Source organism: Dichelobacter nodosus, assembly GCF_001263335.1.
In the GTDB taxonomy this organism is placed as follows: domain Bacteria; phylum Pseudomonadota; class Gammaproteobacteria; order Cardiobacteriales; family Cardiobacteriaceae; genus Dichelobacter; species Dichelobacter nodosus.
Map to the genome: position 1 here is coordinate 1 of NZ_LGVW01000013.1, position 115343 is coordinate 115343.

At 44.6% G+C, this 115343-nt stretch carries 96 protein-coding genes, 3 tRNA genes, 2 pseudogenes and 1 riboswitch (1 of these 102 running past the window's edge); of the genes and pseudogenes, 54 read left to right on the plus strand and 47 right to left on the minus strand.

All coding sequences use genetic code 11. The features are described from left to right. From AKG33_RS02940 to AKG33_RS02950, 3 genes and pseudogenes are all read right to left on the minus strand, one after another. A pseudogene (locus AKG33_RS02940) lies at positions 1–3288 on the minus strand (hypothetical protein); the annotation flags it as partial. Positions 3289–3334: 46 nt separating this feature from the next. Next, the gene (locus AKG33_RS02945) at positions 3335–4213 is read right to left on the minus strand and encodes an OmpA family protein (protein WP_161802457.1); all 879 of its coding nucleotides are present in this window, start codon (positions 4211–4213) and stop codon (positions 3335–3337) included. 259 nt (positions 4214–4472) lie between these two features. Further along, entirely contained in the window at positions 4473–5024 is a 552-nt protein-coding gene (locus AKG33_RS02950; protein WP_012030676.1) for a DUF2062 domain-containing protein, read from the minus strand. A gap of 21 nt (positions 5025–5045) precedes the next feature. On the opposite strand from AKG33_RS02950, the gene AKG33_RS02955 reads away from it, so the two are divergent. Then, positions 5046–6887, plus strand: coding sequence for a ComEC/Rec2 family competence protein (locus AKG33_RS02955; RefSeq protein ID WP_050707914.1), 1842 nt, complete (start codon positions 5046–5048; stop codon positions 6885–6887). Here the strand turns inward: AKG33_RS02955 and sucB are convergent. The 7 genes from sucB to dnaB form a co-directional block, all read right to left on the minus strand. Then, positions 6884–7909 carry a dihydrolipoyllysine-residue succinyltransferase gene (gene sucB, locus AKG33_RS02960; protein ID WP_012030674.1) on the minus strand — a complete coding sequence of 342 codons (1026 nt, stop codon included), beginning with the start codon at positions 7907–7909 and terminating at the stop codon, positions 6884–6886. The two genes, AKG33_RS02955 and sucB, sit on opposite strands and share 4 nt — an antisense overlap. A gap of 35 nt (positions 7910–7944) precedes the next feature. Next, a complete protein-coding gene (locus tag AKG33_RS02965) occupies positions 7945–10698 on the minus strand; it encodes a 2-oxoglutarate dehydrogenase E1 component (RefSeq protein ID WP_050707915.1) in 2754 nt (917 codons plus the stop codon). 38 nt (positions 10699–10736) lie between these two features. Beyond that, the gene (gene tnpA, locus AKG33_RS02970; protein ID WP_012030672.1) at positions 10737–11153 is read right to left on the minus strand and encodes an IS200/IS605 family transposase; all 417 of its coding nucleotides are present in this window, start codon (positions 11151–11153) and stop codon (positions 10737–10739) included. A 74-nt stretch (positions 11154–11227) separates the two neighbouring features. Next, positions 11228–12118 carry a UTP--glucose-1-phosphate uridylyltransferase GalU gene (galU, locus tag AKG33_RS02975; RefSeq protein WP_012030671.1) on the minus strand — a complete coding sequence of 297 codons (891 nt, stop codon included), beginning with the start codon at positions 12116–12118 and terminating at the stop codon, positions 11228–11230. A gap of 3 nt (positions 12119–12121) precedes the next feature. Further along, on the minus strand, positions 12122–13486 hold the full coding sequence (radA, locus tag AKG33_RS02980) for a DNA repair protein RadA (RefSeq protein WP_050707916.1): 1365 nt from the start codon (positions 13484–13486) through the stop codon (positions 12122–12124). Next, positions 13479–14552: an alanine racemase gene (alr, locus tag AKG33_RS02985; protein WP_012030669.1), complete on the minus strand. Its 1074-nt coding sequence runs from the start codon at positions 14550–14552 to the stop codon at positions 13479–13481. Before alr ends, radA begins: the two co-directional genes overlap by 8 nt. After that, positions 14553–15938 carry a replicative DNA helicase gene (dnaB, locus tag AKG33_RS02990; RefSeq protein WP_012030668.1) on the minus strand — a complete coding sequence of 462 codons (1386 nt, stop codon included), beginning with the start codon at positions 15936–15938 and terminating at the stop codon, positions 14553–14555. It lies immediately after the preceding gene. A 318-nt stretch (positions 15939–16256) separates the two neighbouring features. Here dnaB and ilvA point away from each other — a divergent pair. After that, a pseudogene (ilvA, locus tag AKG33_RS02995) lies at positions 16257–17237 on the plus strand (threonine ammonia-lyase, biosynthetic); the annotation flags it as partial. Positions 17238–17315: 78 nt separating this feature from the next. Here ilvA and AKG33_RS03000 read toward each other — a convergent pair. Together AKG33_RS03000 and gyrA are read right to left on the minus strand one after the other, a co-directional pair. Next, complete coding sequence (locus AKG33_RS03000) at positions 17316–17594, minus strand: DUF805 domain-containing protein (RefSeq protein ID WP_012030666.1); 279 nt, start codon at positions 17592–17594, stop codon at positions 17316–17318. Between the two features lie 268 nt (positions 17595–17862). Then, positions 17863–20448, minus strand: a complete 2586-nt coding sequence (gyrA, locus tag AKG33_RS03005) for a DNA gyrase subunit A (protein WP_050707917.1) — start codon at positions 20446–20448, stop codon at positions 17863–17865. A gap of 307 nt (positions 20449–20755) precedes the next feature. Between gyrA and AKG33_RS03010 the strand changes: the two genes are divergently transcribed. Further along, complete coding sequence (locus AKG33_RS03010; protein ID WP_012030664.1) at positions 20756–21364, plus strand: OmpA family protein; 609 nt, start codon at positions 20756–20758, stop codon at positions 21362–21364. Positions 21365–21455: 91 nt separating this feature from the next. Here AKG33_RS03010 and tgt read toward each other — a convergent pair whose 3' ends face one another. From tgt to AKG33_RS03060, 10 genes are all read right to left on the minus strand, one after another. Next, positions 21456–22565 carry a tRNA guanosine(34) transglycosylase Tgt gene (tgt, locus tag AKG33_RS03015; RefSeq protein ID WP_012030663.1) on the minus strand — a complete coding sequence of 370 codons (1110 nt, stop codon included), beginning with the start codon at positions 22563–22565 and terminating at the stop codon, positions 21456–21458. 143 nt (positions 22566–22708) lie between these two features. Continuing rightward, a complete protein-coding gene (locus tag AKG33_RS03020; protein WP_012030662.1) occupies positions 22709–23668 on the minus strand; it encodes a peptidoglycan-binding domain-containing protein in 960 nt (319 codons plus the stop codon). Positions 23669–23844: 176 nt separating this feature from the next. Further along, entirely contained in the window at positions 23845–24504 is a 660-nt protein-coding gene (locus tag AKG33_RS03025) for an epoxyqueuosine reductase QueH (protein ID WP_050707918.1), read from the minus strand. Positions 24505–24516: 12 nt separating this feature from the next. Further along, complete coding sequence (locus tag AKG33_RS03030; protein ID WP_012030660.1) at positions 24517–25098, minus strand: hypothetical protein; 582 nt, start codon at positions 25096–25098, stop codon at positions 24517–24519. A gap of 4 nt (positions 25099–25102) precedes the next feature. Then, complete coding sequence (gene fabB / locus AKG33_RS03035; protein WP_012030659.1) at positions 25103–26317, minus strand: beta-ketoacyl-ACP synthase I; 1215 nt, start codon at positions 26315–26317, stop codon at positions 25103–25105. Positions 26318–26394: 77 nt separating this feature from the next. Continuing rightward, positions 26395–26925 (minus strand): 3-hydroxyacyl-[acyl-carrier-protein] dehydratase FabA, encoded by a 531-nt coding sequence (gene fabA / locus AKG33_RS03040; RefSeq protein WP_012030658.1) that lies wholly within the window; start codon positions 26923–26925, stop codon positions 26395–26397. A 23-nt stretch (positions 26926–26948) separates the two neighbouring features. After that, positions 26949–28466 (minus strand): L,D-transpeptidase family protein, encoded by a 1518-nt coding sequence (locus AKG33_RS03045; RefSeq protein WP_050707919.1) that lies wholly within the window; start codon positions 28464–28466, stop codon positions 26949–26951. A 272-nt stretch (positions 28467–28738) separates the two neighbouring features. Next, positions 28739–30142: an OmpA family protein gene (locus AKG33_RS03050; RefSeq protein WP_050707920.1), complete on the minus strand. Its 1404-nt coding sequence runs from the start codon at positions 30140–30142 to the stop codon at positions 28739–28741. A 236-nt stretch (positions 30143–30378) separates the two neighbouring features. Next, a complete protein-coding gene (locus AKG33_RS03055; RefSeq protein ID WP_161802458.1) occupies positions 30379–31725 on the minus strand; it encodes an N-acetylmuramoyl-L-alanine amidase in 1347 nt (448 codons plus the stop codon). Positions 31726–31983: 258 nt separating this feature from the next. Then, the gene (locus tag AKG33_RS03060; protein ID WP_041729782.1) at positions 31984–32277 is read right to left on the minus strand and encodes a YfcZ/YiiS family protein; all 294 of its coding nucleotides are present in this window, start codon (positions 32275–32277) and stop codon (positions 31984–31986) included. A gap of 416 nt (positions 32278–32693) precedes the next feature. Between AKG33_RS03060 and nagA the strand changes: the two genes are divergently transcribed. After that, positions 32694–33836: an N-acetylglucosamine-6-phosphate deacetylase gene (nagA, locus tag AKG33_RS03065; RefSeq protein WP_041729417.1), complete on the plus strand. Its 1143-nt coding sequence runs from the start codon at positions 32694–32696 to the stop codon at positions 33834–33836. A gap of 253 nt (positions 33837–34089) precedes the next feature. Here nagA and AKG33_RS03070 read toward each other — a convergent pair whose 3' ends face one another. From AKG33_RS03070 to tal, 7 genes are read right to left on the minus strand one after another with little or no spacing between them, the layout of a single operon-like run. Then, positions 34090–34668: a DUF2167 domain-containing protein gene (locus tag AKG33_RS03070; protein WP_012030652.1), complete on the minus strand. Its 579-nt coding sequence runs from the start codon at positions 34666–34668 to the stop codon at positions 34090–34092. Then, positions 34665–35285 carry a ribonuclease T gene (gene rnt / locus AKG33_RS03075; RefSeq protein ID WP_012030651.1) on the minus strand — a complete coding sequence of 207 codons (621 nt, stop codon included), beginning with the start codon at positions 35283–35285 and terminating at the stop codon, positions 34665–34667. The genes AKG33_RS03070 and rnt overlap by 4 nt, the downstream gene beginning before the upstream one ends. A 9-nt stretch (positions 35286–35294) precedes the next feature. Continuing rightward, a complete protein-coding gene (gene pgsA, locus AKG33_RS03080) occupies positions 35295–35852 on the minus strand; it encodes a CDP-diacylglycerol--glycerol-3-phosphate 3-phosphatidyltransferase (RefSeq protein ID WP_012030650.1) in 558 nt (185 codons plus the stop codon). 1 nt (position 35853) lies between these two features. After that, the gene (gene uvrC / locus AKG33_RS03085) at positions 35854–37677 is read right to left on the minus strand and encodes an excinuclease ABC subunit UvrC (protein WP_050707921.1); all 1824 of its coding nucleotides are present in this window, start codon (positions 37675–37677) and stop codon (positions 35854–35856) included. Then, positions 37674–38405, minus strand: coding sequence for a 3-deoxy-manno-octulosonate cytidylyltransferase (gene kdsB / locus AKG33_RS03090; RefSeq protein WP_050707922.1), 732 nt, complete (start codon positions 38403–38405; stop codon positions 37674–37676). Before kdsB ends, uvrC begins: the two co-directional genes overlap by 4 nt. Then, positions 38395–38589: a Trm112 family protein gene (locus tag AKG33_RS03095; RefSeq protein WP_012030647.1), complete on the minus strand. Its 195-nt coding sequence runs from the start codon at positions 38587–38589 to the stop codon at positions 38395–38397. The genes kdsB and AKG33_RS03095 overlap by 11 nt, the downstream gene beginning before the upstream one ends. Further along, positions 38582–42283, minus strand: a complete 3702-nt coding sequence (gene tal, locus AKG33_RS03100; RefSeq protein ID WP_050707923.1) for a transaldolase — start codon at positions 42281–42283, stop codon at positions 38582–38584. The genes AKG33_RS03095 and tal overlap by 8 nt, the downstream gene beginning before the upstream one ends. A 367-nt stretch (positions 42284–42650) precedes the next feature. On the opposite strand from tal, the gene AKG33_RS03105 reads away from it, so the two are divergent. Further along, on the plus strand, positions 42651–43436 hold the full coding sequence (locus AKG33_RS03105) for a cell division protein ZapD (RefSeq protein ID WP_050707924.1): 786 nt from the start codon (positions 42651–42653) through the stop codon (positions 43434–43436). A gap of 51 nt (positions 43437–43487) precedes the next feature. Here the strand turns inward: AKG33_RS03105 and AKG33_RS03110 are convergent, their stop codons facing one another. Next, on the minus strand, positions 43488–43862 hold the full coding sequence (locus AKG33_RS03110) for a YMGG-like glycine zipper-containing protein (protein WP_012030644.1): 375 nt from the start codon (positions 43860–43862) through the stop codon (positions 43488–43490). A 144-nt stretch (positions 43863–44006) separates the two neighbouring features. On the opposite strand from AKG33_RS03110, the gene hemC reads away from it, so the two are divergent. From hemC to AKG33_RS03135, 5 genes are all read left to right on the plus strand, one after another. Beyond that, entirely contained in the window at positions 44007–44924 is a 918-nt protein-coding gene (hemC, locus tag AKG33_RS03115) for a hydroxymethylbilane synthase (protein WP_012030643.1), read from the plus strand. After that, positions 44908–45663: a uroporphyrinogen-III synthase gene (locus AKG33_RS03120; RefSeq protein ID WP_012030642.1), complete on the plus strand. Its 756-nt coding sequence runs from the start codon at positions 44908–44910 to the stop codon at positions 45661–45663. Before hemC ends, AKG33_RS03120 begins: the two co-directional genes overlap by 17 nt. Further along, positions 45660–47414: a VESA1 domain-containing protein gene (locus AKG33_RS03125; protein WP_012030641.1), complete on the plus strand. Its 1755-nt coding sequence runs from the start codon at positions 45660–45662 to the stop codon at positions 47412–47414. The genes AKG33_RS03120 and AKG33_RS03125 overlap by 4 nt, the downstream gene beginning before the upstream one ends. 2 nt (positions 47415–47416) lie before the next feature. Further along, positions 47417–48754: a heme biosynthesis HemY N-terminal domain-containing protein gene (locus AKG33_RS03130; protein ID WP_050707925.1), complete on the plus strand. Its 1338-nt coding sequence runs from the start codon at positions 47417–47419 to the stop codon at positions 48752–48754. A gap of 100 nt (positions 48755–48854) precedes the next feature. Next, complete coding sequence (locus tag AKG33_RS03135; protein ID WP_012030639.1) at positions 48855–49916, plus strand: AI-2E family transporter; 1062 nt, start codon at positions 48855–48857, stop codon at positions 49914–49916. A 10-nt stretch (positions 49917–49926) separates the two neighbouring features. Here AKG33_RS03135 and AKG33_RS03140 read toward each other — a convergent pair whose 3' ends face one another. From AKG33_RS03140 to AKG33_RS03155, 4 genes are all read right to left on the minus strand, one after another. Next, a complete protein-coding gene (locus AKG33_RS03140; protein ID WP_041729414.1) occupies positions 49927–50547 on the minus strand; it encodes a pseudouridine synthase in 621 nt (206 codons plus the stop codon). Positions 50548–50552: 5 nt separating this feature from the next. Next, complete coding sequence (locus tag AKG33_RS03145; RefSeq protein ID WP_012030637.1) at positions 50553–51548, minus strand: NAD(P)H-dependent glycerol-3-phosphate dehydrogenase; 996 nt, start codon at positions 51546–51548, stop codon at positions 50553–50555. Then, positions 51548–52021, minus strand: a complete 474-nt coding sequence (gene secB / locus AKG33_RS03150; RefSeq protein ID WP_012030636.1) for a protein-export chaperone SecB — start codon at positions 52019–52021, stop codon at positions 51548–51550. The genes AKG33_RS03145 and secB overlap by 1 nt, the downstream gene beginning before the upstream one ends. A gap of 78 nt (positions 52022–52099) precedes the next feature. Then, positions 52100–52903, minus strand: coding sequence for an undecaprenyl-diphosphate phosphatase (locus AKG33_RS03155; RefSeq protein ID WP_012030635.1), 804 nt, complete (start codon positions 52901–52903; stop codon positions 52100–52102). Positions 52904–53052: 149 nt separating this feature from the next. On the opposite strand from AKG33_RS03155, the gene AKG33_RS03160 reads away from it, so the two are divergent. From AKG33_RS03160 to AKG33_RS03215, 12 genes are all read left to right on the plus strand, one after another. Further along, on the plus strand, positions 53053–53616 hold the full coding sequence (locus AKG33_RS03160; protein ID WP_012030634.1) for a D-sedoheptulose-7-phosphate isomerase: 564 nt from the start codon (positions 53053–53055) through the stop codon (positions 53614–53616). Between the two features lie 170 nt (positions 53617–53786). Continuing rightward, positions 53787–54350, plus strand: coding sequence for a tetratricopeptide repeat protein (locus tag AKG33_RS03165; RefSeq protein WP_012030633.1), 564 nt, complete (start codon positions 53787–53789; stop codon positions 54348–54350). Between the two features lie 59 nt (positions 54351–54409). Next, a complete protein-coding gene (gene recA / locus AKG33_RS03170) occupies positions 54410–55462 on the plus strand; it encodes a recombinase RecA (protein ID WP_012030632.1) in 1053 nt (350 codons plus the stop codon). Next, positions 55428–55925 carry a regulatory protein RecX gene (locus tag AKG33_RS03175; RefSeq protein ID WP_233433967.1) on the plus strand — a complete coding sequence of 166 codons (498 nt, stop codon included), beginning with the start codon at positions 55428–55430 and terminating at the stop codon, positions 55923–55925. Before recA ends, AKG33_RS03175 begins: the two co-directional genes overlap by 35 nt. A 108-nt stretch (positions 55926–56033) precedes the next feature. Continuing rightward, the gene (gene alaS / locus AKG33_RS03180) at positions 56034–58646 is read left to right on the plus strand and encodes an alanine--tRNA ligase (protein ID WP_050707941.1); all 2613 of its coding nucleotides are present in this window, start codon (positions 56034–56036) and stop codon (positions 58644–58646) included. Between the two features lie 4 nt (positions 58647–58650). Continuing rightward, positions 58651–59892 carry an aspartate kinase gene (locus AKG33_RS03185; RefSeq protein WP_012030629.1) on the plus strand — a complete coding sequence of 414 codons (1242 nt, stop codon included), beginning with the start codon at positions 58651–58653 and terminating at the stop codon, positions 59890–59892. Positions 59893–60005: 113 nt separating this feature from the next. Continuing rightward, complete coding sequence (csrA, locus tag AKG33_RS03190; RefSeq protein ID WP_012030628.1) at positions 60006–60200, plus strand: carbon storage regulator CsrA; 195 nt, start codon at positions 60006–60008, stop codon at positions 60198–60200. Positions 60201–60251: 51 nt separating this feature from the next. After that, positions 60252–60344, plus strand: a tRNA-Ser gene (locus AKG33_RS03195). Positions 60345–60526: 182 nt separating this feature from the next. Next, positions 60527–60913 (plus strand): Arm DNA-binding domain-containing protein, encoded by a 387-nt coding sequence (locus tag AKG33_RS03200; protein ID WP_041729399.1) that lies wholly within the window; start codon positions 60527–60529, stop codon positions 60911–60913. Continuing rightward, positions 60903–61739: a tyrosine-type recombinase/integrase gene (locus AKG33_RS03205; protein ID WP_049752472.1), complete on the plus strand. Its 837-nt coding sequence runs from the start codon at positions 60903–60905 to the stop codon at positions 61737–61739. Before AKG33_RS03200 ends, AKG33_RS03205 begins: the two co-directional genes overlap by 11 nt. Positions 61740–61930: 191 nt before the next feature. After that, positions 61931–62629 carry an XRE family transcriptional regulator gene (locus tag AKG33_RS03210; RefSeq protein ID WP_012030610.1) on the plus strand — a complete coding sequence of 233 codons (699 nt, stop codon included), beginning with the start codon at positions 61931–61933 and terminating at the stop codon, positions 62627–62629. A 103-nt stretch (positions 62630–62732) separates the two neighbouring features. Then, a complete protein-coding gene (locus AKG33_RS03215) occupies positions 62733–63008 on the plus strand; it encodes a hypothetical protein (RefSeq protein ID WP_050707926.1) in 276 nt (91 codons plus the stop codon). 186 nt (positions 63009–63194) lie between these two features. Here the strand turns inward: AKG33_RS03215 and AKG33_RS03220 are convergent, their stop codons facing one another. Together AKG33_RS03220 and AKG33_RS03225 are read right to left on the minus strand one after the other, a co-directional pair. After that, positions 63195–63665, minus strand: a complete 471-nt coding sequence (locus AKG33_RS03220; RefSeq protein WP_050707927.1) for a Panacea domain-containing protein — start codon at positions 63663–63665, stop codon at positions 63195–63197. A gap of 97 nt (positions 63666–63762) precedes the next feature. Further along, entirely contained in the window at positions 63763–64359 is a 597-nt protein-coding gene (locus AKG33_RS03225) for a cation transporter (RefSeq protein ID WP_012030606.1), read from the minus strand. 288 nt (positions 64360–64647) lie between these two features. On the opposite strand from AKG33_RS03225, the gene AKG33_RS03230 reads away from it, so the two are divergent. From AKG33_RS03230 to AKG33_RS03245, 4 genes are all read left to right on the plus strand, one after another. Continuing rightward, positions 64648–65748: a hypothetical protein gene (locus tag AKG33_RS03230; RefSeq protein ID WP_050707928.1), complete on the plus strand. Its 1101-nt coding sequence runs from the start codon at positions 64648–64650 to the stop codon at positions 65746–65748. Between the two features lie 36 nt (positions 65749–65784). Beyond that, positions 65785–65875: riboswitch (TPP riboswitch) on the plus strand. Between the two features lie 75 nt (positions 65876–65950). After that, the gene (locus AKG33_RS03235; RefSeq protein WP_050707929.1) at positions 65951–66670 is read left to right on the plus strand and encodes an ABC transporter ATP-binding protein; all 720 of its coding nucleotides are present in this window, start codon (positions 65951–65953) and stop codon (positions 66668–66670) included. Then, on the plus strand, positions 66667–67401 hold the full coding sequence (locus AKG33_RS03240; protein WP_050707930.1) for an ABC transporter permease: 735 nt from the start codon (positions 66667–66669) through the stop codon (positions 67399–67401). Before AKG33_RS03235 ends, AKG33_RS03240 begins: the two co-directional genes overlap by 4 nt. Before the next feature lie 15 nt (positions 67402–67416). Next, positions 67417–68346 carry an ABC transporter substrate-binding protein gene (locus tag AKG33_RS03245; RefSeq protein ID WP_012030602.1) on the plus strand — a complete coding sequence of 310 codons (930 nt, stop codon included), beginning with the start codon at positions 67417–67419 and terminating at the stop codon, positions 68344–68346. A 62-nt stretch (positions 68347–68408) separates the two neighbouring features. Here AKG33_RS03245 and AKG33_RS03250 read toward each other — a convergent pair whose 3' ends face one another. Together AKG33_RS03250 and AKG33_RS03255 are read right to left on the minus strand one after the other, a co-directional pair. Beyond that, a complete protein-coding gene (locus tag AKG33_RS03250; protein ID WP_012030601.1) occupies positions 68409–69731 on the minus strand; it encodes a deoxyguanosinetriphosphate triphosphohydrolase in 1323 nt (440 codons plus the stop codon). Between the two features lie 9 nt (positions 69732–69740). Continuing rightward, the gene (locus AKG33_RS03255) at positions 69741–70607 is read right to left on the minus strand and encodes a 23S rRNA (adenine(2030)-N(6))-methyltransferase RlmJ (RefSeq protein ID WP_012030600.1); all 867 of its coding nucleotides are present in this window, start codon (positions 70605–70607) and stop codon (positions 69741–69743) included. Between the two features lie 89 nt (positions 70608–70696). Here AKG33_RS03255 and AKG33_RS03260 point away from each other — a divergent pair, with 89 nt between their 5' ends. Together AKG33_RS03260 and AKG33_RS03265 are read left to right on the plus strand one after the other, a co-directional pair. Then, positions 70697–71818, plus strand: a complete 1122-nt coding sequence (locus AKG33_RS03260) for an acyltransferase family protein (RefSeq protein ID WP_012030599.1) — start codon at positions 70697–70699, stop codon at positions 71816–71818. A gap of 18 nt (positions 71819–71836) precedes the next feature. Next, positions 71837–75109: an exodeoxyribonuclease V subunit gamma gene (locus AKG33_RS03265; RefSeq protein WP_012030598.1), complete on the plus strand. Its 3273-nt coding sequence runs from the start codon at positions 71837–71839 to the stop codon at positions 75107–75109. 39 nt (positions 75110–75148) lie between these two features. Here the strand turns inward: AKG33_RS03265 and AKG33_RS07560 are convergent, their stop codons facing one another. Both AKG33_RS07560 and AKG33_RS07565 read right to left on the minus strand, forming a co-directional pair. Continuing rightward, positions 75149–75406 carry a transporter substrate-binding domain-containing protein gene (locus tag AKG33_RS07560; protein WP_041729397.1) on the minus strand — a complete coding sequence of 86 codons (258 nt, stop codon included), beginning with the start codon at positions 75404–75406 and terminating at the stop codon, positions 75149–75151. A gap of 2 nt (positions 75407–75408) precedes the next feature. Beyond that, complete coding sequence (locus AKG33_RS07565) at positions 75409–75882, minus strand: ABC transporter substrate-binding protein (protein WP_049752470.1); 474 nt, start codon at positions 75880–75882, stop codon at positions 75409–75411. 119 nt (positions 75883–76001) lie between these two features. Between AKG33_RS07565 and AKG33_RS03280 the strand changes: the two genes are divergently transcribed. The 8 genes from AKG33_RS03280 (at position 76002) to AKG33_RS03315 (ending at position 86228) form a co-directional block, all read left to right on the plus strand. Beyond that, on the plus strand, positions 76002–76778 hold the full coding sequence (locus AKG33_RS03280) for a metallophosphoesterase family protein (RefSeq protein ID WP_012030597.1): 777 nt from the start codon (positions 76002–76004) through the stop codon (positions 76776–76778). 73 nt (positions 76779–76851) lie between these two features. Further along, positions 76852–77868: a TAXI family TRAP transporter solute-binding subunit gene (locus tag AKG33_RS03285; RefSeq protein WP_119185423.1), complete on the plus strand. Its 1017-nt coding sequence runs from the start codon at positions 76852–76854 to the stop codon at positions 77866–77868. Between the two features lie 155 nt (positions 77869–78023). After that, positions 78024–79619 carry an apolipoprotein N-acyltransferase gene (gene lnt / locus AKG33_RS03290; RefSeq protein ID WP_235503154.1) on the plus strand — a complete coding sequence of 532 codons (1596 nt, stop codon included), beginning with the start codon at positions 78024–78026 and terminating at the stop codon, positions 79617–79619. Continuing rightward, on the plus strand, positions 79558–82161 hold the full coding sequence (gene leuS / locus AKG33_RS03295; RefSeq protein ID WP_050707931.1) for a leucine--tRNA ligase: 2604 nt from the start codon (positions 79558–79560) through the stop codon (positions 82159–82161). Before lnt ends, leuS begins: the two co-directional genes overlap by 62 nt. After that, entirely contained in the window at positions 82158–82652 is a 495-nt protein-coding gene (locus AKG33_RS03300; RefSeq protein WP_012030593.1) for an LPS-assembly lipoprotein LptE, read from the plus strand. The genes leuS and AKG33_RS03300 overlap by 4 nt, the downstream gene beginning before the upstream one ends. Further along, positions 82649–83668, plus strand: a complete 1020-nt coding sequence (holA, locus tag AKG33_RS03305) for a DNA polymerase III subunit delta (protein ID WP_012030592.1) — start codon at positions 82649–82651, stop codon at positions 83666–83668. Before AKG33_RS03300 ends, holA begins: the two co-directional genes overlap by 4 nt. A 23-nt stretch (positions 83669–83691) precedes the next feature. Continuing rightward, the gene (locus AKG33_RS03310; RefSeq protein WP_012030591.1) at positions 83692–84120 is read left to right on the plus strand and encodes a lecithin retinol acyltransferase family protein; all 429 of its coding nucleotides are present in this window, start codon (positions 83692–83694) and stop codon (positions 84118–84120) included. A 77-nt stretch (positions 84121–84197) separates the two neighbouring features. Continuing rightward, positions 84198–86228: a M3 family metallopeptidase gene (locus AKG33_RS03315; RefSeq protein WP_012030590.1), complete on the plus strand. Its 2031-nt coding sequence runs from the start codon at positions 84198–84200 to the stop codon at positions 86226–86228. Positions 86229–86277: 49 nt separating this feature from the next. On the opposite strand, the gene AKG33_RS03320 is transcribed toward AKG33_RS03315, so the two are convergent. Genes AKG33_RS03320 through AKG33_RS03330 form a run of 3 tightly spaced genes read right to left on the minus strand, consistent with a single transcriptional unit; the run spans position 86278 to position 89714 of the window. Next, a complete protein-coding gene (locus AKG33_RS03320) occupies positions 86278–86832 on the minus strand; it encodes a hypothetical protein (RefSeq protein WP_012030589.1) in 555 nt (184 codons plus the stop codon). A gap of 8 nt (positions 86833–86840) precedes the next feature. Beyond that, on the minus strand, positions 86841–88697 hold the full coding sequence (locus tag AKG33_RS03325; protein WP_012030588.1) for a bifunctional tRNA (5-methylaminomethyl-2-thiouridine)(34)-methyltransferase MnmD/FAD-dependent 5-carboxymethylaminomethyl-2-thiouridine(34) oxidoreductase MnmC: 1857 nt from the start codon (positions 88695–88697) through the stop codon (positions 86841–86843). Positions 88698–88700: 3 nt separating this feature from the next. Further along, positions 88701–89714, minus strand: a complete 1014-nt coding sequence (locus AKG33_RS03330; protein ID WP_012030587.1) for a nitronate monooxygenase — start codon at positions 89712–89714, stop codon at positions 88701–88703. 220 nt (positions 89715–89934) lie between these two features. On the opposite strand from AKG33_RS03330, the gene AKG33_RS03335 reads away from it, so the two are divergent. The 3 genes from AKG33_RS03335 to trpS all read left to right on the plus strand — a co-directional run bounded on the left by AKG33_RS03335 (position 89935) and on the right by trpS (position 93678). After that, the gene (locus AKG33_RS03335; RefSeq protein ID WP_012030586.1) at positions 89935–91989 is read left to right on the plus strand and encodes an EAL domain-containing protein; all 2055 of its coding nucleotides are present in this window, start codon (positions 89935–89937) and stop codon (positions 91987–91989) included. A 64-nt stretch (positions 91990–92053) separates the two neighbouring features. Then, positions 92054–92680, plus strand: coding sequence for an L-threonylcarbamoyladenylate synthase (locus AKG33_RS03340; protein ID WP_012030585.1), 627 nt, complete (start codon positions 92054–92056; stop codon positions 92678–92680). Next, positions 92677–93678: a tryptophan--tRNA ligase gene (gene trpS, locus AKG33_RS03345; protein ID WP_012030584.1), complete on the plus strand. Its 1002-nt coding sequence runs from the start codon at positions 92677–92679 to the stop codon at positions 93676–93678. Before AKG33_RS03340 ends, trpS begins: the two co-directional genes overlap by 4 nt. A 62-nt stretch (positions 93679–93740) precedes the next feature. Here trpS and AKG33_RS03350 read toward each other — a convergent pair whose 3' ends face one another. After that, positions 93741–95189 carry a calcium-binding domain-containing protein gene (locus AKG33_RS03350; protein WP_011927979.1) on the minus strand — a complete coding sequence of 483 codons (1449 nt, stop codon included), beginning with the start codon at positions 95187–95189 and terminating at the stop codon, positions 93741–93743. Then, a complete protein-coding gene (locus AKG33_RS03355) occupies positions 95122–97005 on the minus strand; it encodes a hypothetical protein (protein WP_050707932.1) in 1884 nt (627 codons plus the stop codon). The genes AKG33_RS03350 and AKG33_RS03355 overlap by 68 nt, the downstream gene beginning before the upstream one ends. A gap of 322 nt (positions 97006–97327) precedes the next feature. Between AKG33_RS03355 and AKG33_RS03360 the strand changes: the two genes are divergently transcribed. From AKG33_RS03360 to AKG33_RS03390, 8 genes are all read left to right on the plus strand, one after another. Next, positions 97328–97404 (plus strand) — tRNA-Val (locus tag AKG33_RS03360). A 79-nt stretch (positions 97405–97483) separates the two neighbouring features. After that, a complete protein-coding gene (locus AKG33_RS07160) occupies positions 97484–97675 on the plus strand; it encodes a hypothetical protein (RefSeq protein ID WP_081423577.1) in 192 nt (63 codons plus the stop codon). A gap of 16 nt (positions 97676–97691) precedes the next feature. Further along, positions 97692–97776, plus strand: a tRNA-Leu gene (locus AKG33_RS03365). Between the two features lie 55 nt (positions 97777–97831). Further along, on the plus strand, positions 97832–99151 hold the full coding sequence (tig, locus tag AKG33_RS03370) for a trigger factor (protein ID WP_011927976.1): 1320 nt from the start codon (positions 97832–97834) through the stop codon (positions 99149–99151). A 241-nt stretch (positions 99152–99392) separates the two neighbouring features. Then, a complete protein-coding gene (clpP, locus tag AKG33_RS03375) occupies positions 99393–100004 on the plus strand; it encodes an ATP-dependent Clp endopeptidase proteolytic subunit ClpP (protein ID WP_011927975.1) in 612 nt (203 codons plus the stop codon). A gap of 16 nt (positions 100005–100020) precedes the next feature. Continuing rightward, the gene (gene clpX, locus AKG33_RS03380) at positions 100021–101298 is read left to right on the plus strand and encodes an ATP-dependent Clp protease ATP-binding subunit ClpX (protein WP_011927974.1); all 1278 of its coding nucleotides are present in this window, start codon (positions 100021–100023) and stop codon (positions 101296–101298) included. Between the two features lie 13 nt (positions 101299–101311). Further along, the gene (lon, locus tag AKG33_RS03385) at positions 101312–103729 is read left to right on the plus strand and encodes an endopeptidase La (protein WP_050707933.1); all 2418 of its coding nucleotides are present in this window, start codon (positions 101312–101314) and stop codon (positions 103727–103729) included. 191 nt (positions 103730–103920) lie between these two features. Beyond that, positions 103921–104235: an HU family DNA-binding protein gene (locus tag AKG33_RS03390; RefSeq protein ID WP_011927972.1), complete on the plus strand. Its 315-nt coding sequence runs from the start codon at positions 103921–103923 to the stop codon at positions 104233–104235. Between the two features lie 56 nt (positions 104236–104291). On the opposite strand, the gene AKG33_RS03395 is transcribed toward AKG33_RS03390, so the two are convergent. Both AKG33_RS03395 and AKG33_RS03400 read right to left on the minus strand, forming a co-directional pair. Next, a complete protein-coding gene (locus tag AKG33_RS03395) occupies positions 104292–105086 on the minus strand; it encodes a lysophospholipid acyltransferase family protein (protein WP_050707934.1) in 795 nt (264 codons plus the stop codon). 10 nt (positions 105087–105096) lie between these two features. Beyond that, complete coding sequence (locus AKG33_RS03400; RefSeq protein ID WP_011927970.1) at positions 105097–105834, minus strand: GNAT family N-acetyltransferase; 738 nt, start codon at positions 105832–105834, stop codon at positions 105097–105099. Positions 105835–106195: 361 nt separating this feature from the next. Between AKG33_RS03400 and AKG33_RS03405 the strand changes: the two genes are divergently transcribed. The 7 genes from AKG33_RS03405 to AKG33_RS03435 form a co-directional block, all read left to right on the plus strand. Beyond that, the gene (locus AKG33_RS03405) at positions 106196–108676 is read left to right on the plus strand and encodes an N-6 DNA methylase (protein WP_050707935.1); all 2481 of its coding nucleotides are present in this window, start codon (positions 106196–106198) and stop codon (positions 108674–108676) included. Then, a complete protein-coding gene (locus AKG33_RS03410; protein WP_050707936.1) occupies positions 108667–109881 on the plus strand; it encodes a restriction endonuclease subunit S in 1215 nt (404 codons plus the stop codon). The genes AKG33_RS03405 and AKG33_RS03410 overlap by 10 nt, the downstream gene beginning before the upstream one ends. After that, positions 109878–110321 carry an SMODS domain-containing nucleotidyltransferase gene (locus tag AKG33_RS07355; RefSeq protein ID WP_050707937.1) on the plus strand — a complete coding sequence of 148 codons (444 nt, stop codon included), beginning with the start codon at positions 109878–109880 and terminating at the stop codon, positions 110319–110321. The genes AKG33_RS03410 and AKG33_RS07355 overlap by 4 nt, the downstream gene beginning before the upstream one ends. Then, complete coding sequence (locus AKG33_RS03420) at positions 110314–113412, plus strand: type I restriction endonuclease subunit R (RefSeq protein WP_050707938.1); 3099 nt, start codon at positions 110314–110316, stop codon at positions 113410–113412. Before AKG33_RS07355 ends, AKG33_RS03420 begins: the two co-directional genes overlap by 8 nt. Continuing rightward, positions 113409–114128, plus strand: coding sequence for a M48 family metallopeptidase (locus tag AKG33_RS03425; RefSeq protein WP_041729390.1), 720 nt, complete (start codon positions 113409–113411; stop codon positions 114126–114128). The genes AKG33_RS03420 and AKG33_RS03425 overlap by 4 nt, the downstream gene beginning before the upstream one ends. Position 114129: 1 nt before the next feature. Continuing rightward, positions 114130–115077 carry a COG2958 family protein gene (locus AKG33_RS03430; protein ID WP_050707939.1) on the plus strand — a complete coding sequence of 316 codons (948 nt, stop codon included), beginning with the start codon at positions 114130–114132 and terminating at the stop codon, positions 115075–115077. Positions 115078–115198: 121 nt separating this feature from the next. Then, positions 115199–115343 carry part of the coding region annotated (locus AKG33_RS03435; protein WP_050707940.1) for a hypothetical protein on the plus strand (this coding region is incomplete at its 3' end). 146 nt of the annotated region lie beyond the right edge of the window, so 145 of the 291 annotated nt are shown.

Below are 115343 nucleotides of genomic sequence, written 5' to 3' on the forward strand. Positions count from 1 at the left end.
TTCTTTCGTAATGTCGGATTTCACAGCATCGTTTACTTTTAAGACGATCTCTTCATCTTTTCCTACGGTTCCATCTATGCTGACTTTAAATTCCAGTTGGTTTTTATCCGTACGGTTTTCCACCGCGACGTCCTTCGTCGCTTTCAGGAGGATTCTTGGGGTAGCCGGAGATCTTCTATCATCATCTGAATAACCGGGTCTATCGCCTTCGGTATTATCTGGCGGTAAATTATTATTGGGATTATCAGGATCTTTAGGATCAAACGGCGGTTTGCCTGGTTCATACAGCGGTTCATCTTTAATCGTTCCGTCGGCTTTATTATTTACGGGATCGATGACTACGTTCACCGCATTATCTTTACTTAAACCTAATTCTAAAGTTTCTACGACTTCATAATCCTTATCATCTTTCACAATAAAAGTGATTGGACTCTCTGATTTGCCGGCGGGAATACCAATTTCAATACCATTATCAAAGAAATTTTTAATGTCATTAGCATCAGTAATCGTATGTTCTTTACCGTCTTTGCCGATATAAGTAATACTTTCAATATCCTCAGCGCTGACTTTACCGCCAACGGGTTTTACATGCACGCTGCTATCTTTTTCCGCAGGTTTATCTAGGGTAACGTTAAACACCAAATCCGTATCATCTTTTTCTACGGCTTTACCATCTTTTGCCACAATTTTCGCGATCGGTTCTGTTGGTTTATCGCCTTCGGTATTATCTGGTGGCAAATTATTATTGGGATTATTGGGATCTTTAGGATCAAACGGCGGTTTATTCGGATCGGGGGGCAACGGATTATCTTTAATCGTTCCGTCGGCTTTATTATTTACGGGATCGATGACTACGTTCACCGCATTATCTTTATTTAAACCCAATTCTAAAGTCTCCACGACTTCATAATCTTTATCATCTTTTACCACAAAAGTGATCGGGCTTTCTGTTTTGCCGGCGGGAATACCAACTTCAACACCGTTATCAAAGAAATTTTTAATATCATTGGCATCGGTGATCGTATGTTCTTTACCGTCTTTGCCGATATAGGTAATGCTTTCAATGTCTTCAGCACTCACACCGCCGCCAATTGGTTTTACGGTAACAACGCCATCTTTATCACTAGAAACTTTATCCAGTGTAACGTTAAACACCAAATCATTGTCGCTTCCCTCTACAGCCTTACCATCTTTTGCCACAATCTTGGCAACTGGTTCTGCTGGATTATCGCCTTCGGTATTGTTTTCCGGCGGATTATTATTCGGATTATCGGGATCTTTAGGATCAAACGGCGGTTTATTCGGATCTTGTGGCGCTGGATTATCTTTAATCATTCCGTCGGCTTTATTATTTACAGGATCGACAACTACGTTTACCGCGCCCTTTTCGTCCAAACCTAGCTCTAAGGTTTCTACTTTTTCGTATTTAGCGTCATCTTTCACTACAAAAGTGATCGGGCTTTCTTTTGCCCCGGAAGGAATGCAAACTTCAACGCCATTATCAAAGAAATTTTTAACTTCGTTGGCATCGGTGATTGTATGTTCTTTGCCGTCTTTACCGATATAGCGAATGCTCACGATATCTTCCGCGCTCACATCACCGCCAACCGGCTTCACAGTCACTACACTGTCTTTACCATATTTTTTATCAATTTTAACGACAAATTCTAATTCATCAGTGCCATTTTTACCGCCTTCAACCGAACTATCACGTTTCGCCCTGATAGTAACTTTTGGAACAGTATTTTTAGTGTCACCAATATCAGTAATAATATCAACTACTTCATTATGATTATGATCAACATGATAGTGACCACCTTGACCAGGATCGGTAAGCACAATTTTAAATAGCTCTTTTACTTCTGGATCGTCATCTTTAATGACTCTAATTCTCAAATCCGCTTCTTTATGACCGGCTTCGATAGTAATCGTTCCCGTTTTAGTTGTAGGATCGAATTCAACCTTACCATTCGTTGCTTTACCATCGATCAAAAATTCATAATCCACACCATACTCTGCTCTGTATTGCGCATTTGAATCTTCAATTTTGAAATGAATTTTAACAGTCTCTTTTGCTTCTTTACTCAAAGAAACTGTGTGCAGCATTACGTAATCACCTTCTTCTGAAGCCGTCTCATTCCTTGCAATGGAAGCAATAAGATCATTATGAAGATCATCATGCGGTGGATTCGGAGCTGGCGGCTCTGGTTTTTTATCGCCATCATTCGGATTGGGGTTTCCTTCATTCGGATTATCCGGATTTGTGGGCTCAAACGGTTTATATGGTACGTTCGGATCTTTATTACCATCGTGAATATAACCAACGTCACTTGTTTTTTCTGTCTTGAAGTCGTCGGTATGCTCAAGCTTCATTTTTAAAACTTCTAACGGTTCATATATTCCATCGTTAGCAACGGTATATTCAATAATGAGGACTTCTTTACCTGCGCCGTAATCACCTGCACCAATATCAACTGATTCCCCATGATTTAAGAAATGCTCAATTTCTGCTGCAGTTTTATATTCTTTAAAGATTGTTCCGTCTGCTCTTTTGATCGCGATATGGGTAAAATCGCTTGCTTCAATGTCGGTATGCGGCGCATTGTGCTGATCAATCACCTTTAAGGTAACTTTACTATTATTTTCTAATTTTCCTTTTACTGTAACCGCATAAGCAAGTTCTAGCTTATCTGTATTCTCTATTGAGTGTCTTTCTGTTGTCCCCAAAGAAATAGAGGGTTTGAGCGGATCTTTTCCACCATCACCACCATTACTACCTTTCGGATTATCATCATGATGATTATTGTGAATTAACGCTGCCGCGCCCAAACCCAAACCAACCAATCCCGCACCAGCTAACCACGGGAAACCCGCATGCGGTGAAACAATCCAAAATGGTGCCATCATCGGCTCGCCGCCCAAAGCGTGCCCTTCAATTTGGCTGGCATGCAATTGGGTTACATAATCGCTAATCTCGCCAGTATCAGGAACATAATTATAATAATTTCCGTCTTCTGCCAATCCAATCAAAGATTTATCATCATTGGCATAAAAATCCTGAATAATTAAATCCGAATCTTTGCCTTGTTCTTCAAAAGAAACATGCAAATCATCGCCTTCACGTTTAACCACAATATGGTTGGGCGCGCAATTAATGCTTTCATCAAAAAACTCATAATTGGCGTCGCTTTCTGCTTTAATAACCGTAGGTTGCCCGTCATGAGTTACAACTTGTAATTGATCAACGGTTTCTTTGTGATTATGGATTTTAACAATAATAGATTTCATAATAATTCCTTCAATAATCTTTTAAATTCTTATAGTTGTATTTTTATTAATTCTGAAAAACGGCAATAACGCGCCGATTTTGTTGCCGTCCTGCGGCAGTATTGTTGCTGGCAATCGGTTGACTCTCACCGTAGCCCACCGCTGAAATCCGCGCCGGAGAAATGCCGTAATGCTGAATCAAAACATCTCTAACGGCATTAACGCGCCGTTGTGACAAATTAATATTGTATTGTTCGCTGGCATTGCTATCGGTATGCCCTTCAAGCGTCACCGTTGTATTGGGATATTGGCGCAAATAGCCGGCAACCGTTTCAATTTCTGAATAATATTGTTGTTTAACAAAATGCTTGTCGTTATCGAATAAAATTTTAAGCTCAATGCGCGCGGGCGCCGGCGGACAATTAGGCACTACGCGGCTGATTTGATGCGTTTGCATACTCGCGCGGGCAAAATATTGCTCAGCTTGTGAACGCGAAATACCCGTTATCTGCGCGCGTCCCGAATTATCGACATCAACTAAAAAGAAATACGTATATCCAGCGGATAATTGATAAGGCGTAGCATCAAATTGCAAATCATTACTACGCTCCTGCGTCGGCAAAACGCTGATATAGTTCACGCCCGAACAAGAATAAACTTGGCTATATTTTCCTGCCTGCAAACTGGTTTGAAAACGACCATTCACCGCAATATTGGCGCTGGTATCAACGCTATCCGCATCATCAGTGCGCACAAAAATCAAGCTCGCGCTATTATTAGGCGCCGACTGATTCGCCGTATTACTAAAATCAACGGCTTGTTTTTTATACCAACGCACATGATTAACCTGCCGCACGCCGTCATCGCTATCTTGCGCAAACGCCTGACTCAAAAACGCCGGCACAATTAATGCCATCAAAAAACGGATTACTGTCACTTTCAACATTTGCCACTCCACATTCATTTTTCTCAAAAATAATCAATTGTTAACTCTATGGGATGGTATAAGCAAGAATCGAGCTAATCTAAAAAATTATTTATATAACATAAAGATAAATATTATGTTGTATTTAGTAAATACTGTTATGGACAATTTTAATAAGTTTTTAAATTATTGCTCATCCGGACAACATAAAAAACGCGCTAAAAATCGCGCGTTTCATAAAAAATCGTCGGTTTTCATCATAATTTACAAGATATTTTCACTATAAATCCCGATTTTTACGCCTTTTCATTTTTAAACGCTCCAACCAATGATAACCGCGCCAGCGATAATTCCGCCGCACATGTATCCACCACAAAAACCGCACAACAAGATAAGAAATACTTGCATATAACAAACCCAACACCACCGAACCGGTAAAAAGCGGCAGCAAAATTTCGCCGGTTAATTTAGTAAGCTTATGAAAAGTAAAGGTTAAATTATCCGGATCAATACTGATTCCACTCACCCACGCGCCCACGCGATAATTCAAATAAGATAAAGGCGTCATCGTCAAAGGATTGCTATAAAACGTTACGATCACGGCGATCGGCATATTCACGCGCAAAAACATCGCCCCCGCCGCCGCGCAAAACGTTTGTGCTGGAATCGGTAAATTGCCAAAAAACGCGCCCACCGCCACCCCGCCGGCAATGGTAAAACGATTGACTTGCCAAACTTGCGCAAACGGCATGCGCTGCAACAACGGTTGCAAAAACCGCTGCCGACGAAAAGTGTCAGCATTCGGTAAAATGCGTTTAAAAAAGAATTTCATCGTTTACTCCTTACCGCATTCATGCTTAAAAATCAAAATGAAAACCGCCTCGCATTATCGCACGCACTACTTTTTTATTCACTGCTGGCGCTTGCCGGCGGCATTTTGCTGCAGCGCATTTTCCCCCAAAACGGCGGTTATTTTTACGGCGCCGGCGTTATCATCATTACAATTTTTAGCCGTCATAACATTTTATGGCGGCGCGCAATCCTTTATTTTGTTTTACTTTTTTGTTTGGGATACCATCGCGCGCAACAACAATTACCCCAAACCTCCCAACCTTTTATCTGCCGCGGCACTTGGCAAATCAGCGATTTTCCGCAGCGCAATAAAGGTTTTGGTTACCATTTTCCGCTGCGATTACTTACCGGCGATTGTCCCCAACTTAATGCCGAGCTCATCGCCAACCATTATCAATCGTCACCACCACCGCTCGGCGCCATTTTTACCGCACCGCTGCAAATCCGCGCCGGCACTTTTCGTTATTACACCCATTTAACCACGCCCGATCATCTGCAACCGCCGCCAGCTTTTTCTTTGATGCAGCTTAGAAAAACCCTTCACCAGCGCCTCAAACAGCTTTTTCCCGCCGAACAACAACGCTGGCTTAACGCGCTCATCATCGGAAATCAAAACGAATTAACGCGTTTAGACCGCATCATTTTGCAAAAAACGGGCACCAATCATTTGCTTGCGATTTCTGGATTACATTTAGGCATCGTCATTGCTTTATTTTATTTATTAAGCAGTCGATTAATGAGTTTCTCGCAACGTTTAACGGCATACGCCGCACCGCGCAGCATCGGCTTAATTGCGGGACTGATTTTTGGCGGCATTTTTGCCTTAATCAGCGGCACGCATACGCCGGTGATTCGTTCTTGGATTATGTTTGCCACGCTCGCCGGCACATGGTTTTTTCCACGGCTTAATATTCATCATCACAATTTAACTTTAGCGGCGATTTTTGTGCTGATCTTTGATCCTGCTGCGCTTTTTTCACTCAGCGCGTGGTTATCATTTTTAGCAACGTTAACCGTCATCATCGTAATCACGCGTTGGCGCCACCGTTCTCCGCTGCAACAATGGCTCGGTTTGCAATGGTTATTGTCATTGATTTTATTGCCGCTGATTTGGGCGGTTTTTGGCGGCATCAGTTTGAGCGGATTTTGGGTTAATTGCATCGTGATTCCGCTGCTGGCGCCGTTATTATTGAGCATATTTTTAGGATTATGTTGTCCGTTTTTTGCCGATTTTGCCGCCGCGTTTGTGCAAAATTATCTCAATTTCATCACCGTTGCCGCGGACACACCTTTTGCTTATCTCACGCCGAATTGGCAACCGCAAATCATTCCCGCGGCGCTCGTCAGCATCGCTTTTTTATGCGGATTACTGCGTCATCAGCGATTGGCATTGCTCGGCATAATGATTGCCATCGTTGGACAAATTTATGCCGATTACACCGCACCAAATTATTATCAAAGTCCCACGCGCAGCCACGCCCGCATTTTATTTACTCATCAGCACACATTCATCATCAACAGCGGTTACCGCAATCTTTATTACGATGAAGCCGAACGTTATTTATTGCCCGAATTGCGTCGCCGCGGTCAAAAACCTGATCAATTGTTATTAACCGATAACCACATCTTTTCTACAACTGCCACGCAAACCCTGAAAAATGCCTATCCCCACATGGAAATCATCACATTATTTCCCGCAGCAACATTTCCTTTTCCGCATAAAAACTGCACCGCACCCACATTGATTCATCTTCTTAAAAAACTGGATCAAGCGCCGCCCGATCATAAAACGATAGATGCCCTCACCGAACACATTCTTTTATGCACGCAGCGCAAAAATTAAAGGTCTAACAATAATCGCGCCGGCGCCTCAAGCATATTTTTAATCGTTTTCAAAAACAAAACTGCCTCGCGCCCATCGATTAAACGGTGATCATAACTCAACGCTACGTACATCACAGGACGAATCACGATCGCACCATTTTCCACCATAGGTCGGTCAACAATTGCATGCATGCCCAAAATCGCGCTTTGCGGCGGATTTAAAATCGGCGTTGATAACATCGAACCAAAAGTACCGCCGTTGGTAATTGTAAAAGTACCGTCGCTGATTTCTTCCAAAGATAATGAACCGTCGGCAGCTTTTTCGGCAAAGATTTTGATTTGCCGCTCAATATCGGCAAAACTCAACGTTTCGGCGTTGCGCAAAATCGGTACCACCAATCCGCGTGGACTCGCAACTGCAATGCCAATATTGCAATAACGCCGATACACCACATCATCACCATCAATCATGGCATTAATCACGGGAAATTGCCGCAAAGCCGCCACCGCCGCGCGCACGAAAAAGCTCATCAATCCTAATTTAACGCCGTATTTTTTAACAAAATCATTTTGAAAATCATGGCGATAATTCATCACCGCCTGCATATTGATTTCGTTAAACGTCGTCAACATCGCTGTGGTTTGTTGCACATTTAACAACCGTTCGCTGATTTTTTTGCGCAAACGACTCATCGGCACGCGTTCTTCCATCGATAACGGGAAATGCTCTGCCGCTGACGGTTCGGTAATAACGGGTTCTTCTATTGTGATTTTTTTCGCCGGCGGCACTTCGTGTTGCTGCTTTTGTTCTTCAATACGCGCGATAACTTGTCCACTGATAACCGTCATACCGTCTTCTTGCAAAATCTCCGCGATAATGCCGCTGACCGGCGCCGGCATTTCCAGCATTACTTTATCCGTTTCCAAATCGATTAAATTTTCGCCCTGCTCCACAAAATCCCCAACGCTTTTATGCCAATTCACCAAAATGGCATCAGAAACAGATTCGGGTAAAGTTGGAATTTTAACTTCAGTACTCATAAGTTCTCCAATGATGCGTTTGATTGCGCCCTACTTTAAGCGCAGGTTAACGCTTGAGTAATAAATGTATTTTGTTCGGCAAGATGTCTTTTAGCATCGCCAACTGCCGTTGACGCTGAAGCCGCACGCCCAATATAACGAATAGAACGCTCGCTTAAATCGTGCCAGCATTCATAAAGATAACGCCACGCGCCCTGATTGCGCGGTTCTTCCTGACACCAAATCAATTCCGCCGCCGAATAGTTTTTTAAAATCAAAGCCAAAGCATCAGCCGGAAAAGGATATAACTGTTCTAAACGAATCAAAGCGATTGTGTGCTCATCTCCTTGCTCGCGCCGTTTTTGCCATAAATCGTAATAAATTTTTCCGCTGCACAAAATCACGCGCCGCACTTTTTCCGGATTTTCTATTGCCGCATCATCAAAAACGTTCACAAAAGTTCCTTCCGTCAATGCCGCAATCGGGCTGGTCGCTAATTTATGGCGTAATAATGATTTTGGCGTCATCACGATCAACGGTCGGCGCGCGCGTTGATGGAGTTGTTGCCGCAATAAATGAAAAATTTGCGCTGGCGTGGTGGGATTGCACACGCGCATATTGTGCTGCGCGCATAATTGCAAATAACGCTCCAGCCGCGCGGAAGAATGTTCCGGACCTTGTCCTTCAAAACCGTGCGGCAAAAATAGCGTTAAACCGCAATCTTGCCCCCATTTGCTGGCGCCGGAACTGACGAATTGATCGATGATCACTTGTGCACCATTGGCAAAATCGCCAAATTGTCCTTCCCAAATCACCAATCCTTGCGGTTCAGCGCAGGCATAACCGTATTCAAAGCCCAAAGTTGCCGCTTCGGATAATAATGAATCGATGATTTGCGCGCGGCGTTGATTGGGCGCAATATGTTGCAACGCGCAATAAGTCGTTTCATTTTTTTGATCATGAATAACTGCCTGCCGATGCGAAAACGTGCCGCGTCCCGAATCTTCGCCCGACAATCGCAATGAATAACCTTCCGCCAATAAACTGGCATAAGCCAAATGTTCCGCACAACCCCAATCTAAATCTTGATGACCGTCAACCATTTGCTGACGATGAGTCAATAACCGCGCCACGATGGGGTGAATGTTTAACACTTCCGGCGGCGCAAAAAGCCGCGCGCCTAATTGTTGCAATTGCGCGCGCGCCACGCCAGTTTCGAGCGGCTCCTCAATCGCTGATGTTTCCGCGTTTTGAGTTTCAATTTCTTGCGCCCGCGCTAAAACGTCGCCCCGTTTCAAACGCTGCATATAATCCGCAATCAACGCTTGATAATCATGTTCTTGCAGCGCGCCAGCGGCGATTAATTGATTGGCATAAATGCGCGCCGGCGTTTCGTGGCGTTGAATGAGGTCATACATTTTCGGATTTGTGATCGCCGGCTCATCGGCTTCATTGTGTCCCAAACGGCGGTAACACACTAAATCAATAAAAATATCTTTGTGAAACCGCAAACGATATGCCGCGGCGAGTTGCGCCACAAAAAATACCGCTTCCGGATCGTCACCGTTAACATGAATCACTGGCGCTTGAATGGACTTGGCAATATCCGTGCAATAAAGCGAGGAGCGGGCATCTGTTTTAGTCGTTGTAAAACCAATTTGATTATTCACCACGATATGAACGGCGCCACCGCAAAAATAACCGCGCAATTGCGACAATTGCAAAACTTCTTGATTAATACCCTGACCGCTTAACGCCGCATCGCCATGAATTAAAATCGGCACCACTTTATCAGCCGCCGCCATGATCGTCGCGCCCTCTTTTTCGCTGCAATGTTCTAATTGCGCCCGCGCAAAACCCAGCGCCACGGCGTTTACAAATTCCAAATGCGACGGGTTATACATTAATGATAATTGAACGCTTTGCGCTTGATATTGCACCCGCGCCGTAAAACCCAAATGATATTTCACATCGCCATTTATCGGCGCCGCGGAAGCGGTTTGCCCTTCAAATTCGGCAAAAATCCGCGCAGCCGGTTTTCCCAAAACGTGCGCTAATACATTTAACCGCCCGCGGTGCGCCATCGCGAGGCATAATTGTTGCGCGCCGTTGTGCGCTAATTCCATAATTAATTGATTAAGCAAAGGAATTAAAGCATCGCCGCCTTCAAGCGAAAATCGTTTTTGTCCTACGTACCGCTGATGTAGATATTGTTCAAAACGATCAGCGGCGATTAATTGCGTTAATAATTCGTGTTGTTGCGCGGCGGAAATCGGATATTTGCCGGCATACGTTTCAAGATAGTGATATAACCAATCGCTTTCAGTTTGTTCTTCGATGTGGCTGGTTTCCAGCGCGATATGATGGCAATACGTCGCTTTTAACCGCGCCACTAAATCAGCAAGCCGCATGGTTTTTTGTCCAAATGCGCCGAAAACGGCAAATTCAGTGGCGTAATCGGCGGCGGTTAAACCGTGCGCGGCTAAAGACAATGCGGCAATGTCTTCGGACGGCGCGTTGGTTAACGGATCAAGATGAGCGTGACGATGACCGCGCACGCGATATGCTCTGATTAAATTTAAAACGCCGATTTGTTTTTGCCCGTGCGCAGCGTTTTCTTGAACTGATGCGGTTGCGGCATGTTCCGAATGTGTCATAAAAGCAGGCGATGATTGCTGATTGAGGCGCTCAAAATAGTTTTGCCACTGCGGCGCCACGGAATCGGGTTGCGTTAAATAATGTTCGTATAACTGCTCTAAATAAGCGGCATTTTCGCTGCTGTAAGCAGATTTTTGCGCGGTTTTTGTCATTTCTATTTCCTTGATAAACGAGTGATTATCATCGTTTTTTAATCAAAATCTTCTTGTCTTTCAAGATAGTGTCTGATGATATCCACCGTTTGAACGTCGCCGTGGGTTAATAAACAATAGCTCCGCGCCCACAAAACGGGTTGCCAATAATATTGCGCTAAATGATTTGCGAATTCTTTACGAATGAGGCGATTGGTCACATTTTTTAATTGATTAACCAGACGGCTGGGCACAATATTGGGGTGCAAATCCAACAATAAATGCACATAATCTGGCTCGCCGTGAAATGAGAGCAATTGAATACCCCATTTCTGGCAAAGTTCTTTTACGATCAAATGCAAACGCGTTAACATCACGTCGGTAAAACATTTTTTGCGGTATTTCGTCACCAGCACTAAATGGTAAGTCAGCTTATAAACGCATTGATGCTGCGCGTTAAATTCCAAATCCATCATAGATATTCAATTGCCCAAAATTGCCTAATTGTACTGAAAAAAACCGCTGGCAAGCAATGACAGCGGTCGGCAAATTATTCGGTAAAAGAAAGGCTTTGCAAATAAGCTTTAAAATCGCTGCCAAATTGTGGGTGCGCTAAACCAAATTCTACGTTGGCTTGTAAATAGCCCAATTTATCGCCGCAATCGTAGCGTTTGCCTAAAAAGCGGTAAGCCAATAATGTTTTTTGTTGAATTAATACGGCAATCGCATCGGTTAACTGAATTTCGCCGCCGGCACCTTTTGGCGTGGTTTTTAAAACTTCCATAATTTGTCCGGGCAAAATATAGCGTCCAATAATTGCCAGCCGCGACGGCGCCACTTCTGGCTCGGGTTTTTCCACCACGCCGGCAATCATGGAAGTGCGTTCATCGAGTTTAGCTGCTTCGGTGATGATGCCGTAACGTTTTGTATGTTCCGGTAAAATTTCTTGTACACCGATCACGCCTTGTTGATGTTTTTCATATAATTCAACCATTTGCTTCATCACGGGCGCGCCATCTGGATTGGCTACCAAATCATCGGCTAATAACACCGCAAAAGGACGATTACGCACCACCGGCTCCGCGCATAACACGGCATGTCCCAATCCCAACATCATTTCCTGACGAATAAAAATAACGTTCATATCTTTGGGCTTGATTTGGCGCACCAATTGCAAAAATTCGGTTTTATTTTTCGCCTGCAATTCGCTTTCTAATTCAAAAGCAACATCATAATGTTCGGTAATTGACCATTTATTGCGACCGGTTACAAAAACCATATTGCGAATTCCGGCATCATATGCTTCTTCAACCGCGTATTGAATCAAAGGTTTATCCACCACCGGCAGCATTTCTTTCGGGGTGGATTTTGTTGCCGGCAAAAAACGTGTTCCAAAACCTGCAACTGGAAAAACCGCTAAATTAATCTTATCCGTTACCATAATTTACTCCATTAAATATGCCAAAGCCTCGGTTAACGTGGTAGCGATGAGCAATTCCATCGTCGTTTTCACGCGCAAACGATTGGCTTTTGGCAAAATCATGCGTTTAAAACCATGCTGTTCAGCGGCTTTTAAACGCGCTTCACCATTTGCCACGGGGCGCAATTCTCCTGCCAAACCAATTTCTCCAATCATCACTAAATCACGCGCAATGGGGCGGTGATGAAAACTCGAAACACAGGCAGCTAATACTGCCATATCTGCCGCCGTCTCGCTAATTTTCAAACCACCAACGACGTTGACGTAAACGTCCATATCATGCATAGAAATGCCGCCGTGTCGATGCAAAACTGCCAATAACATTGCCAAACGCGAACTATCCAATCCCTGCGTCAACCGCCGCGGATAACTGCTGTTGGTTTTATCCACCAAAGCTTGCACTTCAACCAATAACGCCCGCGTTCCCTCCCAAACCGGCAACACCACGCTACCGGCTTGATTTTCCTCCGGACGCGATAAAAAAAGCGCTGAAGGATTAGTAACCGGTTTTAAACCATTGTCTAACATGGCAAACATGCCCAATTCGTTGACCGGTCCAAAACGATTTTTAATCGCGCGCAAAATGCGAAAACGGCTACCTACTTCACTTTCAAAATAAAGCACCGTATCAACCATATGCTCTAAAACGCGCGGGCCGGCGATGGCGCCTTCTTTGGTGACGTGTCCGATTAAGAAGATGGTTGTACCGCTTTTTTTAGCAAAACGTACCAATTGCGCGGTACATTCGCGTAATTGTGAAACCGATCCCGCGGCGGCGGTTAATTGGTCGCTAAATAAAGTTTGAATGGAATCGATTACGAGTACTTTGGGCTGCTCGGCTTCGGCGGTTGCCAAAATGAGTTCGACTTGTGTTTGGTTGTATAAAAAAATATGTTCTTGCGACAGCCCCAAACGTTGAGCGCGCAACGCAATTTGCCGCGGCGATTCTTCACCGCTGACGTATAAACACGAGGTTTTCAACGCCAATTGATGCACGGCTTGCAACAACAAAGTTGATTTACCAATGCCGGGGTCGCCGCCGATTAAAACCACGCTGCCGTGCACCAATCCACCGCCTAAAACGCGATCAAATTCGCTGATTCCGCTGGGCAAAATCACATCTTGATGAATTTCAATGGCATCAAGGCGTTGTACGCTTTCCGAAACGATACCGGCATAACCATTGCGCGGCGGTGCTGATGGCGTTTTTGCCGGTGCACGCGTTTCTTCGAGTTGATTCCACGCGCCGCATTCATTGCATTGACCTTGCCATTTTGGGTGAACGGCGCCGCAGGATTGACACACAAATTGCGTTTTAATTTTAGCCACCCACGATCTCCACGTGCACGCGCGGCATCAACATTGTGGTTAAAGTATGCGGAATGGTTCCGGCAGCGCGCGCCACTTCTTCGGTCGGTAAATGGCTGCCGAACAATTCAACAATGGTTCCTTCTGCGTATCGATCCGATCCTAACCACACCATTGCCATATCCATAGCGACGCGTCCCACCAAAGGATAACGTTGTCCCGCAATTAAAACCGGCACCGCGCCGCTGGTAATCGTGCGCGCAAAACCATCGCCATATCCCAAAGCAATGGTTGCAAGCCAACCGCTTTCCGGCGCAGTAAATCCTTGTCCATAACCTGCAGTTTCATTTTTTTCCAAATGACGCACGGCAAGAATTTCGGTAATTACGGTCATCACTGGCTGCAAACCGTAAGCGCTGCCGTCGCCGTGCATAAAAGGCGATAATCCATAAAGCATGATGCCGCTGCGCGTGTAATCATAATGTGCTTGTGGTAACGCAAAAATCGCCGCAGAATTGGCATAACAACGTTTCCAGTGCGCCGGCAACACTAAACGATCCATACATGCTAATTGCTTTTTAGCATGCGTTAAATCGTCTTCATCGGAACAGGCAAAATGCGTGATCACGCCTTGCCATTGAATATTGACTGGCAAACTGTGCGCTTGCGCGAACGCCTCGGCAATTTCATCTTGCGTAAATCCCAAGCGATGCATGCCTGAATCCACTTTTAACCACGCTTTCACGCTGCCGTTGAATTCTTTTAACCACTGCATTTGCCGGAAATTGTGCACTAAAGTATCGAATTGATAATATTCGCATAACAATAATTCATCAGCGCGATACACGCCTTCTAATAAAACCACCGGCGTATCAATGCCCAAATGGCGCAAAGCAATCGCTTCTTCAATACAAGAAACGGCAAAATAACGCGCATCATCAAGCGTTTTTGCCACCGTCGTCATACCGTGTCCATAAGCATCTGCTTTTAAAACGACCATCGGCGTTGCCGGTAAACTGCGTTGTTTTATCAGCGCCCAATTATGGCGTAGTGCATTTAAATTAATAATCTTTTTTAAGGCTCGCATTTAATTTTCCCAGTCTGGCATTTCTCTGTCCGAATAATCATCAAAACGGGTAAATTCGCCGCGAAAAGCGAGTTTCACCGTTCCGATGGGACCGTTTCTTTGTTTACCGATGATAATTTCTGCCAGTCCTTTATTATCATCGCGGTTTTTATGATAAACCTCATCGCGGTAAACGAACATAATCACATCAGCATCTTGTTCAATTGCGCCCGATTCACGAATATCCGACATCACGGGGCGTTGATCCATGCGTTTTTCCGAAGCACGATTGAGTTGCGATAAAGCAATGACGGGCACGTCCATTTCTTTAGCTAATAATTTCAGCGCCCGCGAAATATCGCCCATTTGCGTGGCGCGGTTTTCGCTATTATCTGGCATTTGCATAAGTTGCAAATAATCAATTAACACTAACCCCAATTCGCCCTGTTCGCGTTTTAAACGCCGCACGCGCGCGCGCAATTCGTGCACAGAAATATTACCGCCATCATCAATAAAAATCGGCGCTTGATTGAGTTGATGCAATGCGTATGTAAATTTACTCATTTCTTCATTAGTCTTAATTTTTCCCAACCGCAGGCGACTGTTATCCACGCGCGCTAAAGAAGCAATTAATCGCATAACCAATGATCGCGCCGGCATTTCCAGCGAGAAAATCGCCACCGGCAACCCGCTGCCAATCGCCACGCTTTCGGCAATATTCATCGCAAAAGATGTTTTTCCCATCGATGGTCGTCCACCAACGATAATTAAATCGCCGCGTTGCAATCCAGCAGTTTCGCGATCTAAATCGACGAATCCCGTAGAAATGCCAGTAATCGGCGAATCTAATTTGCTTAATTCTTCAATGTAGCGCAACGTTTCTGCCGCCGCTTTTTTAATGCTTTGCAATCCGTCGCGGGTATTTTTTTGATACATTTCCGCGATGTTAAATATTTTTTGTTCGGCGTTATCTAAAATGCTGCGCGCATCGCGCCCTTCTGGAAAATAAGCGCTGTTGGCAATATCGCCAGCAGCCGCGATTAATTTGCGTTTAATGGCTTGTTCGCGCACGATTTTGGCATAAACGATGACGTTACTCGCGCTCGGCGTTTCCATGGCTAATTGGCGCAAATATTCGCCGCCGCCCATTTGTTCCCACGCTTCATTTTCTCGCAAAAGATTGCCGATGGTTAAAACGTCAAACGGTTCATTGCGCAAAGAAAGTTCGCTCATTACTTGAAAGATTAAGCGATTATTTTGAAAGAAAAAATCATCAGCAATCAGATAATCGGCAACATCGTCCCAACGGTCGTTATCCAACAATAAAGCGCCAATAACGGCTTGTTCAGCTTCTTGCGATTTGGGAGATTCTTTGACGCGATTATTCTGATTGTCGTATTCGATCATATTTATGCTCCATAAGAAAAAAGAAACTTCGGTTATATCACAGCGCTTGCGAAACCGAAGTTATCAGAAAAAAAGGGTTTTACTTTAATTTGCCATATTTTGAATTAAAAAATAATTAAATCATACGTTCGATAAACATTATTCTCCTTTATTTAAAAGGCTTCCGCCGCGCTTTCCTTGAAATCCTATTTTTTCAGGTGTAATGTGCCGATGTCTTCGTAAAAATGATTGATAATATCAACTCAACGGGCGCTGAATTGCATTTGAAAACGCATTTCATAGTAAATAAATCTACTGAAGGAACATAAAGGATAAAAAATGAATACACATGCACATTATCTTCAAAAAATTTTAACCGCTTCCGTTTACGATGTTGCGGTGGAAACGCCGTTGCAATTAGCTTCTGGTTTATCAGCACAACTTAAAAATAATATTTGGTTAAAACGGGAAGATTTACAACCCGTTTTTTCTTTTAAAATCCGCGGTGCTTATAACATGATGGCATCTTTATCAGCAGATTTACTCGCTAAAGGCGTAATCACCGCCAGCGCCGGCAATCATGCGCAAGGTGTGGCTTTGTCATCACAAAAACTCGGCTGCAAAGCAACAATCGTCATGCCGGAAACCACGCCAAAAATTAAAGTAAACGCCGTTAAAGCGCGCGGCGGAAACGTTGTTCTAGCGGGACAATCGTTTACTGATGCTTATGAACACGCAATGACTTTAGCGAAAACCTCCGGCATGACTTATATCCCGCCATTCGATCACCCAATGGTAATTGCTGGTCAAGGCACAATTGGCATGGAAATTATCCGCCAACACAATAAACCCATTGATGCGATATTTGTGCCCGTTGGCGGCGGCGGATTGGTTGCAGGCGTTGTGGCATATATTAAAAATGTGCGTCCCGAAATTAAAGTCATCGGCGTGGAAACAGAAGACGCGGCGAGCATGAAAGCGGCTTTGGAACATGGTTCACCAGTGACTTTGCCGGAAGTCGGTATTTTCGCAGACGGCACCGCGGTGAAACGTGTTGGCGATGAAACTTTCCAAATTTGCCGCGATTTATTAGATGAAGTTATTTTGGTAACAACGGACGATGTGTGCGTGGCGTTAAAAGATATTTATGACAATATCCGCAGTATCACCGAACCTTCTGGTGCTTTAGGTTTGGCGGGTTTGAAAGCGTATATTAAACGCGAACAATGCACAGAAAAAACGTTAATCGCGGTTAATAGCGGCGCTAATATGGATTTCCATCGTTTGCGTTTTGTCTCCGAACAAATTCAGAAAAATGAAGAAAAAGCGCAGTAATTGCGTTTTGATGCGTTCAATAAAAAAGCCAACCAAACGGTTGGCTTTTTCTTTGGCGATTTTTTACGCTTCTTTTGGATTTTCGCCCCATTGATTGTCGCCAGCTTGACTATCCAAGCAATAAAACACGAAAAGCGTAATCCAACCTAAAATAGGAATTAATATCAACAAAAACCACCAACCACTTTTACCAATATCATGCAATCTGCGAATGGCTACCGATATAGAAGGAATAAGCGTAACCAGCGCGAAAACCATCGTAATCGTTATGCCAAGTTCTCCTAAAAACCCCAACACGGAACTGATGGCGAGATTAACAAAGAAAAAAATCCAATATTCCATTCAGCAAGAGCGATCTCTAAAATTAAAATAATCTTTAAAACATTTGATGTACCATTCCATAATCTTTTCTCCTTGCTATCGTTATTAGGTGGTATAAAGCGCGGTAAAGCATTTCATACCGAGGACATCGTATTTAGGGCAATAAATAAGGTCAATTTATCGTTATTGAAAAGTAACGAAATCTCCATCAAAAATTATTTTAAAAATACGCCGTTTTGAAGCAAAAAATAAGCGCCGCGTGGGCGCCTATTTTGTTTATTGAAAAAGTTTACTGCAACACGGGGCAAGAATCGCTTTCAGCAGCGGAATCTTCAATTTCTTCCTCATCGTCAATAATAATTTTTGCCGCCGCAATTACTTTTTCACTTTCTGCAGTACGAATTAACCGCACGCCTTGCGTATTGCGTCCGCTGGTTGAAATTTCACAAACGCGCGTGCGTACCAAAGTGCCGTTATCGGTAACCAGCATAATGTCTTCATCTTCACACACTTGAATCGCGTAAACCGCATTACCATTGCGTTCACTGCACATTATGGAAATAACGCCTTTCGTGCCGCGCCCTTTTTGCGGATAATCGGCGGTGGGCGTGCGTTTGCCGTAACCATTTTCCGTAATCGTTAAAATATCGCCTTGATCTTTTAATACGCACAAAGCGATAACTTTTTGCCCCGCCTCCAATCGCATACCGCGAACGCCGCCTGCCGCGCGTCCCATACTACGCACGGTTTCTTCAGAAAAACGTACCGCTTTGCCGGCATTAGAAAACAGCATAATGTTGCGCTCGCCATTGGTTAATTCAACATCAACTAATTGATCGTCATCGCGCAAATTTATCGCAATAATGCCGTTTGCACGCGGGCGCGAATATTCGGATAACGGCGTTTTTTTCACGGTGCCGTTTTGGGTAGCGAAAAATAAATATAAATCTTCTGGATACTCGCGCGTCGTTAAAATCGCGTTTAACCGTTCATCGGCTTCAAACGGCAGCAAATTAACGATTGGTTTACCTTTAGCGTTGCGGCTGGCGTGCGGTAATTCATAAACTTTTAACCAATACACTTTTCCTTTATTGGAAAAACACAGCATTGTGTCGTGCGTATTGGCGATAAATAATTGCTCCACAAAATCCTGATCTTTAATCGCAGTGACTGATTTTCCTTTGCCGCCGCGGCGTTGCGCTTCGTAATCGGATAAAGGTTGGGCTTTAATATAGCCTTCGTGCGACAACGTGATAACACGATCTTCTTCAGCAATCAGATCTTCCATTGATAAATCTAAATGCGTATTGAGGATATGCGTGCATCGTTGATCGTTAAATTGCGCTTTGATGGCAAGCAATTCTTCTTTGATGACGGCAACTAAACGTTCGGGAATGTGTAAAATTGCCAAAAATCCTTCGATATCGCGAATAATCGATTGATATTCTTCGATGATTTTTTCTTGCTCCAAACCAGTCAAGCGATGCAAACGTAAATCGAGAATGGCTTGCGCTTGTTCCGGCGATAAATAATAACCGCCGGCGTGCAAACCGTATTCTTCGGCTAATTGTTCTGGACGCGAATTTTCCGCGCCAGCGTGAGCCAGCATGACGGCTACGTGTTCGGCAAGCCAAGCTTGAGATAACAATAATTCTTTGGCTTTTGCCGGTTCTGCCGCGCTTTTAATTACGCTGATGATGTCGTCAATATTCGAAAGAGCAACGGCAAGTCCTTCCAAAATGTGCGCTCTTTCGCGGGCTTTACGCAATTCATAAATCGTGCGGCGGGTCACAACTTCGCGGCGGTGCGCAATAAATACGTTTAACAGCGATTTTAATCCCAACAATTTGGGTTGACCGCCCACCAAAGCAACCATATTGACGCTAAATGTCGTTTGCAATTGCGTTTGTTGGAATAATTGATTCAAAATCACTTCGGCAACTTCACCGCGGCGCACTTCAATAACCATGCGAATGCCATCTTTATCGGATTCGTCGCGCAAAGCCGTGATGCCGTCAATCTTTTTGTCTTTTACTAATTCGGCAATTTTTGCGAGCAATACGGCTTTATTGACTTGATACGGCAATTCATCAACCACAATTGTTTGTTTGCCGTGATGTTCATCGGTTTCAATATGGGTTTTGGCGCGGATATAAATGCGTCCTTTACCGGTTTCGTAGGCTTCATAAATGCCTTTGGTGCCGTTAATTAATGCGCCGGTAGGAAAATCGGGGCCGGGTAAATAATGCATTAAATCAGAAACGGTTGCTTCAGGGTGATCCATTAAAAATAAAACGGCGTCCAACGTTTCCCCTAAATGATGCGGCGGAATATTGGTTGCCATACCAACCGCAATTCCCGAGCTGCCGTTAACTAATAAATTAGGAATTAACGTAGGCAAAACCGTTGGCTCTTCCTGCGAACCGTCATAATTGGGCATAAAATCAACAGTTTCTTTTTCGATATCGGTTAATAAACTGTGCGCGATTTTTGCCATGCGCGATTCGGTATAACGCATTGCTGCCGGCGCATCGCCATCGATTGAGCCAAAGTTTCCCTGACCGTCAACCAAAACATAACGCATTGAAAACGGTTGCGCCATGCGGACTAATGTGTCATAAATCGCACTATCGCCGTGGGGATGATATTTTCCCATCACATCGCCAACGATGGTGGCAGATTTTGAGTATTTTTTATTCCATGCGTTACCCTGTTTGTGCATCGAAAATAAAACCCGCCGATGAACAGGTTTTAAACCATCGCGCGCATCAGGTAATGCCCGACCAATAATGACACTCATTGCATAATCAAGATACGAACTGCGCATCTCATCAATCAAATTGACCGGTACGATTTCCCGTGCAAAATCACTCATAATTTACCTTATCGATCCTTTATACTACCGCCGATATTAAGCGGGGGTTTTACTGAAAAATAACGGCTTATTTTAACACGTTAGCGTTGGAAGACGGATTGTGTCATTTATACCACATTAAACCAATCATACCGTTGCTTTTTTAACACTTTTCCTTTGCTTTTTAGCCTCAAAGCGCTTATTATGCGTCGCTGGATAGGCATCTAAAGTGCCATCGCATCCGAATCGGTGATTATTAATCATCTATTCACATCAGAGTGGCACTGCCGTGCGGCTTTGAGTGTTGAAACGTTATTGGGAGAACACAATGAACTTAAAAAAACTGCTTGCAGTTGCTATTTTTGCCGCCTCTGCGGCGGGCGCTTCTGCAGATACTATGGAAAACCTAACTTCTAACAAAGATACTCAAATTTTAGTTAAAAATAGATTTGGTGAATGCGTTACTGTTAAAGCAAACCGTAATTTAACCGGCTGCGGCGAACAACCCGTTGTTGAACAAGCGCCAGCACAACAAGTGGAACAAGTTTTAGAAACAGAAGTGAAAACTTTTTCCGCCGATACATATTTTGACTTTGACAAATCAAGTTTGAAGCCAGAAGGTAAAGCCGCCATTCAACAATTAGCACAAGAATTAAATCAACGCGGTGCAAACGTGCGTAAAATCACCGTTATCGGAAATACTGACTCAAAAGGTTCCGATGCTTATAACCAAAAATTATCCGAACGCCGCGCGCGCGCTGTAAGTAATTATTTAATTGAAAACGGCGTTCCCGCTTCAATTATTGAAGCTTACGGTAACGGCGAACGTCAACCTGTTGCCAGCAATGATACTGAAGCCGGTAGAGCTCAAAACCGCCGTGTTGATATTGCTGTTGATGGTATCGTTGAACGCCCTGTTCAACGCGTTATTAACTAACCTTTCCATCGGGATCGTTTCCGACTCGTAAATATACGAACTTTGCCTAATCCAAAAAACCCCGCCGTTGCGGGGTTTTCGTTTTGAGGCGTTAATCATTACCGCATTCTTGCTCGGCATAAAATGCGCGCGCAAAATCATCAAAACGGTGTTCTTCAATCGCCCGTCGCATTTCATGCATCAAATGCACGTAATAATATAAATTATGAATCGTATTTAAACGCGCGCCGAGGATTTCGTTACATTTATCCAAATGATGCAAATAACTGCGGCTGTAACGCTGGCAAGTGTAACAATTGCAAGTTTCATCAATCGGGCGCAGATCTTCTTTATAACGACTATTGCGGAGCTTTAAAATACCAAAACGCGTAAATAAATAAGCATTGCGCGCATTACGCGACGGCATCACGCAATCAAACATATCAATGCCGCGGCGAACGCCTTCAACCAAATCCGCGGGTTTTCCAACGCCCATTAAATAACGCGGTTTATTTTTGGGAACAAACGGCAAAACCGCATCTAAAGTTGCTTCACGCGCATCTTTGGGTTCACCCACCGCGAGCCCGCCGATAGCATACCCCGGCAAATCCAGCTCAACTAAAGCCTGCGCCGATTCTTGTCGTAAATCAGGATAAATACCGCCTTGAACAATACCAAATAAATGATTGGCATGATCGCCGTGCGCTTGTTGCGAACGCCGCGCCCACCGCAACGACATACGCATTGAATTCGCCGCCTCATCATAAGTAGCAGGATAAGGCGTACATTCATCTAACTGCATGATAATATTACTATTTAACGCATGTTGAACCGCGATCGATTTTTCTGGCGTTAAAAAAACCTCTCGCCCGTCAATCGGCGAACGAAAACGCGCACCTTCTTCCGTCAATTTGCGGATTTTAGCTAATGAAAACACTTGAAAACCGCCGGAATCGGTCAAAATCGGTTTTTGCCAGTGCATGAATTGATGTAATCCGCCGTGCGCTTGAATAATTTCTGCCCCCGGACGCAACATTAAATGAAAAGTATTGCCTAGAATAATTTCCGCGCCTAAAGCGTCCAATTCTTCTGGCGATAATCCTTTTACCGTTGCTTGCGTTCCAACCGGCATAAAAACGGGCGTTTGTACGATTTGCCCGTTATCAAAAATAATTCTGCCACGGCGCGCTCTGCCATCTTGAGTCATGCATTCATAATTCACAAAACTATCCTTTCTTTAAAAATTCGATAAAAATTATCGCACGCGCCATCAACATTTAAAACGCTTTCAAAACCGTGCCGTTCATGTCGCGCGCATAAAAAAAGGAAGGGGTTGCCTTCCTTTTTATCGAGATGAAAAGCGTATTACTCGATTTTTAAAGAACGTAACGTTTCTCGAGTGACGCCGCCAGTAGCAAGATTATTATCGCGTTGGTATTTTTCCAAAGCGTTCATCGTTGCACGACCTAAAGCGCCATCGGCTGTTCCGGCTTTGTAACCAGCATCATTTAATGCTTTTTGTACGCGTTTAATCGTTGCTTCATTTACTTCATTAGAACAAAGCACTTCTTCCCAACGCATTTGTGCTTCCGCAACTTTATCAAAAACAGTCACTTCCGCATATTCTGCTGGAATTTCTTTATCGATAATTTGCGCTTCTTTCACTAATTTTTTCACGCGAACGGTTTTATATTCGGCTTCAAACGGAATTTTTTCCACGTGCGCTTCTTGATCGATTTCTTGCGTAGTAATGGTTTGGAATTTTGCTTCAATGGCGCTGGTTTCAACGCGCGCGGGTTCTTCCACCACTTGTTTGGTTAAAGATTCACTTTGTGCGGGAATTTCGGTTAACCGCAAAGCTTCGCCCACAGATTGGAACGTCCGCGCCGGGCCTTGACTTTGCGCGCTCATATGCGCCGGTTTAGCAACGATTTCATCGGTAACTTCCGTATATTTCGGCGGAATCACTTTATAATCTTCGGCAGCCGGTTCAATCTCAATTTCTTTTTCAACCGTTTTATAAGTTGCGGGAATCACTTTCAATTCCTCGCCAGCGGGCTTAATCATGACTTGCTCTTCCACCCATTCATATTCTGCCGGCACGATTTCTTTTGTTGTACTGGCTTCTTTGATCACCACTTGCTCAGTGCGCGGTTCAAATTTTGCCGGCACAATCACCAACGCCTGACATTGACCCGGTTTTGCCTGCGGCACTTGAAGCGTTGCAACGTTTTCTTCGGCTGCTGCCGTAGTTTCTTCTTCCGCATACACCACGCCTGCCGATAATGCAGCGGCAATAAATAAGGAAAGCGGCATCTTCATCATAATGAATCTCCTAAATAAACGATTGGTATTTGAAAAACGCTACTTTACCGCAGCTGCTTACGAATACCAACAGTTCTCACCATAAATAACCGTGATAAAAATCGCATTTTTCCATTTCACGCAACAAAAAATAAAACGCCCGAATAGAGCGTTTTATTTAAAAAAGCCATGAATAATTACGCTTCTTCTGAATCGTCAGACAAACCGCCGATTTTGATTTTTTCCCGACCGTGAGCCAAACGCCAAGCATTGCTATCACGCAAAGAATAAAGACAACCGCAATATTCCTGTTGATAAAAACCCTCACGTTTATTAAATGCAATCATGCGCTCCGTGCCGCCGCCTTTGCGCCAATTAAATGCCCAATATGTCACATCAGAATAAGCTGCCGCCGCGCGCTGCCCGCAATCGTTGACTTGCGCCAAATTTTTCCAGCGCGAAATTGCCAAAGAAGTGGCAAAAACGGGAAAACCGTTTTCGTGCGCATATAACGCCGCGCGCATTAATCGCAAATCAAAACACATCGTGCAACGTTTTCCGCGCTCGGGCTCGTATTCCAATCCGCGGGCGCGTTCCAACCAATTTTGCACGTCATAATCACCATCAACAAAAGGAATGGCATATTTTTGTGCTAATTTTTGGTTTTCATTTTTCCGGATTTCATATTCGCGGCGCGGGTGAATATTGGGATTATAAAAAAAGACGGTAAACTCAATTTCTGAAGCGCGTAACGCCATCATAATTTCGCCCGAACACGGCGCACAACATGAATGCAACAACACTTTGCGCGCGCCGTGCGGAACGATCAGTTTTTGCCGTTCAAACGATTCATTCATGAAAAGCACCGTTTATTTTTCTGGTTGATAATAAGTCGGTTCGGCTTCGATTGGTTTTCGCGATTGAAAAACCTGATCGGGAATCGGACACGGCTCGTTATCATTAAAAATATACGTACTGCCTTTATAAATAATCGCACCGCTACAGCTGGCGCCCGTTGTACGCGTATCGTAAGCCGTATTGGTCGGCGACGGCGCCGGTTGAGCGCGGCGAATGAGTTGACATAATTGGAATTTATGTTTGTTATCGTCATCAGCGTAAACATCTTTTCCTTTGTCTTTGCAACGGTAAATATTGCGCTGTGATGCCGCTTTAGGATCTGATCTTTGCGAACTATTGCCTAAAGTGGGCGCGTCTTTAATTTTATTTTTCCATGCTTGTTTCGCCGCTTCTTCTGCGGCAACTTCCGGATTATAACCGCCACGCGCAATCACGCCTTCTTGACGATCTTGCGCCCGCTGTTCTTCATTGACAATCAAATTGCCGCGTTTATCGTAAGTCGGTGGGCGCACGGCAGGCGCGCTATCAATAGCTTGCGCTGCCGCGTTTAACGTAATCAATCCAAGCACAATCAATAAAGAGCGATTTTTCACGATACTACACTCTGCTGAAAATCAATGTGGCATTGGTTCCGCCAAAACCAAAACTATTACTCATTACCGCGTTGAGCGATTTTTGAACATTTTCCCGCACGATCGGCATGCCGCTGGCAACTTCATCTAAATTGAAAATATTGGCAGAAGCAGTAACAAATCCGTGCAATAACATCAATAATGAATAAATCGCTTCATTGCTGCCGGCAGCGCCTAACGCGTGACCAGATAATGATTTGGTGGAACTGATGAGTGGGAGTTCTGCGTTTTTAAACGTTTCGCGAATGGCTTCGAGTTCGCGCATATCGCCGGCAACGGTAGAAGTGCCGTGCGCGTTGATGTAGTCAATTGTTCCGCGGTGGCTGGCGAGCGCCATTTGCATACAACGCACCGCACCTTCTCCCGATGGAGCAACCATATCATAACCATCAGAAGTGGCGCCGTATCCGGTTAATTCCGCTAAAATTTCGGCGCCGCGCGCTTTGGCGTGTTCATATTCTTCTAAAACTAAAATACTGCCGCCGCCGGAAATCACGAAGCCATCGCGATCAGCATCATAAGGACGCGATGCCGTGGTGGGATTATCGTTATAAGCGGTTGATAAAGCGCCCATTGCGTCAAAAAGCATGCTCATTGTCCAATGTTCTTCTTCGCCGCCGCCGGCAAAAACAATATCTTGTTTGCCCATTTGAATGAGTTCTGCGGCGTGCCCGATGCAATGCGCGCTGGTGGAACATGCCGAACTCATTGAATAACTCACGCCTTTGATGCCATAAGGGGTAGCAAGACACGCTGCCGTTGTGGAAGACATGGTTTTAGTAACGCCGTACGGTCCAATGCGTCTAACGCCGCTTTCGCGCAAAATATCCGCCGCTTCAACTTGTACTGATGACGCCGCGCCGCCGCTGCCAACAACTAATCCCGTGCGCGGATTGGAAATGTGTTCGGTGGTGAGTTTGGCGTGTTCAATGGCTTCTTTCATCGCGATATAACAATATGCCGCCGCGTTGCCCATAAATCTTAATGTTTTACGGTCAATTAAGGCTTTAACATCTAAATTTTTAATATCTCCGTGGACATGAGAGCGTAATTTCATTTCTCGATAAACTTCGGAAAAAGTTATTCCTGATTTGAGGGTTTGCAAAGAAGTTAATACTTCTCTTACGTTATTCCCAAGACTCGAGACAATGCCCATGCCCGTAATGACAACTCTTCTCATATGTTCTCCCGACTTAATAAAATGATTAAAAAAACCCCAAGAAGGACAACTTCTCGGGGTCTGATCGCATAATCAGTTTAACCGTTGATAGATTGTTCTCTTGTAAACAATCCGACTCTTAATCCTTTACCTTCATAAATTTGTTTGCCGTCAACCGACATCGTCGCATCGGCAATGCCAAATACCAATTTGCGCATAATGATGCGTTTCATGTGAATATGATAGGCAATTTTTTTATTTTCTGGCAAGACTTGCCCGCTAAATTTCACTTCATCACAACCCAAAGCCCGACCGCGTCCTAAACCGCCTGACCACCCCAAAAAGAACCCGATTAATTGCCACATCGCATCTAATCCCAAACACCCAGGCATCACGGGATCATTTCTAAAATGGCAATCGAAAAACCATAAATCAGGACGTATATCTAATTCCGCGATGATTTCGCCTTTGCCGTATTGTCCGCCGGTTTGATTGATTTCAATGATGCGGTCAATCATAAGCATATTAGGCAACGGTAACTGCGCATTGCCGGCACCGAATAAATTGCCTTGCGCGCACTGGATCAATTCATCGTAAGAATAGCTGTGTTTATCAGTATGTATTGTCATAAAATGTCATCTTTATCAAAATGTTATTGAACTATGGACTTCTTATAAGCACGAATTAATTTCTTATCCAGACCATAAACATCAGGAGTGGTTTTAATGGTGTTATTGGCGTCCACATAAGTTGTCCAATATACCAAATATACGGGCGTTTCTTTAACGGGATTAACCCACTGTTGCTTTTCTTTGGCGATACTGGCTTGAATTTTTTGCGCATTCCAGCCGTTATCCGCTAATAAAATTTCGGCTAATTCCAACGGTTTTTGCAAACGAATACACCCCGAACTGCGCGCGCGGTTATTTTGTTTAAAAAGATGACGCGTTGGCGTGTCGTGCATATAAATAGCGTGTTTATTGGGAAATAAAAATTTAACGCGTCCTAATGCATTGTATTGACCGGATTTTTGCCGTAATGAATAACCATTACCTTCACTCCAAGAAACGCTGCTGGGTTTGGCAATTTTACCGGAAGCGGAAACGGCTTCATAACTGGCATCAAACGCCGCCGGATTATTTTTTAATTTCGGCAATTTATCCTGACGCATAATTGTCGGCGGCACCGTCCACGTCGGATTAATTACAACATGTTGAATTTTATTGATAAAACGCGGCGTTGCCCGATCGGCTCTGCCCACAACGGCGCGAGTTTCATAAATTTTTCGTTCATCGCGATACATTTCAACGTTAAACGCGGGAATATTGGTGATCACATACTGCTCGCCCCAATCTTGCGGCATCCAGCGCAAACGTTCCATGTTAATAATTAATCCGTCCGTTGCTTTTGTGCCTTGCGCCCGCAACGCGTTATAGCGTTCTTTTAACGTTTGATAGCGATGATTATCAGCATTAATTTGATGCAACGGCGTGAAAATATCGTGATTACGAATGCCTGCGGCTAACCATTCCATGAGTTGTTCATCAGAAACGGGTTCCGCATTCCATTCCTTATCGATCGTTTTTGGATCGACAATGCCATTGGCTAAATCTCCGGCAAGCGCCAAATAAGCGTCCGTCATCAAAACTTCCAAAGAAATAATATCGTGATAATACGCTTGTGGACGCAATACGCGAATAATATCAAGATGATATCGGTGCGGATTTAAACCGTCTTGTTCGCTCTCTATTAATGCTTGTTGCAACGGTTCAACTTCATTTAATAACTGATTTTCAAACGTCCAAATCGTTGTATATTGCGCGGCTTGATAAAAATCCATCACGCGTTGAGGATTTTTTAAAAGAACGAATTGCCCATTAATAAAAACACCATCCGCTTTTGCCGACATCATCTCCATCAATGCCATTTGCTGACTGTTAACAGGACGCGTTTCCAATCCCAGCGAAAGCGTATGCCGTTCTGGTTCCGGCGACGGGAAAGACGATTGCCATAATTGCTCTTCATTATTTTCCGGCGGCACACTATCTTCCAAAGCAGGAATAACATCGTCAAAAAGTTCATCGGGAACTTGTTGCGCATTTGCCATTTTAAAGTCGCAAATGATCAGTAAAATTGTTGTAATAATGCAACGATTGAAGATTCGGTTCATCAGACTTTCCCGTTTGTTATCGGTAAAACCGCTACATAATACAATTATTTCCAAATCGAGACCAGATAAAATCGTGTAATTGTTGCAAAAAAGAAACATTTTTACGTAATTGTGTATCAAGAAACACGCATTTTACCATTGCGCTATTAATCAATTTTTATTATTGAATTATATGCCGACTATCATTTATTAAAATAAAACAACAAAAAATCGTGGGCAAAAACCATAAAAAAACGCCCAAAATTGGGCGTTTTTTCTGGCTTCAAATTTCGTTATGCTGCCACAAAAGCAACTTCAACAAGACGACCTTTTCCATCTGTTGCGGCTTTTTCAGGCGTTGTAACGATTTCTATTTGTGCTGGAGAAATGCCCTTTTCAATTAAAAAGGTTTTCACGGCTTTAGCGCGTTTTTGCGCTAATTCTGCATCTGCCGTGTCTCCCGTAATCACTAATTTTTTACCTTGAACTTGTTGCAGTAATTCCGCGGCAATTTCTGAGGCATTTTCCGCTAATTCTGCTTGTTCTTGAGCAAAATAAAACACCAATTTATCGTTTTCCACGATTACTGCGGCTTGATTTTCATCAGGAATAGCTGCTTCTTCCGCCGGCACTTCCACGGCTTGCATTTCTGTTGTAGCAGCTTCTTCAGCAGGAGCGAAAGCAGGAATATCAGCACGATAATCAACGGTAAAATCCGGTGCGGCGGCTTTTAAATCAGCGATTAATTTATCAGCAACGGCTTGATCGGCATGCATAACATGAACCGCTTTTTCTTCAATATAAGCGGCAGCGCCGGCTGTATCGCGCACCATGGTTAAAATCGGTTCAATTTGTTCTGCGGCAGTCATTTGATTGGCAACGGTATTTCGGATTTCAATAGCGCAATTTGCCGCTCGATCTTGGAAAACCGCTGTTAATGCTTGATGAACGCGTTCTTTAAGTGCTTCATCGCCAACTAAAGCCCAGCAACGATCTAAAGCATGTTCTTCTGTTGAACTCAACGCCAATTGAGCCGCGGAAACGGTAGCAACCGCTTCTTCATTTTTCGGCGCTTCAGTGGTTTTATTATTGCAAGATTTCAAACCAATCCACGCCAAAGCAGCAACAATTAAAAATGCAATCACTGGGAAAGGTTTGCTTTCTTCTTCGTTTTCAGTTTGTTGCGGTTCTGATGGTGTTGCCGCTGGAGATGGCACAACAGTTTCAACCGGTTTTTTCACCACCGGCGTAATATTGAATAAAGACAAAATGTTAGCCGGTAAAAATTCATGTGACCACGCAGGAATAGCGCCCACCAAAGATTGCGCTTGTTCTGCTAAAAATTCTGGAACCGCTTTATCGCCTGCCAAAATCGTCATTTGTTCAACGATTAAATGAATGGTTTTTGCAAAAAAATCATGCGCATCAGCAGCTTCTAATTGGTGCACATTGGCTAATTTAGCAAGCAAAGCATCACGTTGTTTACTTTCTGGAATCATTTTTTCCAAAATATGTGCAGCATCAAATTCCGGTTGCGCCAGAAAATCTTTTACTGCCGTAAAAATATCTTTATCGGCAAAATACACGGCACTTAAACCAAAAATATCCACCAAAGCGGCATCATAATTTTTTTCTTTTGACATGCCGTTTAATAAAACGGGACCTAGGGTTTGTTTTAGATGTTCAATGGTATCCATGAATAGTTCCTTGTTTATGTGATAACTGATTGATTTTATTGATAAGAAATAAATATTATCTTTTATCTAACACAATATTATGCCAAATTGATCGTTTCTACAACCGCAATCTTACACGCCCGCAACGCATAAATTTTAATCTAATATTTTGTATTGTAAATAATTTTTACGCATTAATCCCGATAAAAAATTTCTGCACCACGATTCTTAAATCCTCTTTAAAAACGGCAATTTTTTTATTGTTCTAAAAGCATATGTTGCGGTAAATGTTGGCGAAAATAATTTTCGATACCATCAGCAATGCCCTGCGCCACTTTTTCTTGATAAGCAGGCGACATTAACAAACGCGCCTCGCTATTATTTGAAATAAAAGCCGTTTCAATCAACATTGAAGGAATTTCCGGCGACCGCAAAACCACGAAATTCGCGCGTTCCACGTTAACTTTATGCACATTGCCGACCCGTTTTAAAGCGTCAAGCGTTTCCTGCGCCAAAATATAGCTGGATTCTAGCGTCGCCTCTTGCTGGATATTTAATAATGCTTGCTGCACGTCATTATCATATTTACTCACATCTACACCCCATTTGAGATCGACCGCGTTTTCTCGATTTGCTAAATATTTTGCTAATTGGGAACTGGCGCCGTGCGTAGAAAGAATATAAACCGATGAACCGCTGGGTTCATTGCTTTCAACCGCATCTGCATGAATAGAAACAAATAAATCACCGCCAGCGCGTCGGCAAAGTTGAGTACGTTCGGGCAAAGAAATAAAAATATCCCGATCACGCGTCATCATCACGCGATAACCCGTTTTCGAATTTAAAATATGGCGCAAACGACGCGCAATAGCGAGCACTACATCTTTTTCTCGCGCGCCCAACGCGCGATTCACTGCCCCTGGATCTTTGCCGCCGTGACCAGGATCAATGCAAATTAAAATATCGCGCCGGTGGGGAATCGTTCCTTTGTGAATAGTTGTTTTTTTAGCAACGGTACCGTGGGCAGTAATTTCACGTTCAACGGTAACATTGCTTTGCGGTTGAACCGAAAATAACGGTTTTTTCGGGAATTTTTTAACGGGTACGGGATAAGTCGGTTGTACGGGAAGATTGGGATTCGGCGGACGGCGCGGCGGTGCATTATTAAAATCAACGGGAAATTTATCTTCCAGTGAAGTACCTTCAAAAACCACAAATGGCGACTGTTCTTGCGGCGTCAAAGAACTTAACGTTAGCGCTGGATTTGCCGCATCATCATAAACATCTACCACCAAACGATGCCCGCGCCCGCTTTCAGGTCTTAATGGATAAATATTGGCTTTTGCAACGTTATTTAAATCAATAACAACTCTCAACATATCATTATGACGATAACCGCTGCGCACGCTAATCACCGCGCCTTGATTAATTTGCAATCCCGCTTTACTGCGGCGGAAGCTTTTAGGAAAATCTAACACAATCCGCGGCGGATTCGATAAACTAAATTGTTGAAATGCCGTAGGTTGATCGAGATCCAAAACCAATTGCACTTTATAATTCATACGGTTAAAACGGATATCCGTAATTTCAGCGGCAGAAATCATACCGCTTATAAACAGCAAAACGAACACCCAGATTTTAGACCACATATTCATCCCAACCGATTCATTAATACCGCAAAAGCATATCACAGATATTCCACCGCGCTGCATTGTTCTTAAGGAATATCCGCAAATGCAGTTAGACAGAATGAGAACGCATTATTTGATGATTGCAAAACTTTCAAGCCGTTATATTGTACTAAAAACTTTAAAAAAAGCAGCCAATATCCTATTGACTGCTTAAAAAACGATAAAATAAGTTTACCGTGTTGATAATTGAAAAATCATCGCTTCAGCTTGGCAAGAAAAAGTAAATTGTGCTTTTAATTGCGCGCCGTGTGCGGATTCGATAATTTCGCTTTTAATGCGACACGGTTCACTTTCTGCGGCTCTGGCTTTTTCAGTAAAATAATCCAAAGCTTTTTGGGCTAATCCTTTGTTATCATAATGATAATCTACATCAACTGTGCAATCTTTGCCGTCGATAATCGTGCCGATTTCCACACAGCAGCAGGCTTGAACTTCGTCTGCTTTACATTTTAAAGAATCACTCATTTCATACTCCATCGTTATAAAAATCCATTGTTTCGCATGGAAACGCGCGATAATCAGCGCACTTTCAAAAGCGCCAATCATCGCCTTCATAATAAAGCATGAGACGCTTTATGGAACAATCTCATTGGATATTATTTAAAAATACTGCCGCGATTTTTAAATGAACAATCACGATTGATTTTTATGCATTTATTTATTACCGTTCAACAATTCCACAAAATACCGTTTTCTTTGCGCCCGTTAAAGCTCACTTTTTTAACTATTTTTTAAGCTCATTTTATTCATCTTAATATCAAAAACCGCGATTTTTGTGCATAAAAACGCCGCATAAAACGGCAGGCATGATGATTTAGTCATTAGGGCTTTTCCGCGCCGAATCGTTACGATAACGATTTTTGGAAATCACAGAGCGATTTATGAGCACTTATTACGTCGGCGCCCGCATTTTTGATCGCGGGCAATTAGTTCGCAATTTAGCTTTAAGCGTTGATAAAAATCACACGCAACGCATTTTACCAGAAACCGAAATTCCCGAAAACGCGCCCGTGGTGCATTTAAACGGCGGTATTTTAAGCGGCGGTTTTATCGATACACAAGCTAACGGCGGCGGCGAAGTTTTGGTTAATGACGATTTCAGCGCCGACGGATTAGAAACCGTCATTCAAGCGCATTATCAATTTGGTACCGTGGCAATGTTGCCGACTTTTATCACGGATAATCAGCAAAAATATCATCGCGCGATTGCAGCTATTGCCGATGGCGTCAAAAATGGTTTAAACGGTTTATTGGGCGGACATTTTGAAGGTCCTTTTATTCACCCCGCTAAAAAAGGGACGCATCAAGCGCGTTTTATCCGACAGCCCGATGCGCGGGATTTTGCCTGTTATCAAAAACACGCCGATTATTTGCAACACAGTATTTTATCGTTGGCGCCGGAACAGGTGCGCGCGGGCACGATTGCCCAAATTAAACCCGCCATTCCGCAAATTCAATTGGCGCATAGTATGGCAACGCATCAAGAAATATTAGCGGCGTGGTGTGAAGGATTAACGGGAATTACGCATCTTTATAACGCCATGCGGGCGTTTAGCGGACGCGATGTGGGCGCGATTGGCAGCGCGGCAGAATTGGGATTGCATTGTGGCATCATCGCTGACGGAATTCATAGCCACCCGTACGCTTTAGCGATGGCATACCGCAATTTGGGCGCGGAAAAACTCATGCTTGTTACCGATGCCATGTCGCCGCTCGGTGCAAAAAATATGCAATCATTTGATTTAATGGGCATTAAAGTTTTTGTGCAAGCGGATCGATTGATCAATGAAGACGGCGCATTAGCCGGCGCGCAGGTAACGATGTTGCAGTGTGTGCAAAATGCCATGAAATATATGCCGATTGACTGCCAAAGCGTTTTACAAATGGCAGTGAGTACGCCAGCTTATTATTTGGGACGACCCGATTTGGCGCGCATTTATCCGCGTCCGATTTCGGAAATTATTTATTTAGATGAACAATTGCAAACGGTCACCGCGTTACCGCAACTTTGCGGTTCGATGTGATGATAATCGTTTGTTTATAAAAAGGAATAATAAAATAAAGAGCGAAACTTTGCATTGTGATGAGTGTTTTTATAAAAAATATCATTGCGGCGCCGCAAAATGATTTAAGTCACAATTTGCGACAAATCAAAAAAACATATTTTTCCGTTTAATCACGCACGCGATCACGCTTAAAAATTATTTGGGCGCGAGAATTGTTTTCATGATGACGCCACAAAAAAGCCAGCGCGCGGCTGGCTTTTTGTTCACATTTTTAAATAAAACGATTCATCAAAATCAGATTATCTAACGTGCCTTCCGATTTTTTATCGTGCGCCGGATCAAAACGTTCATAACGCATTTCATCTTTGGGCTCAATTGCCCAATCTGCTAACGATAAATGATCGCTGGGTTTTCCAACCAAAGTTAAAACCAATGCGCCGTCGCGCACCAAAAGCATACGATATAAATTAACTGCCGCTTCATTGCCGAATAATAAAGTGATGCCATATTCAACAGTGCGCGTTTGCGCTTGATAAACGGGCTCTAAATAAAATTTTTGCCAGCGAACGCGTTCCGCTTCAGATAAAGCGCTTTCACTATTTAAAATTGCTAAATCGGCTTCGGTTTGTTTACGAATTAATTGCGGGTGAATCGGCGTTTCTTCCGGACGAACAACGTAACCGCTTTTTTGATGACGCAACAACGCAAATGCGTGATCGTGTTCTTTTGATTGCGCAACAGCCAATAAAGCCGGTTCATCTTCAATTTCTATTTCGCGCAAAAAACGGGCGCGCTGTTCATTTTTTAATAACACCCACGATTCGGGCATGCGTAAAGTAGCCATTGTCATGATTGTTCTGGTATTCCTATTTTTTCTGACCAAGTGTTGATGATGTGACAAAAAATCTGCGCGGTAAGTTCCGTGTCATATTTGGCGCCGTGCGCGCGTTCGCTGTCGTATTCAAAACCAGCAGCTTTGGCAATGCGCGCGAGCACGGTTTGACCATATGCCAGCGCCCCGAGCGAAACTGTATCCAAAGAAGAAAAAGGGTGAAAAGGATTATGTTGATAATTGCAGCGCGCGGCTAACGCATTAATAAATCCCAAATCAAAATGCGCATTGTGTCCTACTAAAATGGATCGCGTGCAAGATTGCGCTTTTTGATATTCCCGAATCGCGCCGAATAATTGTTTGGCAACCGTTACTTCATCTAAAGCCGGACGCAACGGGTGAAAAGGATCAATGCCGTTAATTTTTAACGAATCCGGATTTAAATGCGCACCTTCAAACGGTTTGACGTGATAATGAAAAGTTTCAACCGGCGCCAAATTGCCCGCCTCATTAAAGTTAACGAGCACCGCGGCAACTTCCAATAAAGCATCTTTTTCGTGATCAAAGCCGCCCGTTTCCACGTCAACCACCACCGGCAAAAATCCCCGAAAACGTTTACTGATTAAATGATTCACAAACTATCCTTATTTTTCTTTGATGGCTTTCCATGCCGATAAATTATAAGACCACATGGAATATAAAGTGAGCAGCGCGGCGCCAATCATTAATATTTGACCAATCGACCAAATGGGCAAGCCGATAAATGGTTCGCGGTAAATCAAAAAGCCCAAAGCGAGCATTTGCAGCGTCGTTTTCCATTTTCCAATTTTGGCAACGGCAACCACATCACGCATTTGCATGGAAGCCATCCATTCGCGCAACGCCGATATCCAAATTTCGCGCCCGATAATGATTAAAGTACACACCATCAACCAAATATGCGGATTTTGTTGCAAAACCACGATCAAAACCGCGGCAACCATTAATTTATCCGCCACGGGATCTAAAAAAGCTCCAAACGCGCTGGTTTCTTTAAGTTTGCGCGCTAAATAACCATCTAAATAATCGCTAATTCCCGCCACAGCATAAACAATCAATGCCGGCCATCGTCCCCAAAAATCGAATTGGTAATAATAAAGAATAATAAAAAATGGCACTAAAATAATGCGTAAAACGGTTAAAAATGTCGCCACGCTGCGCATATCACTCCCCTTGATGCAAAGCCGCGTAAATTTGCGCCGCCAGTTTAACACTGATTCCAGGAACGCGCGTAATGTCTTCAGGGCTTGCCTGCATTAATCCGGCGAGATTGCCAAAATGTTGCAATAACGCTTGCCGGCGTTTGCGTCCAATATTCGGAATTTCTTCTAAAAGTGAGACGCGCACTTTTTTATCCCGACCGCGGCGATGCGCGCTGATTGCAAAACGATGCGCTTCATCACGAATATGAATAATCAATTGCATGGCTTGACTATCTGCTGGCAAAGTCCGCGGGCGGTTTTCATGAGGAAACCAAAACTGCTCGAGCCCTGCTTTGCGTCCTTCACCTTTGGCAACGCCAATTAATTGCACGCCTTCAATTTGCATTTCTTCAAAAACCGCAATCGCTTGCTGCAATTGTCCGCGTCCACCGTCAACAAAAAAAACGTCCGGCATCACGCCTTCGCCCTTTTTCAGCCGCGCAAACCGCCGTTTAATGACTTGCTTCATCGCCGCATAATCATCGCCGCCGGTAATCCCGTTAATTTTATAACGGCGGTAATCGCTTTTTACCGCACCGCGGCGGTCAAAAACCACACAAGAAGCCACCGTATATTCTCCTTGCATATGACTGATATCCACGCATTCTAAACGTTGAGGCATTTTTTGCCAATCAAAAGCTTGCGCCAGCGCTTTAAAACGTTCATGCATCGATAATTTTTGCGCCAAATGTAAACGCAAATTCAAACGAGCATTTTCTTGAGTCATACGCAACCATTTTTTGCGGATTGCCCGCGGTTGCGTGGTTAACGTAACCGTATGCGCGCTCATTTGGCTTAAAAATTCGGAAACGGCGTCCATATCCGGCAAAGCTTCGCTCAATACGATTTGCGACGGCACCGGACGTTGATGGTAAAACTGACCAATAAACGCCTGCAAAATCGCGCCGGCGGGTAATAATTCGGGCAATTTAGGAAAAAACGCCTGCGATGTAACGCTGTGACCATCGCGAAAAAATAATACCTGCACGCAGGCTTTGCCATAAGCCGTTGCCACCGCCAAAACGTCCACATTCGCTGCATAAACCACCATCGATTGCTTTTGTTGAATGGTGCGCAATTCGCTGATTTGATCGCGCACAATTGCCGCGCGTTCGTATTGTTGCGCGGCGCTGGCTTGCAACATATGCTCGGTTAACGTTTGCAATAAATGCTCACTATTTCCAGTGAGAAAATCGCGTGCGTGTTGCACGGTTTGCGCGTACATTTCCGCAGAAATTTTGCCCACGCACGGCGCATAACAACGTTTAATTTGATATTGCAAACACGGACGGCTGCGGTTTTTAAAAAAACTATCCAAACACGGACGCAGACGAAAAACTTTTTGCAAAATCGCCAAAGCATGATGCGCGGATTGCACATTTGGATAAGGTCCGAAAAAATCGCCATTTTTGCGCGCGCCGCGGTATAAAAACAACCGCGGAAAATCGTGTTGAGACAAACAAATATACGGATATGATTTATCGTCGCGCAATAAAATATTAAATTTTGGTTGATATTGTTTGATGAGATTATTTTCCAAAAGTAACGCTTCGGCTTCGGTCGGCGTACTCGTCGTTTGAATATCGTAAACCGCGTGCATTAAAGCCCGCGTTTTTACCGATAAGCCCGTTTTTTGAAAATAATGACTCAAACGTTGCCGCAAATTTTTGGCTTTTCCCACGTAAAGCACGGTGCCATTTTGATCACGCATTTGATAAACGCCCGATAACGTACTGACATGACTCAAAAAAACATCGGGATCAAAAGCAAATCCAGAATTATTCATGAATTGAATAATGCCTGCACGCGCGCTAAATCTTCGGGACTGTCCACACCAGCAGGCGGCGCTTCATCAATTTGCGCAACCGCAATTTTAAAACCGTGTTCCAAAAAACGCAGTTGCTCGAGTTTTTCGGCTTGTTCTAAAGGCGTTGGCGCCAGTTGCGGATAACGTTTCAATAATTGCACGCGGTAAGCATAAATGCCGATGTGGCGCAAATAAGAAACCGGCGGCGCCGCGGCATCGCGCACGTAAGGCATCACGCTGCGCGAAAAATATAAAGCATAACCCGCACAATCGCACACCACTTTAACGGTATTGGGCGATTCAGGCGCATCACAAACCGTTGCCAGCGTCGCCACACTGGCTTGAGTATGCTCGATAAGCGTACGGGCAACGGTGGTAATCAAATCGGGCGGTAATAACGGCTCATCGCCTTGCACGTTAACCACAATCGTTTCATCTGTCCACGCGCGCGCAATGACGACTTCACTCAAACGCTGCGTACCATTTTCATGTGTAAAACGCGTTTTTATTGCAGGAATATGATGCGCGGCTAAAACGTCGCCAATACGTTCATCATCGTACGCCACACAATAAGGGAAACCTGCTTGAGCCACTTGCTGCGCGGTGCGCACAATCATCGGCACGCCGCCAATTAAAGCCAGCGGTTTTGCCGGCAAACGCGTTGAAGCATAACGCGCTGGAATCACCACACGAATATCAGGCGTCATTTTTTTCAGCGGTTAATAATGCAATTGCTTCGCTGTGTTCGGGCAATAACAACGCGATGCCGTCAACAATGGGATAACGCCGACTGTGGTCTAACGTGTATAAACAATTTTCGGCGCGTTCAAAACGCAGCGCCTGCCCCGTAACAGGGCAGCGCAGCAGCGAAACGGTGGCTTCATCAAACATGATTTTCTCCCGTGATATCGTTGGCATGCGGTTTTAACGTTTGGATTTTATCCGTTAACGTTTGTAATAATTCAGTAAATGCGCGTTCAAATTGAGCAATGCCATCAAGCGTTAATTGGCGCGTAACGGCATCTAAATCAATGCCAGCATCTTCAATATTGCGTAACGTTTGTTGCGCTTGTTCAATATTTTTCAATAAAGTAGCGCTGACGCGTCCGTGATCTTTAAATGCGGCATACGTTTCCGGCGGAACGGTGTTTACCGTATCGGCGCCGATGAGCATATCAATGTAACGCGTATCAGCGTAATTTGGATTTTTGGTGCTGGTTGATGCCCACAATAAACGTTGCACCGCGGCGCCTTTTTGTTGCAATTCAATCCAATCATCGTGGCTGATGCGTTCCAAATAATAAAGATACGCCGCCTGTGCATTGGCAACCGCCGTGCGTCCGCGCAAATGAGCGTGCGCATCATCGAGCAACGCATCGATTGCCGTATCCACGCGGCTGACAAAAAAGCTTGCCACCGAACGAATGCTATCAATCGTTTGACCGTTTTCAACGCGCCGTTTCAAACCGTCAATATACGCTTCCAAAACGCGCTGATATTGCGCCAGTGAAAAAAGTAAAGTCATATTGACGTTAATGCCTTGTGCGGTCAGTTCCGTTAATGCCGCACAACCGGCATCGGTGGCAGGAATTTTAATCATGAGATTTTGCCGCGCGACGCGTTGTTGTAATGATAACGCTTCCGCAACCGTTGCCGGCGCATCGTGCGCTAAATGCGGCGAAACTTCCAAAGAAACCATGCCATCGGTGCCGTTGGTTTTTTCAAAAACCGGCTGCATCAGATCGCAAGCTTGTTGAATATCTTCAATCGCCAACGCATAAAATGCCGCTTGCGCGTCGCCTTCATGATGTTCTAACCATGCGCTTAATGCGGCATCGTAATCACGAGTACGGCTAAACGCTTTTTGGAAAATCGCAGGATTTGACGTGATGCCGCGCAAATCGTCTTCCTCAATTAAACGTTGCAACGTACCGCTTTGTAATAACGCGCGATCGATATTGTCATACCAAATACTTTGTCCCAATTTAGTAACCGCATGAATATGAGAGACTTTCTCCGACGCGGTTTCGGCAACCGTTTTTTGTTCTTTTTCCGCCGGCGCGGTTTCGGCAACGCTTTCTTGCTCTTTTTCCGCCGGCGCGATTTCCGCAACGCTTTCTTGCTCTTTTTTCACTGGCACCGGCAACGGTTCTCCAATCGTTTCTTGTTCTTTTTCCGATAACGCTGTTTCTAAAATTTCCGCTTGTTCTGACGATGCATCATCGTGTTCCTGCATAGATTGCGGCTCATCGATATCATCTTCATCAGCGCTAATTGGTGCATTTTCAGTTTCTAAAAAAGCAACTAATCCCGGCGCTTGATGCACTTTCGGCGGCACAAGCGTTGCATTATTTTCCGTTAAAACGGTTTCAGCGTTCACTTCCGGCGATTTGTTATCAGAAATGCGTTCATTTTTAACATCATGATGCGCGACGGTTTCAGTTCGTTTAAGTTCATCGCTTGATTGCTCAAAATCTGGCATCGTTTCCGGCGCTTTACCTTGCCCACGCACCGCGTGCACATCGCGCGGACGTCCTTTGCGCACTTCGCGACCATTTTTTGATTCAACGGGGTGCAGCAATTCTTCCAAACTGGGATTGACTTCATCATCATTTTCCATTTTTGCCGCTTTGGGCGTGGGTTTTGCATGATGTTTGTCGTGATCGTCGCTTTTTTCTTTACGTTTAACGTTGGCGCCGTTTGCGGGCGTTGACTCATGCGTTTGAACGGTTGACGCTTCGGGCGCCGGCGTAACAATGGGTTTTTCACGCACCGGTTGCGCGGTTTCTTCGTGATGAACGTTTTTGGACGTGGGCGTTACAGATTCGTTAATCGTTTGTTTTTCTTCTTTTTTATGCAATACTGCGTCAACCGTATGACCGTTATGACCTTCTTTGAATAACGCCACCACTTTCGAAAATAAAGCCGATAAACCAGATTTAACAACCGCGGCGCCCCCTTTTGCTTGCGGAACCGGCGTTTGCGGCATAATGCTGGAAACCACCGGCGCTTCTACGCGGTCATCTTTCGGGCGCAAAATCGGCATTTCTTCGCTATTGTGCTGATGATTAACCAATCGATAACTGGGCACCGCGCTCATTTCTTCATTCATTTCATCATCGCGAAAGCGCTCAATGAAATAATCGGGAGAATGTAAATGTGGATTAATCGTCAACACGATATCAACGTGATTTCTCTTTTCAATTGATTGAATTACTGAACGTTTTTCATTTAATAAAAAGGTGGCAATATCAACCGGCAATTCGCCAGTAATTCGGCGCGTGCGATCTTTCATCGCTTCTTCTTCAATCAAACGCAACAGCGATAACGCCTGCGATTGAATGCCGCGAATACTGCCCTGCCCTTTGCAGCGCGGGCATACTTGATGACTGGCTTCATCAATTGAAGCGCGCAATCGTTGCCGCGACATTTCCAATAAACCAAAACGCGAAATTCGTCCAATTTGAATGCGCGCGCGGTCAATTTTGGTCGCATCGATTAAACGTTGTTCAACATCTTTGCGGTTGCGGCTAACGTCCATATCAATAAAATCAATGACGATTAATCCGCCAAAATCGCGCAATCGCATTTGACGCGCAATTTCATCAGCAGCTTCCAAGTTGGTTTGATACGCAGTTTCTTCAATATCGCAGCCTTTCGTAGATTTTGAAGAGTTAATATCGATAGAAACCAGCGCTTCCGTATAATCAATAACCAATTCGCCACCAGACGGCAATTTCACATTGCGCTGATAAGCCGTTTCAATTTGTCCTTCGATTTGATAGCGCGTAAACAGCGGCGTTGGATCTTGATAAAGCTTTAGTTTATTAATGCTACTGGGCATGACTAAATTCATGAAATCCATCGCTTGTTGATAGACTTGTTCGTCGTCAATCAAAATTTGCCCAACGTCCGGACGCAAATAATCGCGCAGCGCGCGCACAATAATATTGCTTTCTTGATAAATTAATTTTTGGCTAGCAGTGTTGTGATAAGCGGCGGTGATGGCGTCCCAAACTTGTCTTAAAAAATCCAAATCCCATTGCAATTCTTCTATTGAACGCCCCACGCCCGCGGTGCGGATAATGACGCCCATTTCTTCCGGCACGCCGAGTTGTTCTAAATAATCTTTTAATTCTTTGCGTTCATCGCCTTGAATGCGCCGCGAAACGCCGCCAGCATGCGGATTATTTGGCATCAATACCAAAAAACGTCCCGCTAAACTAACGTAAGTTGTCAGCGCCGCGCCTTTATTGCCGCGCTCTTCTTTTTCAATTTGAACCAGCACTTTTTGCCCGACGGAAAGCAAATCTTTAATATTGCTTTTATCGACGCCGTCATGCGATTCTGCCAGATATTCTTTGGCAATTTCTTTAAAGGGTAAAAATCCGTGCCGCGTGCTGCCGTAATCGACAAAAACGGCTTCGAGAGAAGGTTCGATGCGGGTGATGGTTCCCGTATAAATATTGGCTTTTTTTTGGGCTGAATACAGTGTTTCGATATCGAGATCGTATAATTGCTGACCATCGACAAGCGCAACGCGCAACTCTTCTTGTTGGGTTGCATTGATGAGCATTCTTTTCATTATGATTATGTCTCCAATTGTCTGCCGCGATGCATTGTGAACACGCAAGTGCAGACTTCTGATTTTTGAAGGTTAGAAAAAAGATGTTGATGCCGGAGACGAAACGCCCGACGATCAACATCAGAAAAAATATGGGTATAGTGAAACTTATTGCGTTCACGAAACTATCCGATTGGGAACTCGAAAAATGAGGCAAAACTATAACAATTTACACCTAAGCGCGCAATCTCAGCGCCACTTCTGCAGCAAACGCAGCGCAACATGGTAAACTAAATTCGCCTTTGTATTTTTTCTAAAAAAATCTGTTTATAAACAAGGATTCGCTTCTTTTTCTTTTCATTGCGATTTCAAAATTAGAGTCAAAATTATGATGCACAACACTGCTTTTCAAGGTGAATCTTCATCACTACATATTTACGAACAACCGCTTGCTGAACGCATGCGTTTATTTATGCGTTTAGAATCGATGTTTGAGCAATTACATTTGTTTCATCAAGCCAATGAATATTATTCCATTCGCCTGTTTTTAGATGCATTATTTGACATATTGGATTTTTTACACCGTTACGAAATCAGAGCGGAAGTTTTTAAAGAACTGCAAAGAATATCGCTCGCGCTCGAGCGGGAATATTTAGGCGCAGATAAAACCTTTTTAGAAGAAAAAGTATCCGCGGCGCTGGCAAAAATCCATCAACTCGATTTCAATCCCATCAACCGATTGCGCGAAAACGAATTGCTCAACAGTTTGCGGCAGAGAAACGTTAACAAAAGCGGCAATTGTTTATTTGAAGTGCCGGCTTATCAATTTTGGCTCGCCAATAATATTGGTCGCGAAAACGAGTTTTTAAATTATTGTTATCAACTATTTATTCCACTTTCGGAAGCCATTGCCGTTGCTTTATCGATTATTCGCTCCAGCGCCACGCTCACCGAAGAATATACTGATAACGGTATCTTTTTGAAAACATTGGATAAAGATAGAAAAAACCAAATTTTAAGAATTCATTTACCAACATCTCATTGCGTTTTTCCACGCATCAGCGGCGATAATCACCGCTTTGCTATTCGTTTTATGGAACAAAACAATCCGCAAACGCGCTCCGTACAAACCAAAGAACCCGTGGTCTTTTCATTGCAAATTTGCGCCATGTAATGCACCCATAAAAAAAGCGCAGCACGCTGCGCTTTTGTATCAATTAAATCATTAATAACCGTAACCGCCGCCGTAATTTTGTTGATAACCGTTTTGCGGATATTGGTTATAACCATTTTGTTGGGGATATTGATTGTAATTTTGTTGCGGATAATTTTGTTGATAACCATTTTGCGGATATTGATTATATTGCGGCGCTTGATTTGCGCGATTGATTTGCGAACCCAAAATACCGCCAACAACGGCGCCAGTTGCAATCTTTTTATTGCGTTTGCCCGCGGCATCATCTTTGCCCAATAAAGCACCAGCGCCCGCGCCGACAGCCGCGCCAATTGCGCCTTGTTGCACCATTTGTTGCTGACTGGCGTCCATACAAGCGCTCATCAATAAAGCGGCGCTTAAAAGTGATAATTGTGCGTATTTCATCGGTAATTCCTTTTAAATTGAGTGGAAAAGGCAATTATCTTAATCCGTTTTATTCGATACGCAAATTTACTTTATTTACGTTTTTTTCAACTTGTTCAAAGCGTGGCAGCGCGTTATTCTAAGCGCGTTTTTTTGAGTGTTTTTATGTCTACTTTACGCATCGCAACCCGAAAAAGTCCCCTCGCTTTATGGCAAGCCGAACACGTCGCCCAACAATTAAAGCAACATTATCCCGAATTAACCGTGGAGCTCGTTCCCATCGTCACGCAGGGCGATATTTTAGCGCATACGCCGTTATCAAAAATTGGCGGTAAAAACTTATTCATCAAAGAATTAGAAATCGCGATGCAACAAAACGCTGCCGATATTGCCGTGCATTCCATGAAAGATGTTGGCGTGACTTTGCCGGAAGGTTTTGTGCTCGCTGCGATTTTGCCGCGGGAAAATCCTTTTGATGCGCTGGTGAGCAATCATTATGCCCATTTAAACGAACTCCCTAACGGCGCCCGCGTGGGTACGTGTAGTTTACGGCGCAAAATGCAACTCGCGCACTATCGTCCCGATTTAAAACTCATCGATATTCGCGGTAACGTTCACACGCGGCTACAAAAACTGGATTCCGGCGCGTTTGATGCGCTGATTTTAGCCTGCGCGGGGCTGATTCGTTTACAACAAAACGCGCGCATTCGGCAAATTTTGCCGGCGGAAATTTCGTTGCCGGCAATTGGACAAGGCGCAATTGGCGTTGAATGTCGGGCGGATAGCCCATTTTTAGCGCATATTCAAACTTTAAATCATTTTGAAACTGCCGTTTGCGTTCAAACCGAGCGCGTCGTTAATCAACGTTTGCAAGGTGATTGCCAAGTGCCGATCGCGGTTTTTGCCACACTTTCCGGCAAAACGATGACCTTACAAAGTCGTATCGGCACAATTGACGGACAGCGTATGCTGGCACATCAAGAAATTTGTGCGTTGGAAGATGCGGAAAAAGCCGGCGCACGTTGTGCAGAAGCATTGATCCAACAAGGCGCGCAGGATATTTTGCATGAATACAGAAAATAAATATCCGCTGCAAGGTTGCCGTATTTTGTATACGCGCAGTAAACAGCATTGGTTGCAAGCAGAACCTTTATTACGGCAATTAGGCGCGCAACCGTATCATTTGCCGCTTTTGGATACGAAAATGCAGCCGTTATCCGCAAAAGCGCTGGAACAATGCCGAAAAGCAGATGATTTGGTATTTGTCAGCGCGCAGGCAGTGCAGCATTTTTTAGCGCAATATCAACCCGTTTTTCAACAAAACCTTATCGCCATCGGCATGAAAACGGCAGACGCTTTAACGGCGCACGCGCAAACGCGTTTTTTAGTCGCACCGCCGCCGTATAATTCGGAAGCGTTATTGCGCATTTGGCAACCGCAGCGGCATAAAATCGCGCTGATTGCCGCTGAAGGCGGTCGGGATTTGTTATACACCACTTTATCTGAAGATAATGAGGTTTATCGGATTGACACTTATCAGCGCTTTAATCCCACGCACGCGTGGAATTTTGAAATGCCGTTGCCGCATTGTATTTTGTTGGCGAGCGTACAAACTTTAGCGCATTTCCTCGCAATCACGCCGCAAAATATGCTAAAACTGTTACAATGCCGTGCGGTGATTGTCGCGTTAAGCCCGAGAATTATGCAAGCCGCTGTGCATGCGGGATTTTTGCACTGTATCAGCGCACAATATGCCGACGAAAGACATTTAATTAGTTGCCTAGAACAATGGTGGCTATCGACACAAGGAGACTCATCATGAACGACCCCAATAAACCGTCTGCAGAACATTTAAACGAGAATATTTTATCGACGGATAACGCATTACAATCAACTGAAAATAATCCACAACCGCATGATAAAAAAGAAAAAGATTGCGACTGTCACGGCGAACACGCCTGCGATTGCGACGAAGAAAAAGATTGCGGTTGTCACAGCGAACATGCCTGTGATTGCAATGAAGAAAAAGATAAAGATTGCAACTGTGGAGACTCCTGCGATTGCGATGAAGAAAACAACTGCGGTTGCATCGACAAACATGCCTGTGATTGCAATGAAGAAAAAGATAAAGATTGTAGTTGTGGAGATTCCTGCGATTGCAATGAAGAAAACAACTGTGGTTGCGTCGGCGAACATGCTTGTGATTGCAATGAAGAAAAAGATAAAGATTGTAGTTGTGGAGATTCCTGCGATTGCGATGAAGAAAATAACTGCGGTTGCATCGGCGAACATGCTTGTGATTGCAATGAAGAAAAAGATAAAGATTGTAGTTGTGGAGATTCCTGCGATTGCGATGAAGAAAATAACTGCGGTTGCATCGGCGAATCTTCAAAAAAGAAGGGACCTTGTGCTTTCCTCACTTTTTTGCTCGCTTTTTTAGCTTTAGCTGCGGCAGGCTATCATGAATATCAATGGCAACAAATGCGCGCGAATCAGCAAACATTCCAAAGTGATAGTGAAAAAAACATTGATGCATTAAAAAATACGGTTGCGCAATTCGATCAAGGTCTTGATAAAGCACAAGTCAGCCATTTGATTGCCGAAGCGATAAAAGCGTTGCCGCTTCCGCCGTCTGAACAAGAAATCGGTGTGTTCGTTGAACAAAAAATGAAAGAACAAGCAGAACATACCATCAAACAAGCACATTCCGTTGCGCAAGAATCCGTTGCCGAATTTGCGCGGACGCATGATTTAAACGATATCCGCGCTACGCAAGCAAGCACAGAAGCGAAAGTTCAAGAAGCAGTTGATGCTTTTCAACATACCGCAACCACAGCAAAAGAATCGTTTACCGCGCTGGCAGATCAAGCAACAAAGCAATTTACAAATTTAACGCAACAAGCCCACCCACAACCGTTAATCGATGCTTTAGCCTTGGCTGATGCAGCCTATCAACACAATGATTATTTTGCTGCGGCGCAATTTTTAAATCAGGCACTTTATCGCTTTGAAGCGCTCAATTTAATGCAAACACCTTTTGCCGCTTTTAAAGAACCGATTACCGCCGCACAAACGCAGCTCGCCAGTCTCATCAAAGCGGATCAAGAGCGCGCGCAACAATTGATCGCGTTGACCGAATCGGTAGATTCATGGTCTTTTAAAAGTTTTGAACCCGTGCAAGTAACGATGGAAGATGAAGCGTCAGATGAAACTAATTTGATGTCTCAAGCAGAACAATGGGGAAAACAGCTTTTAAGCAAAGCAGTGGTTATTCATAAAAATGATTTATCAGCAGCCGAACGCGTGCCGGCGAATAAAGCGCAAAGAGCCATTATTCGCGAAACCATTCGTTTAGATGTGGCTTATTTACGAAATGCCGCGATGCTTCATGATCGCGTGGGAGCAAAAATGGCAGCTGATGATTTAACGGCGCTGATAACGCGCTATTTTGCTGCCAACGATGAAGCGGTACAATCTGCATTGAGTGTTTTATCTCAATTTGGGGCAGATGAGCCGCAACCCCTTGAAATTACAACCATCATTAAAGCGGTTAAAGAAGCCGCGGGAGAATAGTTATGTTACGTTTTATTATTGTTTTAATTTTATTATGCCTTGGTTTGTTAACCGGTTATGCGTTTAATATTGAATCGCCGGTGATGATTAATATTTTTGGGCGTTATCAAATTGAAACCCATTTTATTAATTTAGTACTCGCTTCCATTTTGTTTGGTTTTTTGTTTATTACTTTGTTTCGTATCCTTTTTTTCATTTGGAATACGCCGACAATTTTCAGCCGTAATTTAAAAGTTCGCAAGAAAAATAAAGCTGACCGCTTATTGCGCGGTGGTTTAAATGATTTGGGCGTGGGCAACTATAAATGCGCGGAAAAGAAACTGGCAAACGGCGGCGATTTGGCGGAACAATTGGGCATTTCTCCCGTGATTTATTTTGAAAACGCAGCGATTGCTGCCGACCGCCAACAAGCGTTTGACCGCCGCGATCAATATTTTATTCGTGCCCGTGAAACAGTTCAGGCGCATGATGCCGTAAGCCGTAAAGTGATGCGTTTAACAGAAGCGCACAGTTATATTTTGAATCATCAATTTACACAGGCGGAATCGATTTTAAATCAACTTTATCAAGAAGATGCTAAAAATTCGAAAGTCATTGCAATGCTTGATGAAGTGTATGTGGGTAAAAAAGATTGGGAACGCGCGTGGTTACATTTATCCACTTTGCGCAATCAACTTTCTGCCGAAGTGTTTAACGAACGCAAGTTAAAATATGCGCAAGAAATGGTGCAAGCTGCTTTGCATGATGAAGAGGCTTTAAGCCGCGTGTGGCAACATTTGCCGGCAGAATTGCACGCCGAAAAATCATTATTATTGCCTTATGCCAGCGCGTTGCATGAAAAAGGTCACGCGGAAGAAATCGAAAAACTTTTGGCGCAACAAATTAAATACAATGGCGATTTGGATTTAATTCAAGTTTACAGCCAATTGCGCGGCATTAATTTCAATCGTGCTTTGAAAAATATGAACGATTGGGCAAGTATGCATGCCGAAAACAGCATTTTCCTTTATTGCCATGCGCAAATTGCTTACCGCGCTAAAGATTATGAAACTGCCGCGCGCTGCATCGAAGCTTCTATTAAATTGCACCCAACACCGCAAGCGTTTGCTTTGTGGGGACAAATTTTGGAAGCAACGGATAAACCAGGCGCCGCATTTGTTGCATATCGTCAAAGTATTGTTGACCCGAAAGCCGATTCTTTAAACGGCGAATTATTACTCGCACAAGCCGGCGAAAAACTGGCGTTAGAAAAATTGGCAGCGGAACAAACCGATGACGACGCGGTAGCAGAAGTCAGCGAAAACGAAGCAGAAAAAACAGAATCATCAACTGATGAATAACTGCTTTTCGCGCTGGACGCAATCCCATTTGTGGATTGCGTCTTTTTTATTTTGAAAAACGCTTTTATGCGGTTTAACGATAAAATTTTGTGAGTTCAATATGAATCCTTTAATAAAATGGTGTTCGCGCGTTTTTAATAATCCGTCATTGATGGCATTATTGCTTTTTGGTTGCACTTTATCACTGGCTTTTTTCAGCATTGGGCAATGGCTCATTCCCGTGATTATTTCCGCAGTCATTGCTTATTTATTAGAAGGATTAATTAAAAAATGCGAAAAAAACGGCGTTAGAAGAATCTTTGCGGTATCCGTTGTTTTTTTATTATTTTCATTCTTGATTATTTATATTTTTATCGGCGTTTTACCGATTCTTATTAATCAAGCAAAAGGATTAATTACCAATTTACCGGTTTATTTATCTTATGCGCAAGAAAAAATGCACATATTACCAAAAAGATTTCCGGAAATTATCTCACAACAAGATATCGATTTAATGCTGGGATCCATGAATGCCGCGGTGGCAGAATATACTAAAATATTGCTTTCAAAAAAGATTTTTGAATCGCTTTTTGCCGTATTTACCGTTTTGGTTTATATCATTTTAATTCCAATTTTAATTTTTTTCTTTTTAAAAGATAAAGTAAAAATCCTTTCTTGGTTAGGACAATTTTTGCCCGACAATCATCAAATCATTCAAGATATTTGGACGGAAGTTGATATTCAAATTGGTAATTATATTCGCGGAAAATTCGTTGAAGTTATGATCATTTGGATTATGTGCTTTATTCCCTTTAATATTTTGGGACTACAATACAGTTTATTATTGAGTTTAATGGTTGGACTTTCGGTTTTAATTCCCTATATTGGCGCAACTATTGTTACTTTTCCGGTATTAATTGTTGCTTATATGCAATTTGGTTTGAATTCTGGTTTTTGGTGGTCAACGGGATTTTATTTTGTCGTGCAAATTTTAGACGGCAACGTCATCGTGCCGGTCATCTTTTCTGAAGCCGTCAGCATTCACCCCATCGCCATTATTATGGCGGTTTTAGTTTTTGGTGGTTTATGGGGATTTTGGGGGATTTTCTTCGCCATTCCGCTGGCGACGTTAGTAAAAGCCATTGTTGAAGCGTGGCGGCGTTATCAAAATCGCGGACAATAAATAACGGCGTTTAAAAAGGTATTTTTGTTGATAATTTAATCGGCGCTCCATCGCGGCGTGTAAATAACAACCATTCCGCGTGCAACAATAACCGCGGCAGCAAACAATCTGCCGCGTCGCCGTAAAGATTATCGCCGACAATCGGGTGCCCTTTATCAGCCAAATGAACGCGCAACTGATGGCTGCGCCCCGTATGCGGAAAAAGCGCCACCCGCGTTTGATCGCGCTGCCGTGATAATACGCAAAAACGAGTCAGCGCCGCTTTTCCCGTTTCATAACATACTTTTTGTTTCGGACGATTTACCCAATCGCCAATCAAAGGCGCATTCATTTCGCCCTCATCTTCGGCAATCAAGCCGTGGCAAATCGCGACATAACCTTTTTTAACGCGCCGCTGCTCAAACGCGGTTTTGTAATAACGTTCGGCGTCTTTATGTTTTGCGATCAGCATAATGCCGGAAGTGGACATATCCAAACGATGTACTGCCGCCGCGCCGCAATATTCTTGCTTAATCCGCCATTCAACGCTATCGCGCTTTTCCGCGCCGCGCCCTGGCACCGACAATAATCCCGCCGGCTTATCAACGGCAATCATATCTTCATCTTGATAAACCACGGGCAAATCCATCATGATTTTTAGGCTGATTCAGCTTTGAGATCGCGGTTACTCAAATGCATCACCGCGGTTTGAATATCAATTTCACCGTTAAGAAATTGATGCATATATTGCGTAATCGGCATACGCACTTGATAACGACATGCCAGCGCCCACGTATCATGTGCGGCACCCTCGCCTTCAATGACTTGTCCAATCAACGCTTTAGCTTCGAGCGCGGTTTTACCTTGTCCTAACGCTAAACCAAATCGCCGATTGCGCGATTGATCATCGGTCGCCGTTAAAACCAAATCGCCTAAACCGGTTAATCCTGATAACGTTTGTGCCTGTGCACCTAAAGCGGTTGCCAAACGCGTCATTTCCTGCAAACCACGGGTAATTAATGCCGCGCGGGTATTGGCGCCACAACGCAAACCATCGGCAATGCCGACAGCAATTGCAATCACATTTTTAACCGCACCACCAATTTGCGCACCGATTAAATCGTCGCTGGTGTAACACAAAAAATTACTGCTGTGAAACGGTTCGGCAAATGCCGGCGCATCATTTTTGTGCGCCGCGGCAATCGTCACCGCGGTTGGTTTTCCGGCGGCAACTTCGCGCGCAAAACTCGGGCCTGCCAAAATCGCATGCGCATGATGTTTGCCAAAATGTTCCGTGAAAACATCGGATAACAACCGCCCACTGCCTTGTTCAAAGCCTTTGATTGCCCACATAAAAGGCTTTTTGCCTAGCAACGGTTTCAAATCGGAAAGTAGCCCCGCAAAACCTACGCTCGGCACCACGGCTAAAACCATTTCAGCAGATGCCACCGCCGCAGCGAGATCCGCGGTCGGTATGAGGTTTTTGGGAAAAAAAACATCGGGGAGATATTTGTGATTCGCGCCGTCGGCAATTAATTGTTCAATATGAGCGGCGCGATGTCCCCATAAAAAAACGCGGTGTTGGTTACGCGCAAGCTGTAATGCTAATGCCGTGCCCCAACTGCCCGCGCCCAATACGGCAATGGTATGCACTAAGCTTCTCCGCCTTGTGCGGTAGTATTTTGTTCTTGCTGCAATTGTTGTTGATACAACGCATCAAAGTTAATCGGTTGCAAATACAAAGAAGGGAAGCCAGCGTGCGTAATCGCGCTGCTGATCACTTCGCGCGCATAAGGATATAAAACCGTTGTGCAATAAACGTTTAAAGCGTGTTGCAATTGACTTTCATCTAAACCGACAATTTCAAAAATACCGGTTTGCGTAGCTTCAACCAAATAAATAACGCTGCTGCTTGTGCTGTCTTTAGCGGTTACGGTTAAACGCAAATGCACGGAATAATAATTTTCTTCCTTTAATTTTTTATTTTCGTGGTTAATACCCAAGCTGATTTCGGGATTTAAACTTTGTTGAAATACTTCCGGCGCATTCGGTACTTCAACCGATAAATCGCCAACGTATAATTTGCGAACTTCTAATAAAATACGCGGTTGTTGTTCTTCAGCCATGGTGAACTCCTTATTTAGTAAAAAATAACGGGCGAAATTGTAGCATTTATCTTTACAATTGAAATCCGGCGCGCGGCATCACATAAAAACAAAAAACAAATAAGCGCCCAGCAATAAACGGTAAATCACATGCGGCATCATGCCTACCGTATTTAAAAAGCGGATAAATAACGCAATGCAAACGTACGCGGCAAGCGTTGCCGTAACATAACTTAATGCGATCAATTGCCAACTAAAATCGCTGGGATTCGTCGCTAATTTCCACAAACCATAACCGCCGGCAGCAGCCGAAATCGGAATCGATTGTAAAAACGAAAACCGTGCCGCGGATTCTCGAGAAAAATGCATAGCCAGTCCAGCGGTTAACGTAATCCCCGAACGCGATACCCCCGGAACTAAAGCCAGCGTTTGCGCCAAACCATAATAAAAAGCTTGCCGATAATTCGTTTCCGGTAACGATAACTTTTTGCGTCCCCAAAAATCTGCTGCGGCTAAAAAAATGGCAAAAATCATGGTGGTGCTCGCAATTAATAAAGGGCGGTGCGTCAACGCATCGATATGATCTTTAACCATAAAACCAATGAGCAACGCTGGCAGCGTCGCCACGATCAATTGATTGCCCAATTTTGCTTCCGGCGCCGGCGGTGCATCACAATGGCGAAATTGTCGAAACCAATGATAAAGAATGCTGCACACATCTTTGCGGTAATAAAATAAAACCGCGGTGAGCGTGCCCAAACCAGTAAAAGCATCAAAAGCAACGCCGGCATCTTGCCAGTGTAATAATTCGCGGGTAATGACTAAATGCCCCGAGCTGGAAATCGGCAAAAATTCAGTAATCCCTTGAATTAAAGACAATATAAAAGCTTGCCATAATGTCATGTTTAGCCTCGAGCGTTTTTTAAGAAGCCGAATATTATATGACTTAAATGATGATTATCGGTATAATTAAAGAGATTTTCCGTGTAGTGAGTGCTTGGAAAACACGGGAACACGGATGATAAATTCGTAATGAATTTTGGGAGATGATAATGAATTGGCAAGATACGATTACAGCACATCAAAAAGTATTTGACGCTTTGCGCGAACACGAAGACGTTGTTGTTCGTATTGGTCGCGGATTATTGGCAGCGATTGAGCGGGGCAATACTATTTTTGTTGCCGGAAACGGCGGTTCAGCAGCAGATGCGCAGCATTTTGCCGCAGAGTTAACCGGACGTTTTGTGCGCGAACGCAAACCTTTACCCGGCATTGCGTTAACAACGGATACTTCCGCTTTAACAGCCATCGCCAATGATTATGGCTATGCACAAGTGTTTGCCCGTCAATTAGATGGATTGGCGCAACCCGGAGATGTTTTTGTTGGCATTTCAACTTCAGGCAATTCGCCCAATGTTTTAACCGCGGTAGAACTCGCACGCGAAAGCGGTTTAGTTACTTATGGTTTAAGCGGCAATGATGGCGGAAAATTATCAACGGCTTGCGATGATTGCGTTGTGGTGCCGTCCTCAATCACGGCGCAAATTCAAGAAGCGCATATTTTTATTTTGCATGCTTGGTGTATTTTGATTGACGAACACGCCGATCTGTTTTGAAAAATTCTATTGACAAGGCGTTATGATAACGATGAACCGCGCTTAAAACAGAGCGCGGTTTTTTATGAACGCGCTCGTCGCTTGTAGCTTTTGAGGCACAATGTCATGATGAACGCTCGTTTTATCAATGATTTTATGAGGTAAGCGCATTGAACGCTCGATTTTTTTTAATGATTTTATTGTTATGGAATCATGCTTGGGCAGAACCCGCGCCGCCGGTTGCTTTACTTTCTCCCACCGGCAAAACCAATACACTAACAGAATCTTCCACGGCAACGCCTTCAAATGAGGCGCCCGCTACTTTTAATTATGAACACGTTGAACTAGAAGCCATCAACGGCAATCCTGAAAGCGCTTTGGAACAACTCAATAAACATTTATCCGCGCACCCCGATGATGCCCGCGCCGCTTATAGCAAAGGATTGATTTTAATGCAATTAAAGCGCGTTGATGAAGCAGAACGCTGGTTTAAAATGATGCAAAGCAATTTTCCCAACGTAACGCATTCTTATAACGCTTTAGCAGTGATTTATTCCGGACGCGGCGATTTGTTATCCGCGCAAAGCGTTTTAGAAGCGTTATTACGTTTGCAGCCGCAACAACAAACCGCGCGGTTAAATCTGGCAAAAATTTATCTACGTTTAGCGCAAGAAAACTACAGTAAGGCTCTGAAAGCCGATCCCAAAAATGATAAAATCGCGCGCACGCTCACCGCGCTTAAAGCATTACAATAAAATCCATCGAATCACGTGCCGCATGCCCATTTAAAAGCCTCAATTAAGGAATCCAATTTATGAATGAAGAACAGAAAAAAGCATTAACCGCCGTTTTAACGCAATTAGATAAACAATTTGGCAAAGGAACCGTGATGCGTTTGGGCGAGCAAGTTGCCGCGCACGATATTCAAGCCATTTCTACGGGTTCATTAACGCTCGATATTGCGCTTGGCATCGGCGGATTGCCTAAAGGACGCATCGTTGAAATCTACGGGCCTGAATCTTCGGGAAAAACTACGATGATGTTACACGTCATCGCTGAAGCGCAAAAAAACGGCGGCACGGCAGCATTTATCGATGCCGAACACGCATTAGATCCGATTTATGCCCGAAAATTAGGCGTTAATACCGATGATTTATACGTCACACAACCCGATACCGGCGAACAAGCGTTAGAAATTTGCGATGCTTTAGTGCGCAGCGGCGCGTTTGACGTTATCGTGGTTGATTCCGTTGCCGCGTTAACGCCAAAAGCAGAAATTGAAGGCGAAATGGGCGATTCTCACGTTGGTTTACAAGCGCGCTTGATGAGTCAAGCTTTGCGCAAATTAACCGGAAATATTAAGCGCGCCAATACGCTCGTTGTTTTTATTAACCAAATCCGCATGAAAATTGGCGTTATGTTTGGTTCTCCAGAAACAACCACCGGCGGCAATGCGCTGAAATTTTACGCTTCCGTACGTATGGATATCCGCCGCATCGGTTCAATTAAAGAAGGCGACGAAGTCCTCGGTAATGAAACGCGCGTAAAAGTCGTGAAAAACAAAGTAGCGCCGCCATTTAAGCAAGCAGAATTTGATATTTTATACGGTCAAGGCGTTTCACGCGAAGGGGAAATTATTCAACTTGCCGTTAATGCCGATATCATGCAAAAATCCGGCGCGTGGTACAGTTACCGCGATGAAAAAATCGGACAAGGTAAAGAAAAAGTACGGCTTTATTTAAAAGAACACCCCGACGTCGCACAAGAAATTGAAACGAAAATCCGCGAAAAATTTATCGGCGGTGAATTGCATTTACCTGATGCCGCCGGCGATGAAATCGATACCTCAATCAATGATGAAGAATGATGAATTAGCGCGCGATTTTGAGCGGCGTTGTTTAGCGTTACTCGCGCAACGCGAATATTCGCGCGCAGAATTGGCAGCAAAAGCCGCCGATATTGCGCCGGAAATCGTCAGCGCCGTATTAGATAAATTGGCTGCTGACGGCTGGCAAAGCGATCAACGTTTTTGTGCTGTTTGGGTGCGCAGTAAAGCAGAAAGAGGCGACGGCGCGCAGAAAATCCGTCAAGCTTTAAAACAACGCGGCATTGCCGATGCACTGATCGCGGAACAATGCGCACAATTTGATTGGTTTGCGCTTGCCGAGCGGCTATATCGTAAAAAATATACAAAACCCGCCCACGATCTCAAAGAACAAGCCAAAAGACAGCGTTTTCTCGCGCAGCGCGGTTTTTCTTTTGCCGAAATTCGTCACGCGCAAAGCGTTTTTGAATCTGAACATCATGATGCCCACGCGGAACATCGTTAATATTCAACATTGAATCATGCTCAATATTATCGCCACTGTGGAATTCATTTTTACGCCAATTCGGCGCCACATTTTTAATCAACTTCAAAGAATAACATTATGAAAACAATGACAACCGCGGAAATCCGCCGCGCTTTTTTAAATTATTTTTCAGAAAACGGGCATAAAATCGTTCATTCTGCCTCTTTGGTTCCGGGCAACGATCCCACTTTATTATTTACTAACGCCGGCATGGTGCCGTTTAAAGAGCTTTTTATCGGCACGGAAACCCGCGATTATCGCCGCGCAACCAGTGCGCAACGTTGTGTGCGCGCCGGCGGCAAACATAACGATTTAGAAAACGTTGGTTATACCGCGCGCCATCATACGTTTTTTGAAATGTTGGGCAATTTTAGTTTTGGCGATTATTTCAAAGCGGAAGCAATTCCGTTTGCGTGGCGTTTTTTAACGGAAGTTTTGCAATTGCCGGCGGAAAAATTGCTGGTGACGGTGTATCACGAAGACGACGAAGCCTATCGCATTTGGCAGGAAAAAATTGGATTGCCTGCCGACCGCATTATTCGTATTGGCGATAAAGCCGGTAAGGCAAAATATGAATCGGATAATTTTTGGGCAATGGGCGATACGGGACCTTGCGGGCCGTGTACCGAAATTTTCTATGATCACGGCGCGGAAATTTTTGGCGGAAGACCGGGTTCAGCTGACGAAGACGGCGATCGGTTTATCGAAATTTGGAATATTGTTTTCATGCAATTTGAACGCGATGCCGAAGGCACGATGAAACCGCTTCCCAAACCTTCTATTGATACTGGTATGGGATTGGAACGAATTGCTGCCGTTATGCAGGGCGTTCATTCAAACTATGACATTGATTTATTTATTCATTTAATTGATGCCGCGGCAAAAGCGGTTGGGTGTAAAAACGAAGGGCAAGCGTCTTTAAAAGTGATTGCGGATCATATTCGCGCGACGGTTTTTTTGATGGTAGACGGTGTTTTGCCAAGCAATGAAGGACGCGGTTATGTTTTACGGCGGATTATGCGGCGTGCGATTCGTCACGGTTATAAACTCGGTCAACAAGGATTATTTTTCCATAAATTGGTGGCGGCGTTAGTTGCCGAAATGGGCGAAGCGTATCCGGAAATTATTGCCGAACAAGCGCGCATTACGGAAACCATTCGCAAAGAAGAATTGCGTTTTGCGCAAACCTTAACCGCTGGAATGCAAATTCTCGAGCAAGATTTGGCGACATTAAAAGGAACGATTATCAGCGGAGAAACCGTTTTTAAACTTTATGATACCTACGGATTTCCCGTTGATTTAACTAATGATATTGCCCGCGAACGGGGATTAACTTTAGATGAAGCTGGTTATGAAGCTTTGATGCAAGCACAACGCGAACGCGCAAAAGCTTCTGGAACATTCCGCGCGGATAAAACATATACCGTTTCAGGAAAAACCGCATTTTTAGCTTATCAACAAGAACAAACCGAAAGCACAATTGAAGCGATTTTCGTGCAAGAACAAGCGGCAGATACTTTGGATTGCGGCGATGAAGCGGTATTGGTATTAAATCAATCACCTTTTTATGGCGAATCCGGCGGACAAATCGGCGACAGCGGCGTAATTTATCATCAAAATGGCGCGTTTCTCGTCAGTGATACGCAAAAACAAGGCGATGTTTTGCTGCATTTTGGACGTTTGCAACGCGGCGTTTTAAGCGTTGGCGATACGGTTTGCGCGGAAATTGATCGGGCGCGCCGCGCGGCGATTCGCCGTCATCATTCAGCAACGCATTTATTGCATCAAGCGCTGCGCATGACATTGGGAACGCATGTGCAACAAAAAGGCTCGTTGGTAGATGCAGATAAATTGCGTTTTGACTTTTCGCACGATGCGGCGTTAACCGCGGCAGAAATCAGCGCGGTAGAACAGTTAATTAATGAACAAATTCTGCGTAATCAACCCGTTAACATCAGTGAAATGCCTTATGATCAAGCTTGTGCGCAAGGTGCGATGGCTTTATTTGGCGAAAAATACGGCGATATCGTGCGCGTGGTGAAAATGGGGGCTGATGATTTTTCGGTGGAATTATGCGGCGGTACGCATGTGAAGCAAACCGGCGATTTGGGTTTGGTTAAAATCATTGCGCAAAGTGCGGTGGCGGCGGGCATTCGTCGCGTGGAATGTGTGGCAGGTTTAGCAGCGCTTCGTTATTGTCAACAACAAGAAACGCAATTGCAGCGCATTGCCGCGGTGTTAAAAAGTGATTTAGAACATAGCGTTGAAAAAATTGAACGGTTACAGCAAGACACCAAAACTTTAGAAAAAACCGTGCAACAATTAAAACGCACGGTAGCGCTCGGCGGCACTCAAGAAACGGCGGAATCTGTCGTTGACATTCACGGCTGGAAGACGATGGCAGTGCGCCGCGATGATTTGGATAATGCCATTTTGCGCGATACTGCCGATCAATTACGCGATAAATATCAATTAGATGTGGTCGTTATCGGCAGTTCTGATGGCGAAATGGCGCGTTTGGTGGTTTCGGTGGCGAAATCGGCAGCGGCTTTAAAAGCTGGCGCGATTGTGCAAACGTTAGCGGCGTTTATCGATGGTAAAGGCGGCGGACGTCCCGATTTTGCGCAAGCCGGCGGTAAAAATATTCAAGGTTTGGACGCTGCATTAGCGGCATTGCCTCAAGCGTTACCGCAAAAATAGTGTTATGGCGTTGATTGTACAAAAATATGGCGGCACGTCGATGGGTTCGGTGGAACGCATTGAAACGGTCGCCGATAGGATTGTGCGCGCACGGCAGGCGGGGCATGATGTGGTAGTGACGGTTTCTGCAATGAGCGGTGAAACAAATCGTTTAATTGCTTTGGCGCAGCGTTTTGCCGCGCAACCGTCTCCACGCGAGTTAGACGTTTTAATGAGCAGCGGCGAGCAAGTTTCTATGGCACTTTTGGCAATTGCTTTGGAAAAACGCGGTTGCCCAGCGCTGTCGTTGGCAGGTTGGCAAGTGGGCATTTTTACCGATTCACAACATACTAAAGCCCGAATTCAACATATTGACGACGGCGCGATTTACCGCGCGTTATCCGCTGGAAAAGTGGTGATTGTGGCAGGTTTTCAAGGCGTTGATGAAGCTGGCGATATCACAACTTTGGGACGCGGCGGTTCGGATACGACGGCGGTTGCTTTAGCGGCGGTATTAAAAGCAGATGAATGTCAAATTTATACCGATGTTGATGGCGTTTATACGACGGATCCGCGCATTGAACCGCGGGCGCGCAAACTCGAGCAAATTTCTTTTGTGGAAATGTTGGAAATGGCGAGTTTGGGATCTAAGGTGTTGCAAATTCGTTCGGTGGAGTTTGCGGGGAAATATCATGTGCCGGTGCGAGTTTTATCGTCTTTTAGCGATGATGAAACGGGAACGTTAATTTCTTCAGTGGAGGGTGCGATTATAGAAGCCACGCATGTTACGGGAATCGCTTTTACGCGCGACGAGGTGATGATTCAATTGATGCATTTGCCCGATGATATGAATACGCTGTATCAGATATTGCGTCCTATCGGTTGCGCGGATATTAGTTTGGATATGGTGGCGCAAACGCGCAATGATGATGGTTCAATTAATTTTAGTTTTATTGTGCCTCATCAAGAAAAAGATCGGGTGATTGAATTTATTGTGGAACAGTTTTCCCATATTGCTGCGCTTTCGGTTTTACAAACGGAAATTGCTAAAATTTCTTTGGTGGGTTTGGGATTGCGTTCGCATACGGGAATTATTGGGCGGATTTTGCAGGCGTTAATGCAGGAAAATATTCCGGTGCATTGTTTTGCAACCAGTGAGACTCGCGTTTCGTTAGTAACCGATTTGCTTTATTTGGAGCGAGCTGTGCATTGTTTGCATGATGCTTTTCAATTAGAAAAAGCAGATGAGTGTCGCGAATCCTTTTAAAAAAGTAGATATTAATGGCGCACGCTTAAAAATGATTTATCTAATTTTTAAAGGAATGTATAATCGCTCATTTGATTTTATGCGCTTCGGAAGGACGCCGAGCAGGAGCTGTTATGTTAATTCTAACGCGTCGTGTGGGTGAGACAATTATCATCGATGATCAGATCAAGGTGACTGTTCTCGCTGTAAAAGGAAATCAGGTGCGGTTGGGCGTGCAAGCCCCTGATGAGATTGCGATTCATCGCGAAGAAATTTATCATCGTTTGATGAACGGGGTCGGCGATGACGCCGAAATGGAGAAAAAATGAACAACCTCCTTTACGGAGGTTTTTTTTTCGGTATAATGTCGCCCTTGTTGCGGAGAGGTGGCCGAGTGGCTGAAGGCACTCCCCTGCTAAGGGAGCATAGGGTTTATAGCTCTATCGAGAGTTCGAATCTCTTCCTCTCCGCCATACCTAGCTTCAAGCTCCATCATGGAGCTTTTTTTATTGCCTTGAAAAGCTGTAGTTAAGCCATTTATGACCTCATAGAGCCTCAAGGAACCTCACCTAAAGCCAGCGTTATTTGGGGGTATATATAATTCCATGCCAAAAAAATACCCCCAACGATAAAAAACAGTGGTGAGGAAGAGAGTATGGGCAAATTAACAGCAAGGAAATGTGAAGCTGCAAAGTTGGGAAAACACTTTGACGGTGAGGGTTTATATCTATACGTTACTGAAAAGGGTAAATACTGGCGGGCAAAGTACCGTATTGATGGTAAGGAAAAGACCGCCGCCTTTGGAGTATACCCTGACGTTAGCCTTGCAGAAGCCCGCGTAAAACATGCTTTATTTAAAAAAGAGCTTAAGCAAGGCATTGACCCTAACCATGAGAAACGTAAAGCCAAAGCAGCAAAGAAAGCGCTTGAGTTGGAGGTTAACGGTTCATCACCGCAGTTATTTCGTAATGTAGCGATGGATTGGTTAGAAACAACCCATAAGGCTAAAGATTGGACGTTAAAGCATCGCAATGATATTTAACGTCAATCTGAAGAATTACATTCTTCCTGCTTTTCATGCGCGCCCTATTGAGTCCATCACTGCTGGAGAACTCGTCGCCCATCTGCAAAGCATTCCCTATGCTTACACAGCAGCCTATACGTTGGACAATATCAAGCGCATCTATCGCCACGCGGTTAATATGCAATTGTTGGCTACTAGCCCTGCTGAATTGCTGAAAGCAAGTGAACTATTACCTGCTCATCAGGGTGATGCTATGCGACACATCACTGACCCAAGCATCATTGGCAAAGCATTATTAGCCATTGAACGTGCGCACCCTGCCTTGCCGGCAACCCGTGCATACATGAGATTATTGCCTTATCTTTTCACGCGCCCAAGTGAGCTTCGGAAGCTGGAATGGCAAGAGTTGGACATGGAAGTGGGGTTAATCACCATACCGGCGCACCGTATGAAGAAACGCCGCCCTCATATCGTCCCTTTACCACGGCAGGCGAAAGCACTCATTGAAGAGATGCGCATCTTTACGGGGCGCACGCCTTTTATCTTTGCCAACGATGACAAGCCAATCACGGAAGGCGCGGCTTATAAAATCATGAAAAGCGCTAAGGTAAGCGATGAAACAAGCTTATATCACTTAACCACCTTACACGGCTGGCGCCATACCGCTTCAACCCTATTGCATGAGCAAGGGTATCCATCGCATATTGTGGAAATGCAGCTCGCTCATGCTGACAAAAACAGCGTGCGCGGTACTTATAACCATGCTGACTACCTAAAAGAGCGGCAGATAATGATGCAAAAGTACGCGGATTATTTGGATAATTTGAAAGCAAAAGCCCTATAACTACTTGAAACCCCGATTAATTTCGGGGTTTTTTATTGCCAAATTATTATCACTTTAGAGGTATTCCGCGCGTATGATTTGAATAATTTAAAAATAAATGTTTTTACGTCGTAAAATCAATTATTATCATGATTTGCGTTTTACAACTTTCAGTGTTATTTTTTAACGAAAGTTAATAAATTGGTGTTGAAATGAGTCTAGCTAGCAACGTAAAAATATTGCGCGAATTGAATAATCTGTCACAAGACCAACTCGCTGAAAAAATTGGTAAATCACAAGCGGCGATTCAAAAAATTGAAGCGGGTTTGACGCTGCGACCGCGTTTTTTGCAAGATTTGGCTAACGCGTTAGGCGTTTCAAGTATTGATTTGGAATATAAAGATTTCGAAAAAGAATTGAAGAAACAAGCTATTGAAAGCGATATCGGCACAATGGGCAAATTCCGGCTTTGGAGCAGTAACGACCCGTTGCCTGAAGACGAATATGCTTATTTGCCGTTTTTCAAAGATGTTGAATTCCAAGGCGGAACAGGTTGCTGCGAAATGCAAGATTACAATGGTTTCCGCCTGCCGTTTGCAAAATCAACGTTACACCGGTACGGCGTTCCGCTTGACCAAGCATTTTGCGTTACGCTCACCGGCAACAGCATGGAGCCCGTTATTCCCAAAGGCTCAACGCTGGGCATCAATAAAGCCGATACCGTGCTTAAAGAAGGCGATATTTACGCAATCCGGCAAGATGATTTATTTCGCGTCAAACGTTTATATCACGCGCCGAACGGCATGATTAGAATCAGTAGTTTCAACCAAGAAGAATATAAAGACGAGCTTGTGCGTCCAGAAAATATTGAAATTATCGGGCGCGTTTTTACTTATCAGGTGATGTTGTGATTGTGGTAACCAAAAAAGATAAAGCATTAGAAAAAACGGCGGTAGAACGAATTGAGCATCAGCACTTGAAAGCTCTTTGCATGAGCATTTCGCTGATTATGCGGTGAATAAAGTAAACAAACGTAAAGAGTTTTTCCGCCTGCTGTTATCTGAAGCAATAATAGAAAATATTGAACTTTTATGTTACGTATCGTTTTTTGGAAATAACCACTTTGCAGCAATAGCAAAAATTCCTAAAACGATTGCAGTGGAAGTGGTGAGTAGCGCAATTAAAACTGGGTTAGACAATTGGAACTGCCACCAACCAAAACCAGCGGATAACACCACCGCTGCTACAAAACCTAACCAAGCCCAAATAGTCCCAAGCAATTTAGAATAGCTGTCTTGCCGAAAATTATGCAGTTGCTTATCGCGCTTAATTTTTTGTTTTAGCTCCTTATTTTTTAATTTTATTTGTTCTAATTCTTCTGCCCTTTCTGCATTTTCTGCATTTTTTTGTTCATCAGAACCTGCTACTTTTGCAAGGGGTTCTTTAATCTAACTAAAGCGCGTAGGCTCTGAAGAACTAGTCATGCGGGTCACTTAATAAATTTTTATAATAATCGCGCACCAAGTCCGGAGAAATAATACTTCCCTTTGTCTCTGGGGTATGCGTTTGGTGCCATGGGCTACCTTTTTGGTGGGTTAAATAAACCAGCTGCCATGCTTTCAAATCTTTAAATTCATTATAGATGTCGTGAATTAATTGATATTCTTCGCTGTCTTTTGGAATAGGATTCTTTTCCAATATTGGCTCTTGAATAAAATTCGCACCGTAACGCGCCAGTTGATTATAAAGAACGGGTATCACGGGACCATATTTCCACGCTTCCACTCTATCTTGAAACATTTGAAAATTCGCAAATCCAAGCCAACAGCCGTAAACCAAATAAGTCAATTTTTGCACTTTAAGATTGATTAACGGTTTTTTGTCTGCCAAAGCTAAACGGACTAAAGCATCAGCAACATCAATGGCTTTATAAACTTGATATGTCATGTTGCCTCCTTTTAAACAATGATCCTCAAGAGTTCTGTTATTCATTGATCATAGCAAAAAGCCTAACAGTTTTTACCTAACAAACCTATCACCATCTCTAAAATCTCGCTTCCGCCTGTTCATTTCGCGCTGCCTGCCAAACCTCTTTAGCGGCATCAGCATTCATATAAGCAAGTCCCAAACCGACGATTAAATCCGGCCAACCGGATAACCAATGCAGCGTAATCAATCCCGCGCCGACGATTGCCACATTAGCCAGCGCATCATTTCGCGTTGATAAAAACGCCGCTCGCGCCAAGCTGCCACTATGTTCTCGATAGCGCACCAATAAAAAAGCACAACTCATATTTACCACCATCGCGCCAAATCCCGTAATCGACAATAACCACGGTTCCGGCGGCGTCGGTGCATTAAATTTTTTCCACGCCGTCCACAACAAAGCCAGCGCCGGCAATAACAACACACCTGAAAGCAGCATACCAATCCGCGCACGCATGCTCACCGACCAACTCAACGCCACCGAAATGAGAAAATTAACTGCCGCATCTTCTAAAAAATCCATACTATCGGCAAATAATGAAACCGAACCAATGCGTTGCGCCACGCCGAACTCAATAAAAAAATACAATAAATTAACAAGCGCAACTATCAGCACCGCGCGGCGCAATCCAGCATCATGAGAAGGAACGTTCATTTTTGAACCTCGAAATAAAATTTTGTGTAAACCCTCATCGCCACAAAAAACGATTTTCTGTGGACGTTCATCTGATTTTACGCTCACCGAAAAAAATTAAAGCAAACGATTGCATTAAAATTTATTACCCCTTGTATTATTAATAAAATCAAGCGCCAGCAAACGTTTCACCGCTGTTTTTTATCATTACCAATCTGCAAAAATGGCAGCACATAAAGTTATTTAAAACGATCATTGCTAAACTGTATTCATTTGATGAACTGCTGGTTTAACAAAAAGGAACAAGTGATGGCACACTTTTTTTATGGAACATTAATCCGCTGGCAAGCGCAGCGCGCAAAAGGAACCGTAGAATTAGACGGCAGCAAATGCTTAATGCCCATTGATGTATTTTGTTTTGCTAAAGAATGCCGCGTAAAAGCCGGCGCGCGCTTGGCATTTCAAATCGATCCCAAATACAACACCATCTTTGATGCGCAAATCGTTGGTTTTACCTACTCTTTTAATTCCGAACAAGAAATTGATCGGTTTGATGACGACTTGCCCAGCGATTCTTCATTGATCATTTCTGCCATTTTTGCCGCCGTATTTTTTGCCATGATCACCTTTCTTTATCCGCCGTCTATATTGATTTTATTAGGCGCGGCTTCGGTTATCATGTTTATTCAATTGCTTTATGAACGCTGGTCATGGGAGCGCAATCAATCGCCGTTATGTTCATTTAATCCGCCCGTTTTTTTAACTTTATCATTGCTCGGCGCGTGGTCAGGCGCATTGCTTGGGCAATATATGTTTAACTATCAACGGCGCCAACCGCGTTTTAAATATTTATTATGGCTCGTCTCCGGCATCAATTTTTCCGTCCTATTTTTATTAGGCATCAATTTTGACATGCGTCCGCCGGAACCAGAGCCCGCCGCTATCGTGCAAACCCATCAGCTGTCATCGCCGACCGAACAAAATGCCGCGCCGACCGACACCGCACCGCAAAAACCCGTAACCAATTCTGTTTCCAATCAAGCCGAACCATCATCAACCGACATTTCGCAAAATTCATCGCCAACTGCCACCGCGCCGGACATTTCATTGCCTGCGGTTTCATTTTTTGAAACACCAAAGGTTACGCCGCCAGAATCGTGTTATATCGTCGTGCAAGATTTTCGTGATATGGAAGCAGCGAAAACTTTTGCCGCCGAACAAGCATTAAACAATCCTGATGCGCCAATTCGCATCTTTTTCACGCAAAAATATAAATTCGCCGTCACCAACGGCACATTAGAAATTTCATCTGCCGCCGCGCAATTAGATCAAAAAATCGCCGCCGGTGAATTGCCGCCGGAAAGTTATTGTTTGCTGAAAGCCGGCGTTCGCGAAGAAGTGGCGCGTTAAAAAGATGGACAAACGTCCGCCGGCGTTTTAATCTAAAAAAACTTGTCGGGGTGCTGTTTTCAGCTGAGAAATACCCGTTGAACCTGATTCAGTTAATACTGACGGAGGGAACAAGCCAACGCTTTTGTCTCCTCCGTTTTTGGAGGATTTTTTTTGATGATTTTTACTGCTGCAATCCATCTGATTTTAAAAGCGAGTGACGATGATTAGCGTTGCCGTTTCCATCAAAAATCTTTATTTAGCCTACGGCGCGCACGTCATTTTTCAGGACTTTTCCCACGATTTTGCCGCCAACGCGTGGCACGTCATTTTAGGACGCTCGGGCTGCGGTAAAAGCAGTTTATTACACGCCATTGCCGGATTACTTGCTGCCAACGGACAACAGCGCGGAAGCATTGATGACGGCGCTGGCAACTCATTATCCGGACGATTGCGTTGGATGGCGCAGGAAAATGATTTATTGCCGTGGTTGAGTATTGAAGACAACGTTCTTTTGGGCGCGCACGTGCGCGGTGAAGCGAAAAATGCGGCGGCAGTGGAGCGTTTGTTGACGGCTTGCGGTTTAAAAGTCAACAACAAAAAGCGTCCGCAGCAATTATCCGGCGGCGAACGGCAACGGCTGGCTTTAGCGCGTACTTTAATTGACGACGCCCCGCTCATTTTGATGGACGAACCTTTTTCCGCTTTAGACGCGATCACGCGTTATCAATTGCAAAATCTCGCCACCGAATTATTGGTTGACCGCACCGTGATTATGATCACGCACGATCCGGCAGAAGCTTTGCGCTTAGCAAATTATTTGTACGTTTTAGAAAACGGCGCGCTAACCGAATTGCCGCTTCCCGCCGCCGCACCGCCGCGCGCGTTTACCAGCGAAGGTTTTGCCGAACGGCAACAGCAACTTTTGGAGCATTTGCGATGATTCGTTTTGCCGCACAATTTTTATTAACTGCATTCGGACTGTGTTTTTTATGGCAAAGTGTCATTTGGTTAACGCAGACGCCGCCTTATATTTTGCCGTCGCCGCTGGCAGTTTTGCAGTGTTTATACACAGATTTTGATGTTTTATGGCGCCACAGCCGCATTACCGTATTAGAAATTGCTTTGAGTTTGGGCATTGCCAGCGTTTTTGGAACGGCAACGGCGCTTATTTTAATGATTAATGCGCGTTTGAGACGATGGCTGCAGCCATTAATTTTAGTATCGCAAACGATGCCCGTTTACGCGCTCGCACCAATTTTAATGCTTTGGTTTGGTTACGGTTTAACGCCGAAAATCATCGTTACCGTGTTAATCGTCTACTTTCCCATCACCACCGCCACTTTTGACGGTTTACAACAAACGCCGCCGGCTTATTTGCGTTTAGCGCAAACGTTAGGCGCGAATCCGCGGCAAATTTTATGGCGCATTCGCATGCCGGCAGCGTTGCCGCATTTGGCATCGGGATTGCGCGTGGGCGCGGCGATGGCGCCGATTGGTGCCATTATTGGTGAATATGTTGGCGGAAGCGATGGGTTGGGTTATTTAATGCAATACGGCATTAATCGCAGCCAAGTTGCGTTAACTTTTGCCGCTTTGTTTGTGATGACGTTATTAACGTTAGCGATTTATTACGGCATCGATGCACTTTTGAAAAAATGGATTTATTGGTAACAATGGGAGTAATACATGAAAAAAATCAGTACGTTTTTATTCGGATTAATGTTGGCAACAACGGCTTTGGCAAAAGAGCCGCTGCATTTAATGTTGGATTGGTTTATCAATCCCAATCATGCGCCGATCATCATCGCGCAACAAAACGGTTATTTTGATAAACACGGTTTAGAAGTCACCATCACCGAACCGTCCGATCCGGCGCTGCCGCCGAAATTGGTTGCCGCGGAAAAAATCGATTTAGCCATCAATTATCAACAACAATTGCATTTACAAATTGACGAAGGATTGCCGATATCGCGCGTATCAACGTTAATCGCTACGCCTTTAAATTGCGTGATTGTTGACGCGCAAAGTGGCATTAAACAAGTTTCTGATTTAAAAGGTAAAAAAATTGGTTATTCCGTTGCCGGCGTTGATGAAGCCGTGTTGCAATCTTTTTTAGCCAGCGGTGGTTTAACTTTAAACGATGTGAAACTCGTCAACGTCAATTTTTCTTTATCGCCGGCGGTGATGAGTGGACAAGTAGACGCGGTTATCGGCGCCGCGCGCACGGTGGAATTACACGAAATGAAAGCGCACAATCATGAAGGGCGCGCCTTCTTTTTAGAAGAACACGGCATTCCGCCCTTTGATGAATTGATTTTTGTCGCGCATAACAAACACCGCCACGATGAAAAAATCGTTAAATTTAATGAGGCGCTCACCGAAGCCGTGCATTTTATTGTCAATCACCCTGAAGAAGCATGGCAAAAATATATTGCTTATAAAAAAGGTTTAGATGATGCGGTTAATCAACAAGCATGGAAAGACAGTTTAACGCGCTTTGCTTTGCGTCCGGCGGCGCTTGATGATCGGCGTTATCAAAATTACGCGCAATATTTGCATCAAATTGGTTTAATTAAAAAAATCGTGCCGGTTTCGGAGTATGCCGTGCAACCGTAATCGCGGTTAATCATAAAAAGCCACTGTAACAGTGGCTTTTTTCATGCATTTTATTGGCACGGTTATAACGAAATGCCCGTGAGCTTTTTATATAAAGAAACGGCGTAACTATCCGTCATGCCGCTGACATAATCGCACACCGCCAATAATTTTTGATACGGCGAATCCGCATAACGACGATAACGCGTTGGCAATAATAATAAAATCATTTCATCGTGCCGGCGGCTGGTTTTATTGTTTAAAACCGTATTGGCAACCGCGGTGCAAAAAATATCCAATAATCCGCGCAAAATGCGGTTCCCCGCCACTTGAATTTCCACAACCGGTTGCAAGTTATAAATATAATCGCTGGCAAATTGGCGCAACGCTTTTAATTGACGATAAGACGGAATATGCGGCAATAAAGCAGCGCCGTTTCCATTTAAAATTGCCGATTCTGATTGCCAAAATTGCGCGCACGTTTCATCGATTAATTGTCCAATCGCTTTGGCGCGCAAATAACCCAATTTATCGCTTTTACTGTGCATTGCTTTGATGCGCGTTTCATCAACATTTTCCCGCACCAATTCAAATAAACGCGCATAAGCTTCTTCAAAATGAATTTGTTTCACCTGATAAGCGTCTTCAATATCAACGATTAAATAACAAATATCATCAGCCGCTTCCATCAAATACGATAACGGGTGCCGAAGCCAAACTTGCGGTTTAATTTGCGGAATTCCCAAAGCGGAAAAAATTTGCGTATACGTTGCCAAATCATCTTGATAACACCCATTTTTTTGATAACCAGATTGTTCTAAACACGCGGCGGTGCAGGGATATTTTGCCATCGTTGCTAACGTGGCATACGTTAAACGCAAACCACCATTGGCATCGGGATTTTCCAAACGGCTGACAATCCGAAAACTCTGCGCATTGCCTTCAATCGCGGTTAAATCGGCGCGTTCATCGGTGGAAATTTTTAAACGTTCGAGAATATTTTGACCATTTTCGCTACAAAAATAATCGCGCATCGCCTGCTCCCCCGAATGTCCAAACGGCGGATTGCCCAAATCGTGCGCCAAACATGCCGCTGCTACAATATCGCCAATATTTGCCGCGGTGATTTTTTGCGCCACCAATTCGGGATATTTTTGTAATAAATGAACGCCAACACGATTGCCCAAACTGCGCCCAACGCATGAAACTTCCAAAGAATGCGTTAACCGCGTGCGCACAAAATCATTTTTTGCCAGCGGAAAAACCTGCGTTTTATCTTGCATGCGGCGAAACGCGGCAGAAAATAAAATCCGATCGCTATCGCGTTGGTATTCACTGCGAATTAACGGTTCCGGCAAACTCGCGCCGCCCATTCTCGCGTCAGAACATAAAGAAAGCCAATTCATAAACGCTCCTCAATGTGATTTGCCCGTGGCGCTTTGAGCGGCATCTCGATGCCACAATTGAAATTGCGCGCTTTTATCCGCTGCTAGTATTTGTACTAAAACATTTCCCGCTTCCTGCAAAACGGGCGCCAATAAATAAGGCGGATTAATAATGTGAATTTCGCAACCATACATGCCGAGCGCGCTTTCCGTGCGCACTTTTAATTGCGCGCGCAAATATCCGCGCCCGCCAATCACCTCAGCTAATTGTTGGGGAAAATCTTGCGCCTCCGTGCGCAGTAAACACGGCGACCAAATCAAATAACAGCCCTGCGCAAATTTTTTTAACGCTTTACTCAATACCGAACACACCGCGTCATAATCGCTTTTTTGTTCGTACGATGGATCGATAACGATTAACGCGCGCCGTTGCGGCGGCGGAACGGAAGCCAGCAATTGCACAAAACCATCTTTTTGAAAAACAAAACTGCGCCGCGGACGAATGCTGCGGATAATGTGTTGTAACGCTGGGGCATCGTTTGGGTGTAATTCGCAGGCTTGTAAAGTATCGTGTTCACCGAGCAAATGCGCTGCCAGCCACGGCGAACCGCAATAAACGTTTTCACTTTCCAGCCATAAACGTAAATCATTGCGAAATTCTATAAGCGCGGGCGGTAATTGTTGCGCTGCATATAAGCGCATAATGCCGTCACAATATTCACCCGTTTTTTCTGCGTGAGCGCTGTGTAAATCATAAAAACCAGCGCCGGCGTGGCTGTCAAAATATAACAGCGGTTTTTCTTTGCGTTTCATAAACGTTAACGTTTGATAGAGGCAAAAATGTTTAAAAACATCGGCATAATTGCCGGCATGAAAACTGTGGCGATAGCTAAGCATAATGCGAAATTTCTCCTAAAAATAAAGCGTTTTTCACCGAAAATAACGGGCATAGCGTATGATAATGCGCTTTTTCTCTAGGATAAATCATGACTTACTCCCCCGCACCCGCGCGCCATTATTATGGTTTGGATATTTTACGCGCTACTTTAATGATTATTGGCGTATTTTGGCATTCGGTTGAAGTGTTATCGCCGTTTGGTGGTTTTGTTTACAGCAGCGAAATCCACCGCAGCTGGCTTTTGCGGGCAATTGTTTATCCAGAACACATTTTCCGCATGGAAGCGTTTTTCTTGGTTTCCGGCTTTTTCGCAATGATGGTGCGCACGCGCAAAGGTAAACCTGCTTTTTGGCAGGCGCGGATTAAACGTGTTTTAGTGCCCGTTCTTTTGGGGTGTTTTGGCGTGAATTTGGGGTTGCAAATTTTCGGCAGTATCTTCATGAATTATCAATGGTCACATTTTGATATGTGGCGCTGGGTGATGCACGGTTGGTTTTTAATCACGCTGTTTACCTGCGCCGTCATCGATATGTTATTGCCGATGAACGCTTATCAGCGCGCTTCACGTTTAGGTATTGTTTTTATGTCAGTTATTGCCGTATTCGGTTATGTCGCGCTGCAAATCGGCAACGTTTATTATTGGCATTGTTACGGTCCCGTCTCCGGCAATTTATTTAACTTTTTCATCGTCAACACCGTGCAATATTTCCCGTTTTATTACGGCGGCGGCTTGTTATACGTGCACCGCGAGCAATTAGAACATTTATCACGGCGTTTTTGGTTTTTCCTCATCGCCGTAACTTTATTAAGCGCGACGTTGGAATATTGCAACAATATGCGCATTGTGCGCATTTTTTTAAGCGATAACTGGTTGTGGACGAGTTTAACTTATCGTTTAAATCACGTTTGCGCCGCCGGCGGCATCGCATTTTTGTTGTTTTATTGGTGTTACCGCAGCACGTATCAAGGCGGAAAAACGCTCAAATATTTAATTGATTCGGCAATTGTGGTGTATTTAGTGCATCACCCGCTGGTGATTATTTACGGTTGGTTATTCGACAGCCCGCAATTATCAAACGGCGCTTATTACGCATTATTGGTCGTCATCACCTTAATCAGTTGTTATATTGCTTATGAAATTATTCGCCGCCACGCCGCATTACGTTTTGCTTTTGGCTTAAAAACGGCGCCGAAACCCGTTTCACCTTAAAACCTCGGAAAAACGCTCATGTTTCGTATCACGCAAGCAACGGATTTAGCTCATTTAATGCCCGATTTTTTAACGGCGCTGCACGATTATCCCGATGATATTTTCGCGGAAACAGAAATCGTAGTGCCATCGATGGCAATCGCCGATTATTTAGAGCATCACATCGCGGAAAAAATGGGCATCAGTTGCCGGCATCGTTACCGTTTTTGGGGCGAAATGGAATGGACGATAATCGAGCGTTTAAGTAACCGTTCCGCGGCGCAGACGCCGTTATCCACCACGGCGATTCATTGGCAATTATTTTCGTGGTTATACGCCCACCGCGCCGAAATTCTCGCTGATGAAGATCATGTGCTGGCGCCGTTATTGCATTATTTATTGGCGCCGTCTTCCGCGCGAGACGAGCAAACTTTGCCGCGTTTGTGGCAATTCAGCGGTGAACAAGCGCAATTATTCACGCATTATTTAAAAATGCGTCCGGATTGGTTATTAACATGGCAACAAAAACCCGATTGCCATCTAGAAGACATCATCGCAACGCTGCCCGAAATGCCCACGTGGTTGCGGCAACATTATGATGGCGTTTTTACCGTCCAAAAATATTTATGGCAACAGCTTTTTGCCGAAGCGATGGAACATCGTCAGCAGCGCATCGAGCAGTTTTATCACCGTTTATCCGTTGATGACGCGCTTCCGGCGTTGCCGGCGCGCTTATTTGTGTTTCACCCGTTTTCATTAACCGATCACATGCTGCATTGGCTGCAGGCTTTTGGGCAACGTTGCGAGGTGCATTTGTGGTTAGCGCTGGTGAGTAATGGTTATTTTCCGGATATCGTTGACGAACGCTGGCGGCAATCGCACACGAATGCCGACGAACATTTCCGCAGCGGTCATGTTTTGGTTTCACGATTCGGCAAACAGCAGCGCGATATTTTTCGCCTGTGTCAATCTCATAATTTATTAGAAGAGATACAACATATTACGCCGCATTCTGCCGATACCGCGCAACAATCCTTACTCCAACGTCTTCAAGCGGATATGCGCGCTTTAGACGATCAATCCAGCCTCACGGCAGCGCCGCTTGTTCCCAATGACGACAGCATTCGCATTCACGGTTGCCACGGATTATTGCGGCAATTGGAATTATTGCGCGAAGAATTAGTGCGCTGGTTAAATGCCGATGAAACAAGACAATTAAGCGATATTTTAATTGTGCTGCCGGAATTAGAAAGCGTGCAAGATGTGATTCGTACCGTTTTCCCCGCCAGCGGAGATTATGACGGCGCCGTTTTGCCGGCGCGTTTAACCGGCATTATTGATAGCAGCGCGCAACGTTTGTGGCAGGCAATCTCGGGAATTTATGTTTTAGCAACCACGCCGTTTAATCGGCATACATTTTTACAATGGGTATTGCAAGAAGAAGTGTGCACGGCATACGGCATTGCTGATAAAGCCATGCAACGCACCTGCGATCAATTAATTGCGGCGGGATTTTATCGTGGTTTTGAGCAACAAGATTTGGAAACCGTTGCCGATGGCGATGCGCGCTTTACGTTGAGTTACGCTTTGGAACGTTTACTTTCGGGATTGGCGATGCCGCAGGCGGATATTTGGTTGGAAAATATCGTGCCGGAACACAATATACGCAATGACGATGCCGCCGCATTAGCCGTTTTAGCGCAAATTCATCAGCAAATCAGCACGATTCGCGTGCAACAAAAAAATCATACGACGGCGCAATTTTGGCTCGATGAATTGCGGCAACGTTTGGAACATGATTTTTCGGCTTTTCAAACGACGGCGGCGTGGCAATTAATTGCGCAAACATTAACGGAATTAACAGAAAAATTGCAGGCGCATCATCAATTAACCGCGGCGGCTGCGGATTTATATTTGCCGTTACCGTTTATTTTGAACTATATCGGCGAGCAATTATCCACCCGACAAGTTGCCTCCGAACCCAGCGGCGTAATTACGATTGGACGCATTGGGGCGATGCGCGCGTTACCGTATCGTTTAATTGCGTTTGTCGGCGCCGATCAAGAGCAATTTCCGCACCGAATCGCCGAACAACGGCATAATTTGTTAACGATTGATGCGCCGCGTTTGGGCGATTATCACCGCGAACACGACGAATTAGGCAGTTTTTTACACGCATTAAGCAGCGCCGGCAGTCATTTTTGGTGTTTTTATACTGCCGTTGATCCCAATGATCATGAAGAACGTTTGCCCGCCGCACCCGTGCAAGAATTATTGGATTATTTGGCGCAAAACGGCGTTGATCAATATCTTCATTATCATCTGCGGCATCAACCTAATCCTTTTCACCGCGAGCCGTATCGCACGGCACCGGCGCCGTTGTGGCAAAAAGTGCAGCATCATTTACAACAATCTGCGCCAGACGTTTTGCCTTTTTTGCCGGAATCGGAAACATTTACCGTTAATCAAGCAGAAAAAACGATGTTGCTCTCTCAAATTGCCCGCGATTTGTTAAAACCGGCGCGGACGTTTTTGCGTGCCCATAAAATCGATTGTTCGGTTACTGATGTGGCAACGGATATTTTAGAACCGCTGGTTTTTGACGCTCAATCAGACGGTTTAAAACGTTGGCAGATTTATCAAGCGTTATTAAATGATTCGCCACATTTTCAATATTTACCATTTTTACCGGCGGGCGCGGCAGGACATCATTATCATTTATTGCAAAATCAACGCATTGAAGCGCAGCGCGCGCAATTGTTTGAATGCACGGGCGAACGGGAAAATACGCCGCTTCAGTTGAAAACCGTATCTTTTTCTAACGGGCAGATAAGCGCGGATTTGCCGGCGGTGGAGGTGAACAAATGGGTATCGCTTTCGGCAAGGCGTTATAGTGTTCGCAGTATTTTTTCGGAGTGGCTGCATTATCTTTTGTGGTGTGTTCAAACGGGCGGCGGCGAACGTTGGTTGTCGTTTGCGGAAAAAGAAATGAGCGTTGTTTACCGCTTTTTGCCGTTAGAATGTGAAACCGCCGAACGGGAACTTAAAAATTGGTTGGCGATTTGGTCACGTTTGGACTCAATTTTAGGTATGCCGCTGGAAATTGCCTGGGAAATTGCCGTGGCGCAAAAAGAAAAAAATCCCGAAAAAGCGGTTGAGCAATGGTTAAATAAAGAAATCTATGATGACGAGAAAGAATACTGGCAATTATTATTGCGCGGGCAAAACAGCACGGAGCTTCTGCTCAAACGCTGGCATGAATATCAACCATTATTCGCGTTTTTAGTGCAACACATTGAAAAAATAGCATAAAAAATGGCAGCAGTGGCTGCTGCCATATGTCGGATTGGATTATTGATGAATGCGAACCCATTTTTCAGCGAGTTTTTCCAGTTCACCATTACTGCGTAATCCTTTTAATCCATTATTAATTTTTTCTAATAATGCGCGGTTGCCTTTTTGCACGGCAATTGCGGATTCTTCTATTAAAACTTCGTCGGTCATACGCGTAACTTTAAAGTCCAATTCATCGTGATGATTGATGATATACGAGGCAACCGTTTCATTTGCCACAACCATGTCAACATCGCCCCGCGCTAAAGCACCCATTGCTAAAAATAAGGTTTTTTCCCTACAATATTGTTGATGTTATGTTCTTTTAATACGTCTTCCGTATAAGAATCTTTTAAAACGCCAACGGAATGCTCGCCGATATCTTGCAAACTGTGCACATTGGAAAGTTGTTCATCTTTATAAGCGATAACGTGATATTCCTTTAAATACGGTTCGGAAAAATCATAATTCTGCACGTGTTCTGGCGCGATCGAGATGGCGGAAATAGCGATATCGTGCGTGCCGTCTTTTACCGATGGCAAAACTCTTTCCCACGTTTCGATAAATATTTTTATATCAAATTTTTGATTTTTGGCAATCATATTGATTAAATCAATATCAAAACCAACCAGTTGCCCGTTTTCGTCATAAAATTCCATGGGCGGATAATTCGGTTCAATAACAACTTTATACGTTTCAGCAAACCCCAACGTCCACACGCCCATCAACAACGCTGACCATAATTTTTTCATGAAAATCTCCTCATTTTTAATATTTCATAAAGTTATACAGTGAAAACACTAAGTTGCTGTGGCAATCGACAAGCATTGAGAGTTATACCATTAATTTTTATTAAAGAGATAAAAAAATCATGAATATAGCCATTCATAGCGATTTACATACGGAAATCAGTATGTTTTCGATCAATATTTTAAAAAATACTGATCTACTCATTTTGGCGGGCGATATCGGCAGTATCGATTCACTGCCTCGTTTTTTTGAACAATTACGGCGCGATTATCCGCAATTGCCGGTGATTTATGTTTTGGGAAATCACGATCGTTATGGTTTTACCGTCAGCGCTGCCGTTGCAGAATGCCGCCGCATTGCCGCGTATTATGAAATTCGTTTATTGGATAATGAAGCCGTTATTTTTGAAGACGTTTTATTTTGCGGCACCACATTATGGAGCAATTTTTATTCGGGCGGCGATGCTGCAAAAACCATGGCATGGGTAGATGACGTTTTGCCGGACGGTCAACAAATTTTTCTCGATGACGGCACGCCGCTTTCGGCAAAAATCATGCAACAGTGGTTTTTAAAAGCGTGTGATTTTATTCAAAATAGTTGCCAACAAGCGGCAAACGTGCGCAAAAAAGTGGTTATCAGTCATTTTCTTCCAGCGCGGGAATTGCTTGCGCCGCAGCATCAAAAAACCGCTGACGATCGTTTGCGTAGCGCTTATTGGGTTAGCGACATTCCCGAAATTTACCGACTCGCAGATGTTTGGATTTATGGACATAGCCATAGCAATATTGAATGTCGTTTAGGAAACACGCAATTTTTAACCAATCAACGCGGTTACCATCGTTTGGAAAATCGCCATCATAACCACGGTTACCGCCGCGATTATCAATTTACGCTTTAAGAAATAAAGATCATTGCCAGCGCGCGCCCATATAATGTTCCTTTTTTTTGAGAAAATAATGAAGGAATTGAAGATGAAATTGATTAACGTCACCGCTTTCATCGCGGCGCTGTGTTTATTGTTTTCCTGCGATAACGCTAACAATCAATCCGCAGAAGCGCCCGATACGCCGCCAAAATCGCCAGCAATTACCGCTAACGCCACTGATACGATCAGCTTGCGCACGCTCACCATTGCAACGGGCGCCAAAAATGGCGTTTACGAACCCATCGGCAGCGCGCTCGCCAATTTGTTTGCTACAACATACGGCATTGAAGCGCGCACGCAATTAACCGGCGGATCCGTTGAAAATATTAATTTACTGTTACAAAAAAAGGCGCAATTAGCTTTGGTTATGGGCGATACGCTCAACGATGCTTTAAGTGGGAAAGGCGCATTTCCGCAGCCAGTGAATAATATCGAACAAATCGCGGCGCTATATGATAATTACGTGCAAATCGTGGCAAATCCAGCGGCAGAAATTAAAACTTTAGCCGATTTGAAAGGAAAACGCGTTGCCGTCGGCGATCAAAATTCGGGCGTTGAAAGCAGCAGCCGCAGCGTATTAAACAGCATCGGCATGACGTATGACGATATCAAAGTGCAGTATTTGGGGTATACGGAAGCCGTTAATGCCTTGCTTGCCGGTCAATTAGATGCCGCTTTTTTAACCAGTGCTTTGCCTAACAACGTTATCAGCGCGCTGCCGCCGGAATTTTCTGCGCAATTAGTGCCGCTTTCTAAAGAAAGTATTGAACAATTAACCCAAGAAAAGCCGTATTTTGTTGCCGCGAGCATTCCCGCAAAAACGTATGGCAATAAACAAGCCATTGCTACGGTTGCCGTGCGTAATGCATTGATTGTGCACGCAGATTTAAGCGCTGATGATGCTTATCAACTCACTAAAACTTTGTTTGATCAACTCAAAACGCTGCAAACCGCGCACCCTGCCGTCGCCGATATTCCGGTAAAACAAAATCCCGAACTCTTTTTTGCACCGATTCATGCCGGAGCCAAAAGATATTTTGATGAAATAAACGCTAAAAAATAGCGATAAAAACGTTAAAACTCGTGAAATAGAGCATTAAATATCGTAAAAATGGATTAAATATCTGATTTTCCCTGATGAATGCTTTTATGAAGAACGATTAAGATCACGGCAGAAAAAATTTGCTATCTTCTTAAAATTTTTAGGAATACAGAGTTATGACCCCAAACACTCGCTTCTCGCTTTCGCGCGTCACTTTTCCGAAAGAACTCACCTGCTCCATGCGCTATTCATTATTGAGTTTCTTTTTAGGCGCGCTGCTCACGCTGGCTTTTTCGCCTTTCGATCATTGGTTGCTCGCTTTTGTGAGTTTAAGCGGTTTGTCTTGGTTATGGCTCAATCCTCACGAACATCACCCCATTCGCTACGGTTTTTTATTCGGATTGGGCAATTTCAGCACCGGCGTGCATTGGGTTTATATCAGTATGTACGCCTACGGCGGCGCCCCGCTTTTTTTTGCCGTCGGCGCGAATATTTTATTAATTCTTTATTTGAGTTTATTTCCGCTGCTCATCGGATTATTACTGCATTATTTAAGCCGTCCGGCAACGGTGCGCCGCGCGCTGCTGATTCCGCTTTTTTGGATTACGGGAGAAATCATTCGCTCTTATTTATTCAGCGGTTTTCCGTGGTTAAGCGTGGGGTATACGCAGTTATACGGTCTTTTTAAAGGCATTATTCCGCTTGCCGGCATGTTTGCCGCGGGTTTTATTTTGATGCTGATTTGTAGTTTATTGGCGTTTTCTTATTACCGCAGCGGTTTTGCGGCAATTTTTGCGGCGAGTTTGATCGGCGTGATGAGTTTTTCAACGCAATTTTTATCGTTTACCACGCCCATCGGCAACCCCATTTCCGTGGCTTTAATACAAGGCAACGTCGCGCAATTGACCAAATTTGAACCCGAACAAATGCTGCGGGATATGCAGGATTATATTCAGCTGATTGACGAGCGCCGCGAGCAAGTCGTTATTTTGCCGGAAACCGCTTTCGCTTTTATGGAAGAACTGATCCGCGATGATTATTTAAACGCGTTGGACAAACAATATCGCGAGAAAAATCAAGCCATTATTTTAGGAATGCCGACCGGTAATTACGAAAAAGGAGAATATTATAATTCTGTGATTACTTTGGGCAGCGCGCACGGTCGTTATCATAAAAAACATTTATTACCGTTTGGGGAATATTTGCCGATGCGACGGTTGTTTTCCTTTTTCCGGCATTTTGTCACCATTCCGATGGGCGATTTTTCCCGCGGCGAATCCGTACAACCGTTATTGTCAACCAATGGCGTCAGCGCTGGCGTTTTTATTTGTTTTGAAGGCGCTTTTGGGCGCGTGGTGCAACCGTATGGTTACGCGCAATATTTGATCAACGTTTCTAATGATGGTTGGTTTCAAGATTCCATCGCCGCCGATCAACATTTGCAGTTAACGCAAGTGCGCGCTTTGGAATTAGGACGCGAAATCGCGCGCGCAACCAATAATGGTCATACCGTTTTTATCCGCAACGATGGCTCGATTGCTGAACGATTACCGCGTTTTCAACGCGCCGTTTTATCGTATACCATTCAACCGCGTACCGGACAAACGCCTTATGCAAAATACGGCGAAAAACCCTTGATTTATGGGCTGCTGCTCTATGCTATGATGTGCGCTTTGATTTTTTTGATAGAAAAAGAACAGGTCAAATCCCATGCAAGAAACCTATCAACCCGCGCAAATCGAAGCGGCAATCCAGCAACAATGGGCAAATGAAGAACGTTTTAAAGCCGTTGTTAATCCCCAAAAAGAAAAATTTTATTGCTTATCGATGTTTCCCTATCCTTCTGGGAAACTGCATATGGGACACGTCCGCAATTACACCATCGGCGATGTCATCAGCCGTTATCAACGCATGCTGGGCAAAAACGTTTTGCAACCCATGGGTTGGGACGCTTTCGGTATGCCGGCAGAAAATGCGGCGATGAAAAATCAAGTCGCGCCGGCGCAGTGGACGTATCAAAACATTGCCGAGATGAAAAAACAGCTGCAAAGTTTGGGTTTTGCCATTGATTGGTCGCGCGAAATCACCACTTGCCGTCCCGATTATTACCGCTGGGAACAATGGTTATTTACGCGTTTGTATCAAAAAGGCGTGATTTACCGCAAATTGGGCGCGGTGAATTGGGATCCCGTCGATCAAACCGTTTTAGCTAATGAACAAGTCATCGATGGACGCGGCTGGCGGAGCGGCGCCATTGTCGAAAAACGCGAAATTCCCATGTATTACTTCCGTATTACGGATTACGCCGAAGAATTGTTAAACGATTTGGAACAATTAGACGGTTGGCCGGAACGCGTCAAAATGATGCAACGCAATTGGATTGGCAAATCGCGCGGCATGACCATTCGTTTTCCCATCGAACCCGAAAGTCAAAAAGGCTTAAGTGCCGAAAACGCGCAATTTCTGCAAATTTACACTACCCGTCCGGATACGATTTTTGGCGTCACTTTTTTAGCCGTTGCCGCCGAACACCCGTTAGCGCTTGCCGCCGCGGAAGATAATCCCGCGCTGCGTCAATTTATGACAGAATGCAAAACCGGATCGGTGGCAGAAGCGGATTTAGCAACGATGCCCAAAAAAGGCATGGCAACCGGACGTTTTGTGACGCACCCGTTAACAGGAAAACGTTTACCGGTTTGGGTGGGTAATTATGTGTTATCCGGTTATGGCGATGCTGCCGTGATGGGCGTTCCTGCGCACGACGAGCGCGATTTTCATTTTGCCCATCAATATGGCTTGCCGATCGTACAAGTCATTCAAACAGAAAAAGATCTTCCCGCTTTTAACGCCGATTCGTGGCAGGAATGGTACGGCGATAAAGAAGAAATGCATGTGATCGCCAGCGACGATTGCAACGGTCTTAATTACGATCAAGCTTTTGAAAAACTATCCGAAAAATTAGCCGCGCTGAATTTGGGCGAACCGAAAACGCAATACCGTTTGCGCGATTGGGGCATTTCGCGTCAACGTTATTGGGGTTGCCCGATTCCCATCATTCACCATGACGACGGCGAAGCGCTGGCAGACACTTTGCCGGTTGTGTTACCAGAAGACAAAATCCCTGACGGCGGCGGTTCCGTACTCGCACAATCGCCCGATTATTACGAATGCCGTTTTCAAGGAAAAGCAGCGCGACGGGAAACCGATACGATGGATACGTTTGTGGAATCGAGTTGGTATCAATTCCGTTATATGTCGCCGCATTATCAAAAAGGTATGCTCGATCCCGAGGAAGTGGCGTATTGGCAGGACGTTGATCAATACATCGGCGGCATTGAACACGCGATTTTGCATTTATTATATGCGCGCTTTTTTACGAAATTGCTGCGCGATGAAGGCTTAGTGCATACCGATGAACCGTTTAAAAAACTGCTCACGCAAGGCATGGTGCTTGCTGGAACGTGGTATCGCGAACAAGAACACGGCAGCAAAATTTGGTTTAATCCTGCTGATGTGCAAGTCAAAACGGACGATAAAGGTCGCATTATCGGTGGCGTTTTATTGTCTGACGGTAAACCCGTGCAATACGGCGGCATGGAAAAAATGTCAAAATCCAAAAATAACGGCGTTGATCCACAAGCTTTAATTAAAACGTACGGCGCCGATACCGCGCGTTTATATACGATGTTTACCGCACCGCCGGAAGCGTCTTTGGAATGGTCAGAAAGCGGCGTTGAAGGCGCTTATCGCTTTTTGCGCCGGCTGTGGGCGTATTGCTACGAGTTCCGCCATTCGATTGCGAAACCGTCGGAAGTTGTGCCTTTAAATGAAAAGCACCAAAACATTCGCCGTGAAATTCATGAACAATTGCGCGCGGCACGTTTTGATTATGAACGCAATCAATTTAATACCGTCGTTTCCGCCGGCATGAAATTATTCAATTGCTTAAATGAAATTGAACCCGATTATGATGCTTTACGTCGCGAAGGCGTACGCATTTTATTGCTGATTTTGTCGCCGATTGTGCCGCATATTACGGAAACATTGTGGCAAGCTTTGGATTTTTCAGGCGTTATTAGCGATCAAGCGCTGCCGGAAGTTGATGAAACGGCGTTAAAACAAGACAACATGACGTTAGTGGTGCAAATCAATGGCAAACGCCGCGGTGAAATCAGCGTGGCTACTGATGCCGCGCAACAAAATATCATCGATTGCGCGTTAGCAGATGAACGTTTTGCGCCCTATTTAGCGGGATTGACGGTGCAAAAAACGATTTATGTGCCGAAAAAACTCGTCAATATCGTTGCCAAATGAAAAAAACGTTATTCGCTTTATTTTTATTGATGAGCGCGGGCTGCGGTTTTCATCTGCGCGCGACGCATTCCGCCGCGCCAGCGCTCACGGCAATCACTATTGCTGCCGATGAAACGGTGGATCCCGTTGTTTTAGACGCACTGCGGCAGCAATTTTTGCGCCGCGGTATCGCGTTAAATAGCGACGTTTGGCGTTTGAAAATCGATGAACATTATCGGCAGCGCATTGAAGCGGCAATCGGTGGGCAACGCGATCATCAAGTCAGCGAAGTAGATATTGTGGACGGTTACCGCGCGCAATTATGGTCAGGCGGAAAGTTGCTTGCCGAAATGCCGATCGCGCATCGCGCCAGCGTGGTTTATAGCAGCGCCGAATATAGCGGCAGCAGCGCCGAAGAAGAAAAAGCGCATCAAAATTTGGCAAAAATGAACGCGGAATCGGTATTGCGTTTTATTGACGCCAGCATGAAACAACAGCAATTACCGCAATGATAGAATTTTCTGCCGATAAAGCGCCCGCTTATTTTCAACGACATAATTTAGCGGAAATCACTTTAATCTACGGCAATGAATTGTTATTAAATCAAGAAGCGTTGATTAATGCTCGAAAACGCGCGCAACGTGACGGTTTTTTAGAGAAAAAAAATCTTGATGCTAATAAAGATGCAGCGTGGAAAACGTTGCCCAGTTTGCTCGATAGTCCGTCATTATTTACGGCGCATCAATTGATTGAATTATCTTTTGAGGGCAAAAAACTGTCAAAAACGGCAAACGATGTTTTGCATGAAATCGCTCAGCGTCCGCTGGCGGCGTTTTTGCGGCTCATTTTATTTTGTCCCGCGCTGAAAAAGCCACAATCTGCCGCGTGGTATCAAGCGCTTTCTAAACGAGAATTTGTGGTTATTCAAAGTGTTACGTTCAACGAACGCCAATTTGAGCAGCATTTGCAGCAGCGTTTTAAAAATGCCCAATTGCGTTTAGATGATGCCGCTTTTGCATATTTTTGCACGATGTGCGCCGGCAATTTGCTCGCGGCGGTGCAGTTTATCGAACAATTACGCTGCATTATTCACGATAATCCGGTTTTAGATGTGGCGACGTTGCAACATTATTTAAACGATTGCGCGCGTTTGGGGAGTCAGGAATTCCGTCAAGCATTATGGCAAAAGCAGTGGCAGCAAGCTTATCGCATCGCCAAACGGCTGGAGCAGGAAGATCCCCAGCAAATCATGCTGTTAACGTGGTTTTTAGAACGCGACAGCAGCATTTTATTGCAGCTTAAATCTGGCAAAAATCCTGATGACGTATTTCGCGATTATCGTTTGTATCGCCGGCAACAAATGCTGTATCGTCAAGCAGAAAAATTGTTTACACTCAAAGAGTTACTCTCTTTTCTCACTTTAGCCGGACAATTGGATCAAATGAATAAAGGCGCAATTAAAGGTTCAGCATGGCAACGGTTGATAGAATGCCTTTTGCTGATAATGCTGCATCAAGCATCGGTTTAAAGCAGATTTTTGGGGAGCGCATCATGAATGAAACCATTCCGCTCGGCGCGCATATTTACGTATGGCGATTGGGCTATAAACATCACGGCATTTATGTGGGACGGCAGGAAGTTGTTCATTATTCTGGATTTTCTCGCTTTTTAGATCGCGACGGTCGCGTGGAAAAGGTATCGCTTGAGGCGTTTTGCCGGCAGAAAAAGCCGCATTTAGTGCGCTACGATGCTGCCGAAACCATTTTTTCGCCGGAAGAAGTCGTGCAACGTGCTTTGAGTTGTTTGGGCGCCAATGATTATGATTTATTGACCAATAATTGCGAGCATTTTGCCAATTGGTGCGTGACGGGACGCGCGCGCAGTCAACAAGTAACCGTGGCAGCAACAACGATCGCGTTAACCGTGGGCAGCGCCGTTATTCGTTTGCTGTTGCAATCGGCAAAAAATAAACAAAAATAACGTATTAATAAAGCTTTCGGCATGCCGAATATTTTTATCGGCATGTTTTTTATTCCATAAATAATGACGGAGTTTTTATGACCGATTTTTCAAATAACCCTTTATATCACCCGCCGGAAACCCCAGATTTTGCGCGCATTCAACCCGAACATGTTGCCGCGATCGCGCAAATTATTACCGAAAATCGGGCAGAAATTGAGCGCCTCATCGCGCAAAAAGAACCGACTTGGGATAATTTAATGCAACCTTTGGAGCGTTTGGATAATCGTCTTGCCAAAGCCTTTTCTCCAGTTGGACATTTATTTGGCGTGATGAGTACTGATGCGTGGCGCAACGCTTATGAAACCGTTTTGCCGCTATTATCCGAATACGGCAGCGATTTAGGACAAAACGAAAAATTATATACTGCCGTCAAAGCGGTGAAAGACCGCGCGGATTTTGCGCAATTATCCGCGGCGCAACAAAAAACCGTCAATAATGCTTTAGAAAATTTTGAACGCAGCGGCGTTGCATTATCAGCTGATGCCAAAGCGGAATTTAAGAAAAATAGTTTACGTTTATCAACGCTTTCCACGCAATTTTCAAAAAATGTTTTAGATGCGACGAATGCTTGGGAATTGTGTTTAGAAAGTGATGAATTATTGCGCGGCGTTCCCGATTCTGCGCGCGCGTTAATGGCTGATTTAGCAGAAAAAAGCGGCAGTTGCGGTTATCGTTTAACGCTCGATGCGCCGGTGGTGATGCCGATTTTAACGTATGCCGATGATCGCGCTTTAAGAAAAGATGTCTATACCGCTTATAACGTGCGCGCGTCCGAATTAAGCGATGAGGCAAAATTTGATAATGCTGCCGTTATCGAGGAAATTTTAACGTTGCGCCGGCGGCAAGCAGAATTACTCGGTTTTCCGGATTTTGCCGCTTATTCCGTTGCCAACAAAATGGCAAAAACGAGTCAGGCAGTTTTCGATTTTTTAGATAATTTAGTGCAAAAAACAAAGCCCGCCGGCGAAAAAGAAATGCAGACTTTGCGGCAATTTGCTGCCGAAGCGTGCGGCATCAACGATATGCAGCCGTGGGACGTGGCTTACATTAGCGAAAAATTGCGCCAGAAAAAATATGCATTATCGCAGGAAGATTTGCGCCCTTATTTTCCGCTCTCCAAAGTGATATCGGGCATGTTTGCCATTGTTGGCAAATTGTTTGGCGTGCAATTTCGGGAAAATAAAACGTTATCTACATGGCATAAAGATGTGCGTGCTTATGATTTATTAACCGCTGACGGCGCGTTGCAAGCGCAATTTTATTTAGATCCGTTTGCGCGCGAGAAAAAACGTGGCGGCGCATGGATGGACGGCGCGGTGACGCGTTTTTTAGATAACGGCACGCAACAATTGCCCGTTGCTTATTTAGTGTGTAATTTCACGCCGCCGATCGGCGCACAAGATGCTTATTTAACGCATAATGAAGTCACTACTTTATTTCATGAATTTGGGCACGGTTTGCATCATATGTTGACCCAAATTGATGTGTACAGCGTTGCGGGCATCAACGGCGTTGAATGGGACGCGGTGGAACAACCCAGCCAATTTATGGAAAATTTTTGCTACGATTTCCAATGTTTACAAATGATGACCGCGCATCAAAAAACCGGTGCACCGTTGCCTGACGATTTATTCCAAAAACTCATCGCCGCGAAAAATTTCCAATCGGCAATGGCGATGTTACGGCAATTAGAATTTGCCTTATTTGATTTTTATTTACACACGGCTGATGCGCGCGGCAAAAATGTGTTAGCCGTTTTGAAAGCGGTGCGCGCACAGGTGGCGGTTACGCCTGATTTTGCTGATAATCGTTTCCCGATGGCGTTTTCACATATTTTCGCCGGTGGTTATGCTGCGGGATATTACAGTTATAAATGGGCAGAAGTATTATCAGCGGATAGTTTTGCCGCATTTAGTGAAACCGGATTATTTAATCCAGAAACGGGCAACCGCTTCCGTGATGAAATTTTAGCGGTAGGCGGTAGCAGAACGAGCATGGAAAGTTTTATTGCATTCCGTGGACGCGCACCCAAAATCGATGCATTACTCAAACAAAGCGGTATTTAAAAAGAAAAAATCAGAAGTAACATGCTGTTACTTCTGATTTTTAAGCGCATTATCTTCTTTTTTGTTTTTTACTTTCCTTGTATTTTTCATACTCATCTTTATTCATAATTTTGATATTTGCCTCATAATTCGTAAATTTATAATCACCAAAAATACCGCGATGAATTGCTGCTTTGTATTCATTAGCAAAATAATAAATTTCTTTGTTTTGACTTCTTTTTTTTGCTTTGTAAAACAAACTTTCGGTTCTATAACTGATTGTGCCTGTATTCCAAGGAAATTTATCGTTCAACGTTACTTTCAAATCCAAAATTTCAGTCATACTGGCACCAGACTTCCCAACTTGCGGTGTAATGCGTTTTTTGAGTTCACATAACGAATCTTCCCGACCTTCATAAGTTTCTGCTCTTTTATAATCTCCCGGAAAATAACGAATCGAATAAGTAGTCGGTACGGCAATAGATTGACAAAATGCTTCAACTGCCTCGCTCGAGGGTCTTTCTACTTCTATTAACCAACTCCCAATAGGACCTTCCGTAAAAGAATAACGCCCCATGGCAAAATAACCAATCAAAGTAGCGATAAATACCAAAAGACCTTTCATGTTTTCTCCTAATTGTTCAAATGACCGCGAATAATATCTTTCACTAAAAAACGAGTGGGAACGATTGATGTGAGCAGTTTTCTATCGATAGGCAAAGGATCGCCCAACATCATCGCTGCCAAAATTTTTGCCCCCAAAAATGCCGTCAACGTCCCTTTTGATCCCAAACCACTATGCATATAGAGCTGTGGATAATAATCAATCTCTTCATTTATAGGAATATTTCGGTCTTTTGACCACTTTTGGTAACGTTGATAAACACTTTCTGCGCGCACCACCGCCCCAATCAAAGGCAAATAATCGCGACTGGCAGCACGAATGCCAACAAACGCCCGTTCCAATTGAATGGCATGTTGCGGAAAACGCGCACGGCAAGCTTCGGCGTGCTCGGCATCATCTTGAGTGCGCCGCATTCTATCGCAATCATTGACGCTATAACTCGAACCAACATGCATGTGTACTCGATCAGGCAGCGGAATAAAACTCCGCTCGGCGCAAAAAATTTCTCCAGCAACGGGCGCATTCAAAGCAAAAAACGTCGCTTGCCCGCGCACCGTGCGCATACGTTTTTGCAAAGCATTCGGCAATAACTGCTCTTGCCAACTTGTTGCCAAAACAACCCGCGCATAAATCTGTTCGCCGATGCGCCACCCCTCTGCTTGCGGCGTCAATTGCGCTATTTTTTGCGCATATTGCGTAATATTTTTATCCGCGAGCAAATAAGTTAACAAACGCGGCGTATCGAGTGCGCCGGCTTGATAAAAATACAATTTTTTTGCTTCAATATCCGCCTGCTCGGGTTCGAATAAGTCGGCAAGACTTTCTTTGCGGCGGGCAAGCGATTCCTCGGCAACTGCCAACGCAATCGGCATACGATCAACGATGCCCTGCGGACAGCACTTTAATTCGCGGCACAAATCATGCCAAGCTGCTAAATGAAATTGCCGCATCGGCGTATCCGTTTTTCCGGGTAGAAAAAAAGGAACGGCAACGGGAACCGCGCTCGCGCACGGATTTTCTGGATCATGATAAACATGCACAACTTTTCCGCGCTGCGCCAATTCATAAGCCGTTGTCGCACCGGCGATGCCCGCGCCGATGACCGCAATCGGGCGCGTATCAAATTTTGGCGCAGGATAATCCGTCCACGATTTTTCCACCGAAAGCGGTCGTTCATAAACGGCGCTTAACATATGGCGCTTTTGAGCAAAACCCGTTTGCTTGTGCACATTAAATCCAACTGCCGTTAACTGCTCGCGAACCTGCGCGGCAACGGTAAACGTGGCAAGCGTTGCATTGGGTTGCGACAAACGCGCGATTTCGCGAAATAACTCCGGCTGCCACATTTGCGGATTTTTACTCGGCGCAAAACCATCTAAAAACCACGCATTTACGCGCGCCATACACGCTTGATAACACCGCGTGGCATCGCCCCACAACAGCAGCAAACAAACGCGCGGGTGCAGTCGTATTAAATGCATGCCACTGGCGCGGTGCGGATAATTTTGATAAAGCGCGATTCTTAATTCGTGATGATGCCAATGGTGATGAATGCGTTTTAAAGTTTCTAATTCAATTGGATAGGCTTCGCAACTGATTAAATTGAGCGCCGCTGTTTTCGGCGCGCATTCGAGGAAATGCGCGGCAGCATTTATCATGTTTAAACCAGTACCAAAACCCGTTTCCGCGAGGGTAAAACGCCCGTATTCCGGCAATGCCGAAAAGCGTTCCCGCAAATGGTTCCCCGCGATAAAAACGTGGTCACTTTCCGCAAAACCCAGCGCGGGATTATAATAAATATCTTCAAAATCAGTGTTATAGGGATCGTTATTGCGAAAATCGATCGGGGCGTAAGTTTGCAACATGTTTTAACCAATTAAACGTTGGATTTGGTTTGTACACTGATTTAAAAAGGTGCACAAACTGTCGGCGGTAGCATTTGCCGTCATAGAAACGCTTAGCGGACGGCGTTCCGGATAATTTAAAAAGTAGTGATGTAACAACAATTCGCGCACTTCCGCCGGCGGAATTTCTTCATGCAAATAAGCCGATTGCAAACAGCGCAACGGGCGCGCGGTATAAGCTTCAGTAATTAAACTGGAAAATTCGGTTTCTTCTTGTAATCGATTGAGTAAACTGCGCGAAAGTCCACTATCTGCGCAATTGAGTAGCGGTCGATCGAGCATCACGCCTTGAGCGCCGGCAATCAACGCTGCCACGATATCAGATCCATCGCTAAAATCGCTCCATAAAACAATGGGTTGTTGAATATATTGGCGCACTTGTTGCAGCAAAGAAAAAGCCGATTGCTCGGGACATTGGAGATCATTTTCAAAACCGGCGCGTTCGCCGCCGGCTTCCATGCCTTGTAATATGATGATATCAATTGCAAAATCGGCAGCGGTGATGGCTTCTAATACGTTGCGACAAATCACAAACGTTGGAATATGACGGGCTTTAATTTGCTCGATAACGTCGCGTTCGGCAATGCCGCAGGAAAAACCAATCGCCGCGGGTTGTTCAATTAAAGCGGCTTCCAGTAAAACGGAAAATGAAGTGGCTTCTTCAATGGTGCTGTGTAAATTTAAACGCTGGGCGGCGTGTTGAGCATCTTCGCTATAAATACCGCTACAGCGGCGATGTTTGGGCAAACGATGGCTAAAACAAATCGCCGGCGATTGACCGTGCGCGCGGAAACGTTTTATTTCGGAAAGCATGTGCATTTTATTTGCCGCTTCTCCAACACGTAATAATCCCACGGCGCCCGCTGCGCTAATGCGTCCACTATAATCAGCGCTAAAAAGCGAAAAAGGCAAAGGCGCTTGCCAAATAGGCAGTTCGGCGGTAAGAATTTGGCTTAAAGTATTATGAATCAGCGGCATGGTTCTCACGGTTGATAATAAAACATCACGATTATAAGGCTTATTTTATTGAGATGGTTCTTTTGGCAAAAATTTTGTCGCAGTCAAGGCGGCATTCATTTTGTACTCATCTGGAGGTTTAGTAAAATGAGCGACTGTCGATTTAATAACGTATAGTTACCACGAATTAAGCGCTGCGCCGCTGTGGCATATCAGATAATGAATTTTTAAGGAGTACGTAATGGCAGAAGAAAAAGCAACCTGCGCAATTGTCCTACTTTCCACGGATATGGAGTGGATGCACGCGCTCAATAAGGGCTTACAACGGTTCTTTTTAGTCAATGAGCGCAAAGTTGACTCTCTCGCAGCATTAGATGCGGCATTAGATGCGGCGCCGGCTGATGTTGTTGTTGCGCAAGTGGCAGAAGGTATGCCAACCGTTGATAAAGTGCGCGCAGTACTCGCGCAAAAATCGCCGGACGCAGGTTTTATTGCGATTTCTCAAGGTCAGCGTTTAGATGAACAGATTAAATTAGGCGCGGAATTTTCTTTATCGCGCATGGATTTATTAAGCGCAATCCGCATGGTGCAACAAATTATGCGCGTAAAAGAATTGCAAATCACGGCGCAAAACGAGCAAAAGAAAGCCACCGCGCAATATGATTTATATCAACGCCTTTATCACAATTCTCCCGATCCCATTTGTTATTTGCAAGATGGTTTATTTATTGACGTTAACCCCGCGTTTTTGCGCGTTTTTAAAGTGGAAGACCGCGCCGCGCTCGATGCGTTAACCATTATGAGTTTCGTGCCGCTGAAAACAGAACGCACGCTCAAACAAATGATGAAATTAGCGCTTGAAAAAGAAATTGTGCCCGCCGAACAAATGGAATTGATCACGTCCGGCGAAGAAAATTTGGAAATGATGGTGCAAGCTGCGCACGTAATGATGAACGGCGAGCAAGTTATTCAATTATATTTCCGCGATAAAAACGCATCGGGCGGCGGCAGCACGATTGACGCCACCACCGGTTTGGGCGGGCCCGAAGTTTTGCAAGCATCAATCAAACAAATGCAGGAACGCAGCGAAGAAAAAGCGTTTTTAGGCACTTGGATTTATTTTTGGTTGGAAAATTATCGAGAAGTTTTGCAAAAAGACGGTATTGCGCCGGCAGAAATTTTGATGAAATCGACCGCGGAAATGTGTCAACGTTTATTGCCGCCGTCAACAGAAATCGCGCGTTATCATGATGATGCGTTGTTAATTTGGGTAACCGGTGATAAAGAACAAACCATTGTACGCTTTAAAAATTTAATCGAACGTTTAGATGAATCGGTTCCGGAAAATATCGGGCGCATGATTCACCCGCACACCTTTGCTGGTATGCAGGAATTATTAACGGAAAGTGATTTTTCCGATTTACTATCAAAAGGCTTTCGCTCAGTGCGCAGCATGGCAATGGGGCAAGCGCAAGAACGAATTGCCGAACCGACTTCTGCCAATATGTCGCGCAAAGATGAACGCCGCATTTATCAAATTCAACAATTAATCAAACAAAATCGCCTCGCCGTTCGTTATCAACCAATCAGCGCGATCGAGCCCGACGGCATTCCGCGGTTTTCTGATTTCTTCCACATTCTCCCCGATCCCGATATTCCAGAAGGAGAAGAAGAAGAGCTTGAATTAGAACAACTTTTGCAAACGGCAGAACGTTTTAAATTAGGGCGCATCATCGAACGCTATAAAATCAACCGCTTTTTGCAAGACGTTTTAAGTTTTTCTGGCGATCAAGCGCATTTAACTGCCTTTTTGAAAGTCATGGGCGATGCGCTCAATGATGAAGAATTTGCGCCGTGGATTGCCAATCAATTAAAACAAACGGGGATCAATCCCAAACAATTGGTTTTTGAGCTCGGCGTGGATACCGTTTTCAACAATTTCACCGGTACGCTTAACCTTATTGAAGTGATGCGCCCGTTAGGTGCACGCATTGCAATTGCGGATTTGGCACGGCTTGAAGATGATATTAACGAGCTTTTTGCGCGCATTAAACCCGAAGTTATCAAACTGGATTTGCGCGAAATTGATACCTTTGAAGAGGATGAAGAAGTCAAATTTATGAAAGGCATTTTGGAATACGCCAAAGAGAATAACGTTATGTTAATTGCCGATCATATGGAATCGCCGGCGCAATTATCACGCGTTTGGCCTTATGATGTTCCATTTGTGCAAGGCGATTGTATTTTGCCGCCGCTTGAAAACTTCAACTACGATTTCAAAGAACCTATCTTTTAATCGCGCGGTTTTTGCTCCTGTTCGGGCGGTTTTTAACCGCCCTTTTTTCAACAAAAGATCAATCATGACCACTATAATCGACGCTCGATTGGGTTTTATTAAACCCAAAGAACAAAATGAAATTTTAAATATACTCGACAAAGGCGGCGTTATCGTTGCGCCCAGCGATACGGGTTACGCCCTTTTATGCCGTTTAGACGCCAAAAATGCCAGCGTACGCATTCGGCGGCTGCGTCAATTAGATGACGATCATTTTTTCACGTTATTGTGCAGCGATTTAACGCATTTAAGCCATTATGCACGCGTGGATAATGTGCAATTTCGGCTGTTAAAAACATTATTTCCAGGCGCGTTTACCTGCATTTTGCCGGCAAGCCGCGAAGTGCCGCGTTTGGTGCAACACGAAAAACGCAAAACCATCGGCATTCGTCTACCTAATCACCCGATTTTGCAACCGCTGATTACGGCGCACGGCGCGGCGTTAATGGGCGTTTCTTTGTTTGATGATAGCGAAAGAAATCCCGATGTTTATCAGCTTGATAAAGCGCAATTGAACAGTTTGGATTTGATTATTGACGTTGGCGAATTGGCAGTGACGCCGTCAACGGTTTTAGATTTAACCGTTATGCCGCCAACCATTATTCGCCACGGCGCCGGCGATGCCTCTTTTATAGAAAGGAATACATTATGAAAAAACGGGTTTTAACCGGTATTAATACCACCGGCATTCCGCATCTTGGAAATTATGTAGGCGCAATTCGTCCTGCCATTGAAGCTGCGCACCAACAACAAGCCGGCGAATCATTTTTATTTTTAGCCGATTTACACGCGCTCATTAAATGCCACGATCCCAAACGTATACACGATTCATCGCTCGCCATTGCCGCAACGTGGTTAGCATTGGGATTAAATCCGGATCACGTGGTTTTTTATCGTCAATCTGATATTCCGGAAATTACGGAATTAAATTGGATTTTAAACTGCGTTTGCGCCAAAGGATTGATGAACCGCGCGCACGCTTATAAAGCCGCGGTGGACGCAAACGCCGGCGAACAGGATCCCGATTACGGCATTTCTATGGGGTTATTTTGTTATCCGGTATTGATGAGCGCTGATATTTTAATGTTTGGCGCCACGCACGTTCCCGTCGGACGCGATCAAATCCAACATTTGGAAATGGCGCGCGATATTGCGGCGCGGTTTAATCATCGTTATCAGCCGTTATTCGTATTGCCGGAAGCGGTAGTTGACGATAACGTTGCGCTATTAACCGGAACCGATGGGCGCAAAATGAGCAAAAGTTACGGCAACACTATTGCTTTATTTGACGACGAAAAAGCGTTGCGCAAACAAATCATGAAAATTGTGACCAATTCGCTGCCGCCGGAAGCGCCCAAAGATCCGGACGATTCCGTTATTTTTGCGATGTATCGCGCATTTGCCGATGAAACGGCGGTAGCAGTGATGCGGCAACGTTTTCAAGACGGTATTGGTTGGGGTGATGCCAAACAAGCGTTATTTGAATGCATTAATGTGGAATTGGCGCCCGCGCGCGAACGTTATCATGAATTGCTGGCTCGTCCCGCGCAAATTGAAGATATTTTGCAAGCCGGCGCGGCGAAAGCGAGAAAAGAAAGTACCGTTTTTATGGAGCGCATTCGTGAAGCGGTCGGTATTCGCCGTTTGTAGTTAAAAACCGTGCGCATAAAAAAGACGGCATTTTGCCGTCTTTTTTGTTTTGCCGTTTGCTTTTATACAATGTAAATGCTTGTTTGATCGATAAAAAAGTTTTCGATGGTTGCAAAATGAATGGGGTCGGCAATACCAGAGCCATCACTGTCATAAAATAATTCGCCGCTTTCTTCGTCGTAGATTAAATAATCTTGTAAATTTTGCGTATCTTGAGAAAGTTCTTTGAATATCTCGTGATTTAATTGCAATTTATCTCCTTTTTGGAAATCTTTAATGGTGGTGATATCGCCATCTAACGTGCAATCAATAAAGAATTGATCATTGCCTGCACCGCCGATGAGTGTATCGTTACCACCACCGCCAATTAAAATGTCGTCGCCGTCACCACCTTCTAAAATATTGTCGCCGCTGTTGCCGAAAAGTTTATTATCCAACGCATTGCCGATGGCATTGCGCGCGCCGGTTAATAAAACGATGTGTTCAACTTTATCAGCTAAAGTGTAATCCGTAGCGCTGCTATAGACTGTATCAATGCCGCTTCCAAGCTCAATAATTTCATCGCGATTGTCGTCGACGATATAAATATCGTTACCCTCGCCGCCGCGCAAAATATCCACACCCAAACCGCCATCAAGATAATCATCGCCTTCGCCGCCATCGATTTTATCGTCGCCCGCACCGCCAAAAATCTGATTATCGGCTTTATTACCGATTAAAACATCGTTAAACGCGGAACCTTTGAGGCGTTCGATTTGCGTATAAAAACCAATAAACGCTTGCCCTTCGGTGAAATCGCAATTGAGGATTCTGTTGAAAGTTGGAATGAAGTTGATTTTCGATTTTTCAACATTGCCGACAGCCACTGCTTCTGTTGTGATGCTATCTTTGCCTAAAAAATCATGAATATCTCGGACAAAGTTTTCCTTAACGGCAAATTTATCGAGTTTTTCACCGCTATAAATCCATGAACCGGGAGTAAGATTAACGTATACGCTGTTTTCTTCTTGCGAGGCATCAAAGGTATCAATGCCGCCACCGTCCCAAATGTAAATATCGTTATCAGCGCAGGATTGGTTAAAGGTTTTAAAAGAATAAACATCATCACCAGCGCGCGCCGTTTTGCTCACACCATAACGATAATGCAAATAAGCTAAATCAAAAATGCGGAAATCTTTAGCGCCAACAAAATCATAATTATCCTGATAGGACATGATACTAACGCCCATGCTGTCATCTTCTTCTACTGTCAAAAATTTTTTATGCGGTGGCATATTATCTTCTTTAAACGGATGGGTGAGCCCTAAAGAATGCAAAAGTTCATGCGCAGCGGTGAGCCAGCTGTCATACTCTGCTTCGGGAGAAGAATCTTTGAGAAAGTGTTCTTTATCCAAACAAACATCACCACCATAAGTTGCAAAACCAGCGGCATTAATGGAAATATCAGATAGGTAATAAGAAAAAATGAGTATCGGCAATCGAATCAACTTCTTCAAACTGCAAATCAACATAGTTTTCTAAGGTTTTTAAAGTATCGCGGATAATCTGCTTTCCTTCTGTGCTGTAGTTGATGAAATTTGAAAGCACTTCGTGACCGTAAATATTCTCATAATTTTGTAACGCTTCATCGGGAGTTGCAAAATGAAATTTGATGACGTCCCTCTCTTCAGGTCGTGTTCCATATTCATATTGCTGCAGACGTTCGCCAATAGCAAAATCATAACCATACGTTTCGTTATAATGTTCAATATTCAATACTTGCAAAAAGTACGGCAAATCATCATAGCTATTTACTTTTTCATCGTAATGCACCATTTCGCCGTTGCCGGCTTCAGCAACGCTATAAATCGTTTCATCACTAACGGAAATTTTATCACCGGCGGCATTATGCGCCGTTAATCGCGCAATGACGGAGTTTGCACCTGAACGTTCTAAATCTGCCGTGCGTACGCGTACTGAAAAAGTGAAATCATCATTGACAACGGTCTGATAAGTTTTACCGCCAACGGTCACCACAATAGCATCCTGCGTTTTTACCGCGGCGCCACTGACTTTACCGCTGATAAAAGTATCAAGATCATCATTTAATGCCGCGCTATTGACGTGATACGCGTTATCTTTTAAAGAAAGAAAATCACTTTTTAAAGTGATACGGGTATTTTCTGCCGTTAACTGTTCATCAACGGTACTAATAATCGTTATTGGCTTATTATCTGCTGTAATTCCTTCTATATCCGTTATGGTATACGCTGGATCTGCTTCAATGGAATAGCTGATGGCTTTGCCATCTGCTGCGATTAAATCTTCTTTGGCAACGTCAACGAAAAAGGTTTGATTCTCTTCATTAATGCCGGCTTCATAAGCTTTATTGCCGATTTTTAAAGTAATCGATTTCACCATCGACACGTTGCCGCCGATTTTGTAATGTTCCGTGTTGGATAAATCGAGCGTTCCTTTAATGCGCACTTTATCTTCACCGTGATGAAAACCGATGGTGCCTTGTTGTCCAATGGCGGTAATAGCAATTTGCGCTTGCACATCATTGGCAACGGTAAAGTTTTGTTTAACGGAAACATTACTATCACTGACTAAAACGGCAGTAATTTCTCCTTTTCCAAGCGCTGCCAGCGCGCTTCCTTCCATCGCATGCGTGAAATTTCCTTGCTCATCAACTTTAACTATGGCGATATTTTCATCGTCAAGCGTTAATCGCACTGATTCACCATTTTTAGCGCCTTTGATCTGTCCGCTGATCGTGATTTCTTGCTTCGCTTCGGTAACGTTAATGTGATTATCGCCGGTGATTTTTAATTCAGAGGGTTGGGGTATTGGAGTAGGCTTTTTATTGTCCGGCGGAACATCAGGATTCGGTTGTGATGGAGTATCAGGATTCGGTTGTGATGGAGTGTCAGGATTCGGTTTCGGCGGCGTTTTATTTTCCGGTTTTTCTGCGTGATGATTATTTCCGGCAAGCGCCGCGCCGATGCCCAAAACGCCGATGGCAGCTGCCGCAATTTTTGCTGATGAATGAGTCACTTGACTGGCTGCCATATTCGTTGCCGCAGCACTTTCTTCCGCTAATGCTATCAGCGCTTGTTGATCGGCAAGTCCCGTGGCGAAAGTAGTATTTAAATCGAGTAAAGCCCAACCATCGGTAATCGGGGAATACAGCGCATAATTTTGCAAAATCAAATTTGGCGTTGCCGCCGCGCCGTCTAAATAAACTTGCAAATCATGACCATCGCTTATTACGCGCGGTTGACTGACGAGCGCACCGCGTTCATCTAATATTTGATAATGCGTATTTGCTTCAATAGGAAGCCGCAACGTTTCATGATTTTTAAGCGGAATTTTCTGGTGAAACGTATTGTTTTTAATAATATTTAAAAAAATAAGCCATGGTGGTCTCCAGTTAAACGTTCAAACTGCCTTATGCGTAACGAAAAAGAAGAAATGCAATCAATTAATCTTTATAAAACGGGATATTACGTGGAAATATCGCAAAAATTTTAGAAAAAAGGTATTACGGTATTTTTACAATTATTTACAAAGAACAATAAATCTGCTCTCGTTTCAAAATATTCCGGAAACCACAATAAATAATGCTTGCAATCATGCAACACAACGCCTATAATTCGCCGCCTCTTTTAGGCATATAGCTCAGTTGGTTAGAGCACCACCTTGACATGGTGGGGGTCGTTGGTTCGAGTCCAATTATGCCTACCAATTTCACCCTGACCGTTCGGGGTTTTTTTATGCTTTTTCATTGCTCAATCGTCCAAAATGCATCATCAATTATTTCAGTATGTTGACGATTACTAACGCCCGCATTTTGGCAAAAACTATCCGCGCGCGCTCAATGAATCTTTCAGCGTCTGATGAAAAAATTCACGGCGCCGATGGCACGCAAAATAAAGTTTTTAAACGCTTTTTAAGCGCGCAAAACCACGGCATTTATACGGCAATTTTCTTGATTTTATCGCTAATCTGCGTATAATTTCCCGCCTTATCACGCGAGAGTGGCGGAATTGGTAGACGCACTGGATTTAGATTCCAGCGGGGTGACCCGTGAGAGTTCGAGTCTCTCCTTTCGCACCAAACTTGCGCCACCGGCGCTTTTTTTGTTTCTAACTAAAATATTATTGAGGTCAGCATGGAATCTTCCATCGAGAAATTAGAAGGTCTGGCGCATAAACTGACAGTCGAAATTCCGGCTGGGGATATCGATCAGGCTGTCACCCAGCGTTTAAAAAGTTTGCGTCCGCGGTTGCGGATTGATGGTTTTCGCCCTGGAAAAGTACCGCCGCATATCATCAAACAACGTTACGGCATCAGCGCGCGGCAAGACGTTTTGGGAGATGAGATTGACCGCAGTTATCGTGAAATTATCAGCAAAAGCGATTATGCGCCGGTCGCGCCGCCCCAAATTGAATTGATCAGCGGCTTTAAAGAAGGCGAAGCTTTGAAATTTGAAGCGATTTTTGAAGTGATGCCGGAAGTCGTCGTCAACGGTTTAGATGCTTTGGATATTACATTGCCCGATGCGCAATTAAGCGATAAAGATGTTGACGAAATGATCGACACTTTGCGCCGTCAACGCGCGAATTTCGTTGAATCCGACAAAATTGCCGGAAACGGCGATCGGTTAACGCTTGATTTTATCGGCACGTTAAACGGTGAACCTTTTGAAGGCGGCAAAGGCGAAGATTTCTGCTTTAATTTGGGCAGCGGTCAAATGTTGCCGGATTTTGAACGCGGTTTGCAAGGCATGAAAGCCGGCGAAGAAAAATCTTTTGACGTTCAATTCCCCGAAGACTATCCGAGCGAAAATTTAGCCGGTAAAACCGCGCAATTTGCTGCGACGCTGAAAAAAGTTGAAGCGATGATTTTGCCGGAAGTTGATGAAAGCTTTATCAAAGCGTTTGGCATTGCCAGCGGTGACGCCGCCGATTTTAGAAGAGCTATCCGCGACAATATGAGCCGTGAATTGGAAAAAGCAAAACGCCGGATTAAACGCGAACGTTTATTTGATGCGATTTTAGAAAAAAATGCCGATCAAATCGTGCCTAATGCTTCATTGCATCAAGAAATGGAACGTATGGCAAAAGAATTCAATTTAGAAAAACAAATTCCGGACACAGAAAAACGTCATCAATTAATGCATCAATTATTTGAAAAAAATGCAAAACGACGGATACAGCTCGGATTATTGTTAGGCAAATTATTCGATGAGCGGCAAATTGAAATCGATCAAAGTCGCGTGCAAGAACGTTTAGAAAGCATTGCAGCGACTTATGAAGATCCAGAAGAAGTTAAAAAATGGTATCAAAACGATGAAAAATCTCGCCGCGATTTGGAAGCCGTGATTTTAGAAGAACAATTGATCGATCAATTGTATGAAAAAGCAAAAGTTTCCTACGAAACGCGCTCATTCCAAGAAATCATGGCGGTTAACGCACAAATTCACGGTTAATTTTGCATTTCTTCTTTTTAAGGCGGCGCTTTTGCCGCCTTTTTTGTCTTCCTTATTAATTTTCGTTGTGAAAAAGATGGAAAACGCAGCGGCAATTATGATTGATGCGTAACGCAAAACCACGGCAGGAAGCAAACATCTCGCTTGCATATCCGATACAATGCCCTCATTAAGTAAATTATGTTGCTAGAAGCGTAATGATTGGCAAAGCTGTTAGTTTTTTAAGATAAAAGGAGTTGTTATGGATATTATGAATAATCTTCCAATCCCTATGGTTGTGGAGCAAACGGGACGCGGCGAACGGGCGTTTGATATTTATTCGCGTTTATTAAAAGAACGCGTGGTTTTTTTAGTCGGTGAAGTCAACGATGCTTCAGCAAATTTAGTGGTCGCGCAATTATTATTTTTAGAAGCAGAAAATCCCGATCAAGATATTCATTTTTATATTAATTCTCCAGGCGGATCAGTCACCGCAGGCATGTCGATTTACGACACCATGCAATTTATTAAACCCGATGTTAGCACCATGGTTTTGGGGCAAGCGGCATCGATGGGCGCGGTTTTATTAGCGGCAGGCGCAGCAGGAAAACGCTATGCGTTGCCGAATTCGCGCGTGATGATTCACCAACCTTTGGGCGGCTTTCGCGGTCAAGCATCTGATATTGATATTCATGCCCGTGAAATTTTGTTTATTCGTGAACGTTTGAATCAAATTTTAGCCAAACACAGCGGTCAAGATTTGGAAACAATCAGCCGCGATACCGAACGCGATAATTTTATGAGCGCAGAACGCGCGCAAGAATATGGTTTGGTTGATGCGATTTTAACGCATCGTGAATCGGTTTCCGCTTAAAGAAAAGGAGCCAGTAATGACTGAATTAATCAAATGTTCTTTTTGTGGTAAATCAGAACAAGAAGTAAACCACATTGTTGGCGGCAATGGCGTTTATATTTGCGACAGCTGCGTTGCCGGTTGCCAAAATTTGATGCAAAACCAAAATTTGACGCCCAAAGCGGATAATTCACCAAAAACCGCGGCAGATGGCGATGAAGATTTTTTCACCACCGAATTACCCACGCCGCAAGAAATTAAATCTTTTTTGGATCGTTACATTATCGGACAAGATCAGGCGAAAAAATCGTTAGCGGTCGCCGTTTATAATCATTACAAACGCTTGCGTTTAAATCAAAATGCTGAAGATGATGATGGTATTGAAATTGCCAAAAGTAATATTTTGATGATCGGCTCTACCGGTTCGGGAAAAACTTTGCTCGCTCAAACGTTGGCAAAATGTTTAAACGTACCGTTTGCCATTGCCGATGCTACAGCGTTAACGGAAGCCGGATATGTTGGCGATGACGTGGAAACGATTATTCAAAAATTATTGATGAATTGTGATAACGACGTCACGCAAGCCGAACGCGGCATTATCTACATCGATGAAATCGATAAAATCGCGCGCAAAGGCGATAGCGCTTCAATTACTCGCGACGTTTCCGGTGAAGGTGTGCAACAAGCGTTACTCAAATTAGTTGAAGGCACGATTGCTGCCGTTCCGCCGCACGGTGGACGCAAACACCCGCAACAAGAAATGACACACGTAGATACGCGCAATATTCTCTTTATTTGTGGCGGCGCCTTTGATGGTTTGGAAAAAATTATCGCCAAACGTACGGATAAAGGCAGCATTGGCTTTAATGCCGCGGTACGCGGTAAAAACAGTTTGGTAGAAGGTGCGGAAGCGCAATTATTGAAACAAGTTGAGCCGGAAGATTTGGTGAAATTTGGTTTGATTCCCGAATTTGTGGGACGGCTCCCGATCGTGACTTTGCTCGATACTTTAGATGAATCCGCATTGGTGCGCATTTTAACGGAGCCTAAAAACGCAATCGTGCGCCAATTTAGCAAAATATTCAGTTATGAACAGGTTGATTTAGAATTTGAAGATGCCGCGCTCACTGCAATTGCGCAAAAAGCGATTGCGCGCAAAACCGGCGCCCGAGGATTGCGGTCAATCGTTGAGCAATTATTGCTAGATACCATGTTTGAACTACCCACAACGTCAACTGATGTTGAAAAAATCGTGATCAGCGCTGAAAACGTCAATGACGGAACACAGCCGACTAAAATCATGAAAACTGCTTAAATTTGAGGACATTATGACAGACAAAATTTATCCGATTTTGCCATTACGCGATGTCGTCGTCTTTCCGCATGTGATCGTGCCATTATTTATTGGACGCGAAAAATCTATTGCGGCTTTGGATGCGGCAATGAATGGCAGTCAGGAGTTATTGTTGGTACCACAACGCGATCCGGCAATTGTTGAACCGACTTTGGCAGATTTGCATGAAATTGGTTCTTTAGGACGCATCGTGCAAATGGCGAAATTAAGCGATGGAACGGTAAAAGCGCTGGTTGAAGGACTGTACCGCGTGCATCTGGAAGCGTTAAATGACGATGAAAAAATGTTTAGCGCCAAAAAACGCAATATGCTCGAAAAAAATAGCACCAAAAGCGAAGAACATGACAGCATCGTTGAAATTCTCATTGAAGAATTCGCGAAATATTTGCGCAATCAAGAGCGCAGCGCTGATGAATTGTTAGAAACTTTGCGCGGTATTAATGATATCGGGCGCATCAGCGATACCATCGCCGCGCATATGGATTTCCGCATTGAAGAACGCGTGCATTTATTAGCGATGGAAGATGCTTATGAACGCAGTCAGCGGTTAATGATTTTATTAGCGCAAGAGTCTGAAAAAAATGAATTAAATAAAAAAATCAAAAACCGCGTCAAACAACAAATGGAGCGCAATCAACGCGAGTATTATCTCAACGAAAAAATTAAAGCCATTCAAAAAGAACTCGGCGAGATGGACGAAGCGCAAAATGATATCGAATTGCTCGAAGCGCAAATTAAAAAAGCCAAAATGCCGGTTGACGTTGAGAAAAAAGCGCTTTCGGAACTCAATAAATTAAAACAAATGTCGGCGATGTCGTCGGAAGCAAACGTTATCCGTAATTATTTGGAATGGCTGATTGATTATCCTTGGGCAATTGAAAAACCGGCACGCTACGATCTTGAAGAAGCCGCGCGCATTTTAGACCGCGATCATTACGGTTTGGAAGATGTGAAAGAGCGCATTTTGGAATATTTAGCCGTACAAAAACGAATTAATGAACATAACCAAAAAGAAGCCGGAACCATCGGCAAAGGTCCTATTATTTGTTTGATTGGCCCGCCGGGAGTGGGCAAAACATCGTTGGGAAAATCGATTGCGGAAGCCACGGGACGCGATTTTGACCGCATCGCTTTGGGCGGTTTGCATGATGAAGCCGAAATCCGCGGGCATCGGCGCACGTATATCGGCGCGTTACCGGGAAAAATTGTGCAGAAATTATGCAAATTGGGCAGTAATAATCCCGTTATTTTGCTCGATGAAATCGATAAAATCGGACACGATCATCATGGCGATCCCGCAGCAGCATTATTAGAAGTGCTTGATCCAGCGCAAAATCATACGTTTAACGATCATTATCTGGAAACTGATATTGATTTATCCAATGTATTATTTATTGCCACCGCGAATACGCTCAATATTTCAGAACCGTTGCTTGATCGTATGGAAGTAATTCGTTTGCCGGGTTATACCACGCAGGAAAAAATTCAAATTGCTAAGCGCTATATCTTGCCGCGGCAACGTAAAGAAAATGTGTTAAAAGCCAGCGAATTTAAAATTAAAAACGGCGTGTTAAATGATGTTATCGAAGATTACACGCGCGAAGCCGGCGTGCGCAATTTAGAGCGCGAAATCGGCAAATTAGCACGCAAAAGCGTGCGCCGTTTGCAGGAAGGAAAGCAAAAATCTATTTTGATTACGCCTAATAATTTAAAAGATTTTTTAGGCGTGGCGAAATATCACCGCAATGATGAAGATTTACAAGCCAAAATCGGCAGCGTTACGGGTCTTGCTTGGACATCAGTCGGCGGAGAATTGCTGCAAATTGAAGGCATTGCTTTTTCCGGAAAAGGTCGTCTAACGCATACGGGGCAATTAGGCGATGTGATGCAGGAATCGATTCGCACGGCATTATCCGTTGTGCGCAGTTATTTAGATGATTTAGATGATAATTTCCGTTTTGATGAATATGACATTCATCTGCATTTGCCCGAAGGCGCAACGCCAAAAGACGGCCCCAGCGCGGGCATTGCGATGGCAACAGCTTTATTGTCGGCTTTGAGTAAACAAGCTGTGCGTGGCGATTTGGCGATGACCGGCGAGATTACCTTACACGGAAAAGTATTAGCCATTGGCGGTTTGAAAGAAAAATTACTGGCGGCGCAGCGGGGGCGTTTAAAAATGGTTTTAATCCCAGAAGATAATCTTAAAGATTTAGACGAAATCCCCGAAGAAGTGAAAGCGGCGCTGGAAATTGTGCCAGTAAGCCATATTCATGAAGTTTTTGACCACGCTTTTGTTGCCGATCATGCGCCATTTAAGGCGAGAATTGAGCAAAAATCTTTGCCAACGGTGAATGCGGTAATGCATGAGACGCCGGCTGGTCGTTGCTAGATTTAATTTTTTATTATTTGTTTTTATTGTAAAAAAATATTTTTTGGTTTTGGGGATATTTGGTGGCGCCGCGTATTGTCATGAATTGTGAAGAAAAAAGTTTGACATGTGATATTGTCATCGGTAACAATTTGTGCGCGCGTGGCAACACCGCAGGATTCTCTCTTCATTCAATATAGGTACAAGGAATTATGAATAAAACCGAATTAGTTGATGTCATTGCCGAAGCAGCGGGCATCACCAAAGCTCAAGCGGGCAAAGCATTGGACGCATTCACCGATTGTGTAACCGAATCTTTAGTTAAAGGCGACAAAGTAACCCTAATCGGTTTTGGTACATTTGAAACGCGTGAACGTTCTGCTCGGATTGGACATAATCCACGCACCCGCGAAAAAATTAATATTGCAGCCAGTACAACTCCAGCATTTAAAGCGGGTAAAAAACTAAAAGATGCGGTTAACCAACCCAAAGCTGATCCAGCTAAGAAGAAGAAACCGCGTAAATAATTGTTGCCAGCGACAAAAAAAGCTACGCCAAGCGTAGCTTTTTTTATGGTTAATTTTTAAATCTTTAAAGGAGAATCCAGCGCATAGCCGTCGTTTTCAACTTGATTGAGTTCTGTTGCTAAACCGTGCGGTTGATATAAAACGTGCAGCAATTGTTGCCGCAAATGCTGCGCTAGTTGATGGCGATCCATTTCCGCGGTTTCTGCCGGCAAAAAATGCACAACGGCGCGGCTTTTTTTGCGTTTTAATAACACCGATAACGATTGCCACAAACTGATTTCGCCGTAATACGCCATCGCCGTATCCGCACGCCCAGCTTCATCAGGATAATAACAACACAGCGGCGTAATCATGGCTTTGGCATCAATTGCCGCTTGTAAAAAACTGCTTTTAAACGGCAAAATTTCTGCACCGTTAGACGTTGTTCCTTCCGGAAAAAGCGCAATAGCTTCGCCTTCGCGCAGCGCTAATGCAATGTTGTGCAGCGTTTGAGTATTGACGGCGTGACGGCTGCGGCGGATAAAAATCGTGTCCGCTTGCGCTACCAAATAACCAATGAGCCACCAATGGCGAATATCTTCTTTAGCGATAAATCGTTGGGGCGATACGGCGTTGATGATGAAAATATCCAACCAAGAAATATGATTGGCAACTAATAATTTCCCTGCGCTTGACGGAATAGCGCCGTAAACGGTTAATTGCACGCCGCATATATGCAGCAATTGCTGCGACCAATGTTGAATCCGCTGTTGCTTTTGGGTTTTATCGAAAAAGGGAAAGATGAGTGCGAGTTGTAAAATTCCGGAAATGAGATGGAGCCCGATGCGTCCTAATCGCCAGTAAAAAATCATGATTTCGTCCTTATTTTGCAAAATGGTTCCAGTAGCGGCGATTGATTTTTTCCAGCGGCATCATGATTAACATATCCGCGCAGTTAAAATCCTGATCCCAAGCGGGTTGACTGCAAATAGAAGCGCCGGCGCGCAAATATCCTTTTAATAACGGCGGACATTCTGGCTCGATATTTTCGTTTAACGGGTGCAGCGGCAAGGGGTGGTGCGGCGTGACGCGATAACATTCGGGGCAACCGTGTTTTTGGCTTAATTGGTGATATAACGCGCTTGCCGTGATGCCGCCGTCTTCCAAACAAACGCTGGCACAACCGATCATGTAGCGCACGTTTTGCTGCAAAACAAAGCGCATTAATCCCGACCATAACATCATGACGGTGGCACCGTTTCGATAATCGGGGTGCACGCAGGCGCGCCCGAGTTCGATAGTTTGCGGCAATAAATCGCGCAGCGGTTCCATGTTAAATTCGCTTTCGCTGTACCAACTGCCTAATGCTTGCGCACTGGCGGCGGTTAATAATCGGTAGCAACCGATCACTAATCCTTCTGGATTGCGTACGATTAAATGTTGGCAATAGGGATCGTATTGATCGCAATCGCGTTTTTGATCGCTTTCGATTTTTGCGCCCATTTCTTCGGCAAATATTTGATAACGCAGACGTTGTGCCTCTTCAATTTCGGCGTCAGTTTGCGCAAAAGAAACGGTTAAACGGGGTTTTTCAGCCAATGATGGATATTGTTGCAGCATCTTTATCTCCCAGTTAAAAGATGCCGCTACTCTACAAAACAAATATTTCCGCTTGATGATATGGCAGGGAAGGCGAAAAAATATAAATGATCAATACGATGAATAAAAATAGGCTGTTAACCTTTTTAAGTTTCAAATACTAATCTTGGTAGTCCTGCCACAATTTCAATAGTGAATATGGTACAAAGAAAAGTCGTAGAAATGAATGATGGCAATCGTAATAACGAAATCATTCGATAAATCGCCCTCAATTATCTGCATTGAAGCGCTGGCTTTAACTTAGCGATCCGCTGGTCTTGTACGGCATCGAAAACGTAAAATACACCCTAGTAATAAGCACAACATAGAAATAGGAATATAAATGGCAATCAAGAAATCAGATCTTTACTCATCACTCTGGGCATCTTGCGATGAATTGCGCGGCGGTATGGACGCCAGTCAATACAAAGACTACGTTCTATTCATGCTGTTCATCAAATACATCTCGGATAAATACGGTGATTCTGATGATTTTCCGCCAGTCACTATTCCGCCCGGCGCCAGCTTCAAAGACATGATTGCCCTCAAAGGCAAAAGCGATATCGGCGACAAGATCAATACACAGATTATTCAACCCTTGATCGATGCCAACACTCGCCTCGCTCGCAGCGATTTTCCTGATTTTAACGACCCGAATAAACTTGGTGAGGGTCAGGCGATGGTGGATCGCATCAGCAACCTGATCGGCATCTTCCAAAAGCCCGAACTGAATTTCTCGAAGAACCGCGCCGAGAATGACGATATTCTGGGCGATGCCTACGAATATCTGATGCGGCACTTCGCCTCGCAAAGTGGCAAAAGCAAAGGTCAGTTCTATACGCCATCAGAAGTTAGTCGCATCATGGCGAAAATCGTGGGCATTTCCCCTGCTAATACAGTGGCATCAACCACTGCGTATGACCCCACCTGTGGTTCTGGATCCTTACTGCTCAAAGTAGCCGCTGAAGCTGGAAAACCCATTACGTTGGAAGGGCAGGAAATGGACGTAACCACCGCTGGTCTCGCTCGTATGAACATGATCCTGCACGATTTTCCAACCGCTAACATTCTGCAGGGCAACACGCTGACCTCGCCGAAATTTAAAGATGGCGAGTTGTTGCGTACTTATGACTACGTTGTCGCCAATCCGCCGTTTTCGGATAAAACTTGGAGCACCGGTCTAACCCCTGCCAACGATGCATACCAACGTTTTGTTTGGGGCGAACCGCCTAAAAAGCAAGGCGACTACGCTTATTTGCTGCATATCATTCGCTCAATGAAGAGCACTGGCAAAGGCGCCTGCATTCTCCCTCACGGTGTTCTTTTCCGAGGCAATGCCGAGGCTGTCATTCGCGAAAAGCTGGTGCAGTCAGGTATCCTCAAAGGGATCATTGGCTTACCAAGCAATCTGTTTTACGGCACAGGTATTCCCGCCTGCATTCTAGTGCTGGACAAGGAAACCGCTTCCGAACGCAAAGGCATCTTCATGATTGACGCCTCCAAGGGTTTCATCAAAGATGGAGCCAAAAATCGCCTCCGTGAGCAAGACATTCATAAGATCGTCGATACCTTCACCAAGTTGACAGAGTTGCCACGCTACTCGCGCATGGTGCCGCTAACTGAGATCTCAGCCCCCAAGAATGACTACAATCTCAACCTACCCCGCTACATCGACAGCACCGAACCTGAAGACCTTCAAGATATTGACGGTCATTTACGTGGCGGGATACCAGAGCGTGACCTAGATGCGTTGAGCGATTATTGGAAGGTGTTCCCCGGTGTGCGTAATACCCTGTTCGCATCAGCCGGACGCACCGGTTATGCGCAGTTGACGTTGCCCATCGCCGAAGTGAAAACTGCCATTTTTGCACATTCTGAATTTACCGCATTCAATCAGGCGATCACCCAAATCTTTGCTGAGTGGAAGCAGGTCAATATTCCACAACTGAAGGGATTTGCGAAAAACAGCAATCCAAAACAACTGATTAAGGCGCTATCCGAAGATTTACTTGCCCGATTCAAGCCAACGCCCCTCATCAATGCCTATGACGTATATCAACACCTCATGGACTATTGGGGTGAGACAATGCAAGACGACTGCTATCTGATAGCCAACGTAGGTTGGCAGGCTGGGGCACAACCGCGTGAAGTGGTTAAAATCAAAGATGCAAATGGAAAATTGGCGTGGCCAAAAGAACCTTTTGATTACACAAAAGGCAAGCGCCGCTTCAAATCCGAACTGGTTCCCACGCCCATTCTGATCGCTCGTTATTTCATCACTGAACACGATGCCATTGAAACACTGGAAACCAAACTGGCAGATATCGAACAACAACTTCAAGAAATGATGGAAGAAAACAGCGGCGAAGAAGGATTGATGACTGAGATCATCGAAGGCGAAGGTGATAAGCAGAAGATTACTGCCAAGGCTGTCAAAACTCGCCTGAAGGAAATCAACAAAGATCCTGACTGCGCCGAGGAATATAAGGTGCTAAAAGACTACGCCGACTTGCTTGACGAACAAACCGATATCAAAGCCAAGCTGAAAGTAGCAAAAGACGATCTTGAAGCCAAAGTAAATGATAAGTATCCCAAACTGACCGAGGACGAAATCAAGCAACTTGTAGTAGACGATAAATGGCTGGCAAACTTGGCTGATGCCGTGCAAAACGAGCTGGATCGCATTTCTCAAACCCTCACCAGCCGCATCCGCCAGCTTGCGGAACGCTATGCCACGCCGCTGCCGACGCTGACTAAAGAACTCGAAGCACTATCAGCACGGGTGGAAGAACACCTCAAGAAAATGGGGGCGGTATGGAACTGAGGTCTGGTTACAAAATGACTGAGGTGGGGGTTATTCCTGAGGATTGGAAAGATGCATCCCTGGGGGAATTAGCAGAAATTCGGATGTGCAAGCGCATTTTTTCGGAACAAACAAATCCCACTGGAGATATTCCTTTTTTCAAGATTGGAACTTTTGGTAGGGCTCCTGATGCCTTTATTTCTGGCAACCTCTATCGTGAATATAAAAGAAAATATTCCTTTCCAAAAAAAGGCGACGTCTTGCTGTCGGCTGCGGGGACATTGGGAAAAACAGTTATTTACGATGGAGAAGATGCATATTTCCAAGACTCCAACATCGTTTGGCTCGACATTGATCGCACCAAGATAAAAAACGAATATCTTTATCAATGCTATCAGGCAATAAAATGGGCTTCGCCGGAAGGAAGCACAATATCTCGGCTTTACAACGGGATTATTCGAAAAACCAAAATCCCATTACCCCCGACCGAAACCGAACAACGCGCCATCGCCCAAGCCCTGAGCGATGTCGATGCATTGCTCGCCACCCTTGACAAAATGATCGCCAAGAAGCGCGATCTGAAGCAGGCGACCATGCAGCAACTACTCACTGGTGAAACTCGTCTGCCGGGGTTCAGTGGGGAGTGGCAGCTTAAACGCTTGGGTGACGTAGTTGACACTGACCCCGAAAATCTTGGTGCTGATACCGCCACCGATTTCTGGTTTAACTACATCTCATTAGAGGATGTAGATCGCGGCCAATTGAGAAGCCACTCCGAACAAGTATTTATCGATGCCCCATCGCGCGCTCGAAGAAAATTGATGCCAAACGATGTGCTTGTTTCAACAGTCAGGCCGAATCTGCAATCACATTTGCTGTTTAAAGGCGACGCAGGGCACTGGGTATGTTCAACAGGATTTTGTGTGATTCGTTGCCGCGAAGGCGTTACATGTCCAGCCTTTGTCTTCAGCCATTTTTTTGCTGCTGATGTAAATCGTCAGATCGATACTTTACTAACTGGCTCGAATTATCCCGCCATAAACAGCGGCGACGTTCGCAACTTGGAAATCATGTTCCCGAGCTACGTTGAACAATGCGCTATCGCTACCGTTCTTTCTGAGATGGACGCCGAGCTGTCAGCCCTCGAAGCGAGACGAGATAAAACTCACAACATCAAGCAAGCCATGATGCAGGAGCTGCTCACTGGAAAGACGAGGCTGGTATGAGCGTTGCGAAAATGTTTTCTAACTTTATTGACAATCTGGCGGTGAGTAACAGAGAGATGATCAGCATGCGCTATGGCGAACTCACGTCGGCGCTGAACAAGCAATTCCGCAATACAGAATCAAAAACCGCGAACACGCTTCAAATCGGCTCGTTTGGCAGAAAAACAGGCATCAATGGCATTTCCGATCTGGATATGCTGTACATCATGCCCAAGAATAAATGGGATATTCCGTTGGAGTCTATTCGGGCACGTAGAGATGCGCTTCTCGATGAGCTGCACGCAGTTTACGCCAGAGCGCCTAGCACCAATTTTAAAGCGTACAGCAACGCACAAAAATCATTAAAAAAGCTGGAAGACATGACTTTTTCCGATGAGGAAATTGATGCCTTCCTTCCAAAAGAATTGAAAAAAGTTTCCAAAGGAAGTAGCAATGTCTGAAAAAGCCAGATCCGAACGCAAGACGCAGAACCGCGTGGTTGCCCTATTTACCGCTGCAAGTCGTCCTGACTGTCTTGGGTACAATTACTTAGGTGATTGGAGTAAACGCGACAACAACCGATGCCTCGAAGCAGGTTTTTTGCGCGATAACCTCAAAAAGCGTGGTTATTCCGACGCGCATATTTCTGCGGCGCTGCAAAAGCTCCTAACCGCCACCGATTCCACCGACATCACTTTGTACCAAGCCAATCTGCGCACCTACCAACTGCTACGCTATGGTGTGCCGGTGCAGATTGCAGCTGGGCAGGCGCATGAAACTGTACACCTCATTGATTGGGAAACGCCTGACAACAACGATTTTGGTTTGGCTGAAGAGGTTACATTGCGCGGCGGCTACGAACGGCGACCTGATTTGGTTGTTTACATCAATGGCATCGCGATCGCTGTTATTGAGTTGAAACGCGGTTCGGTGGAGGTTGCCGACGGTATTCGTCAGCTTATTACCAATCAGGAAGAGATTTTCAATAAAGGATTTTTCAGCACGGTGCAGTTAGTGCTGGCAGGAAACGATTCGCAAGGTTTACGTTACGGCACCACAGGTACCCCTGAAAAGTTTTTCGTCGAATGGAAAGATAAAGACACAGCCGCATCAGAGCCCATCGCAGAAGGTGCGCTGCTCGATAAACCTTTGGCGCAAATGTTTGACAAAGTGCGCTTGCTGGATCTGATTCGCAACTTCATTATCTTCGATGCTGGGCAAAAAAAGGTGCCGCGCGTTCATCAATACCACGGCGTGAAAGCAGCACAGGAACGAGTGAAGCAGAAAGAAGGCGGTGTAATTTGGCACACCCAAGGCAGCGGCAAGAGCATTTTGATGGTGTTGCTTGCTAAATGGTTACTGGAATTTGATCCGCACGCCCGCGTCTTAGTCATTACTGACCGCGATGAGTTGGATAAGCAAATAGCGGGGGTGATGCGTAATGCAGGGGTAATTGGTGAGCATGCAGCATCGCCGCGCATCACCTCGCGCGCGGAATTGATTGAAAAGCTAGGAGCAGCTACGCCGCGTTTGATGTGTGCATTGATCCACAAGTTTGATACAACCGATTTGAAGAGCGAACCTCCGAAAGTGGTAGGCAATGTATACGTCTTTGTTGATGAATGTCATCGCACGCAAGGCGGCGATATGAACAAACAGATGAAGCGATGGCTCAAGGACGCCATTTTCATCGGTTTCACCGGTACGCCTCTATTGCGCAAAGACAAACAAACCACTCGCGAGGTTTTCGGCACTTATATCCACACCTACAAATTCAATGAAGCGGTGGCAGATAAAGTGGTGCTTGATCTGAAATATGAAGCGCGCAACGTGCCTCAACGTCTAACGTCAAAGGAAGCTATCGATGCATGGTTTGAACAAAAAACTAAAGGATTGAACAACTTTCAGCGTTCGGTTCTACGAAAACGCTGGGCAACGATGGAAAAGCTGATGAGTTCCGGTGAACGCAAGCAGCGCATTATTGCTGACATCATTCACGACTTTGGAGTCCAGCCGCGTCTCAACAATGATCGAGGCACGGCTATTCTGGTGGCAGCCTCCATCTACGACGCCTGTCACTATTTCCGTTTATTTCAAAACACGTCATTTGGCAAGCACTGCGGCATTATTACGTCCTACGAACCTAACCATAACGCGATTTCGCGCGAGCCCGAGGACAGCGATGAGCGTTACAAGTTTGATACTTACACCCAGCACGTCCTGCAGAAGAATCAAACCACTAAGGACTACGAAGATAAAACCAAGCAGCGCTTCATTAATGAGCCTGCCAATCTGAAGTTGCTGATCGTGGTAAGTAAGCTACTGACTGGATTCGATGCGCCTTCCTGTACCTACATTTACCTTGATAACGAGCTGCGCGATCACAATCTATTTCAAGCTATTTGTCGCACAAACCGGCTCGACGGCGACGATAAGGGTTACGGTCACATCGTTGACTATAAAGAATTGTTTGAGAAAGTGCAGAACTCCATTGCCGTCTACACTTCGGACGAGCTGGATATCGATGAAGATGGCGATAACGGCAACGTAGTTGTAAAAGATTGGTTAAAGGAAGGCAAAGCGCGGCTCGATGCCGCCCGAGAAGCACTGCGCTACTTATGTGAACCGGTGACTATACCTCGCGAAATAGAGCAGTATCTCCACTATTTCTGCGGTGATGCCAACGATCCAGAAGCATTGCTAAACACCGAACCGCTGCGCATCTCTTTCTACAAGTCAACAGCCACATTCCTGCGCGCTTATGCAGAAATTGCCCAGAATCTCGAGGACGCGGGATATTCGGCGGCTGATATTGCTGCACTTGAAAAGGAGGTCGAGTTCTACAGCGACACGCACACAGCGATCAAGATGCATTCGGGCGAAGAATTGGACATTAAACCTTATGAAGCGGATATGCGTCACCTCATCAACACCTACATTCAAGCAGATCCAGCCGAAGATTTGGGAAATCTTAGTTTGCTCTCACTGACCGAGCTGATCATCGAAACCGGCATTCACGATGCCATTGCCAAGAAGTTCAACCAGAAAGGCAAGCTATCGAATAATGCGATTGCTGAAGGCATCATCAACAACATACGCAAGACGATTGTTCGGGAACAACTGACTGATCCGAAGTTTTACGACGAGATTTCCAAGCTCCTCGAAGATCTGATCAAACAACAGTGCGACGATACCGCTGCTTACAAGCAATTCCTCCAGAAAGTTGAAGAGTTGGTGAAAAAGATGGCAACCAAGAATACAGGTAACTATCCGCGCGTGCTCAACGGTCACCCGGAAGCGATCGTTCTCTTCAACAATCTGGCTAGCATTTCGACGGATAAAACGTTCGTTTGTCCGACGAACGACAATGATAAAGCCGCGCTCGCGCTCAAACTTGATCAGGCGATGCGAGAGCAGGCGCCAGCAAATTGGTATGGAGATGACGTTCGTGAGAAGCAGGTGCTCAATGCACTGTTTCCCATCATGTCGAAAGATCAAACGGCGACGCAGGCTATTTTCGAAATCATCAAGAACCAACCGGGGTACCGATGAGCAACGACATGCTCCAACTGGGCGAAATTTCAATAGCGCTGATCAGAAAGGACATCAAGAATGTTCACCTCACCGTTCATCCGCCTGATGGACGCGTGACCCTCTCCACCCCAACCAATATTCGCCTAGAAGTAGCGCGTGCCTACGCGATCTCTAAGTTGCTCTGGATTCGGGAACAGCAGAAAAAACTGAAATGTCAGGCACGAGAAACACCACGCCAGTTCGTTGAGCGTGAGAGCCACCACGTTTGGGGACGGCGTTACCTAATGACGGTGAACTACCAGCATGTAAAGCCTAGTGTTGTCCTCAACAATAAACGGATCACCCTAATTGTTCGTCCGGGCAGCAGTGCAGACAAACGCGCAGAGGTGATGCATGAATGGCACAAGGCATTACTGCACGAGGTCGTACCGCCACTGATTCAAAAGTGGGAACAAAAGCTTAAAGTGAAGGTCTCAAAATATTTCCTACAACGAATGAAAACCAAGTGGGGAAGTTGTAATTATGCAGAGGGAAATATCCGCCTCAATACAGAACTGGTGAAAAAACCTAAGGATTTATTGGAGTACGTCATCGTGCATGAAATGGCTCATTTGATCGAACCCACGCACAATATTCGCTTCACCGCTATCCTTGAAGAGCATTATCCCTGCTGGCGTGAGGCGCGCGCCGAGCTCAACGAATTACCGCTGGCTGCAGAGGATTGGAAGGAATGATATGGCACTAAATCTAGCAAAAATTGTTATCGGCTATTTAAAAGCTCAACCTGAAGAAAAATTTACCGCACGGCAGATTGCCGAGTGGATATTCGACACTTATCCGGTTGAATGCCAAGAAAAACGCGCCAACAGCCGCGGCGATTACATCAAATCTGATGCGGATTTGGTGCAGCAGCTCGTCGCAGAAATCGGTTCACAACGTCCACAGTTGCAAAAGAAATATCCCAAACTCAAAACAACTGAAGGACGACCGCGCAAGTACTACTATTCGGAGCGCTCGGACAGCGCCGAAGTGACAGCTGCCGAAAGCAAGAGCACGCCAATGGCTGCTGATGCAAGTGCTTTGAAAATTGATGAACACGCTCTGTACCCGCTGCTCTCGCAATACCTATGGGAGGAGTTTGGCGTTTTTTCCAAACGCATCGACGAGAAGCGTTCTTCGAACAAGCGCGGTCCGAACGGCAACCGCTGGCTTTACCCTGACGTGGTAGGTATGGAAGATTTAGGCAAGGAATGGCATCGTGAAGTGCGCGACTGCGTAATGCAGTATTCCGACAAGCGCACCAAGTTATGGTCATTCGAAGTCAAGTTACTGCTCAACCGTTCGAACGTGCGTGAGTGTTTCTTTCAAGCTGTATCAAATTCGTCGTGGGGCAATTTCGGCTATTTAGTCGCTGCGGAAATCGGCGGCACCGATACGCTGAAGGAACTGCGAATGTTGTTTGCCGCCCACGGTATCGGTTTCATCAAGCTGGACGTGGAAAACCCTGCCGACAGCCAAGTGTTGATTCCAGCTCGAGAACGTGACGAAATCGATTGGGATATGGTCAATCGTCTGGCTACAGAAAACCGAGATTTTCTGGAATACGTGAAGCTGGTGAAGCAGTTCTACCAAATCGGAGAGGCACGCCCTGCCGACTGGGACGTTTCAGTTCTGGATTATTGACTATCGCCGATGACGGCCAGATATTCGCCGATTTGATTATGCTGGTCACGTTTATGATTTAAACCTCGAAGGCATTATAGCTGCCAAAGGAGTCTTCACGCATAACTGCCGCTGCACGCTGATGAGTTTGAGCGCACGGCAAGCGGCGAAATTGGGCTATAAAGGCACGGTGACGGCGCCGGAATATGTAGATGAATACGGCATCAGAAGACCGATTACACCGGATAAAGGTTGGGAAAGTTCACCGGAAAATAGCAGCATTCTTG

Bases quoted from the DNA above. Each gene is read 5' to 3' on its own strand.
- AKG33_RS02945 (WP_161802457.1), bottom strand. From the start codon at position 4,213: ATGTTGAAAGTGACAGTAATCCGTTTTTTGATGGCATTAATTGTGCCG.
- AKG33_RS02950 (WP_012030676.1), bottom strand. From the start codon at position 5,024: ATGAAATTCTTTTTTAAACGCATTTTACCGAATGCTGACACTTTTCGT.
- AKG33_RS02955 (WP_050707914.1), top strand. From the start codon at position 5,046: ATGCTTAAAAATCAAAATGAAAACCGCCTCGCATTATCGCACGCACTA.
- sucB (WP_012030674.1), bottom strand. From the start codon at position 7,909: ATGAGTACTGAAGTTAAAATTCCAACTTTACCCGAATCTGTTTCTGAT.
- AKG33_RS02965 (WP_050707915.1), bottom strand. From the start codon at position 10,698: ATGACAAAAACCGCGCAAAAATCTGCTTACAGCAGCGAAAATGCCGCT.
- tnpA (WP_012030672.1), bottom strand. From the start codon at position 11,153: ATGATGGATTTGGAATTTAACGCGCAGCATCAATGCGTTTATAAGCTG.
- galU (WP_012030671.1), bottom strand. From the start codon at position 12,118: ATGGTAACGGATAAGATTAATTTAGCGGTTTTTCCAGTTGCAGGTTTT.
- alr (WP_012030669.1), bottom strand. From the start codon at position 14,552: ATGCGAGCCTTAAAAAAGATTATTAATTTAAATGCACTACGCCATAAT.
- dnaB (WP_012030668.1), bottom strand. From the start codon at position 15,938: ATGATCGAATACGACAATCAGAATAATCGCGTCAAAGAATCTCCCAAA.
- AKG33_RS03000 (WP_012030666.1), bottom strand. From the start codon at position 17,594: ATGGAATATTGGATTTTTTTCTTTGTTAATCTCGCCATCAGTTCCGTG.
- gyrA (WP_050707917.1), bottom strand. From the start codon at position 20,448: ATGAGTGATTTTGCACGGGAAATCGTACCGGTCAATTTGATTGATGAG.
- AKG33_RS03010 (WP_012030664.1), top strand. From the start codon at position 20,756: ATGAACTTAAAAAAACTGCTTGCAGTTGCTATTTTTGCCGCCTCTGCG.
- AKG33_RS03020 (WP_012030662.1), bottom strand. From the start codon at position 23,668: ATGATGAAGATGCCGCTTTCCTTATTTATTGCCGCTGCATTATCGGCA.
- AKG33_RS03025 (WP_050707918.1), bottom strand. From the start codon at position 24,504: ATGAATGAATCGTTTGAACGGCAAAAACTGATCGTTCCGCACGGCGCG.
- fabB (WP_012030659.1), bottom strand. From the start codon at position 26,317: ATGAGAAGAGTTGTCATTACGGGCATGGGCATTGTCTCGAGTCTTGGG.
- fabA (WP_012030658.1), bottom strand. From the start codon at position 26,925: ATGACAATACATACTGATAAACACAGCTATTCTTACGATGAATTGATC.
- AKG33_RS03045 (WP_050707919.1), bottom strand. From the start codon at position 28,466: ATGAACCGAATCTTCAATCGTTGCATTATTACAACAATTTTACTGATC.
- AKG33_RS03050 (WP_050707920.1), bottom strand. From the start codon at position 30,142: ATGGATACCATTGAACATCTAAAACAAACCCTAGGTCCCGTTTTATTA.
- AKG33_RS03055 (WP_161802458.1), bottom strand. From the start codon at position 31,725: ATGATTTCTGCCGCTGAAATTACGGATATCCGTTTTAACCGTATGAAT.
- AKG33_RS03060 (WP_041729782.1), bottom strand. From the start codon at position 32,277: ATGAGTGATTCTTTAAAATGTAAAGCAGACGAAGTTCAAGCCTGCTGC.
- nagA (WP_041729417.1), top strand. From the start codon at position 32,694: ATGAGCACTTATTACGTCGGCGCCCGCATTTTTGATCGCGGGCAATTA.
- AKG33_RS03070 (WP_012030652.1), bottom strand. From the start codon at position 34,668: ATGACAATGGCTACTTTACGCATGCCCGAATCGTGGGTGTTATTAAAA.
- pgsA (WP_012030650.1), bottom strand. From the start codon at position 35,852: ATGCGCAGCGTGGCGACATTTTTAACCGTTTTACGCATTATTTTAGTG.
- uvrC (WP_050707921.1), bottom strand. From the start codon at position 37,677: ATGAATAATTCTGGATTTGCTTTTGATCCCGATGTTTTTTTGAGTCAT.
- kdsB (WP_050707922.1), bottom strand. From the start codon at position 38,405: ATGACGCCTGATATTCGTGTGGTGATTCCAGCGCGTTATGCTTCAACG.
- AKG33_RS03095 (WP_012030647.1), bottom strand. From the start codon at position 38,589: ATGTTTGATGAAGCCACCGTTTCGCTGCTGCGCTGCCCTGTTACGGGG.
- tal (WP_050707923.1), bottom strand. From the start codon at position 42,283: ATGAAAAGAATGCTCATCAATGCAACCCAACAAGAAGAGTTGCGCGTT.
- AKG33_RS03105 (WP_050707924.1), top strand. From the start codon at position 42,651: ATGATGCACAACACTGCTTTTCAAGGTGAATCTTCATCACTACATATT.
- AKG33_RS03110 (WP_012030644.1), bottom strand. From the start codon at position 43,862: ATGAAATACGCACAATTATCACTTTTAAGCGCCGCTTTATTGATGAGC.
- hemC (WP_012030643.1), top strand. From the start codon at position 44,007: ATGTCTACTTTACGCATCGCAACCCGAAAAAGTCCCCTCGCTTTATGG.
- AKG33_RS03120 (WP_012030642.1), top strand. From the start codon at position 44,908: ATGAATACAGAAAATAAATATCCGCTGCAAGGTTGCCGTATTTTGTAT.
- AKG33_RS03125 (WP_012030641.1), top strand. From the start codon at position 45,660: ATGAACGACCCCAATAAACCGTCTGCAGAACATTTAAACGAGAATATT.
- AKG33_RS03130 (WP_050707925.1), top strand. From the start codon at position 47,417: ATGTTACGTTTTATTATTGTTTTAATTTTATTATGCCTTGGTTTGTTA.
- AKG33_RS03135 (WP_012030639.1), top strand. From the start codon at position 48,855: ATGAATCCTTTAATAAAATGGTGTTCGCGCGTTTTTAATAATCCGTCA.
- AKG33_RS03140 (WP_041729414.1), bottom strand. From the start codon at position 50,547: ATGATGGATTTGCCCGTGGTTTATCAAGATGAAGATATGATTGCCGTT.
- secB (WP_012030636.1), bottom strand. From the start codon at position 52,021: ATGGCTGAAGAACAACAACCGCGTATTTTATTAGAAGTTCGCAAATTA.
- AKG33_RS03155 (WP_012030635.1), bottom strand. From the start codon at position 52,903: ATGACATTATGGCAAGCTTTTATATTGTCTTTAATTCAAGGGATTACT.
- AKG33_RS03160 (WP_012030634.1), top strand. From the start codon at position 53,053: ATGAATTGGCAAGATACGATTACAGCACATCAAAAAGTATTTGACGCT.
- AKG33_RS03165 (WP_012030633.1), top strand. From the start codon at position 53,787: ATGATTTTATTGTTATGGAATCATGCTTGGGCAGAACCCGCGCCGCCG.
- recA (WP_012030632.1), top strand. From the start codon at position 54,410: ATGAATGAAGAACAGAAAAAAGCATTAACCGCCGTTTTAACGCAATTA.
- AKG33_RS03175 (WP_233433967.1), top strand. From the start codon at position 55,428: ATGAAATCGATACCTCAATCAATGATGAAGAATGATGAATTAGCGCGC.
- alaS (WP_050707941.1), top strand. From the start codon at position 56,034: ATGACAACCGCGGAAATCCGCCGCGCTTTTTTAAATTATTTTTCAGAA.
- AKG33_RS03185 (WP_012030629.1), top strand. From the start codon at position 58,651: ATGGCGTTGATTGTACAAAAATATGGCGGCACGTCGATGGGTTCGGTG.
- csrA (WP_012030628.1), top strand. From the start codon at position 60,006: ATGTTAATTCTAACGCGTCGTGTGGGTGAGACAATTATCATCGATGAT.
- AKG33_RS03200 (WP_041729399.1), top strand. From the start codon at position 60,527: ATGGGCAAATTAACAGCAAGGAAATGTGAAGCTGCAAAGTTGGGAAAA.
- AKG33_RS03205 (WP_049752472.1), top strand. From the start codon at position 60,903: ATGATATTTAACGTCAATCTGAAGAATTACATTCTTCCTGCTTTTCAT.
- AKG33_RS03210 (WP_012030610.1), top strand. From the start codon at position 61,931: ATGAGTCTAGCTAGCAACGTAAAAATATTGCGCGAATTGAATAATCTG.
- AKG33_RS03220 (WP_050707927.1), bottom strand. From the start codon at position 63,665: ATGACATATCAAGTTTATAAAGCCATTGATGTTGCTGATGCTTTAGTC.
- AKG33_RS03225 (WP_012030606.1), bottom strand. From the start codon at position 64,359: ATGAACGTTCCTTCTCATGATGCTGGATTGCGCCGCGCGGTGCTGATA.
- AKG33_RS03230 (WP_050707928.1), top strand. From the start codon at position 64,648: ATGGCACACTTTTTTTATGGAACATTAATCCGCTGGCAAGCGCAGCGC.
- AKG33_RS03235 (WP_050707929.1), top strand. From the start codon at position 65,951: ATGATTAGCGTTGCCGTTTCCATCAAAAATCTTTATTTAGCCTACGGC.
- AKG33_RS03240 (WP_050707930.1), top strand. From the start codon at position 66,667: ATGATTCGTTTTGCCGCACAATTTTTATTAACTGCATTCGGACTGTGT.
- AKG33_RS03245 (WP_012030602.1), top strand. From the start codon at position 67,417: ATGAAAAAAATCAGTACGTTTTTATTCGGATTAATGTTGGCAACAACG.
- AKG33_RS03250 (WP_012030601.1), bottom strand. From the start codon at position 69,731: ATGAATTGGCTTTCTTTATGTTCTGACGCGAGAATGGGCGGCGCGAGT.
- AKG33_RS03255 (WP_012030600.1), bottom strand. From the start codon at position 70,607: ATGCTTAGCTATCGCCACAGTTTTCATGCCGGCAATTATGCCGATGTT.
- AKG33_RS03260 (WP_012030599.1), top strand. From the start codon at position 70,697: ATGACTTACTCCCCCGCACCCGCGCGCCATTATTATGGTTTGGATATT.
- AKG33_RS03265 (WP_012030598.1), top strand. From the start codon at position 71,837: ATGTTTCGTATCACGCAAGCAACGGATTTAGCTCATTTAATGCCCGAT.
- AKG33_RS07560 (WP_041729397.1), bottom strand. From the start codon at position 75,406: ATGGGTGCTTTAGCGCGGGGCGATGTTGACATGGTTGTGGCAAATGAA.
- AKG33_RS07565 (WP_049752470.1), bottom strand. From the start codon at position 75,882: ATGAAAAAATTATGGTCAGCGTTGTTGATGGGCGTGTGGACGTTGGGG.
- AKG33_RS03280 (WP_012030597.1), top strand. From the start codon at position 76,002: ATGAATATAGCCATTCATAGCGATTTACATACGGAAATCAGTATGTTT.
- AKG33_RS03285 (WP_119185423.1), top strand. From the start codon at position 76,852: ATGAAATTGATTAACGTCACCGCTTTCATCGCGGCGCTGTGTTTATTG.
- lnt (WP_235503154.1), top strand. From the start codon at position 78,024: ATGACCCCAAACACTCGCTTCTCGCTTTCGCGCGTCACTTTTCCGAAA.
- leuS (WP_050707931.1), top strand. From the start codon at position 79,558: ATGCAAGAAACCTATCAACCCGCGCAAATCGAAGCGGCAATCCAGCAA.
- AKG33_RS03300 (WP_012030593.1), top strand. From the start codon at position 82,158: ATGAAAAAAACGTTATTCGCTTTATTTTTATTGATGAGCGCGGGCTGC.
- holA (WP_012030592.1), top strand. From the start codon at position 82,649: ATGATAGAATTTTCTGCCGATAAAGCGCCCGCTTATTTTCAACGACAT.
- AKG33_RS03310 (WP_012030591.1), top strand. From the start codon at position 83,692: ATGAATGAAACCATTCCGCTCGGCGCGCATATTTACGTATGGCGATTG.
- AKG33_RS03315 (WP_012030590.1), top strand. From the start codon at position 84,198: ATGACCGATTTTTCAAATAACCCTTTATATCACCCGCCGGAAACCCCA.
- AKG33_RS03320 (WP_012030589.1), bottom strand. From the start codon at position 86,832: ATGAAAGGTCTTTTGGTATTTATCGCTACTTTGATTGGTTATTTTGCC.
- AKG33_RS03325 (WP_012030588.1), bottom strand. From the start codon at position 88,697: ATGTTGCAAACTTACGCCCCGATCGATTTTCGCAATAACGATCCCTAT.
- AKG33_RS03330 (WP_012030587.1), bottom strand. From the start codon at position 89,714: ATGCCGCTGATTCATAATACTTTAAGCCAAATTCTTACCGCCGAACTG.
- AKG33_RS03335 (WP_012030586.1), top strand. From the start codon at position 89,935: ATGGCAGAAGAAAAAGCAACCTGCGCAATTGTCCTACTTTCCACGGAT.
- AKG33_RS03340 (WP_012030585.1), top strand. From the start codon at position 92,054: ATGACCACTATAATCGACGCTCGATTGGGTTTTATTAAACCCAAAGAA.
- trpS (WP_012030584.1), top strand. From the start codon at position 92,677: ATGAAAAAACGGGTTTTAACCGGTATTAATACCACCGGCATTCCGCAT.
- AKG33_RS03350 (WP_011927979.1), bottom strand. From the start codon at position 95,189: ATGTTGATTTGCAGTTTGAAGAAGTTGATTCGATTGCCGATACTCATT.
- AKG33_RS07160 (WP_081423577.1), top strand. From the start codon at position 97,484: ATGTTGACGATTACTAACGCCCGCATTTTGGCAAAAACTATCCGCGCG.
- tig (WP_011927976.1), top strand. From the start codon at position 97,832: ATGGAATCTTCCATCGAGAAATTAGAAGGTCTGGCGCATAAACTGACA.
- clpP (WP_011927975.1), top strand. From the start codon at position 99,393: ATGGATATTATGAATAATCTTCCAATCCCTATGGTTGTGGAGCAAACG.
- clpX (WP_011927974.1), top strand. From the start codon at position 100,021: ATGACTGAATTAATCAAATGTTCTTTTTGTGGTAAATCAGAACAAGAA.
- lon (WP_050707933.1), top strand. From the start codon at position 101,312: ATGACAGACAAAATTTATCCGATTTTGCCATTACGCGATGTCGTCGTC.
- AKG33_RS03390 (WP_011927972.1), top strand. From the start codon at position 103,921: ATGAATAAAACCGAATTAGTTGATGTCATTGCCGAAGCAGCGGGCATC.
- AKG33_RS03395 (WP_050707934.1), bottom strand. From the start codon at position 105,086: ATGATTTTTTACTGGCGATTAGGACGCATCGGGCTCCATCTCATTTCC.
- AKG33_RS03400 (WP_011927970.1), bottom strand. From the start codon at position 105,834: ATGCTGCAACAATATCCATCATTGGCTGAAAAACCCCGTTTAACCGTT.
- AKG33_RS03405 (WP_050707935.1), top strand. From the start codon at position 106,196: ATGGCAATCAAGAAATCAGATCTTTACTCATCACTCTGGGCATCTTGC.
- AKG33_RS03410 (WP_050707936.1), top strand. From the start codon at position 108,667: ATGGAACTGAGGTCTGGTTACAAAATGACTGAGGTGGGGGTTATTCCT.
- AKG33_RS07355 (WP_050707937.1), top strand. From the start codon at position 109,878: ATGAGCGTTGCGAAAATGTTTTCTAACTTTATTGACAATCTGGCGGTG.
- AKG33_RS03420 (WP_050707938.1), top strand. From the start codon at position 110,314: ATGTCTGAAAAAGCCAGATCCGAACGCAAGACGCAGAACCGCGTGGTT.
- AKG33_RS03425 (WP_041729390.1), top strand. From the start codon at position 113,409: ATGAGCAACGACATGCTCCAACTGGGCGAAATTTCAATAGCGCTGATC.
- AKG33_RS03430 (WP_050707939.1), top strand. From the start codon at position 114,130: ATGGCACTAAATCTAGCAAAAATTGTTATCGGCTATTTAAAAGCTCAA.